This window comes from Nocardiopsis sp. KDC1DS13DA1 (assembly GCF_055632325.1).
This window is the reverse complement of the sequence record NZ_JBVMUY010000004.1, coordinates 284673-397131: the sequence shown is the minus strand read 5'-3', so window position 1 is coordinate 397131 and position 112459 is coordinate 284673. Positions and strand designations below refer to the sequence as shown.

Below are 112459 nucleotides of genomic sequence, written 5' to 3'. Positions count from 1 at the left end.
CCGATGCTACCGACCGGCCGGGACCGGTCAGACGTTGAAGTAGGTCGCCTCCGGGTGGTGGATGACGATGGCGTCGGTGGCCTGCTCGGGAACGAGCTGGAACTCCTCCGACAGCGTGACCCCCACCCGCTCGGGCTCCAGCAGGCGCATGATCTTGGCCCGGTCCTCCAGGTTGGGGCAGGCCCCGTAGCCCAGGGAGAACCGCGCGCCGCGGTAGCCGAGCTTGAAGAAGGCGTCCAGTTCGGCCGGGTCCTCGCCCGCGAAGCCCAGTTCGGCCCGGACCCGGGTGTGCCAGTACTCGGCCAGCGCCTCGGTCAGCTGGACGGACAGGCCGTGCAGCTCCAGGTAGTCGCGGTAGGCGTTTTTCTCGAACAGTTCCGCCGTGGCCCGGCTGATCGCCGAACCCACGGTCACGACCTGGAAGGACACCACGTCGAGCTCCCCCGACTCCTTGGGCCGGAAGTAGTCGGCCAGGCACAGGTGCCGGTCGCGGCGCTGGCGCGGGAACGTGAAGCGGGTGCGCTCGGTCGCGCCGTCCTCGTCCAGCACAACGAGGTCGTCGCCCTCGCTGTAGCAGGGGAAGTGCCCGTGCACGACCGCGGCCTCCAACAGGCCGTCGGTCTGGATGCGGTCCAGCCACATCCGCATGCGCGGGCGCCCCTCGGTCTCCACGAGCTCCTCGTAGCTGGGGCCGTTGCCGCCCCGGGCGGCCTTGAGCCCCCACTGCCCCATGAACGTCGCGCGCTCGTCGAGGAAGGCGGAGTAGTCGGCCAGCGGGACGCCCTTGCTGATCCGGTCGCCCCAGAACGGCGGCACGGGCACCCGGTTGTCGGTGGCCACGTCGCTGCGCGCGGGCATGTCCTCGGGCTCGGTCACCTTCAGGGTGGCGCCCCGGCGCACCCTGCGCTGGCGCAGCGCGGGCAGCTCGGCGCCCTCCTCGCCGCGCTTGACCGCCATGAAGCTGTCCATCAGGCGCAGCCCCTCGAAGGCGTCCTTGGCGTAGCGGACCTGGCCGTCGAACATCTCCGCCAGGTCCTGCTCCACGTAGGAGCGGGTGAGCGCCGCGCCGCCCAGCAGCACGGGGAAGCGCTCGGAGATGCCCCGGGAGTTCATCTCCTCCAGGTTCTCCTTCATGATCACCGTGGACTTGACCAGCAGCCCCGACATGCCGATGACGTCGGCGCGCTCCTTCTCGGCGGCCTCCAGGATCGCCGACACCGGCTGCTTGATGCCGATGTTGACGACGTCGTAGCCGTTGTTGGACAGGATGATGTCGACGAGGTTCTTGCCGATGTCGTGGACGTCGCCCTTGACGGTGGCCAGGACGATGCGCCCCTTGCCGTCGTCGTCGGTCTTTTCCATGTGCGGTTCGAGGTAGGCGACCGCGCCCTTCATGACCTCGGCGGACTTGAGCACGAACGGCAGCTGCATCTGCCCGGAGCCGAACAGCTCGCCGACGGTCTTCATGCCCTCCAGGAGCGTGTCGTTGACGACCGCCAGGGCGGGCCGCTGCTCCAGCGCCGCGTCCAGGTCGGCCTCGATACCGCTCATCTCACCGTCGACGATGCGCCGTTCCAGGCGCTCCCACAGCGGCAGGGCGGCCAGTTCCTCGGCCCGGGAGGCCCGCATGGACTTGGCGTCCACGCCCTCGAAGAGCTCGATGAACCTGGACAGGGGGTCGTAGTCGTCGGTGCGCCGGTCGTAGACCAGGTCCAGGGCGACCTCGCGCTGCTCCTCGGGGATCTGGTTGATCGGCACGATCTTGGAGGCGTGCACGATCGCCGAGTCCAGCCCGGCCTCGACCGCCTCGTGCAGGAACACCGAGTTGAGCACGATGCGGGCGGCCGGGTTGACGCCGAAGGACAGGTTGGACAGGCCGAGCGTGGTCTGCACGTCCGGGTAGCGGCGCTTGAGCTCGCGGATGGCGTCGAGGGTCTCGATGCCGTCGCGCCGGGTCTCCTCCTGGCCGGTGGTGATGGGGAAGGTGAGGCAGTCGATGATGATGTCGCCGGTCCGCAGCCCCCACTCGCCGGTGATCTGCTCGATCAGGCGGGTGGCCACGCGCAGCTTCCAGTCGGCGGTGCGGGCCTGGCCCTCCTCGTCGATGCACAGCCCGACCACGGCCGCGCCGTGCTCGGAGACCAGCTCCATGATGCGGGTGAAGCGCGAGTCGGGGCCGTCGCCGTCCTCGTAGTTGACCGAGTTGATCACCGCGCGCCCGCCCAGCGCCTCCAGACCGGCCTCCAGCACGGCGGGCTCGGTGGAGTCGAGCATGATCGGCAGGGTGGAGGAGGTGGCGAAGCGGGAGGCCAGCTCGCGCATGTCGCGGACGCCGTCGCGGCCCACGTAGTCGATGTTGAGGTCGAGCAGGTGGGCGCCGTCGCGGATCTGGTCGCGGGCCATCTCCACGCAGTCGTCCCAGCGCTCCTCCAGCATGGCCCTGCGGAACTTCTTGGAGCCGTTGGCGTTGGTGCGCTCGCCGACCGCGAGGTAGCTGGCGTCCTGGCGGAAGGGCACGCTCTGGTAGAGCGAGGAGGCCGCCGCCTCGACGAGCGGCCTGCGGTCCCTGATCCCGCGCCCCTGGACGCGCTCGACCACCTGGCGCAGGTGCTCGGGGGTGGTGCCGCAGCAGCCGCCGACCATGCTCAGGCCGAACTCGGAGGTGAAGGTGTCGTGGGCGTCGGCCAGCTCGGCCGGGGTGAGCGGGTAGACCGCGCCGTCGGCGCCGAGCTGGGGCAGGCCCGCGTTGGGCATGCAGGAGATCGGGATGGGCGAGTGGTGCGACAGGTAGCGCAGGTGCTCGCTCATCTCGGCGGGGCCGGTGGCGCAGTTCAGGCCGATGACGTCGATGCCGAGCGGCGCCAGGGAGGTCAGGGCGGCGCCGATCTCCGAACCCATCAGCATGGTGCCGGTGGTCTCGATGGTGACCTGGGCGATGATCGGGATGTCGCTGCCCAGGGCCCTGCGGGCGCGCTGGGCGCCGACGACCGCCGCCTTGACCTGGAGCAGGTCCTGGCAGGTCTCGATGAGGAGGGCGTCGGCACCGCCGTCGATGAGCCCGCGGTGGCACTGCTCGTAGTGGTCGCGCAGGAGGGCGTAGGGGGAGTGGCCCAGGGTCGGCAGCTTGGTGCCGGGACCGACCGAACCGAGGACGTAGCGGGGGTGATCGGGGGTGGAGTAGGCGTCGGCGGCCTCGCGGGCCACGCGCGCGCCCGCCTCCGCGATCTCGTAGGCGCGGTCCTCGATGCCGTACTCGGCCAGGCCGCCGTAGTTCGCGGAGAAGGTGTTGGTCTCGACGCAGTCCGAACCCACGGCGAGGAAGGCCGCGTGGGTGTCGTGGACGATGTCGGGGCGGGTGACGTTGAGGATGTCGTTGCAGCCCTCGTGCCCCTCGAACTGGTCGAGGTCGAGATCGTGCGCCTGGAGCATGGTGCCCATCGCTCCGTCCGCCACGATGACACGCTGGGACAGTGCTTCACGGAAGGTCAGGCGAGCTCTCATAATCCGCAACTCTAGTCTTGGGGGCGCCGCGGCGGCCCAGGCCGACCCACGCGGTGCGCGGTGCTGGGCCGACCCCCGGCGCGGTCGGGTCGGGCGCCTGGGGGACGGCTCTGTCCAACGCAGTCGCTGGCTGTGAGGCTACCCCATCAGGTGTTTCGCTATGTGAGACGTGCGTTCCACGATATGCGCGACGGCCCCGGTCCGCACCGGTCCAATCAGACGGATTTCCGTCCGTTTCCGCGTGGGTGGCGCAGCGGGAGCTCCGCAGGGAGGGCCCGTCCGGGCGAGCGCGAAATCCCGGTTTCCAGGCCGGGGTGCCAACCCATAGGGTGGAATCGTCCGCGCGCAGGAAGGGGCCGCCGAATGATCAAGCTCACCCGGGAGCTTGTCGATCCAGTGCTGGTGGCGGCGTTCGAGGGATGGAACGACGCCGGGGAGGCGGCCACCCTCGCCGTCGAGCACCTGTCCACGGTGTGGGGCGCCCGTGAGCTGTGCGCGCTCACCCCGGACGACTACTACGACTTCCAGGTCACCCGGCCGCGCATGTCCGTGGTCAACGGCCTGGTCGGCAAGGTCGAGTGGCCCACCACCCGGGTGGCGCTGGCCACCCCGCCCGGTGCCGAACGCGACATCGTGCTGGTGAGCGGCCCCGAGCCCAACATGCGCTGGCGCTCCTACGCGGCCGACCTGCTGGCGATCGCGCGGCAGCTGGGCGTGGAACGGGTGGTGATGCTGGGATCGCTGCTGGCCGACGCGCCGCACACCCGACCCATCCCGGTGACGGGGATCGCCTCCCCCGTGGAGCTGGGCGACGGGTTCGGCCTGGAGCCGACCACCTACTCCGGCCCCACCGGGATCGTCGGGGTGGCGCACGAGACGTTCAGCGAGGTGGGCCTGGAGACGGTGTCGCTGTGGGCGGCCGTCCCGCACTACGTCGCGCAGCCGCCGTGCCCGAAGGCGACCCTGGCGCTGCTGGGCTGGGTGGAGGAGTTCCTCGGGGTGTCGGTGCCGCTGGGCGACCTGCCCGAGGAGGCGGTGTCGTGGGAGTCCAACGTCAACGAGCTCACCGCCGAGGACGAGGACATCTCCGCCTACGTGCGCGGCCTGGAGGAGGCCAAGGACACCGCGGAGCTGCCGGAGGCCTCGGGTGACGCCATCGCCCGGGAGTTCGAGCGCTACCTGCGCCGCCGCGACGAGAGCTGAGCGCACGGCGGCCGACGACCGCGTGACGGCGTGAGGGCGCCCGGAGGGGGCCGACGGTTAGCATCGGGCGCATGGAGTTCAGCGAACGACCGCACCCGGTCAGGACACCGCGACCGATCTCCGTCGAGCAGGTGATGGCGGACCTCCCGCTGTTCGCCCCCGCCGGACGGACGGCCCCGGGCAGTCTGGGCGACGTCGGGCTCTCCCCCCTCCAGGACCACGTGCTGGAGTGCACCGTCCGCCACCCCGCCGTGGACGCGCGCACACCCGACCTGGAGGTGACCACCCGGCGCTGGCCGGACGCGGACTGGCCGCCCCTGCACGAGCAGGTCCGGCGCTTCGGCGCGGGGCGCGACTTCCTCCAGCGGCGGTCCGAGGGCGACACGGACGCCGAACCCCGGGCCCATCCCCTGGGCGCGACGTGGTCGCGGACGCTGATCGACGTCGACGGGACGCCCTACCAGTGCGACGTACTCCACTCGCCCTACTCCTGGGCCGCCGTCGCCATGGTGGAACCGCACTTCGTCGTGCGGGTGGCGGCCCTGTCCCCCCTGGCGTCGCCCCCGGCCATGGAACGGGTGCGCCACACCGGCGAGATCGAACCGGCGCCGGGCGGAGCGGCCGGGGGGTGAACCGGGGGCCGGACGGTACCCCCGGACGCGCCGGGGGCATGCTGGAGGCATGACGCACCGCACGGACGGAGACCGCGGCATCGGCGGACACGGCGTCCCCGGCGCCGGGACGTTCCTCTACGACCGGGACTGCGGGTTCTGCCAGCGCGCGGCGGTCTTCGGGCGCGATCGGCTGCGCACCCGCACCCGGTTCGTCGCCTGGCAGGACTTCGACCTGGCCGCAGTCGGCCTCACCCCCGAGCAGACCGACCGGGAGGCGTGGATCGTCTACCCCGACGGTCGCCGGTTCTCGGGTGGTGACGCGATCGCCCAGGCACTGGTCCACAGCCGGTTCCTGGTACGTCCCCTGGGGCGGCTGATGCGGCTGCCGCTCCTGCGCGCGGTCAACCGCGCCGCCTACCGGTGGGTGGCCGCCAACCGCTACCGGCTGCCGGGAGGGACCGCCGCCTGCGCGATCGACGACCGCTGAGCGGCCGGTCACCGGTCGGTGATCGGGCGTTTCTCAGACCCGCAGGTCGCGCCACTCCCCCGTGGCCAGGACGGCCGACCAGGCGCCCGCGATCCGGGCCAGGCCCCGGCGCACCTCGTCGACCACGGCCGGTGCCAGCGGGGAGGCGGAGTCGGCGTCGGGCAGCAGGCGGACGGTGACGCGCAGACCGTCGAGCACCCGCTGACCGCGCGCGATCGCCTCGGCCTCGGCGTCGCCCTCGGGTTCGGGCCCGTGGGTGATGACGGCGCGGATGGCGTCGCGCAGGGTCAGGGCCTCCTCCAGGTCCCCGAGGGTGATCGGGATGGCCCCGTCGGTGGCCAGCCGGTGCTCCCGCAGGAACCGCGCGAGGTCGGCCCGGTCGGACAGGCGCGCGCCGGAGGCGGCGAAGTCGGTGACGAGTCGTGCGGCCGTGCTCAGCCGCGTGGGGGTAGTCATGCGGGACATCCCATCACGCTCCGCACCCCGTGTCCGGCGAATGGGCCAGGCCGTGGCCGCAGGTGGCCATCCGAACCGGACGGACGATGCCGATCAGGACGGAAACCGGCGTCGACGGCTCAGCCGTCTCAGCCGTCGATCAGCCTCAGCAGCTCCTCCCGGTCCCGGGGCAGTCCGAGGGCGCCGAGGAGCCCCCGCAGCTCGCCCTGGGCGAGCCTGCGGCGCCAGTCGGTCCATGCGGGATCGTCCCCGATCAGCGCCAGGGCGCGGCGCGTCACCTCGGACCTGTCGTCGGCGCGGGACCACAGTCGACCGGCGTCGACGAGCACGCGCAGGTAGTCGCGTTGGACACCGTTCAGGTCCCGCGTGCTCCACCCCGCCTCGCCGCCGAGCCGGAACAGCGCTCCGTACAGCGGCCCCAGATCCTTGTGCAGCGTGTCCGGATCGGTGACGCCCACCACCGACCGCGCCACCGGAAGCAGGTCCGCGGCGTCCCTGCCCTCGGCACGCCAGCGCTGGCACAGTTCCGCCACCAGGGTCGACCTGACGGGGCCGTCGAAACACCGCGGCCGCACCGAGAACCACGAGTCGACCTCCTCCGCCCGGCTGAGCGCGGCGGCCAGCTCCTCGGTCGCGGCCGGATCGCCGCTCAGGGAGGGGGCCAGCGCGGCGCAGGCCCGTATCGCCGGGTCGGCGTGGGTGAGGAACTCGGAGGTGTCGCGCCCGTTGCGGCCCAGGGCGAGGACGATGGCGGCCCCCTCGTCCCGGGTCTGCGCCAGGTCCGCCGCCCCGGACAGGTCCAGCTCCGGCGCGCCCAGCCACGCGAGCTCTCCGGCGGCCTCCACGGCACGCTGCCGGACGTGGCGGTCGCCATGGGTCAGGTGGGGGCGCACGAGGTCGTAGAGGACGGGAGCGGCCGCGCGCAGGTCGAGGGCCGCCCGCGCCAGCAGCGCGCCGTGGGCCTCCTCCATCTCCTCGGGGGCCATGTCCTCCCCGTCCCCCTCCGGCTCGTCGGCCAGGCCCCGGAGAAAGCGCTCCACGAGGCCTCCGCCGGCCTCGGCCGCGGCGGCCAGGACCTCGTCGGGGCTGTCGTCCCAGCGGGCGCGGCGCGCGGCGTCGCACAGGAACTCCAGCAGCACCCCCCGGAGCGTCCGCGGCCACGGCCCGTCCCACGGCGGGACCGCGTCCGCGACCGGGTGGTCCAGCAGCCCGGCCACGAACAGGACGGCGGGCACTGTGGCCGGGTACACGCCGTCGTCCTCCAGGAGCTGCCCGTACAGGCGGTCGAGCGCACGGCGCCACCCCGTCTCGTCCCGGTCCAGGAGTGCCGCCAGGGCCTCGGGCACCTCGTCGGCAGTGCCGTCCGCCTGGAGGAGCCGGGACCAGTCGGTGGCGTGGAGTACGTCAGTTCCTGTACGCATGCCCGGATTGTGGCACCCGGTGCCGACGGTCCACGGGCGTGGCGGCCCCGCCCGGGCCGTGCCCGCTGCGTACACTCGTGCCGCCGGAACCGCGCCGTACGGAGGAGGGCCCGACCTTCATGACGATCTCCGAGCCCCCGAGGACACCGCTCCAGCGCGCCGCCTTCCGCGCGCCGATCTGGCTGTACCGGCTCGGTCTCGGGCCGCTGATGGGCCGCCGGTTCGTCCTGCTCACCCACAGGGGGCGCGCGAGCGGCGAGCCCCGGCAGGCGGTACTGGAGGTCGTGGGGCGCAACGACAGCACCGGGGCGGTCCTGGTCGCGGCCGCCTACGGGCGGCGGGCACAGTGGTTCCGCAACATCCGGGCCGAACCGCGCGTGCTGTTCCAGGTGGGCGGGCAGCGGTTCCGGGGGACGGCCGCACCGCTGCCGCCCGAGGAGTCGGGCCGGGCGCTGGCGCACTACGCCGAGCGCCACCCGGGCACGGCCAGGGCGCTGATGAAGGCGCTCGGCCGGGAGGTGGGCCAGGCCCCCGAGGACTACGCACGCGTGGGCTCGGACCCCGAGTACGGTATCCCGATCGTCCGGCTGCTCCCCGATCGCGCCCCGGGTCCCCACTTCCCGGACTTCACCGCCCCGTAGACCGTGCACGGGGCAAAGGCCACGGCTCAGGCGTCGACGAGGGCGCGCAACCCCTCCGGGGCCGCGGGCAGACCCAGACGGCCGAGAAGGAGCGGGACGTTGGTGCGCGTCCCCGGCCAGAGGGCGTCGTTGTCGATCAGGGTCGCCAGGTAGGCGCGTTGGACGTCGGAGGGGGTACCGGTCCACGCGCCGCCGTCCTCGCCCCGGGGGGAAGGCGAGCTCCAGCAGCGGGCCGCAGTCGGCCTCAGCCGTGAGGGGGGTGGCGAGCGCGGTCATGGCGCGGAACACGGGCGGCAGGCGCGCGGCGTCGGCGGGCTCCGAGCGGTCCGCGAGTGTGCTGACGAGGGTGAACCGCACGTGCCCGCGGAAAGCGGCGGGGCACGTGGTGAACCACCGGTCCGCCGCCAGGGGGTCGGCCAGTGTCCGCCACGTCAGCGCCTCCGGGGCGGGCTCCTCCCAGACCTCCTCGTCGTCGGCGAGCACGGCGTCCAGGAGCTCCCGGCGCTCGGCCTCGGGCAGTCGGGCGAGCTCGGCCAGTTCGGCGTCGGTCTCGTCTGGGGCGGCGGCCGCGAACAGGGTGGCGGGCGGGGTCGCCGGGTAGACGGAGCCCTGGTGGAGGATGGCGCTGTGGAAGTAGCCCGTCCCCTCCGACAGCGCGTCCGGACCGTCACCGAGCAGAGCCGACAGTCCCTCGGAGGCGTCGGCGGCCGATCCGTGGGCGTGGAGGGTCTGGTCCCAGTCGGTGCCGCGGAGGACGTCCTGTGCGGTCAGCATGACCGCACACTGGCGCGGCGGACCGACCGGCGGCGCGCGCCCTCCGCCCGACCGGGACCAGGGGTGTCCGGCTAGAGCTGCACGCCCAGCAGGGTGTCGACGGTGGCGCGGGCCAGGCCCGGGGCGGAGGTGTCGGTGCCGCCCCCGGCCAGGGCGGTCTCGGCCCAGGCGTCCACCGCGGCGAGTGCGCCGGGCGAGTCCAGGTCCTCGGCCAGGGCGGCGCGCACGGCGGCGAGCATCGGGGCGGCGTCGGGCGCCGACCCCAGCGCGGTGGCCGCACGCCAGCGCTTGACCCGGTCGCAGGCGGCCGGGAGTTCGGCGTCGGTCCACTCCCAGGGCGACCGGTAGTGGTGGGCGAGCATGGCCACGCGGATGACGGCCGGTTCCACGCCCTGTTCGCGCAGCTTGGACACGAACACCAGGTTGCCCAGGGACTTGGACATCTTCTCGCCGTCCAGGCCGACCATGCCCACGTGCAGGTGGTTGTGGGCGTTGGGGCCGCCGGTGGCGCACCGCGTCTCGGCGGCGCCCATCTCGTGGTGGGGGAAGATCAGGTCGCTGCCGCCGCCGTTGAGGTCGAAGGCGGGACCCAGGCGGTCCAGGGCGATCGCGCTGCACTCGATGTGCCAGCCGGGGCGGCCGCGGCCCAGCGGGCTGTCCCAGGCGGGTTCGCCGGGGCGCTCGGCGCGCCACAGGAGCCAGTCCAGCGGGTTCTTCTTGCCCTCGCGCTGCGGGTCGCCGCCGCGCTGCCCGAACAGGTCGAGCATCTCTTGGCGGCTCAGGTGGCTGATCGCGCCGAACTCGGCGGCCTCGTCGACGGAGAAGTACAGGTCGCCGTCCAGGTCGTAGGCGGCGCCGGTGTCGCGGATGCGCACGGCCAGGTCGCTGATCAGGTCGACCGACTCCACGACGCCCACGTAGGAGGTCGGGGGGATGATCCGCAGGGCGGCCATGTCGTCGCGGAACACGTCGATCTCGCGGTGGGCGAGGTCGCGCCAGTCGACGCCGATCGCCTCGGCCCGCTCCAGGAGCGGGTCGTCGATGTCGGTGGTGTTCTGCACGTAGTTGACGTCGTGTCCGGCGTCCCGCCAGACCCGGTTGACCAGGTCGAAGGTCAGGTAGGTGAAGGCGTGGCCGAGGTGCGCGGCGTCGTAGGGGGTGATGCCGCAGGCGTACATCCCGGCGCGGGGCGCCGGTGTCGTCGTCCGCAGCTGGCCGGTGGCGGTGTCGTGGACACGGAGCGGACCGCCGGTACCCGGCAGGGGGACGATGTCAGGCGCAGACCATGAACGCATACCCGGAAGACTATCCGGACACCCGTGTGCCAAACGCCCCGGGACGGGTGGGTTCGTCGGGTGATCATCCCCCCAGAGGGGGTGGGAATAGCAGGGCGCGGTCCGGGGTTCGACGACACCCGGACACGTGCCCCGTCCGGGGTTTCACCGCACCCGGGGCGTCTACGGCTCCCGGGAGGCCCCCAGGAGGGCGCACCACTCGGACGCGGGGAAGGACAGCGTTCCCCTGTCACGGTTCTGGGTGTCGCGAACCAGGGTGTCCCGGCCCTCCCGCACCTCCACACAGTGCGATCCGTCGTGACTGTGAGTGGATTTGTGGAAACCTTCAGCCATCAGAGCAGTCCTTCCAGCAAAGTGGCGGACTCAGTACGGGGGGAGGCGAGTCCGACCAGGTCCATCAGAAGTGACTGTACAGACTCCGCGTTCCCGGGTTTCTCCAGCAAGACGTTTCCCAGAACATGGTCGGACACGGCCACACTCACACCGTCACGCAGTCGGTAGACCTGCGCGGACGACACAGTGGACAGGATCGGGACATGGTCCGGGATCAGATAGACCACCAACCGCTCCCGATCCATGTGGCGCAGGAGGTACCTCACCTGATCCTCCTTCACCACCCGGGGAAGGTACAGAAGCGTATGTATCGGGAACACGACCGTGACCAAGGGGTTATTTCGAGTGGTCAGCGACTCGTACCGGCCAACACGAAGCTGCGCCAGACGCTCGATCTCACCTTGGGGTGCCGTCGGTCGACCAGCACGAAACACCGCGCGAGCGTACTCGGGAGACTGCACGATCCCCGGCACGAGCGAGACCGACAGAGCGTCGATGGCAATCGACCGTTCGTCCAGTATCCCAGGGGACCTCATCCACGGAGGGATGCCCGTCGACGTCAGAGCCTCCCACGCGGAAAGCAATCGCCCTCTCGCGTCGAGGGCCCTGTCTATTTTCGCCACGTCCGCGCGCACCGGAATGACTTTGTCGTTCTCCCAGCGGGACAGAGTCGAAACCGCGAAGTTCGACCTGGCCGTGAGCGCACGAAGCGTCAGACCGGCCTGCTTGCGCTCATTTCGGAGGTACGACCCGAAAGTCGGGGTTTCAAGGCTCTCTTGGGGAGGAGAATGTTCCGCCATGATCCTGAGATTAGTGAGAAAGTTCCCTCGTGCGCCATGCCTTTAGGGATACATGTCAGTTCCTGGGGAAAACAGAGTTCGGGACCAACCCTGGACTCATGGACCAGACCGAACGCGACGAGGGTCGCGATGCAGAAAACAGGCGAATACATATCATCCCGGACACCCGAATCACGACGCCGGGAGAATCCGACCCCTTCACCCACATCCGGAACGCGTTCCTCACCCGGCGGGGGCTCGCCTTCACCCTGGAATGGCGGCGCTTCCCCTGGACCCGGGGCCGGGACGTCGAACGCGCCCTGGTCGGCCCCTCCTACCTGGGCAACGTCGCCCTCGGCCTCAGGGACGGCTGGTGCTGGGGCTGGCAGGACCGCGACGGCGCGTGGACGTACGTACAGCGGGACCGGTGGGACGTCCTCGTGGAACAGGTCATCGAGACCCGCGCGGGCCACGTCCCGCCGCTCCCCCGCAGGCGGGGCGGGTGACGACCGGCGCGGCCCCGGAACCCGTCCCCGGATCCGGGACCGACCGCGCCGCCCGGGCGCGCGTCACCCGGGTGCGAGCGCTCCGGCCGCCAGGAGCATCACCAGGACGGCCGCCACGGCGCCCGTCGCGGCGGCGTAGTGTCGCGGCCGCGGTGTTCCCGGCATCCACCGGATCGCCGCGGCGGAGGCCAGCAGCGCGGTGGCCCCGACCGGAAGCAGGGCGCGCCAGGCCCGGTCGAGGGTGTCCAGGGGGAGGAACACGTCCGCGCCGTAGAGCGACAGGATGAGCGCCGGGAGCCCGATCACCGCCGCACCGACCCCGGCGAGCAGGTTGAAGCGGTTCTGGGCGTCGGTGCTCTGGGCGACCGCGAAGGTCGACATGCTGCCCAGCAGGGCGTGCAGCCGCGACACCTCCTCCTCCAGCTCGCCGGACATCGCCTCGCAGTGGCGCAGTCCGAGCCGGTGGGTGCTCACCCAGCCGGGGAGCGCGTCCTGGTCGGCTCGCGTGTCGGAGTGCGACCCGTTGTGGTCGTAGACCGTGTCGTCCCACAACCAGACCCACAACCCCTCGCGATGGGCGGTGGAGGCGTGGTCCCGGGCGTGCCCCATGGCGGTCGCCAGTTCGAGCGTGGCGGCCAGGAGCGGACGCAGGGGCTGGTCGGAGCGTGCGGCGAGCTCGTCGGCGATCCGCTGCTCCAGCTCGTAGCGCAGACCCCGCAGCCGGTCGACGGCGTCACGCGACCCCTCCGCGAGCGCCTTGGCCGTGGCCACCGCGACGGTGCGCGCGTCACCCCCGATCCGGTGGGCCGGGTGCGCCAGGGCCGCGACGAGTTCGTCGTCGGCCACCGAGGGGATGGCGCGGTCCGCGTGCCACCCCTCGGCCTCGCGCCAGACCGCGTCCAGGACCAACGTGATGACGGGAGCGGTCCGGTCGTCCGGACTCTCCGTCGCACCCTCCTCCGGATCGGCCCGCCCGGTCGGACCGTCCCCGTGCGCGCTGACGCGCGCCTGTCCGACGACCACCCTTCGCCGCCCGGGTGAGCCGACGACGCGGAGGAGGGGGACGCTGAGGACGACCTGCGACGCGTCGTGGGAGCCGCGCCGAAGCCCGTCGGTGTCGGCGGCGGCTCGGACCGTGAGGGCGGCCCGGACCCCGTGACCGGTGGTGGGGGGTGTCCCGTGAAGGACCTCGTACCGGTGTGTCGATGCTTGCATGGGACGAGGGTAGAGCGTGCCGTGACGGTCGGTCCGCGCGGTTCGCCGGACACCGCCGCCGATGGTGTCCCCTCAGTGGTCCGGGGTCAGACCCGGTCGGTTCCGGGCGATCAGAACGGCGCTCAGTACGGCGGAGCCCGCGCACGCGGCGGCCAGCAGCAGCCCGCCCAACCGCCAGTGCAGCAGGGCTGCGCTCACCGAGACCACGTAGAGCAGCCAGTACGCGGCGCTCTCCCACCGCCCGCCGTGTCCGCTCCCCATCGCCGCCCCTCGCGTCCGACCGCGCCCGTCGGCGCGCGCGACGGCATGTACGCCGTCTCCCAGAGAGACGCTCTGATCACGCAGCGGGTTTACCCGGGAAGAAAGCCTCCGGCGCGGCGTGGGTCACAGGGGTGGCGCACCCCGCCGTCGTGGGGGGAGGCGGGGTACGGGCGCCGAACCGGTCGGGGGCTCAGGGCTGGACGGCGAGCTCCAGCTCCAGCAGGTCCAGGTCCCCGGCCGCCTCGCCGAGGGCGGAGTCACCCGGGTCGGCGAACTCCACGAGGTCCGCGTGCGCAGCGCGCAGTCTGCGCCGCGTCGGCCGGGCCTCCCGGTACCCGTGCGCGCCGAGCGGGGTCGCGCGCAGCTCACCCGTACCGGTGACGACGCCCTCCGGCGTGCGCAGGGCCCAGTCCCACCCCTGCGTTCGGGCGCTGACGGCCCGGGTGGCGTGCAGGAGGACCCCCACACGGTCGGCGCGGCCGTCGTGGACACGCGTCCACCGGCCCACCAGTTCGGCGGGGTCGTGGTGCGGGGTCGGGGCGGTGGGGGCGAGCTCGTGGGCGGGGCTGGCGTTCATCAGTGGTCCTTCCGGGACGGGTCTGGATCGCGATCGGGGCCGACGAAACGCGCCGCAGACGCGCCTGTGGACCCCGCTCACCGAGAACACGGTCCTGCGCACCGCTTATGACGCGGTTTCGGAGCCTTTTTCCTACCCTGATCGCGATGGCCACCCACAGACTCTGCCAATCCGTGATGACACGGATTGGCCCGCCGCGCGGCGCGCCCCGGCGCCGTGGCCCGACGTCGCAGTTCAGAGGTCGATCATCCGCCAGGCGTCCGGATCGGCCGGAGTGTCGGTGAACGCGTAGCGCACGGTCCGCCCGTCGGCCGCGAGCAGGGTGACCGACCCGGTGGCCCACACCCGGCCTCCGCCGAGGTCGGCGTGCGCGATCAGGCCCGAGGGATCGCCCGACTCGTCGGTCCCCGCCGAACGCGGCGCGTCGTGGGCCGCCGCGGCGATCAGGTCGGGCCAGCGCCCCCAGATCCGCTCCGTTCCGGTCTCCTCGGCCAGGTGCGCCCCGTCGGGTCTGGTCCGCGCGAACTCGGGGGTGTGGCGCAGCGAGCGCGGGTCGGCCGGGTCGAGTCCGGTGTTGACGATGACGCTCACCCCGACCGGCAGGGGGCGAACGTCCAGCCGCGCGCCGTCCCAACTGTGCAGCACGGCGCTCCGGGCGTCGGCCGTCAGCAGGTGGAAGGGCGCGTACCTGGACAGCTCCACCCCGTCGAGGGGATCACGCTCGACGGTGGCCAGGGCGTGCAGGGGAAGGTCGCCCCGGCTGGCCGGGTACGCCCCCTCCCAGGGCATCCGGCCGTCCCACGGCCACCCGTTGAGCAGTGCCGCGGTGCGCGCGCGGGCCGGGTCGACCGCCAACCACGTACCGCCCGCCGACCGGTCGCGGCCTCCCACCAGCCCGGGGTGGTCGGGCCAGTGCCGTCCGGGCCCGTCCCAGGGGCGGTCCCTCATCTCGTCACGGATCGCGGCGATGACCAGTGCCGTGTCCGCTCCGGGGTCGAATCCGACGATGACGGTGCACATGGCGCCCTTCCCGACGTGTGGCTCGACGGCGTCCCCGTTCATACAACCGCATGCGCGTCCCCGCTGGTGCGCCCGGGGTGGTGCTGGCTCCACCACGGCTCGGGGTGTCGGCCACGGCGCGCCCGCGTCCCGGTTCTTCTAGTCTGGAGACCCTCCCCGACGTGAGGTGCCCCACCCCGTCCGTTCCACCGGACGCGACACGGCCACCGGCGCCTCCCCTCGCTTCCCGACAGGAGTTGTGCGTGCCCGACCAGCCCGACGACGGAGCGGACACCGGCGGCGCCCGGCCCGGCGCGGCCTCGGCCGTGGCCTCCCCCGGCGGGGGCGGCCCGGCGGCCCCGCCCACCGAGCCCGGACTGAGCCGGGAGCAGGTCGCCGAACGCGTGGCCGCCGGCCGCACCAACGACGTCCCGGTCCGCGCCAGCCGGACCGTCGGCCAGATCGTCCGCGGCAACGTGTTCACCCGGATCAACGCGATGATCGCCGTGCTCTTCACCATCATCGCGGTCATCGGCCCCGTCCAGGACGGGCTGTTCGCGATGGTCATCGTGATCAACACGCTCATCGGCATCGTCCAGGAACTGCGCGCCAAGCGCACCCTGGACCGGCTCGCGATCGTGAACGCCGCCCGGCCGCGCGTGATCCGCGAGGGCGCCGCGGTGCGCGTCGCCACCCAGGAGATCGTCCTGGACGAGGTCCTGGAGGTGGGCACGGGCGACCAGGTCGTGGTCGACGGCACGGTGACCTGGGCGGCGGGCCTGGAGGTCGACGAGTCGCTGCTGACCGGGGAGGCCGACCCGGTGGTCAAGCGGCCCGGCGACACCGTGATGTCCGGCAGCTTCGTGGTGGCCGGCAACGGCCGCTTCCGCGCCACCAAGGTGGGGCGGCACGCCTACGCGGCACGGCTGGCCGAGGAGGCCAGCCGGTTCTCCCTGGTCCGGTCCGAGCTGCGGTCGGGCATCAACCGCATCCTGACCTGGATCACCTACGCGCTGTTCCCGATCGGGGGCCTGCTGGTCTACAGCCAGCTGTTCCTGGGCGGGCACGTCACGCTGGAGGAGCCGGTCGCGGGCGGACAGCTGTCCGGACCGCTGGCGGACGCGCTGCGCGGCATGGTGGCGGCGCTGGTGTCGATGATCCCCGAGGGCCTCATCCTGCTCACCAGCATCGCCTTCGCCGTGGGGGTCATCCGGCTGGGCCGCCACCGGTGCCTGGTCCAGGAGCTGCCCGCGATCGAGGGACTGGCCCGGGTCGACGTGGTGTGCACCGACAAGACGGGCACGCTCACCGAGGCGGGGATGCGCCTGGCGCGGATCCGCGACCTGGGCGGCGGGGACGGTCCCGGGTCCGCCACCCAGGTCCTGGCCGCGCTGGCGGCCGTCGACCCCGACCCCAACCCGAGCATGGCCGCGATCGCCCGCGGGTGCGGGGCCGCGGGCCAGGAGGCACCCGACTGGCCGGTGACCGCCCTGGCGCCGTTCTCCTCCGCCCGCAAGTGGAGCGGGGCCAGCCTGCTCACCCCCGACGGGGAGGAGCACTGGGTCCTGGGAGCCGCCGACGTGCTCGCCGCCCCCGACGACCCGGCGGCGGCCGAGGCGGCGCGGCTGGGCGCCCGGGGGCACCGGGTCCTGCTGCTGGCGCGCGCCGGGGGGCGGGTCGACGCCGACGGCGCCCCCGGGCCGGTGCGGCCGACGGCGCTGGTGGTGCTGGACCAGCGGGTGCGGCGGGACGCGGGGCCGACCCTGGACTACTTCGCCGACCAGGGTGTCGGTGTCAAGATCGTCTCCGGCGACCACGCGGCGTCGGTGGGCGCGGTCGGCCGGGAGCTGGATCTGCCGGGGGCCGACCGGCCCGTGGACGCCCGGGACCTGCCGGACTCGGCCGGGGCGATGGCCGACGAGGTGGCGCGGGGTTCGGCGTTCGGCCGGGTCACCCCCGAGCGCAAGCGCGACATGGTGCGCGGACTGCGCGGGCGCGGGCACACCGTCGCGATGACCGGTGACGGGGTCAACGACGTCCTCGCGCTCAAGGAGGCCGACATCGGTGTGGCGATGGGCTCGGGCAGCCCGGCGTCGCGTTCGGTCGCCCAACTGGTGCTCATGGACGACCGGTTCGCCGTCCTGCCGCGCGTGGTGGCCGAGGGGCGGCGGGTGATCGGCAACATCGAACGCGTGGCGGGGCTGTTCCTGACCAAGACCGTGTACACCATGACGCTCGCGACGATCGTGGGACTGCTCGCGGTGGCCTACCCGTTCTTCCCCCGGCACGCGACCCTGATCAACGCGGTCACGTTCGGTATCCCGTCGTTCTTCCTGGCCCTGGCACCCAACACCGACATCGCCCGTCCCGGGTTCGTGGCGCGCACGCTCCGGCTGGCGGTTCCGGCGGGTGTGGTCGCCGGTCTGGCCGCGGTGACGACCTACCTGCTGGTGCTGGGCGGGCGGACCGTACCCGAACCGGCCGACCGGACGGCGGTGGTGATCACCCTGTGCGCGACCACGCTGTGGGTGCTGCTGCTGGTCGCCAAACCGTACGTGTGGTGGAAGGTCGTGCTGGTGGCGTCCATGGTGGGGCTGCTGACCCTGGCCATGGTGACCCCGCTCGGCCGGTGGTTCTTCGACCTGGACGTGAGCGACCCCGGCAAGCTGGTCACCGGTCTGGTGGTCGCGGGGGCGGCGATCGCGGTGATCACGGTCATCCGCGTGGTGGACGACCGGATCACCGCGCGTTCCCGGGCACGGGAGGCGGCGGACGCGCCGGGGCGGGAGCGGACCCCGGAGGCCGTCTGAGGGACCGCCCGGCGCTCCCCGGGCGGGACGTCGGCCGTATCGTGGGCCGGACGGCCCGGAGAAGGAGGAGCGGTGACGGTGGACGACGCGGACCTGCGGTACCTGCGGCGCGCGGTGGAGCTGGCGGAGACGGCGCTGACGGCCGGGGACGAGCCGTTCGGCTCCCTGCTGGTCGCGGCGGACGGGACGGTGCTCATGGCGGACCACAACCACGTGGCCTCCGGGGACGCGACCCGGCACCCGGAGTTCGCGATCGCCCGGTGGTCGACCACGCTCCTGACCGTCTCCGAACGCGCCGCCGCGACCGTGTACACCTCCGGCGAGCACTGCCCGATGTGCGCCGCCGCACACGGGTGGGCCGGGCTCGGCAGGATCGTGTACGCGAGCTCCTCCGCGCAGCTGACCGCGTGGCTGACGGAGTGGGGCGTGCCCCCGGGACCCGTGCGCCCGCTGCCGGCGCGCGACGTCGTCCCCGGGCTGGAGGCGGACGGCCCCGTACCGGAACTGGCCGAGCGGGTCCGGGGCCTGCAGGCGCGCTTCCACGGGAGGGACTGACCGGGGCCGGGCCGGTCGGCCGCCCCGGTCGTCCCCGGCTCACTGCGGCCGGCGGGCGAACAGGAAGGCGTGCGGGGTGCGCTCCCCCTCGGCGCGGGCGCGCACCGTCCGGATGTGGACCTCCAGACCGGCCTCCTCCAGCAGGTCGGCGACCGCCTCCGGGGTGCGCCGGTGGAAGTCGAGCGAGATCTCGTGCCCGAACCCCTCGTCGAGGTGCAGGGTCCCCTCCCCCGTCTGGAACGCGACCAGGCACTCGCCGCCCGGGGCCAGCGCGCGACGGAAACCGGCGAACACCGCCGGAAGCTCGCTCAGGGGCACGTGGATGGTCGAGTACATCGCCACGATCCCGCCCAGGGAGCCGTCGGGCACGTCGAGGTCGGTCATCGACCCCTCGCGGAACTCCAGGTCCGGATAGTCCCTCCGGGCCACCGCCAGCATCCCCGGGGACAGGTCCATCCCCGACACGTCCAGGCCGAGGTCGCGCAGAGGGGCCGTGACCCGGCCGGGGCCGCAGCCGACGTCCAGGACCGGGCCGCCGCGGGCGCGCACGAGTTCGGCGTACAGCGCGAGCAGCGCGCGTTCCAGCGGCTTGCCCGCCAGTTCGTCGCGGAAGCGGACGGCGTAGTCGTCGGCGAGGGCGTCGTAGGAGGTGCGGGTGGCGGAGAGGAAGGGGGGTTCGGTCATGTCAGGACCCTAGCGGCGGATCAGCCGCGGGGCTCGTCGGGGTCGACCGGCTCGAAGTGCCCCTGGATGACGCGGCCGGGCCCGGAGGCGGGGCGGCCGGCGCCGCCGCCGGAGGCACCGGGCCGGGGGCCGGACGGGCCGCCGGGCCCGCCCTGGCCGGGACGGCCCTGGCCGGGCACGTGGGCCCCCTGGACGACGAACTCCTCGTTCATCCGCTCCCGCATCCGGCGCATCCGCCGCTGCGCCCACCCGGCGAAGGCCCAGCGCAGCGCGGGCCGGGTGAAGGGCAGGACCATCAGCAGGCCCAGGAGCGCGGTGAGGAAGCCGGGGACGATGAGCAGGACGCCGCCCGCCATGACCATGAGCGGGTCGAGCAGGCCGCCGCGCGGGGGCTCACCCGAGCGCATGGCCCGGTCGGCGTCGCGGAAGGCCCTGGTGCCCGCACGGCGCAGCACCGCCACGCCCAGCACCAGCAGCGAGACCAGTACCGCCAGCGTCCACGGCACACCGATCCATCCGCCGACGGCGATCATCAGCCACACTTCCAGGAACGGCAGCGCCATGAGCGCGAGCACTGTCAGCAGCGGCATCGAACACCATCCCATCGTCGGCCCACACGGGTCGTCCCTGTAGGAGAGAACGCGCCCGCGCCGCTCAGGGTTCCCCGGGCGTGTCCGCTCACCTGCCGCCGCGGGAGCGACGGGCCGCGGCGGCGGCCGCGGCCACCGCGCCCAGTCCCAGGACGCTCAGCACCGTCTCGGGGACCGCGCCGAGCCTCGTGGCGACGGTGGTGCCCTCGGCGGCGGTCAGTTCGGCGACGTGGATGTCCGGTTCGGCCTCGGGCGAGGTGTAGGAGGTGGTGCCGTCGGGGTTGACCACGGCGCTGATACCGCTGGTGGAGACCACCACGGCGGGCCGCCCGTGCTCGACCGCGCGCAGCTGGGTGATGGCCAGCTGCTGGTTGGACTGCCCGGTGAAGTTGTAGTTGGCGTTGTTGGTGGGGATCACGATGATCTGTCCGCCCTCGGCGACGGCCTCGCGCACCGGCTGGTCGAAGGCCACGTCGAAGCAGATCCCGACGGCCAGGGTGGTGCCCGCCACATCGAGCGCGCCGGGTTCGGTGCCGGGGACGGCGTCGGAGGAGACCTGTTCGAGCCGGGCGACGAAGCGCGTGAAGAAGTCGCGGTAGGGGATGTACTCGCCGAACGGCACCAGGAAGCGCTTGTCGTACCACTCCCCGGGTCCGGTCTCGGGGTCCCACACCACGCTCTGGACGTAGCGGGTGCCGTCGTCGTTGAACCGGCTCATCCCCCACAGCAGCGGAACGCCCACGTCCTCGGCGGCCTCGGAGATGATCCGTTCGGCCTCGGGGTCGCGGTAGGGGTCGATGTCGCTGGCGTTCTCCGGCAGCAGCACCATGTCGGGCCGGGGGTACTCGCCCGCCTCGACCGCGTCGGCCAGGGCGTGGACGCCGTCGGCGTGGTTGCGCAGCACCTGCGCGCGCTCCCCCGTGACCGTCATCTCACCGACGTTGGGCACGTTGCCCTGCACCATCCCCACGGTGACGGTCCCGGCCTCGGCGGGGCGCCCGACGGCCGGTGCCAGGCTTCCTCCCGCGACGATCGCCGCGCCCGCGGCCAGCCCCACGGCGGCCGCCCCGAAGCCCCGGATCCGGGCCGCGCCGGGGCCGCGCGCGGCCCCGGCGACGCGCAGCGCGCTCCACAGCAGAAGTCCGCCGGTGAGGGCGACCGCGAAGGTCACCAGGGGGGACGAGCCCAGGGCCGCGTAGCCGACGAAGGGGGTGTCGGGCTGGGCGAAGGCCAGCTTGCCCCAGGGGAATCCGCCCAGCGGCCAGCGGGCGCGCACGGCCTCCTGCGCCACCCACAGGGCGGAGGTCCACAGGGGCCACAGGGGCAGCCGCGCCACCAGGGTCAGGCCCATCGCCATGGGCAGGAAGTACACGGACTCGGCCGCCGCGATGATCAGCCACACGTCGATGCCGAAGATGTCCTGCCAGCTCACCAGCGGCACCATGAGCGTCGCGGCGGCGAGCAGGCCGAGCCAGGCGGCGCGGCGCGGGCGGGTGCCGGCGACGGCGAGGAGGAACAGCGCGGCGCTGACCGGACCCAGCCACCACCAGCCGTACGGGGGCAGGGCGACCAGTTGGGCCAGACCGGAACCCACGGCGGCGGACAGGCGCCAGAGCAGGTCGTGGCGTCCCCAGCGGTGGCCCGCGGGGATCGTCGTGGCCCGTCTCCAGCGGCTCGGCGGCGGGGGAGGCGCACCGAGCCCGTCCGCCGTCGGCACGGGTCGGCCGGACGCCGGGGCTGTGTCCTGCTCGGTGTTCTCGGCGACCACGTCGGCTGCTCGCTTTCCGCTGGGGAGTGGGAGTGCTCGTGGTCAGCATATGGGGGGACGCGGAAAAGGCCCGAGCCACCCTTCGGACCGGCTCCGTCCCGTCGGCGGCGAGCTCGGAAAACCGTTGTCTACTGGATGTTCGGGCCTTTTCCGGGTCCAACCCCCCGCCCGGTTGCGGCGATCCGCCCCTCACCCGACCCCGGCTGCACCTGGCGCGTGATGCAGCGTCCGATCGGACGAGTGGGGGACACACAACCGGTCCGTCCAGTGCTGGACTGGTCGTTAGGTTACCCAGACTCCCCAACCGATGCCTCAACCCGGATGCCGTGTCGTGGGGACCGAGCCGAGACCGCGTGGGGAGAACGTGGTGAACCGTCGGACAGGCTAACGCACCTGGGGCCGCCACGCCAGCCGGACCGAACGGGTTTGTGACTGACCGCAATCTGATCAATCAGCCCCCACCCCTGGACATTTCGATCAGAATCGTGTCTCATGTGATCAGTTAACCTTCCTGTTTCGATCAACTTCGAAAGAGCACGGGGTGTCGGGGATCTCCCCCGAGATCCCCCACCACGACCCAGCGCGGGAGCTGAACCATGGCGGAGATCGTCCTCGAGGGCGTCGACAAGATCTACGGAGGCGGCGTCAAGGCCGTCGACAACCTCAACCTGCGGATCCAGGACGGCGAGTTCATGGTGCTCGTCGGCCCGTCCGGCTGCGGCAAGTCCACCGCGCTGCGCATGATCGCGGGTCTGGAGGAGATCTCCGACGGCACGCTGGTGATCGGTGACGAGATCGTCAACGACCGCCCGCCCAAGGACCGCGACATCGCGATGGTCTTCCAGAACTACGCGCTCTACCCCCACATGACCGTCGAGCAGAACCTCGCCTTCGGTCTGAAGCTGCGCAAGGTCGCCAAGACCGAGATCGCCCGCCGCGTCCAGGAGGCGGCGGAGATGCTCGGCCTGGAGCCCTACCTCAAGCGCAAGCCGGGCATGCTCTCGGGCGGTCAGCGCCAGCGCGTGGCGATGGGCCGCGCGATCGTGCGCGAGCCCCAGGCCTTCCTCATGGACGAGCCGCTGTCCAACCTCGACGCCAAGCTGCGCGTCCAGATGCGCGCCTCCCTCAACCAGCTCCACGAGCGCCTCGGCGTCACCACCGTCTACGTCACCCACGACCAGGTCGAGGCCATGACCCTGGGCGACCGGGTCGCCGTGCTGCGCGACGGCCGCCTCCAGCAGGTCGACACCCCCAAGCGGCTGTTCGACGCGCCCGTCAACCTGTTCGTGGCCGGGTTCATCGGCTCGCCCGCCATGAACTTCGTCGACGCCGAGCTCGTCGCCGACGGGGACGGGGCCGTGCTCACCTTCGCCGACCACAAGCTCCCCGTCTCCGGCGCACTGCTGGAGTCGCGTCCGGCCCTGCGCGAGTACCTGGGCCGGCGGATCATCCTGGGTATCCGCCCCTCCGACTTCAACGACGCCGAGTTCGACGGCAACGGCGACCCCACCGTCCAGGTGAAGGCGGACGTCACCGAGGAGCTGGGCACCGAGATCAACGTCATCTTCTCCGTCGACGCCCCGCCGGTCCGCCACGAGGACGCCACGGCGCTGGCCAAGGACGCCGCCGGTGACGGCGAGGAGGACGGCGACTCGATGCCGCTGTCCCAGAACCGCACCCAGTTCACCGCCCGGGTCAGCCCCCGCAGCCAGGTCCGTCCCGGCAGCGGGATCAGCCTGTCGGTGGACGTCAGCCAGCTGCACTTCTTCGACCAGGAGAGCGGCCTGGCCATCGGCCACCCCGACCACGCGTAGGGCGAACGCGCGCACGTGTCACCGGTGTGCCCCGGTCGCGACCGACGCGGCCGGGGCACACCCGTCCCCTCCGAGGACACCCACGGCGTGTACGCACCGTGTTCGCGCCAAACCTCACCGGTGGGACACACTCGCGTGCCCGGCGGTCAGACAGGTCTTCCTTGACCGACCTGTAGGGGCGAACCAACGATGTGATGGTGCGCAACCGAGCCCCCGGAGTCGCCCCCGCACACGGCCCCCCGCCGGTCGTGGACACCCTCCACGGCCGCCCCGTCCCCGACCCCTACCGCTGGTTGGAGTCCCCCGACTCGCCCGCGACCGAACGCTGGCTGGCGGAGCGGTCCCGGGAGTACGAGTCCGAGGCCGCCTCGTGGCCGCTGCGCGCGCCCCTGGCCGACCGCATCCGCGCCCTCGTGCGCACCGAACTGTGGACGCCTCCCCGGCACCGGCCGGGCACGCTCTTCACCACCGTGCGCGCCCCGGGCGCCGAACACCCCCGCCTGGTCGCCCTGCCCGAACACGGCGACGGCCCCGCGCGCACCGTCCTGGACCCGGGCGCCGAGGACCCCACCGGGCGCACCACCCTCGACGCCTGGGAACCCAGCCCCGACGGGCGCCTGGTCGCCGTCCAGACCTCCGCCGGCGGGGTGGAGCGCGGCGGGCTGCGCGTGGTGGACACCCGGACCGGCGCCCCGGCCGGACCCGCCGTTCCCGGGGTGCGCTACTCCCACGTGGCGTGGATCCCCGGTGGCGGTCCCCCCTCCTTCCTCTACGTCCGCCGCGACGGCGCGCGGGGCGTGCGCGGCGTGCGCGGCGTGTGGCTGCGCCGCGTCGCCGACGGCGCCGAGGCGCTGGTCCACGCCTGCACCGCGGACGCGACCGTCCCGGGGGTCCGTGTGCTGGGCGCGCGGTGGCTCCTGGTCACCGAGGGCCACGGCACCGGACACCGCACCGACCTGTGGATCGCCGACCTGGCCGCGCGGCCCGCCCTCCGGTCGCCCGAACGGCACGGCATCGCCCTGCGGCCGGTCCAGGTCGGCCCCGAGGCCGAGACCGAGGCGCGGATGGGCCCGGACGGCCTCCTCTACCTGCGCACGACGCTCGACGCGCCGCGCCGCCGCCTGTGCGCGGTCGCCCCGCAGGAGCCCGGTGTCGAGCACTGGCGCGAGGTCGTACCGGAGGACGGGGCCTCGACCCTGGACGCCTTCACCCCCTACCCGGGCCCGGACGGACCGGCTCTGCTGGTCGTACGCACCCGGCTGGGGATCAGCGAGGTGACCCTGCACGACGCCCGCTCCGGCGTCCGCACGGGAACCGTCGACCTGCCCGGCGAGGGCATGGTCTCGGGCCCGGAGTCCGCCCCGGACGGAACCGTCTACCTGGGCTACGCCGACGTCGCCACCCAGCAGCGGGTGCTGCGGCTCGGCCCCGGCCAGCGGCGGCCCCGCCCCTGGCCGGACCGGGCCGCCGCTCCCCCGCCCCCGCCCGAGATCACCCGCACCGTGCTGTGGTGCCGCTCCGCGGACGGCACCCGGGTCCCGGTCACCGTCTTCTCCCGTCCCGGCGGCTCGGGCGTCCCCGCACCGGGACCGACCATCCTGCACGCCTACGGCGGGTTCGGCCGCCCCCGGCAGTTCGGGTTCAGCGCGACCGTCCTGGCCTGGCTGCTCTCGGGCGGACGCTACGCCGTGGCACACGTGCGCGGCGGCGGCGACGCCGGACGCGACTGGCACCTGAGCGGTTCGGGCCGCGACAAGCCGCGCGCGGTCGCCGACCTGGCCGCGGCCGCCGACGCCCTCGTGGCCGGGGGTCTGTGCGCCCGCGAACAGCTCTGCCTGTCGGGCGGTTCCGCGGGCGGCCTGCTCGTCCTGGCCGCGGCCGTGTCCCGCCCGGACCTGTGCACGGCGGTCATCGCCTCCGCGCCGCTGGCGGACATGGTCCGGTTCGAACGCCTGGGGCTCGGCCGGATGTGGACCCGCGAGTTCGGCAGCGCCGCCGACCCCGACGACTTCGCGGCCCTGATGTCCTACTCCCCCTACCACCGGGCCCTGGACAGCGCCGTCCGCGCGCCCGGCCGCTCCTTTCCCCGCGTCCTGCTCACCGGCTTCCACGGTGACACCCGCACCGACGCCGCCCACCCGCGCAAGATGTGCGCGGCGCTGAGCGCGGCGGCGCGGGACACAGGGCGCCCTGCGGTACTGCTCCGGTACGAGCGCGACGTCGGGCACGGCCCGCGCGCGGTCAGCCGGGCGGTGGGACTGGCCGCCGACGCGCACGCGTTCGCGGCCCACGAGACGGGGCTGACCGCGCCCTGAGGCCCGGTACGGCCCCCGCACGGAAGAAAGTGGACAACGGCACACGGAAAGCGAGGTGCGAGATGGACCCGATCGAGGTTGAGGTCGAGGACCTGGCGGAGGTGACCTCCCGCGACATCACCGCGGGTGGCGACAGCGACGGTACCGACTCCAGCTCCGACTTCATCTGACCCCTCCCCGCCCGGTCCCGCGCCTGTCCGGCGGGGCCGGGCGGGCCCTCGGCGAAGGGACCCCCGTGACCGATCCAGGCCACCTGTTCACGCGAGCCCTGTCAGAGAGCGTGGGCCCCTCGGGCCTCACGCCCCACCTGTCGGAGGAGTTCGTCCATTCCGACCTGGGCGCGGACGCCGTGCGCTCCCTGCTGACCTTCGACGACCTCAACCACCTGCTGGACACGTGCGCGCCCGAACCGCCGCGCCTGCGCCTGCACCGGGACGGCTCCCCCGTTCCGGTCGACCGTTACACCGACCGGGCGTTCTCCTCCCGCTCCGCGCGCCGGGTGGTGCGGCCCGAGTCCCTCTACACCGAGCTGCGGGCCGGGGCGAGCCTGGTGCTGGACGGCATCGACCGGATGCACCCGCCCGTCGCCGCCGCCGCCGACGACCTCATGCGCCTGGTCCGGGAGAAGGTGCAGGCCAACCTGTACCTGATCTGGGGCGGGTCGCGCGGTTTCGACACCCACTGGGACGACCACGACACGGTGATCGTCCAGGTGGAGGGGACCAAGCACTGGCGGGTGCACGGCCCGGGTTCGCGTCCCCACCCCATGAAGAACGACACCGACCACTCCCACACGCCTCCTCGCGACGCCGACGGCGAGCTCCAGGTGGTGTGGGAGGGCGTGCTCTCCCCCGGGCAGGTGATCCACGTACCGCGCGGCTGGTGGCACACGGTCACCGGCACCGGCGGCGTGAGCATGCACCTGACCTTCGGTTTCACCCGGGCCACGGGGGTGGACTGGGCCGAGGCCCTGGTGCGGCGGCTGGTCGACGAGGAGCTGTTCCGGCGCGACCTGCCCCGGTTCGCCGACGCCGACACCCGGCGCAAGCACCGGCACGCGCTCATCGCCCGGCTGGTGGAGCTGGCCGAGGAGGGCGACCCGGACGCCTTCCTGGCCGAGCGGGACGCCCGGTTCCCCCGGCGCACGTCGTTCTCACTGCCCTGGCCGGTCGGGGACGAGCCGCCCGGACCCGACGCGCGTGTGGAGTTCGTGCCGGTCCTGCCGCCGCCGCTGGCCCGCGAGGGCGACCGGGTGTCGCTCACGGTGTCCGGGCGCCGCTACCGGCTCCCGGGAACCGTGGAACCGGTGCTCGCGGCGCTGGCCGAGCACCGGGAGCTGACGGTGTCCGACCTGGCCGGGCGGGCGGGCGTGGACGCCGCCGAGGCCGCCCGGGTCGTCTCCGCGCTGACCCGGCACCATCTGGTGGTCGTGCGTTAGCGGGTGCTCGTCTCGAGCCGCCGCCGACGCTCGACGTAGGACTCGACGCCGTCCAGGATCCGCTCCAGTGAGAAGGTCATGTCGTCCGTGGGGGCGGTGGTCTCTCCCGTGTCGGAGGAGGACAGGACCCCCTCCTCCAGCATCGCGGCGATGGTGGGGAACCGCTCCGGCGTGACCACCCGGCCCAGGCTGAGGGCGTAGGCGCGCTCCCGCTCGGCGAGGGTGCCGCCCGCCGCCTCGGCCGCCCCACGCATGTCGAGTTCGAGTCGGTAGGTGTCGCGGACCACGCTGGAGATCGTCGTGAGGACCTGGACGGCGTCCGCCGTGTCCAGGCCCGACCGGACCAGCTCGCGCAGCCCGGCCTCCATCCACCGCAGGCCGTTGGGCCCCAGCGGCGGCCCGAACACGGCCGCGTAGACCACCCAGGGATGGCGACGGTAGACCTCGCGGCATCCGGCCACCCACTCCCCGACCCCCGCTCGCCAGTCACGGTCGGCACGGGACTTGGGCGGGTCCTGCGCCATGGCGGCGTCGATCATGAGGACGAGCAGGTCCTCCTTGCTGTCCACGTGGCGGTAGAGCGACATGGTGGTGAAGCCGAGCTCACCGGCCACCCGCTGCATGGAGACGCCCTCCAGGCCCTCGGCGTCGGCCACGGCCACGGCCGCCCGGACGACCGCCTCACGGTTGAGCTTGGGTCTGGGGCCGCGCCTGCCGGGTTCGCGCAGCCCCCACAGGAGCTCGATCTCCCGCGTCACGTCGGTCTCCGGTCGCCGCTCGCTCATGTCCCACCAGTCATCGTCTGTCCACTGGACTCCATCCTAAATATGTGTATGATCTACACTAATTCGTGTACCTGATATACGATTAAAATCCGTACCCCGGAGACCAGACATGACGCACCCCACCGCGCCCCCGGCCCCCACCGCACCCCACAGACGCCTCCCTCCGCCCCGGCGACCCTGGTGGCGACGCCCCTGGATCGCCCCGCTCGCCCTCCTCGGGCTGGCGTTCGTGGCCTACGCGCTGCCCCCGTACACCACCCTGGACCCGGACCAGGCCCGCCTGCCCGTCCGCCAGGACCTCGCCTGGCACTACCCGGCCCTGGTCACGCACATCTTCGGCGGGGCCCTGCTCACGCTGATCGTGCCGCTCCAGGTGTGGCCGTGGCTGCGCCGCCACCACCCGGCCGTCCACCGCTGGAGCGGACGCGCCTACGTCCTGCTCGGCGTTCCGCTCGTCGGCGTTCCGGCCCTGCTCATCGCCCCGCTCAGCTCCGCCGGCCCCGACGGCCGCATCAGCAACGTCCTCTGGGCGGTCCTGTGGCTGGCCTGTACCGTCCTGGGCTTCCTGGCGGCCCGCCGACGTGACCTCGCCCGCCACCGGGAGTGGATGCTGCGCAGCTTCGTGCTGCTCTACGGGATCGCGCTCAACCGGATCGTCCTGGTGGTGCTGTCACTGCTCATGCTGCCCTGGCTGCACAGCGGCTTCGGCGGCGACGTGGAGGCGATGATCCTGTCCGTGGCCGTCTCCAGCAGCTACCTGAGCTGGGTCCTGCCGCTGCTCGCCCTGGAGTGGTGGCTCAAGTACCGGCGGCCGCACCGCCGCAGCGCCGTGCGCTGAACCCCGACAGAACCAGACACACCAGCCTGGACCTGCGCTTTCACCACTTCCTGGTGCGCCGCGACACCCACCCCGAGCATTGCCCGGGCATCGCACATGAGGGTAGCCTCACTTAATGAGGCGCATCCCGTCCCCCGGAGGGAACTGCGGCCGCTCCCCCGGACGTGACGGTTTCGTGCGACGAAGGGCAGGTTCCAGCGGTGACCACAGATCCGCTCGAAGCGCTGCGTGACGCGTGTGCACCACTGAGGTTCGCGCCGCTGCCCGACCTGCGCGCCGACGACCCTCCGGTCCCGGACACCCCGCAGGACGTCCACTGGTACCGGTCCGACCACCTGGTCGCCGAGGGCTGGCTCCCCGTCCTGCACGACAAGCTGCGCACCGAGCACGGCCCCGGACACCGCCTCCCGGCCGCCACCAACTTCCTGCGCGTGACCCTGCGCGAACCGATCTTCCTCGTCGCGGCCTCCCTCTACCTGACCGGTCGGACACCGCTGCTGACCCCCGACACCCTGTACCTGCCCTGGGACACGGTCCGGTCGCGCTTCTCCACGCCCGCCGTGACGGGCGCCCGGTGGATCGTCCTGCCCGACGACCCCGCCGCCGGACGCCCGGACACGGTCGTGGCCCGGGACCGCGACGAACAGCTGCGCCTGGCGGCCGAGGGCGTCGTGGAGACCTTCGGCCCGCTGCTGAGTGCCCTGCACGCCCACTCGCGCGCGGGGCTGCGCACCCTGTGGGGCTGGGTGGTCGACACCCTGCACTTCTACATGCTCAACCCGGCCCGCTACCTCGGACACGACGCCCGCCAGGCCTGGGAGCTGGCCACACGGCTCGGCGACGCCGTCGTCGCGGCGGGCGCGGTCACGCGCCGCCGCCCGCGCCTGTTCCCCTTCGCCCCGGAGAACCCGCGCGGCACCTGGGCGGTCCGGGGGACGTGCTGCTTCGACTACAAGGGCGACCCCGAACACGGGTTCTGCACCACGTGCCCGCTCAAGTGCGACGCCGAACGCCGCGAGGACCTGTCCGCGTGGCTGCGCGACCCCGCGCTGGCCCCCTGACCGGCCCCGCCCCGTTCGCGTCACCGTCCCCCTCCGTGCGCGCGGGAGCGCGCTACCCCCGGGCCACCGGCACCTCCACCGGCCCGTGGTAGAAGGGGTTGAAGACGACCCGGTCCACGTCCACGTCACCGCGCACGGTGATCGTGCCGCTCGCGGTCTCGCCCGGAGCGAGCTTTTGCACCCTCAGTCCGTTGTCGTCCAGCGCGATCGCCTCACCGGTCTCGTGCTCGACTCCCTCGGTGTCCACGAGCGAGAAGTACAGCGGGTTGATGTCGATCTCGTCCTCGCCGTTGTTGGTGACGGAGACCTCGACACTCGTGTACTCGCCGTCGGCGTAGAGCGGGCTCGGCTCGAACTCGGTCGCCCGCGCGGTGATCTCCTCGGTCACGTCCTCCGGCGTGGGCGCACCCTCGGGCGCCCCGGTCTCCGACACGTCCGGGGGCGTCCCACCGCCACCCGCCGCGACCAGCAGGAGCGCGGTGCACCCGCCCAGGAGCAGCAGCAGGATCAGAAGGACACCGCAGCCGATACCGATGATCTTGCCCCACGGCGTGGGCTTGGGCGGCGGCGGACCGTACCCGCCGGGCGGCGGTACGCCCCACGGCGGCCCCTGCGGGGGCGGCGGAGGCGGCGGTCCTCCCGGGTAACTCCCGGGTCCTGCTCCCGCCATGTCCGTCTCGCCGTACCCCGGGGCGTAACCGGCGTGCTCGAACCCGGCCTGCGCCCGTCCGCTGGGTCCCTCCGACGGTTCGCCGGTGACCGGTTCCGGCGGCGCCCCCGTGGGGTGCTCCGGCGGCGGCGCGCCCGGCGCGCCCTCGCCGGGGGCCCGCTCCGGCTCCTCGGGCGGACCGGAGCGATCGTCCCGGGGCTCCTCCGGCCCCTCGGGCTCTCGGTCGGTCATGAGCACACCCCTTCGGTCCAGCCGCGTCCGCTCGCCGGGGCCGACGGACGCCTCAGAACTGCACCGTAACCGCGCGATCCCACGCGCAGGGCTGACCACCAGGGCGTTTCCGGTAAAGGTCCGCCCCAATTTCGGTGTGACCGGTCAGGCCAACCGGTCGCCGCCCACGCCGCGCCGCACCACGAGCGCCCGCAGGGCCAGCACCACGACCGGGAGGGTGAACAGCGCGGCGAACAGGTTGAGGCCGCCGAAACCGGCCTGGGTGAGCACGACCCCCGACACCCCGCCCGCCGACGCGCCGCCCAGGTTCATGAGCAGGTCGCTCAGACCCTGCACCCGCGGACGCGCGGCATCGGGCACCGACTCTGCCAGCAGCGTCGACCCGGACACCAGACCGAACGACCACCCCAGGCCGAGCAGCACCAGACCGAGCGTCACCCGTACCTCGTCCTCCCCGGCGGTACCGGCGACGGCGACGGCCGTCAGGAGCACACCCTGCCCGGCCAGCAGCACGGGCACCCGGCCGAGGCGGTCGGTCAGCCAGCCCACGAGCGGGGAGAACGCGTACATCCCGGCGATGTGCAGCGAGAGGGTCAGCCCGACGACCGTCAGCCCGACCCCGTGGTGGGACATGTGGACGGGGGTCATCGTCATGACCGCGACCATGACGGCGTGGCTGGCCACGATCCCGACGATCGCCAGCAGGGCACGGGGGTTGCCGACGACCTCGGCCAGACCCGCCAGCGGGGACGGCCGCGCCGGTGCCGCGGCCGGCGGGCCAGCGGAGGGGGAGTCCGCCCGCGCGGCGCTCGCCAGCAGCGGGTCGGGGCGCAGCAGCAGGAGGGTCAGAGCCGCGCCGAGGGCGAATCCGGCGGTCGTGAACAGCACCGGACCGAGCAGTTCGGGAAGGCCGACCAGGGCGGCCACGCGCCCGCCGGGACCGACGAGGTTGGGCCCCAGGACGGCGCCGACGGTCGTCGCCCACACCACGACCGACAGGTCGCGCCCGCGGGTGTCCTCATCGGCCAGGTCGGCGGCGGCGTGTCTGGCCTGGAGGTTGGTGGCGGTCCCGGCACCGATGAGCACCATGCCGACCAGGAACGGGACGAACCACTCCAGAACGGTGGCCGCGATGACCACCGAGCTGCCCACACCGCCCATGGCCCACCCGAGGGCCAGCCCGGGGCGGCGCCCGCGCCGCGCGGCGATCGAGGCGAGGGGCAGGGCGAACACGGCGGCGCCCAGCGTGATCATCGTGGTGGCCACGCCCGACCAGGTGTCCGATCCGGTCAGATCGCGGGCGATCAGCGCACCCACGGCCAGCATGGCGCCCATCCCGACACCGCCGACGACCTGGGTGAGCATCAGTGTCAGAACGGTGCGGCGCTGCAGGCGGACCCGCTGTTCCCCGGTGAGACCCCGACCGCTCAGCGTGGATTCGGTGACCACGAGGCCCGCCCTTCGATTCGTCCTGACAACGGATGAATCGTAAACCTTCGTCACCTTCGGCCGTAACGCCACCTCAGGTAACCGTGCTCACGCTCCACGGAGCGCATCAGCGCGTACAGCTCGTGGTGATCGCGGGCACTGATCACCAGCCCTTCCTCGGGCACCCCCGGCCAGCACGCGTAGGCCCAGAAGCGACGGGTGTACGGGCCCCACAGGACCGTCCACGCACCCTGCTTCTGCCACTCGACGTACTCGGCGACCCACCGCCGTTCCTCGTCAGCACCGTCCATCCCGCCGCTGGACGTACCCGCCCCGGGACGACACCGAGCAGGCCGGAACCGGCCATCCGGAGCGGCCCGCCCCCGGACACCCGTCGCCGGACGCGCACGTCCGGCGACGGTGTCGGGTCACCGGGCTCCGGCCCGGGGAGAGGGCGTCAGCGTCCGGAGACGAGCTCGCTCCCGGGAATCGGCTCGGCCGGGTCGTTGCCCAGCGCCACGATCCGGTTGTCCCGGTCCACGTGCACGATGTGCTGGACGTGCTCGGCCCGCTCGGCCTCGGTGACCTGGGCGTAGGAGATGATGATGACCAGGTCGCCCGGGCTCACCAGGCGCGCAGCGGCACCGTTGATCCCGATCACGCCGCTGCCGCGCTCACCGGTGATGGCGTACGTGACGAGGCGGTTGCCGTTGTCGATGTCGACGATGTGGACCTGCTCGCCGTCGACGATGTCGGCGGCGTCCATCAGGTCGGCGTCGATCGTCACCGAACCGACGTAGTGCAGGTCGGCCTGGGTCACGGTGGCCCGGTGGATCTTGCCGTTGATGAGGGTGCGCAGCACTGCTCAATCCTCGCTTCAGGTGTGTTGCGGACTACAGGCCCCCAGGACGGACACGATGGACGGAGTCCACCGCGCATCCCTGGACGGGTCCCGTGCTCCCCCCATGATGGCCTCACCCGGAGGTCTGCCCGACCACGGGGGTCCCACTAGCGGTGTTCGTCTTGGGCCTCCGCTGCGCTTCGGCCCGTGTTCGGGCGCCCCCAGGGCAGGGATTCTTCAGCCCGCCCGTCGCCCGAACCGGTCAACACCCACCGATCCCCGCTTGTTCCGTGCGGCAACCGCTCCGGCCCGGCACGGGCGGGAGGGTCGGCTCCCCCGGTCGTACGCGCCAGCGCCACCGCCCCGCGAGGAGCGCGTTGCCACCGCACCGGTGGTCCGCGGTTCCGGGAAGATCCCCCCGCCCGGTCACCGAGGTCCGTTCCCGTGCGGGCCCGCGGGCGCGCGCAGGGCAGGGATCAGTTGAAGGAGGAGTAGGCGACCACACCGCGCAGGACCAGGTCGGTGGCCTTGCGCGCGGTGGAGCGCACCTGCGGATCCCCGGTGGCCCCGGCGATCTGGCCGAGCATGTCCGCCAGCATCTTCGCCGTGCGCACGAAGTCCCCGGCGGGCATGTCGGCGCGTCGCAGGATCGCGTCGAGCCGGTCCCCCTTGGCCCAGCGGTGGGCGGTCCACACGAACCCCAGGTCGGGCTGGCGCAGGAAGGACACCCGGTGCCGGGACTCGACGTCGTTGAGGTCGCCCCACAGGCGCACCATCTCCTCCAGGGTCTCCTCGATCCGCCCGGGGGGCACCCTCGGGAACGGGTCGTCGTTGCGGCGCGGCTCGTAGACCAGCGCCGCGGCGACGGCCGCCATGTCCACCGGGGTCAGGTCCTTCCACAGCCCCCGCCGCAGGCACTCGGCGACCAGCAGGTCCAGCTCCGAGTACACCTTGGCCAGCCGGGCGCCGTCGTCGGAGACCGTGTCGCCGGTCAGGTAGCCCAGGTCGTCCAGGACCCCGCACACCCGGTCGAAGGTCCGCGCGATCACGTGCGAGCGCCCCTCCACCCGGCGGCGCAGGCCCTCGGACTCCTTGTGCAGACGGAAGTAGCGCTCGGCCCAGCGGGCGTGCTCCTCACGCTCGTCGCACCCGTGGCAGGGGTGCTGACGCAGCTCGGCCCGCAGCCGCAGCACCTCCTCGTCCTCCCCGACCTCACGCGGGGCGCGCCCGGCCCTGGGGGTGTCGCCCTGCTCCCGGAGCTTGTTGCGCAGGGTCGAGGCCAGGTCCTGACGCGACCGCGGCGACCGGGCCGAGAACGACTTGGGGATGCGCATCCGCCCCGACGGGTGCACGGGCACCGTGAAGTCGCTGGCGTTGACCCGCTTGACCTGCTTGTCCGCGGTCAGCACCAGCGGCGCCGGAAGATCCAGTTTCAGGCCGGGGTCCAGCACGACGGCGTGGCCGGAGAAACGGCCCGAGGGGATGCGGATGATGTCGCCGGGACGCAGCCTCTCCAGGCTCTCCAGGGCCTCGTCGCGACGCCGGACCGACCTGGTCTTGGCCAGCATCGACTCGCGGTCGCTCAGGGCGCGGCGCAGCGCCGCGTACTCCATGAAGTCGCCCAGGTGGCACTCGGCGGAGGCCGCGTACCCCTCCAGGGCCTCCTCCTGCTTGCGCAGCTGCTTGACCAGACCCACCACCGCCCGGTCCGCCTGGAACTGGGCGAAGGACTCCTCCAGCATGGTGCGGCTGCGGCGGCGCCCCACCTGGCCGACGAGGTTGACGGCCATGTTGTAGGACGGCTGGAAGCTGGAGTTGAGCGGGTAGGTGCGGGTGCCCGCCAGGCTGGCGACCGACTCGGGGTCGGTCCCGGCCTGCCACACGACCACGGCGTGGCCCTCGACGTCGATCCCCCGCCGCCCCGCGCGTCCGGTCAGCTGGGTGTACTCGCCCGGGGTGAGCTGGACGTGGGCCTCACCGTTCCACTTGTCCAGCTTCTCCATGACCACCGTGCGGGCGGGCATGTTGATCCCCAGGGCGAGGGTCTCGGTCGCGAACACCGCGCGGATCAGGCCCCGGGAGAACAGGTCCTCGACGATCTCCTTGAACGTGGGCAGCATGCCCGCGTGGTGGGCGGAGATCCCCGCCTCCAGGGCGCGCAGCCACTGCTCGAAACCCAGCACGGCCAGGTCCGCCGGAGGGATGTCGGCACACCGCGTCTCCGCGTACTCGCGGATCTCCTCGGCCTCCTCCGGGGTGGTGAGCACCAGCCCCGAGGCCACGCACTGGCGTACGGCGTCGTCGCACCCGGCGCGGCTGAAGACGAACGTGATCGCGGGCAGCAGGCCCTCGTCGTCGAGCTTCTCGATGATCGTGGGCCGCGACGGCGGCGCGTACCGGGTACGGGGCCGCATGGTGCCGTTCCTGCGCGCCCGCGACTGGGGCGAGCGGCGCCGGTGCTCCAGCTGGGTGGTGCGCGCGTCCTCCTCGGCGATCCGGCTCAGCCGGGGGTTGATCGCGAGCTTGCGCCCGCCCACGACGATCTCCCGCGGGCGCCACGACCGCTCGTCGCCGCGGCGGTTGCGCTTGCGCTTGCGTCCGCCGCCGCGCCGCCCCTCCTCAGCCTCGGGGGCGGCCTCCTCCTCCACCGGCTCGGCGAACAGGTCGTGGATCCGGCTGCCCACCATGACGTGCTGCCACAGCGGGACCGGCCGCTTCTCGTCGACGATGACGGTGGTGTCGCCGCGCACCTGCTGGAGCCACTCGCCGAACTCCTCGGCGTTGCTCACCGTGGCCGACAGGGCGACCATCCGCACCGACTCGGGCAGGTGGATGATCACCTCCTCCCACACCGCGCCGCGGAAGCGGTCGGCGAGGTAGTGCACCTCGTCCATCACCACGTACGCCAGCCCGCCCAGGGTCGAGGACCCCTCGTAGAGCATGTTCCGCAGCACCTCGGTGGTCATCACGACCACCGGCGCCTCACCGTTGACGCTGTTGTCACCGGTCAGCAGCCCGACCTTCTCGCTGCCGTAGCGGCTGACCAGGTCGTTGTACTTCTGGTTGGACAGCGCCTTGATGGGCGTGGTGTAGAAGCACTTGGTGCCCTGGCTCAGCGCCAGGTGGACGGCGAACTCGCCGACCACGGTCTTACCGGAGCCGGTGGGCGCGGCGACCAGGACACCGTGACCGTACTCCAACGCCTTGCAGGCACGGACCTGGAAGGGATCGAACTCGAACCCGTAGAGGCCCTGGAATGCCTCGATCGCGGCGCTGGAGGCGCTCTTGCGCCGACGGAAGGCGGCGTACCGCTCAGCGTGAGTACTCATATGCCTCCCAGACTAGGAGGTCACGTCCAACATCTCGACCGCGCCCGGAACGACCTCACAGACCAGCGGCGGGGCGCCGATCCGCTCACCGTCGGCGTAGGCGGCGCCGGCCTGCCCGCGGACGGTGACCGACCGGCCGCGTTCGACCACGACCTGGTCCAGCCCGGTGTGTGCGCCGCTGAACACCAGGGGCAGGAACCGCACGAACCGCGCCAGCGGAGCCGCCCGGACGAACACCACGTCCAGGAGGCCGTCGTCGGGGACGGCGTCGGGGCAGATGTGCATACCGCCCCCGTAGGCGCTGGTGTTGCCCACCGCCACCAGCATGCCCGGTTCCTCGATCCGGCGCCCGTCCACCTCGACGGTGAAGTCCGTGGGCGCGAAGGAGCGCAGCTCCGACAGCAGGCCCACCACGTATCCGGCCCGGCCCACGCTGAACCGGAAACCGTTCACCCGCTCGTTGACGCGCGCGTCGAAACCGCAGGCCAGCACACTGAGGAAGTGCCGTTCGGTGCCGTCCTCCAGCCTCAGGCGCACCGCGTCGGCCGCGCGCGTGCGCCCGGCCAGGATCGCGTCCGCGGTGCCGCGCACCGACCGCCCGGGACGGCCGAACGCCCGGGCGATGTCGTTGCCGGTCCCGGCGGGAACCACCGCCAGCGGCACCCCGGTGCCCACGACCCCCTGCACCGCCTGGTGGACCAGCCCGTCCCCGCCCACCGCCACCAGGGCGTGGGGACGGTCGGCGGCCGACAGGCGGGCCAGACGACGGCTGTCGGCGGCGGAGTGCCCGGCCAGGACACGCACGTTCGCGCCCGACTCGCGCAGGCGCTCCTTGAGCCGGACGGCGGTGACGGCGGCGCGGCCCCGTCCGGAGCGGGGGTTGACCAGCAGGTCGATCTCGGGGGTCATCAACGGGTCCTTGTACTACCTGGGGAGCTGAGGGTGCACGCAAGGGCCGGGGACCGCGCACACCCTCGCGCCCGGGCGTGCCCGACCCGTCAGGACCCGTCGGTACGGGCCTTCCCGGCCTCCTCGCGCTGGCGGCGATGGTACTCCTCCATCGCCTCCGGCGTGTTCAGGGGGGAGGGCACCCAGGCGACCTCGACGTCGACCTCGCGGTTCTGGATCCGGCGCTCCTCCTCCGTGAGGTACTCCTCGGGAATGTCGAACTCGCCGTCGCGGGCGCCCAGGACGAACGCCTCCCACTCCGCCGGGGTGAAGAACAGGGTGCCCTTCTCCGGCGACTTGCCGTCGCGCACCGCGCGGAAGCCGTCGTCGAACGTGGCGACCTCGACGACGGCCTCGGACTCCTCCTTGGACAGCGAGGACCGCATCCACACCGCGTGCGTGGTGTCGTGCCACTTCTCGTTGCCCATCGCCTCGGGGGGAAGCTCACGGCTGGCTGGGGACTGCTCACTCATCGCACTGGCCCTTCACAACATCGGATCAGCGCCCCGGGACCGGCCCGGTGCGCCGGAGCCGCACCATCCCGGCCCCCGGCCAGACCCTAGCGCGTCACCCGTCCGCTCAGCGGCGCTTGGAGGACTTCTCCTCCAGGTCCGGACCGTCCAGGTCCGAGGGGGCGTCGTCGAGGTCGGAGATCTCGTCGTCGTCGAGGTCGGCGAGCGGATCATCGCGGCGCTTGCGGCGGTCGTTGAGGAAGGCGAACAGCTCGGCGATCTCGAACAGGACCACCAGCGGCACGGCCAGCGCGAGCATGGAGATCGGCTCGGCCGGGGTGACCACCGCCGCGATCACGAACGCGCCGAAGATGATGCCCCGGCGCCACTTGGCCAGGGCCTCGTGCGGCAGGATCCCCATCAGGTTGAGCAGCGCCACCAGCAGTGGCATCACGAAGCCCAGCCCGAACACGACCATCATGATGATCATGTAGTCCAGGTACTGGTCGACGGTCAGCATCGGGTCGGCGTCCTCGGGCAGGAACCCGAACAGGACGGTCAGCGCCAGGGACGTGATCCGGTAGGCCAGCGCGGCGCCGCCGACGAACAGCACCGCGGCGAGCGGGACGAAGATGTAGGCGTACTTCTTCTCCCGGCTGTGCAGGGCCGGGGCGACGAACGCCCACAGCTGGTACAGCCAGATCGGCGCGGAGACCAGCGCGCCGACGAAGACCCACACCTTGATCGCGACGAAGAACGCGTCGAAGGGCCCCGTGACGATGAGCGAGCAGCCCTCGGAGTCGAACGCCGAGGACTCCGGCAGCGAACAGTAGGGCGTGGTGAGGAAGTCCCACACCTGCTGGTAGAACACGTACCCGACGACGGCGCCCAGCGCGAGGCCGATCAGCGCCTTGGTCAGGCGGCCGCGCAGCTCGCGCAGGTGGTCCATGAGCGGCATCCGGGCCTCCGGATTGGCCGCCCGGCCTCGTGCCCTCATCGTGTGGTCACTCTCTCTCGTCCGGTTCCGCCCGACGCGGACGGAACCCCGCCTACTCCATCACGCGCGGCGCACGGCCGCGCCCGCGATACACGCGTACGGACCGGCGCCCCGCGAGGGACCGGTCCAACGGGTGCGGTTCCGCCCTAGTTGCCGTAGGTGCGGGGCTGGGCCTCACCGGACTCGTTGACGATGCGCTGGCCGGGGGGCAGCTGCGGGTACCCCTGCTGCGACTGCTGCTGCGGCTGCTGGGCCTCCGCGGTGGGCTGCTGGGCCCGCTTGTCGTCGTCACCGGAGTCGTTGTTGTCCTCGTCGATCAGGCCCTTGCTCTCGGCCTTGAGGATGCGCGCGCTGCGGCCCACCGAGCGGGCGAGGTCCGGCAGCTTCTTGGCTCCGAACAGCAACACGGCCAGGACCACCAGAATGGCGATGGTGGGTCCGTTGATGGCTCCCATGGTTCTACCTCTCTGTGGGGCGCAACCGAGCGCCTTCGATGGTACGCGCCCCGCGCTTCGCGGACATCACGCGGGCGTTCCGGTCCGGTTGACGCGTTCGCGTAGGTCGGCTCTGCTCGCCTGGTACGCGCCCGTGGCCCGGTTCACCTCGGCGGAGAGCACACGCGCGTGTCGGAGCATCCTCGCGGTGAGGGCCCCGACGACGACGGCCCCGGCGAGAACCGTACCGAAAAGGACAGCGAGGGCGATCATGCCCACCACCATATCCCTTCCGCCGTGACCTGCACCCCACCCCCCGGTGAACAGGGAGGAGGCACCCACCGGCGAAAACCCGGAAGCGGCCTACCGGTGCGCGCCCGCACCGTAGTGCGCCAGCGCCCGCTCCGCCTCCGCGCGCACCTCCTCGGCGACCTCGGCCGGGGCCGACACCCGGCAGGAGGAGCCCAGCCCCAGCGCGAGCCGCACCACCCACGCGGGCGCGGGCGTGCGCAGGGTGGCGCGGACCCCTCCCCCGGGCAGCTCGGCCACCGACTCGCACACGTAGTCCTCGGTGACCCACCGCGCCGACGGCTCCAGGTCGAGGGTGACCACCGTGTCGCGCTCGGAGCGCTGGAGCACCCCCGCCGACAGGTCGCGGCGCCCCACGCCCTCGGGGACCCGCGCCGCGTACGGCAGGACGCTCAGGTCCAGGACCCGGTCCAGCCGGAACAGGCGCACGTCGCCGCGCAGGTGGCAGTAGCCCTCCAGGAACGGGTACCCGTCCTGCACGACCAGGCCCATCGGGTCGACGTCGCGCTCGGTCACCTGGTCCAGGTAGCCCGACAGGTAACGCAGGTGCAGGCGCTGCCCCGAGGCCAGGGCGTCGGCGCAGCGCCGCTGGGTGTCGGCGACCTGCTCGTCCACCTCCACCCGTACCTGCACGGCGTCGGCCAGCGACGCCACCGCCGCCCCCGCGGCCGCACGCAGCTTCTCCCCCACCCGCTTGAGCGCGTCGCCCTCCAGGCCCTGCGCCTCGGGCAGCGCCTCCAGCAGCGACAGGCCCACCACCAGGCTGGCCGCCTCGTCCGCGGTCAACCGCAGCGGCTGCGCCAGCGTCTCGGCGTTGCCGATGATGATCTCACCGGTCTCCCTGGCCGCGTCCAGGTCCACGTCGATCAGGTCACCCGGGGTGTAGCCGGGCAGACCGCACATCCACAGCAGGCTCAGGTCGGCCACGACCTGTTTCTCACTGAGTCCGAAGTGCCGCGCCACCTCGGGCACCCGCACGTCGCGGCCCAGGGCGTAGGGCACGAGCATGAGCAGTCGGCGCAGCTGGTCCGCCGACCGCGGACCCCGCGCGGGCGCCCCCGGAGCCTCGTCGGTCACGGACCCCTCCGCGCCGTCGGCCCCGTGACCGGACTCGACCGTGGCGGCCAGGTGCGCCGCGACCGCCGCACGGGCCCCCACCGGTTCCACCACCACCGCACGCGCGCCGTAGGAGGCCACCCGCCGCACGAGGTCGGGGGTGTCGGCGTAGGGCAGGGTCAGGGTGTCCCACCCGTCGCCGGAGGTGTCGCGCTCCCCGGGAACCACGCGCTGGGCGCCGCGCCGCAGTTCGTGGGCGGCGTCGGTACGCACCCGCAGGACGGCGGACCGTTCGGGTTCGGCGCGCTGCCCCGCCACCACCGAGCGCAGGTCCACACCCTCGGGGACCGCCACGTCGGGGCCGCCGCGCAGCACCGTCACCTGGCCGCGGACCCGGCCGAGCCGGAAGACGCGGCGCGCCCCGCGCACCCGGTCGTGGCCCACCACGTACCAGTGGCCGCGCAGGTTCACGATGCCCCACGGTTCGACCTCGCGCCGCTCGGCGGTCTCCTGACCCGGCTTGCGGTAGTCGAACGCGATCGGTCGGCGGTCGCGCACCGCCTGCCAGACCGGACCGAAGGACGGCTCGTCGGTGCGCATCGCCGGAGACAGCCCGGGCGCGGCCTCGCTGTCCACCGGCACCCCGGCCGACCGCAGCTTGAACAGCGCGTTGGCCGCCGCCTCGCCCAGGGACGCGTGCCGCCAGGCGCGCGCCGCCAGCCCCAGCACCACCGCCTCGTCGGGCAGCAGCTCGATCTCGGGCAGCTCGTAGTCGGTGCGCGAGATGCGGTAGCCCTCCTCACCGCTGACGGCGTCACCGGTCCCCACCTGGATGGGGATGCCGCTGTCGCGCAGCTCGCGCTTGTCACGCTCGAACATGCGCTTGAACGCGGCCTCGCTCTCGGCCTCCGCGTACCCCGGCACCGTCGCGCGGATCTCCTGGGCGGTGAGATGGCGGCGCGTGGACAGCAGACAGATGACCAGGTTCAGCTGCCGTTCCGTCTTCCTGCGCGACATCGCCAGCACCCTTCTCGACGTGTGTGGTGGATCGACCGGCGCGGGCCGCGCCTCGCGCGCGTCGCTCCGTCACCGGTTTCAGCAACGAAGGTACCGTGCCCAACATGATCCGGTGGCGCCGTGGTGAAGTCCGTCAGCTCCTGCCCTCCTGGCCCGGAGTGCTCCCGTGCCTGGTGGCCGTGGACACCGGGGACGGGCCGCGGACGGTGACCCGACGCGCGCTGGCCTACACCGACCTGGTGGGACGCCCCCGGGTGGGCGACACGGTCCTGCTCAACACCAACGCCCTGGACCTGGGGCTGGGAACCGGCGGATACGCGCTGGTCATCGCTGTCCCCGACCGTCTGCCCGCCGACCCCCGCGGCCCCGGGCACCTGGTCAAGGCCCGCTACAGCCCGTTGCAGACCGCCGTCCTGGGCGCCGACGAACAGGGCTCCCCCCACCACGCGGCGCTGCGCGACGCCGTCGGCGTCGACGGTATGCCCGTCGTCGTCGCGGACCTGCACTCGGCACTGCCCGCCGTGGTGGCGGGGGTGCGCGCCACGCGGCCCGAGGCGCGGATCGTCTACGTCATGCTCGACGGCGGCGCCCTGCCCGCGGCGTTCTCCCAGGTCCTGGGGGTGCTTCGGGAGGAGGGGCTGCTGACGGGGTGCGTGACCACCGGACAGTCCTTCGGCGGCGACCTGGAGGCCGTGACCGTCCACTCCGGGCTCCTGACCGCCCGGCACGTGCTGGAGGCCGACGTGGCCGTCGTGTGCCAGGGCCCCGGGAACCTGGGCACGGGCACCCCGTGGGGGTTCTCCGGGGTGGCCTGCGGGGAGGCGGTCAACGCGGTCGCCGCCCTGGAGGGGCGTGCGGTGGCGTCGCTGCGGGTCAGCGAGGCCGACCGCAGGGAGCGGCACCGCGGTGTGTCCCACCACAGCCTGACCGCCTACGGGCGGGTGGCGCTGGCCGGAGCGGACGTGGTCGTCCCGCGGCTGCCCGGGGCCTTCGGGGAGCGGGTGCGCGCCCAGGCCGCCGCGCTGTCCGGTCGGCACACCCTCGTGGAGGTGGGCGTCACCGGTCTGGAGGAGCACCTGCGGGCGCTGCCGGTGAAGGTGTCCACGATGGGCCGCGGGCTGGAGCAGGACCGGGCGGCCTTCCTCAGCGCCGCCGCCGCGGGACGCCACGCGGCCGCCCTGCTGGAGGGTTGACCGGCCGGGACGGCGCGGGGCCGCTCCGGGGCCCGGTGGTCAGGCGCGCAGGAGCGAGTCGCCGTCGGGCGCCGGGTGGGGGACCGCACCGGGCCGCGCGGACGTGAGCATGTGCGGTGAGGGGACGTCGAAGGAGGCGCCCGGACGGAACATCGCCAGCGACGTGGGCTCGGCGCGCACCCCCTCGTCCACCCGGAGCGCGTCCGGAACGAACACCGTGCCGTCGCCGCAGGTGACACCCCACTCCCGGCGGGGACCCACGGAGACGATCTGCCCGGGGGCGCCCCCGGCGACCGTGTCGGTCAGCACACCTCCGCACAGGGTGATGTGGGCCCCGCCGAACCGCGCGAAGGCCCCCGGGTACGGGTCGGCGAGCGCGCGCACCATCCGGTCGACGTCGGCCCCGGAGGCCGTGAAGTCCAGGTGGCCGTCGCAGGGGCGCCGACGCGGCCAGACGGACACGTGGCCGGTCTGCGGGCGGTGCGGCGCGGTGCCCTCCAGGAGGTCGTCCAGGTGGCGCACGAGCAGTTCGGCCTGGAGGTGGGAGACGCGGTCGTAGAGCCCGGTGGCGGTCACGTCGGGGGCGACGTCGAACCAGAGCTGGTCGACGATGTCACCGGCGTCGGCCTCGCGGTTCAGGTGGAAGAGGGTGACGGCGCTGGAGCGCATGTCCCGCAGGATGGTCCAGGGGATGGGGGCGCGGCCGCGGCCGACCGGCAGCGGGGAGGGGTGCAGCCCGACCCCGCCCAGGGGCAGGGAGTCCAGGAGCTGTTCGGGAACCAGCTGGGACCAGCCCGCGACGACCATGAGGTCGATGCCGTGCGTGGACAGGGCGTCGCGCACCTCGTCGGAGTTGATGTCGGCGGCCCGCAGGTGCGGAAGGCCCAGGTGCCGGGTCAGCGGGTCGAAGTCGGTGTAGCCGCAGCGGTGCGCGAGTTCGGCGTTGTAGGACACGACGAGACTGGGCGGTCGTCCCTGGGCGCACAGTTCCTCCAGCGCCGGGACTCCCAGCCGCAACCCGGACACGTAGCAGTAGCGCCGTCGGTCTGGCATGGCTCCCCCTCCGATGGGACCGACTCTACGTATCCTTCCCCGCCAGGGCGTGGATGATCGCCCTGAGGGCGTGTCCGCGCCGAAGGCGTCCGTTGAGGGCGGCGGCGGGCGACGGGAGGGCGTGTCCGCGCCGTCCGTCACGTCGGAGTGACCTCCGCCCCGGGACGGGGGCGATACGGGGTCGGCACCATGCGAGGGTGGTGCCGTGAACGAGCCGACAGAGCACGAGGACGCGCATGACAGCCTGAAGAACCTCCGCGAGAGGCTGGGCGCCGAGCATCGGCCGACGGACCTCCCGGTCACCACCGGCGCCCTGGCCGACGTGCGGATCGGACGCAACCTGTCCGGAACCGTCACGGACGTCACCGGGTCCGGCGCGGCCGTCGTCCGCCTCGACGGTTTCCCCCCGGAGGTGGCGGCCGAGATCTGGCGCAGGGACTGGTCCTGGCAGGATTTCTCGGGCGACGCGGTGCGGGTCGGGCAGCGCGTCAGGGCCGAGGTGATCGGCCTCGACCCGGACCGGAGCCGGGTCCGCCTCTCCCTCGCCGCCACCGAGAACCCCGAACTCTGGGCCTTCCTCACCTCGCTGCGCCCGGGTGACCTCCTCTCCGGCGTCGTCGCGGACCTACGACGCTTCGGCGTGTTCGTCGCGCTGGACGAGGGACCGCCGCACCCGGTCCTCCCGGGCGTGGGTTTCCTCCGGGTGTCCGAACTGAGCTGGCGGCGTGTCGAGCAACTGTCCGAGGCCGTCGGGGTCGGACAGCGGGTCACCGGGATGCTGCTGGGCGCGGACACCGGCAACGGCGAGGCGGTCCTCTCGCTCAGGGCGCTGACCCCGGACCCCTTCCTGGAGTTCGCCGACACCGTCCCGGAAGGGGCGTCCCTCTCCGGGACGGTCACCAAACTCGCGCCCATCGGCGCCTTCGTACGCGTCACGGACGGCATCGAGGGCCTGGTCCCCCTCGACGAACTCACCGACGCCCCCGAGCGGGCCGTCCGGGTCGGCGATCGGGTCACCGTCGCCGTCACACGGATCGAACGGGACCGCCGCCGCCTCACCCTGTCCCGGACAGGGGCGGCGTCCGGCCGGTAGGAACGGGGGAGCCCCCGCGCGGATCGGCGCGGGGGCTCCCCGAGGCGACGGTCGGGCGCGGGCCCGTCCGCTCCTACTCCTCGCTGTCTCCGGAGTCCTCCCCGGGAGACGCCTCCTCCTCGGGCGAGGCCTCCTCGTCGGAGCCCTCCTCACCCTCGGCCGGCTCCTCGCCCTCGGCGGGCTGCTCCTCGGGCGGCGGCGGGTTGTCGTAGGCGCCCAGCAGGTCCACCACGAACACCAGCGTTCCGGCGGGACCGCCCCCGGCCTCCTCCGCGGTCTCCCCGTAGGCCATGTCCCCGGGGACCACCAGCAGCAGGCGGCTGCCCACACGCTGGCCGACCATGCCCTGGACCCAGCCGTCGATGAGGCTGCCCTCGGCGAGGGTCGCGTCGAAGGGCTCACCGGCCCGGTTCCACGTGGAGTCGAAGGGCTCGTGGGTCCCGTCCTCCTCGGCATCCCAGCGGATGCCGGTGTACTGGACGATGACCTGCTGGCCCTCCTCGACCTCGGGCCCGGTGCCCTCGATGAGCGGCTCGACCGTCAGATCCTCCGGCGGGTCGGTGTCGGGGATCTCGATCACCGGTGCGCTCACGTCGTCCTGCGTGACCGTGGGCAGGTCGCCGCCGCCGTCACTGGTCTGCTCACCGGGGACGAGCGACCCGTTGCCGAACCGGTCGATCACGTCCAGCACCAGCACGCTGGCGCCCTCGGGGGTCTCCTGGCCCGCGGCCTCGGCCTGGGCCGCCTCCTCCTCGGACAGCGGCGGGAACACGTACACGACCCGGCTGCCGACGGACCGGTTGACCAGCGAGTCGGTGATGTACTCGGGCATCTGGTTCATCCGGATGAGGTCGGGGGCCCCGGTCTCGTAGCTGGACTGGCCCTCGACCGCCTCACCCTCGCCCGGGGCGGTCCACTGGTACTGGGCGACGTTGGCGACGAGGAGGTCGTCGGCGCGCACCAGTTCGTCCTCGCCCGATCCCGTGGCCACCACCCCGGAGATCTCCTCGTCCGGGAGTTCGACGTCGGGGAACGTGATCTCGGGCTCCTCGCCGACCTCCCCGGTGACGTCCGGGATCCGGGGGTCGAGCTGCTCCTCGCCCATCTGGAGGAAGGCGGGCGTGCGCCACTCCTCGGGGATGGCTCCGCAGCTGGAGACCGCCAGGGTGAGGGCGGTCAGTGGCACCGCGAGGGCGGCAGCACGTCGGTGCATGGGTCACAACCTCTGGTTTCGGGCTCAGGACAGGGTCACACTACCGAATGGTCGGCGTGCGGCCACCCCCGAGAACACCCCCGGACGCCACGGCCCCGCCCGGAGCCACCCTGACCTCCCCGGGCGGAATCCGCGGCGCTCACATCCCGGCGATGAGCTTCTCCACCCGCTCGTCCACGGACTTGAACGGGTCCTTGCACAGGACCGTGCGCTGCGCCTGGTCGTTGAGCTTCAGGTGCACCCAGTCGACCGTGAAGTCGCGCCGCTGCTCCTGGGCGCGGCGGATGAACTCACCGCGCAGCCGGGCCCGCGTCGTCTGCGGCGGCACCGACTTGGCCTCGAAGATCTTCAGGTCCCCGACCACCCGTTCCATCTGCCCGCGGTTCTGCATCAGGTAGAACAGTCCGCGGTCGCGGTGGATGTCGTGGTAGGTCAGGTCCAGTTGGGCCACCCGCGGCGAGGACAGCGACAGGTCGTGCTTGTCCCGGTAGCGCTCCAGCAGCAGGTACTTGGCGACCCAGTCGATCTCCCGGGACACCAGCTCCAGGTTCTGCGTCTCGACCGCCTCGATCGTGCGCTGCCACAGCTCCAGCACCCGCTTGCCCACGGCGTCGGTCCCGTGGCGGTCGACGTACCCCTGCACCTTCTCCAGGTACTCCCGCTGGATCTCCAGCGCGCTGGCCTCGCGTCCGTTGGCCAGCCGCACCTTGCGCCGACCGGTCATGTCGTGGCTGACCTCGCGGATCGCCCGGATCGGGTTCTCCAGGGTGTAGTCGCGCATGACCACACCGGCCTCGATCATCCGCAGCACCAGGTCGGTCGAGCCCAGCTTGAGCAGCGTGGTGGTCTCGCTCATGTTGGAGTCGCCGACGATGACGTGCAGCCTGCGGAAGCGTTCGGCGTCGGCGTGGGGCTCGTCCCGGGTGTTGATGATGGGGCGCGAGCGCGTGGTCGCCGAGGAGACGCCCTCCCAGATGTGCTCGGCGCGCTGGCTGACGCAGAACAGGGCGCCGCGCGGGGTCTGCAGGACCTTGCCCGCCCCGCAGATGATCTGCCGGGTGACGAGGAAGGGGATCAGCACGTCGGCCAGGCGGCCGAACTCGCCGTGCCTGCCCACCAGGTAGTTCTCGTGGCAGCCGTAGGAGTTGCCCGCCGAGTCGGTGTTGTTCTTGAACAGGTAGATGTCCCCGGCGATGCCCTCCTCGTGCAGGCGCTGCTCGGCGTCGACCTGCAGCCCCTCCAGGATCCGCTCACCCGCCTTGTCGTGGGCCACCAGGTCCGCGAGGCTGTCGCACTCGGGAGTCGCGTACTCGGGGTGGCTGCCCACGTCCAGGTACAGCCGGGCGCCGTTGCGCAGGAACACGTTGCTGCTGCGCCCCCACGAGACCACCCTCCGGAACAGGTACCGGGCGACCTCGTCGGGCGACAGGCGGCGCTGCCCCCGGAAGGTGCACGTGACTCCGTACTCGTTCTCCAGACCGAAGATCCGTCGTTCCACGCGGCCTCACCAACTTCCCGTCACCGGGGTGCGGACGGCGGGGCCGCGCCGTCCACACCCGCCCGGCCGGTGCGGCGACGCCCCGCGCGCCGCACCGCGATCGTCTCTCAGGTCACTCGTCGGCCTGGTCCCCGTCGGAGTCACTGTCGCTGCCCGAGCCGCCGCCCGACGGCCCGGCCTCCGCGGAGGAGGCTCCCGCGGACCCGCCGCCGGCCCGGCCCTCCTCCAGGAGGGCGGTCAGGCGCCGGCCGTGGATACGCCGGAACTTCCGGTGCTGGCGGGCCCGCTCCAGGACCGCGACCTCAAGGTTGCCCGCCTCCAGTTCACGTTCCTCGCCATTCTCCCTGGCCAGGGCGAGCGTGGCCGTACGCAGGGCCTCGCTGAGCGGCGCGTCGGCGACGAACCGCTCCTTGAGCGCGGTGGCCACGTTCTCGGAGGAGCCCCCCACCGCGACGAATCCGCGCTCGTCGACGATCGAACCGTCGAAGGTGATGCGGTAGACCTCGTCCTCGGCGGCGGTGTCACCGACCTCGGCCACGACGATCTCCACCTCCCACGGTTTGAGGCTCTCGCTGAACACGGTGCCCAGGGTCTGGGCGTAGATGTTGGCGAGCTGGCGCCCGCTGACGTCGCGGCGGTCGTACTGGTAGCCGCGTACGTCCGCGAACCGCACGCCCATCAGGCGCAGGTTCTCGAACTCCGGGTAGCGGCCGACCGCCGCGAAGCCGATGCGGTCGTAGAGTTCGCTGATCTTGTGCAGGGTGCGCGACATGTTGTCCGCGACCATGAGGATCCCGCCCTCGTACTGCAGGACGACGGCGCTGCGGCCGCGCGCGATGCCCTTGCGCGCGTAGTCCGCCTTGTCCTTCATCTGCTGTTCGGGGGCGACGTAGAACGGCATCGACACCGCGGATCGTTCCTTACCTAGTCGTGAGAGGTCGTGGTGGGGTCTTCGGACCGGATCAGCGCAACGTCACGGTCGGGCCGTCGGGGTGGGCGGCCCGGCCCTCGACCACCTCCGTCGCCAGTGCGGCGACGTCGTCGGCGGGGACACGGCGGTGTCCGTCCTCGGTGATGACGTCGACCAGGGGGAAGATCTTGCGGTGCAGGTCGGGCCCGCCGGTGGCGGAGTCGTCGTCGGCGGCGTCGTAGAGGGCCTCCAGGGCCACCTTGATCGCGCCGGTCTCGTCCAGGTCGTCCCGGTAGAGCTTCTTGATCGACCCGCGGGCGTAGACCGACCCCGAGCCGATGGAGTGGTGGCGGTGCTCCTCGTAGCGTCCGCCCACGGCGTCGTAGCTGAACACGCGGCCGGCGCCGGTGTTCTCGTCGTAGCCGACCAGCAGGGGGACGACGACGAAACCCTGCATGGCCATGCCCAGGTTGCCCCGCACCATCTGCGCGAGCTTGTTCGCCTTACCTTCCAGGGAGAGCACACGGCCCTCCATCTTCTCGTAGTGCTCCAGTTCCACCTGGTAGAGGCGGGCCAGCTCGATACCGATACCGGCGGACCCGGCGATGGCGACCGCGGAGAACTCGTCCGTGCGGAACAGCTTCTCCATGTCCCGGTTGGCGATGACGTTGCCCTGGGTGGCCCGCCGGTCACCGGCCAGCAGCACACCCCCGGGGAAGGTCAGGGCGACGATGGTCGTCGCGTCGGGCGTGAGGTGCTCGGTCCCCTCACCCGAGGGCAGGTGGTGTCCGGGCAACAACTCGGGGCTGACCGATCGGACGAACTCGGTGAAGGACGAGGTTCCCGCACTCATGAACGCGGCGGGCAACCGTCCGCCCTCGAACCCTTCGAACACGCGACTCCCTCCACTCGCGTCCCACCCCGTCACGGGGGCGGATGGGACGCCTGGTCTCTCGTTGTCGGTGGCCGGACAGTGTCCCCGGCCGATGGAATCGACCCTAGTCGTGCGCGCGGCGGCGCCGGCGGCGCCCGAGTGCGCTGTCAGCGAACCGCCGCGGGACGCCTACTGTCCGCCCTTTTGCACGAACTGCCGAACGAAGTCCTCGGCGTTGCTCTCCAGCACGTCGTCGATCTCGTCGAGGATGTCGTCGACCTCCTCGTCCAGCTTGTCCTTGTTCTCCTGGACGTCCGTCGTGGCCTCGGTCTCCTCGACCTCGGCCTCGCGGCGCGATGCGTGCTTCTGGCCGCCGGTGTCCTTCGTCGCCATGGCTGGCTACCTCCCGTTCGGGGCTCTCGCCCTTATCTTGGCCCAACGACGAGCGGCTCAACCCCCTTCCCGATGCCCGATACTCGCTAGTTACCTCGGATCGTCCCCCGCACCCGGACGGGCCGCCGCTCCCGCTCCGCCGCCGCAGGGCCGATACCAGACCGCCCCGGGTGCGGCGGCCGCCCTCCCCGCGCACCGGCCGCACACGGCACCGCCTCCGGCACCGACGGGCGCAGGACACTCCCCCGACCTCGTGCGTTACAGACGTGTGACACCGGGATGACGGACCCCCTCCGGCGAAACTGGCCGGATCCGGCCAATCATCCCCTCTTGCGTGAATCAAAACGCTACTCAGGGTGATCGTTGAATAGCAGAAAGCCAAGGTCACATGCGCGGCGACTACGCGTAGCCACGGCCGATCCAGATGATCATCGGCTCATCCCACACCGCTCTGAATAGTTTCGCGGAAAGAGGGTCTTTCCTTCGCCAAATTGCCCACTTATGGTGTGAATTCGTTTACCGAGTGTCTCGGTGAACACCAGGGCGCGAACCCCCACTTCGCCCCTGTCCGGGCGGACATCCCCCACGGAGCCGCCTTTCCCCCGTCCATCCCCCCAGGAGAGTAGGGACCAATGCGACCCTCCCCCGTTATCTCCGCAATAGGAACCGGCGCCCTCGCCTTCGGACTGGTCATCACCATGGCCCCGGGCGTGAACGCCGGAACCGCGCCGACCCTTCCGTCCCCCCGGACGCCCGTCGCCGACGACCAGGCGTCCACGATGCTCGAAGCCCTGGCCAGGGACCTCGACCTCACCCCGTTCGAGGCCGAGGAGCTCCTCGAGGCCCAGGACGAGGCCATGGGCCTCGACGAGGAGGCCACCGACGCGGCCGGTGAGGCCTACGGCGGCTCGCTCTTCGACACCGACACCCACGAGCTCACCGTCCTGGTGACCGACGCCGACGCGGTCGCGGCCGTGGAGGCCACCGGGGCCGCCGCCGAGGTCGTCTCGTACGGCACCGACGGTCTGGCCGACATCGTGGAGGACCTCAACACCGCCGAGGCCGGCGGCGACGTCGTCGGCTGGTACCCCGACGTCACCAGCGACAGCGTGGTCGTCGAGGTGGTCGAGGGCGCCGAGGCCGACGTCGACGCACTGGTCGAGGCGGCCGGGGTCGACCCGGCGGCCATCGAGGTCCAGGAGGTCACCGAGCGGCCCGAGACCTACGCCAACATCATCGGCGGCCTGGCCTACTACATGAGTTCGGGCGGGCGCTGCTCGGTCGGATTCCCCGCCACCAACAGCTCCGGCCAGCCGGGCTTCGTCACGGCGGGCCACTGCGGCAACGTCGGCACCGGCGTCAGCATCGGCAACGGCCAGGGCACCTTCCAGAACTCGGTCTTCCCCGGCAACGACGCCGCCTTCGTCCGAGGCACGTCCAACTTCACCCTCTACGGCCTCGTGTCCCGCTACCAGAGCGGCGGCTACCAGTCCGTGACGGGCAGCAGCGCCGCCCCGATCGGCTCGTCCATCTGCCGTTCCGGCTCCACGACCGGCTGGCACTGCGGCACCATCCAGGCCCGCAACCAGACGGTGAGCTACCCGCAGGGCACCGTGTACTACCTGACCCGCACCAACGTGTGCGCCGAGCCCGGCGACTCCGGAGGCTCCTTCATCTCCGGCACGCAGGCGCAGGGCGTCACCTCCGGCGGCTCGGGTAACTGCACCAGCGGTGGCACCACCTTCTACCAGGAGGTCGACCCGATCGAGAACTCCTGGGGCGTCACCCTGACCACCTAGAACCAACCCCCCTCCCCCAGGTGTCCCCGTCCGCGCTGCGCGCGGGCGGGGACATCCCCTTCGGGGGCGGAGTCAGAGCGCGGGGGCCGCCGCGGGCCCCTCCTGCGCCCGGTGCGCGATCCTCCCGTCCAGGACGGTCAGCCACGCCCCCACCTCACGCAGGCGGTCGCCCGGCAGCGCCTCCACGTCCCGGTCCAGCACCACCACGTCGGCCAGGTGACCGGGCCGCAGCGCACCCAACCGGTCCTCCATCCCCACCGCGTGGGCGGCGTCCAGGGTGTGCGCCCGCAGCGCCTCGTGCAGCGTGACGGCCTGCTCCACACCGATCCGCTCCCCCTCCCGCGTGGTACGGCACACCGCGTTGGCCACGGTGTCCATCGGACGCAGGCTGGAGACGAACGAGTCGCTGGACAGCACCGGCCGCAGCCCCAGGTCGATCTCCTCGCGCATCGGCTGGAGCCGGTGCGCCCGGTCCCCCAGGCGGCGCAGGAAGTCGCCTCCGCTGTCGTGCAGGAAGTTGGGCTGGTTGACCGGGATCACCCCGTACTCGGTGAACCGCCTGGCCTGCTCGGGTGTGGGGTACCCGCAGTGCTCCACACGCGGACGCGGGTCCGGCCCCGACACCCGCGCGGCCGAGGCGATCGCCGCCAGCGTGTGCTCCATGGCCGCGTCGCCCTGGGTGTGGACGGCGACCTGCCACCCCTCCCGGGCCGCCCGCGTCACCAGGTCCACCAGCTGGTCGGGGTGGTGGTAGAGGCTGCCCGCGAACTCGCCGCGCTCACCGTAGGGCACGGTGAACCTCGCGGTACCGCCCAGCAGCGTGCCGTCGGAGTAGAACTTCATCCCGGTCAGCCGCAGCCAGTCGTCGCCGAAGGGGCTGGCCAGCCCGGCCCGGGTGAGCGCGTCCAACTGGTGGGAGAGCGGCATACCCAGCGTGCGCAGCGGCAGCGTCCCCGCCGCCCGCGCCGCCCGGTACACACGCAGCTCCCGGGCCGACACCTGCGGGTCGCACACCGTGGTCACACCCGCCGACAGGTAGGGCCCCGCCGCGTCCGCCAACCAGCCCAGCAGGTGCTCGGAGGGCAGGTCGGTGTGGAAGTTGGGCCCGTGGCAGCCGATGTCCACCGCCAGCGGCAGCAGCAGCTCCATCGCCGAGTCCAGCACCATCCCGGTCAGCCGGCCGCCCTCGTCGCGCACGAACGACCCGCCCTCGGGGTCGGGGACGTCCTCGCCGATCCCGCTCCACGCCAGCGCGGCCGAGTTGACCACGGCCTGGTGACCGGACACGTGGTAGACGATCACCGGATGCTCACTGGTGGCCTCGTCCAGGTGACGACGGGTGGGACGACCCCCCGGATACTTGGCGTCGTCCATGGAGAACGCGCGGATCCACTGCCCCGCCGGGGTGCGGGCCGCCTCCCGCGCGATCACCGCGACCAGGTCGGCCGCGCTGCCCACCCGAGGGTAGCGCGCGTCCACCGCGGCCAGCGACTCGGCCGTCGACAGCAGGTGGTTGTGCGGGTCGATGAACCCGGGGATGACGGTACGACCGCCCGCGTCCACCTCCTGGGCGCCCGGACCGGCCGCCGCGCGCACCTCCCCGGCGGCCCCGGCCAGCAGGATCCGACCGTCGCGCACGGCCACGGCCTCGGCCCGGGGATTGGCGTCGTCCATCGTCAGGACGGTGGCGTTGTGGATGATCAGAGCGGACACGGGTGCGGTACTCCTCGTCGTGGTGCGGGGTCGGAGTCGCCGGACCACCCGGTCCGGCGACGGTCGTGCGGGGTTCCGGGCTCAGGCCGCGAGGGCCTCGGCGTCGCTGTACCGCGGCGCCCGGGACAGGCAGGCGATACTCACCAGGGCCATGGCCGCCAACAGGGCGGCCACGGACAGGATGCTCCCGGTCAGGGCGAACAGCGCGGTGCAGACCAGCGGCGACAGACCGCCGAACAGCGCCCCGGCGACCTGGTAGGACACCGAGATGCCGGTGTAGCGCACGTGCGGCGGGTACATCTGCGCGAGCACACGCGCGATCGGCCCGTAGACCGCGGCCATCGCCACCCGCATCAGGCACAGCATCAGCACGATCAGCGCCGCGCTCCCCGTCCCCAGGACCAGGAACTGCGGCAGCGCCAGCACCGCCACCGCCGCCAGCCCGACCGTCACGATCCGGGCCGTGCCGAAGCGGTCACCCAGCCACGCCGTGACCAGCGTCGCGATCAGCTCCACGAACGCGGCCAGGGTCAGACCGTTGAGGATGAGCTGCTCACTGATACCCGCCTCGGTGACGCCGTAGGCCTGGAGGAAGGTCGTGACGACGTAGTAACCGCCCACGGCGACCGGCAGGATCCCGATACCCAGCAGCACCGTGCGCCAGGAGGTACGCAGGGTCTCGCGCAGCGGCAGCCCCTCGGGCTCGGCGGGCCGGTGCTCGCGCACCGCCTCGAACACCGGCGACTCCTCCACCTTGAGGCGGACCACCAGGCCGACCAGGACCAGCAGGCAGGAGGCCAGGAACGGCAGGCGCCAACCCCACGTGTAGAGCAGCTCGGGGTCCCAGGCGGTGATGAGGCCGAAGGACCCGGTCGCCAGGAGCGCACCCGCCGGGTTGCCGAGCTGCGCGAAGGACCCGTAGAAGGTCTTGCGCTCCTCGGGCGCGGACTCGACCGCCATGAGGACCGCGCCGCCCCACTCACCGCCCACCGCGATGCCCTGGACGAAACGCAGCACCACCAGCAGCAGCGGCGCGACGAACCCCACCTGCGCGTAGGTGGGCAGCAGCCCCACGCAGAACGTGGCCACACCCATCATCAGCAGCGTGGTCACCAGAGCCGACTTGCGCCCCAGCCGGTCACCGAAGTGCCCGAAGACCACACCGCCGAGCGGTCGTGCGAAGAACCCCACGGCGAAGGTCGCGAACGACGCCATCAGACCCACCAGGGGGTCGATGTCAGCGGGGAAGAACAGGGAACCGAAGACCAGGCCCGCCGCCGTGGCGTAGACGTAGAAGTCGAACCACTCGATCGTGGTCCCGACGAACGCGGCGGCGGCCGCGCGCGCCGGATGCGCGGCCGTGGGGGATGTCCGGTCGGTCATGGCGCCTCCGTCGTGGGTTCCTGGCCCGGGGCCGCCCTCTCGGGCTCCACCCCTGGCCAGGGCGGGTGTGTCAAGGAGACGGTAAACACTCCCCGCCCCCGCGTGCCGGGTCGTGGCGCACATGGCACCCTGTGACAAATGTGCGAGACGCACACCCCAGGAGGCAGCCATGACGATCACCGCCCGCGACATCACCGCGGACCCCGCCCTGGAGGTACGGGCGGTCGCCGGACACCGCGGACTCGACCGCCCCATCCGGTGGGCCCACGTCACCGAACTCCACGACCCCGTGCACTGGCTGCGCGGCGGCGAACTCGTCCTGACCGCGGGCATGGGCTTCGGCACCACCCCCGACCGACGACGCGCCTACCTGCGCCGCCTCCACCACGCCGGGTGCGTGGCCCTGGCCGTGGCCGTCGACGCCTGGACCAGCGGCGCCCCGACCGAGATCCTGGACGAGGGCGACCGCCTCGGCCTGCCCGTGCTCCTGGTGGAGGGCGAGACCCCCTTCATCGCCGTCGTCGAGACCGTGGCCGAACACCACGCCGCCGAACGCACCCGCGAACAGGACCGCGTCCTGGCCGCACAGGACGCCATGGCACGGGCCGCGCTGCGCACCGGCCCCTCCGGCGTCCTACGCGAACTCGCCACCGCCACCAGCGGCCACACCCTGCTGCTGGACCGCAACGGCATGACCACCGCCGCCGCACCGCGCACCGAGGCCCCCTGGCACACACGCGTCCGAACCGCCGTACTCGACCGCGCACGACACCCCCGGGGCATGACCGTCCTGGCCGACGGTGAGGCGTCGATCCTCCTCCAGACCCTGGGCGCCACCGGCCGGTCCCTGGGCTGGCTGGCCCTCCGCAGCCCCGCCCCGGTCTCCCCGCACACCCGCATGCTCGCCAACGACGCCGCCTCCCTGCTCGCCGTGGACCTCCTGCACTCGCGCCAGACCCGCAGGATCCGGCACCGCGAGCGCGCTCCGCTGCTGCGCGCCGCCCTCACCGGCACCCCCGGACTCCCGGCCGACCTGCTCACCCTGCCCGAACCACCCTGGGAGGTGGTGTACCTGCCCGCCGCCACCCCCGAGGCGCTGGCGGACCGCGCGGCCGACGCCCTGGCCGACGTCCTCGGCGACACCGACGCCGCGCACCGCGCCGGACTGTGCGCCGTCGACGGCGCCGTCGTCGCGGTCCTCCCCCGCTCCGCACCGCCCCGCCACGGCCAGCGCCTCTGGTCGGCGCTGCGCGACCCCTCCGGCGACCCCCCGGGCGCGGGCGCCTGCGGAGCACGCGGCCCCGCCGACCTGCCCTCGGCCGTCGGACGGGCGCGCCAGGCCGCCGCCGAGGGGTACCGGCACGTCGACGACACCGGAGCCTGGGAACTCCTGCGCTCGTCGGTCCCGCCCGAGGGCGCGCGCGCCTTCCGACAGGCGGTCCTGGGGGCGCTGGACGACCACGACACCCGCCACGGCACCGAACTCGTCCACACCCTGCGCCACTACCTGGACCAGGGCGCCCAGGTCGAGGCGACCGCGCGCGAACTGGGCGTGCACCGCAACACGCTGCGCGCGCGGCTGCGCGTCGCCGAACGGGTCACGGGGCGCTCCCTGGACGAGGCCCGCACCCGACTCGAACTGTGGACCGCCCTCAACCTCGAACCGCTGCCCTGCCGCGACGGCACCTGGCACACCTGAGACCGCGAACCGGCCGCCGCTCCCGGGGACGCGCTGGTGTCGGCGCACCCACCTCGGCTACCGTTCCACCATGCCCACGCGCGAGGAGACGACGATCGGCCCGTCCGGCATCTGCCGACGGGGCCGACACGAGTGGCGCCACGTCCCACCCGGCGGGAAACGCCTGGTGTGCGCACGCTGCCAGTCGATGTCGATGAACAACTACGGCCCGGCGTGCAGATCCGACTGCGCCGAGTGCCACCCGCGCGCCCTCGGCGCCGCCGAGGGCTGACCGTCCCCCGCCCCGGCCCGAACCGCGCGCGCCTGCACGGACGGACTCACCCCGTGCAGGCGCGCACCACGGCACACGGGTGGCCCGTCGTGCCCGGACCGCCCGTCCGGGCGACCGCCTCCAGGCGCGTAGCGCCCCGTTCGATCAGACGACAGGGCGCGCTCGGAGCACAGCCACTCCAGCGGCGTCGCGCCGACCTGTTCGCGGTGCCCCGGGGGACGGAGCAACGGCCGGAGTCGGCCGAGGGCACGTCGATCCCCATGTTCGAGCGCACCGGAACGCTCCCGGCGGGCGACCGCCACGAGGACGTCCCCGACCACGCCGAGGCCGCCCCGGATCAGCCTCGCCCGCCACCGCTGAGGACGGCGACCAGGTCGGCGGCCGTGGGCGCGTTGTCCAGCAGCGCGCCCACATGCTCCTTGGTGCCCCGGCGGGGCTCCAACGTGGGCACCCGCTGGAGCGAGTCGTACCCCGGCAGGTCGAAGATCACCGAGTCCCACGAGGCCGCCGCCACCTCGTCCGCGTACTTGGCCAGGCACCGGCCCCGGAAGTACGCCCGCGTGTCGTCCGGCGGCTCCGTGATCGCCCGCGTCACCTCGGGCTCCTCCAGCAACCGCTGCATCCGCCCGCGCGCCACGAGCCGGTTGTAGATGCCCTTGTCCGCACGCACGTCCGAGTACTGCAGATCCACCAGCTGGAGCCGCGGGTGCGACCAGTCCAGCCCGTCCCGGGACCGGTACCCCTCCAACACCTTGAGCTTGGCCACCCAGTCCAGCTCCGTGGCCAGGTCCATCGGGTCGTTGCCCAGACGGTTCAGCACCGACTCCCAGCGGTCCAGGACGTCGGCCGTGTCCGGGTCCACGTCCGTCCCGAACCGGTCCTCCACGTACTTGCGCGCCTGGTCCAGGTACTCCGCCTGCAGCTCCAGAGCCGTCATCCGCCGCCCGTCGCGCAGGCGCACCCGGTGCGTCAGCCCCGGGTCGTGCGAGATCGCCCGCAGATCGGCCACCGGGGTCTCCAGCGACAGGTCCACACTGATGAACCGGTCCTCCACCATCGCCAGCACCAGCGCCGTCGTCCCCAGCTTCAGGTACGTGGAGATCTCGCTCATGTTGGCGTCACCGATGATGACGTGCAGCCGCCGGTACCGGTCCGGGTCCGCGTGCGGCTCGTCCCGTGTGTTGATGATGGGACGCTTCAACGTCGTCTCCAGCCCCACCTCGACCTCGAAGAAGTCCGCGCGCTGGGAGAGCTGGAAACCCGTCCGCTGACCGTCCGCCCCGATACCGACCTTGCCCGCGCCGCACACCACCTGCCGCGACACGAAGAACGGGATCAGGTGGCGCACGATGTCACCGAACGGCGTCGACCGGTCCATCAGGTAGTTCTCGTGGCACCCGTAGGAGGCGCCCTTGTTGTCGGTGTTGTTCTTGTACAGCTGGATCGGGTCGATCCCCGGCGTCGCGCCCGCCCGGGCCGCCGCGTCCGCCATCACCCGCTCCCCGGCCTTGTCCCACAGCACCGCGTCACGCGGGTTGGTGACCTCGGGCGCCGAGTACTCGGGGTGGGCGTGGTCGACGTACAGCCGGGCGCCGTTGGTGAGGATGACGTTGGCCAACCCCAAGTCCTCGTCGGTGAGCTGCGTCGGGTCGGCCACCTCCCGCGCCAGGTCGAACCCGCGCGCGTCCCGCAGCGGGTTCTCCTCCTCGAAGTCCCACCGGGCGCGCCGCGCCCGCGCCGCCGAGGCGGCCAGGTAGGCGTTGACCACCTGGGTGGAGGTCACCATCGCGTTGGCCCCGGGGTTGCCTGGCACGGAGATCCCGTACTCGGTCTCGATACCCATAATCCGCCGCACACTCATGATGAGAGGTTATCCGCCAGGGCCCCGTCTTGAACGCTTCCACGCCAATTGTGGCCCAAGTGCCTTCTTCCCGGGCGTTTCACGCTCGGCGGCGCCGCTCTCCGGACCAGACCGCCCCGGCGCGCGGACCAGCGCACCGGAGTTCGCCCGGCCCGGAACGCGCGCCGGGGAGGCGGGATGTAGCGTCGTTCCCATGCTCACCAAGACGTCTGCCGTGGTCATCCGCGCCGCACACCGGAAGGTGTCCGCGTGAGGGGCCGCCGCGCGTTGCGCTGGATCGGCGTCGCGGCCGTGGTCACCGCGCTGGTCTGTGCCGTGGCCGCCGGCGGGTTCGTCGTGTGGGCCCAGGACTCCTTCCCCGCCGAGCCCGCACCGCTCGCCGACGCGGAGCGGACACCGAACGTGCGGGTGGAGGTCGGTGCGGACGCCACCGTCGTGGCTCCGGCCGACAGCCCGGCACGCGTGGGGGTGGTGTTCTACCCGGGGGCGCGGGTGGAGCCGGAGGCCTACGCGGCGGCCTGGGCGCCTGTCGTCGCGCGCAGCGGCGTACGCGTCGTCATCCCCGACATGCCGCTGAACCTGGCCCTGTTCGGCCAGGGACGCGCGGGGGAGCTGATCGGCGACGACGGCACCGTCGAGCGGTGGTACGTGGGCGGGCACTCCATGGGCGGGGCCATGGCCGCCTTCTACGCGGGAGGCGAACCGCGGGGGGCGCTGGCCGGTGTCATCCTGTGGGGGTCCTACGCCACCGAGGGAGCGGAGCTCGCCCAGCGCGAGGACCTGCGCGTGCTCTCGGTCTCCGGCGGGCGCGACGGCCTGTCCGACCCCGCCGACACCGCGGCGAACCGGCGGTACCTTCCCCCTGACGCCACCACCCCCACCATCTCCGGCATGAACCACGCCCAGTTCGGCGCCTACGGGCCCCAACCGGGCGACGGCGCGTCCGAGATCAGCGACGCCGAGGCCCACCGCGCGCTCGCCGAGGTGACCGCCGACTTCCTGGACGAGGCGAACGGCACGACCTAGATCGTTGATGGGGGTTTTCTGAACCTCCTGCGCCCATGGCGAAGGGCGTCGAGGATCGGTGTGTGAAGACTGACCTTGACGCCCTTCTGACCGCACTCTACGTCCACCTGGACGACCACGTCCTGCCTTCGCGTGAACAACCCGTCAAACGCGGCCCGAACCGGCTGCTCACCGACGCCGAACTCGTCTGCGTCGCGGTGGCCCAGGTCCTGCTGCGCCATGACTCCGAACGTCACTGGATGCGCGCCGCGCCCGCCCGTATCGGCCACCTGTTCCCCCGCCTGCCCGGCCAGTCCGAGTACAACCGTCACCTACGCGAGGCGGCCCCGGCCCTGCTCACGGCGGCGATGTGGCTGACCCGGGCCACCCCCGGGTGGTGGGACAGGCTGCGTTTGATGGACGGCACCCCGGTGCGCTGCGGCGCCTCCCGTGTCACCGTCAACCGCTCGGGCCTGGGCGAGATCGCCGGGTACGGCATGGACAAGTCCCACCACGCGTTCTACTGGGGTGCCAAGCTCATGCTCGTCACCACCGCTGACGGGGCCGTCGCCGCGTTCAGCCTGGCCCATCCCAAGGAACTGGACGAGCGCAAGCAGGCCTTGCACCTGGCCCACGTCCAGACCCTCGCGCCCGGCCCGTGCCCGATCGTGTGCGACAAGGGCTTCGCCGGAGCCGGGATCGAGGCGGTGATCTGGACGCTGAAGAACCAGCTCGGACTGGAGCGGCACAACGCCCGCACTACCGAAGGGCTGTGGGCCAGGGTGTGTCAGCGCATCTGCGCGCTCAACGCCGCGATCTGGCACAACTGGCTGATCGGTCCCCCGGTCAAGCGGTCGTTGATCGCTTACGACCACTGACCAGGACACCAAACCCCCATCAACGATCTAGCTGGGGGAGGGGCGTCTTGTCCCGGATGCACTGTGCCGCGAAGTCGTGCCGCAGCCAGTGGAAGACGAACTCCTCCGGTAGCTCCGCCGCTCCCACCCCGTCCCGGAAGCCCTCATAGTAGGTGGGCCGGTGGGGTTGGGGTGCCGACTTGCCCGGGCAGAGGAACCCGTCCTCGCCGATCGAGTACGCCTCGGCGTGGTTGATGATCTTCTCGTACAGGAAGTCGGCCACGGGAACCTCTCGGAACTCTTCCGGCTTCCGGTGCTTGAGGGGCGCCAGCGTGTTCGCCTTGAGCACCTGGCGGTTGATGCGCAGGACGTATCCCTCGTTTCCTTCGACCAACTGGTTCATGCGGACGGCCAGCGCTTCTCCGATGCGCATTCCTGCCGCGTGGCCGCAGTACACCGAGAGCTGCCACGGCCCGTGCAGGCGGCTTGCCAGGATGTCCGACTGTTCCAGAGTCGGGGAGACGAACACGCGCGATTCCACGTGGTCGGGCAGCGCCACGTTGACGCAGGGGCTGGTCTCGATCACCTTGCTCTCGCGCAGTTCAGCGAAGACCGCGGATACCGCGATGTAGATGGTCGCGACGGTGTTGGGGGCGAATCTACCTGCGCAGTGCTTGACCAGTGCCTTCACGTGCTCGCGGCTGACCTCGACCTCTCCCAGGTCTCCGAAGCGGACCCCGTCCACGTGGAAGTCGTACACGTGGTTGCGGAGGCTGTACCCGTAGTGGGCGGTCGTGCTCTCCGAGCCGGTCCGGTGGGCGAGGAAGGTTTCGACCGCTTCCTTGAAGGGGCGCTGCTTGCGGTTCGGGGCCTTGACGACCTCCTCAACGGCACGCGCACCCTCGACCTTCTTGGCCCAGCGATTGGCTGCGCCCCAGTGGTCTGCGTCGTACTCCTTCTTCTTCAAGGTCGCGGTCTGAAGACGCGATCCGCGGCCACCGTTACGCCAGTAGACGGTGACCGTGTGAGGGCACTTCGACCAGATCCGGTCACGCTTCCTCTTGTCGTTCACTCCGTTGGCGCACTCGCAGCGCTTGGCGACCGTTGCCATCAGAGCACGTTCCTGTTCAGGAAGTCCTCGACGTTGCGCTCACGGAAACGCAGGTGGCGGCCGACCTTGATACCTCTCAGCCCCCACTCGCGCCACCGGTCGTCGATGGTCTTCTTGGGAACGCTGAGGTAGGGGGCTACGTCGTCCGGAGTGAGGAGACGGTTGGAACCTCCAGGGGTGGTCCGGCCTTGGCCCAGCGGTCACTCTGGGAGGCGACCTCCTTGCGCACGACCTCGGACAGGTTGCGCCACAGGTGCCACCGGTCGGCGACCTGGATGGGATCGGGCAGGGTCCGGCGAACGGCTCCGGCGTAGGAGGCGGAGCCGTCGCGCACCACGACCTGGATCCCGGGCGCTCACGCGATCATGCCTCCAAGATGTCGCCTGTGCGATCGGGCAGGACGTCGATACAGGCGTTGGTCACCGCGTCGGTGAGCGCGGTGGCATACCGGCGGCCCTTGCGCAGCGCGAAGTCGTCCACCCTCAGCACGCGCGGCACCGGGCGTATCGGTAACGGCAGGCGCATCAAGGAGCGCAGCGCGGTGTTCCTGGAGATCCGTGTTGCCAGTGCCAACAGCAGTCGGGCGCCCACCTGTCCGGCGGTCTCACGCACCACCGCGCCGATCTGCGTGGCCAGGCAGGGCGTGCTGCCCTGGCACGCCAGGAGCAGCACACCGAATGCCTCGCCGACCACGAGACCGTATCCGCAGCCTAGAGACACGGCGGTACGCCTTGCCACTGTCCACGATCTCGGCGGTCATCGCGGCGATCGCCGCAGTCAACTCGCCCTGGTTTAGGCCGATACCAGGGTGAACTCGATATTTTTGCCCTCGGCTCGGCCGTACCTAGGGTCATCGTGACCGTCACCGATCGTGAACCATTGCCGTATACCGGAGCAGGAACGCACGTACAGGCCGTCCTCGGTGCTGAGAGTGAACCCCCCGTTCTCACCGGGGTTGGCGAACCATTGGCTGGATTCGTTCACTTGGTTGAGGCAGATCCCGCCTTGGGCTGCCTGCCAGAACATGTAGTTGTCCCAGTAGGGTTTGGTCTGCTCGATGACGTAGCCGTCGCCTTGCTGATGGAAGATGACGGCCTTCCCGTGACTTCCACGCTCTTCGGGCAACCTGAGCCATTCCCAGCGGTTGGAGATTTCTGCCTCAATACCCGCTCCTGCGTGGATCAGGTAGTAGGGCCTGCCCGTCTCAATGCCGTGGTAAGCCATGCTCAACTCTCCAGAAGAACCAACAGTACCTTTGATGCTACACAGAGTGACCGTCCTGCGTGTGAGGTTTCGAGAATCATCCAGAAGCCCACACCGGACATCCCCTCTTGCACAAGCCCCGCTCGGCCGACCGGCCGGGGCGTCCTGTGCGGGCAGATCCGCCAAGGTCAACCGCCACCGGCTGGTGGCCAGGAGCGACCGGCCGCGCGGCACCTGGGGCAGGTAGGGCAACTCGCGGGCAGGACCCCAGTCGAGTTCCAGGAAGGGGGTCAGCGACCCGCGTGCGACATTGACGAGGAACTGGGCCATCACGGGAGGTTGCTTCTCCAACGCCAGGGCGTGGAACGCGGCGGGTTCGACCACCCTGTTCTTCCACACCAGGTACAGGCGCCCCCAGTCCGCGGTGACCGCCAACTCACCCAAGGGGATCGTCGTGCCGACGCCGGGGTGTTCGCCCAGGGGGATGGTGTGGTCGGTGAAACGGGGGACGCGCCCAACGTTATGGGCGTGTGGGTAGGCGGGTGTGGATGCCACCTGGACGGGCAACCCGCCGGATACCGACGCGGGCAGGGACGCGAACACCCGCCCCAGCGGCGTGTTGGGGGCGGCGAACCGGCCGGTGAACACCCGTAGAGTTCGAGAAGAGACTACCGAGCACCGTGGCCTGAGAATCCGGAAACTCGGCTCCACCGAAGCCGGTACATGCCAGAGCCTCCATCACACCCGGCACGAAACACTGCGTGGAGGTCGCGGAGGGGGCGGTCACGGGCATTCGGGACACCCAGAACCGCGAGCTGGGGCACCTCGACGTGCCCGCCCACGAGTGGGCCGCGCTCCTGACCTCGGTGCGCACCACCCGCTGACGTCGCCGGACAACAGCAAACCGACCCCCGCCAGACCAGTTGGCGGGAGCCGGTTCCATGTCGCGACCTCTCCAGAGTAACCGCACCCGCACCCTGGACCCGTGACCGAAGCCGGACAGGGTCAACGCCCCGTCAGATGCTCGCACCACCGGCTCACCTGAGCGAACCCGGGCCGCCGACAGGGCCCCAACGAAACCGGACCTGGGCCAGGCGCTGCCACTTCGTGAGCTTGTGAAGTTACACCACGCGAAGGAACATCCCCACCACTTTGGTAGGACCACCACCGGGCCGCCGGGGTTCCGTGAGTTCAGGTGGCGTTACCGGCAGGGCGCCGTCCGACCGTCCGCCGTCGGAGCCGGTGCCCTCCGGCCCGTGGCCGCCTCTCGGTACTCGACCTCTACCTTGTGACCTGCTGCGTGGTGATCTCATGCCCGTCGTCCTCGGGCTGCGCCTGGTTCTGTGCCTGCCCCTGCGTGTTGTCCAGGTCGTTGACGTTGACGTTGGTGTTGTCCACGTCCAAGTGATTGTGGACATGGACGTTGACGACGGGCCGGGGGTCCTGGTGGGGCCGGCCCCCGCCATTGCCGCAGCCAGAGCCGTGGTGGCCCGCACCCGCGCTCGACGAGACACAGAACTCGCCCGCGCCGTGCGGCCCCGAGCCGCTCCCCGTCGCGTCGTAGTGGGTGTCGGCAGCGGCCACAGCGGCGATCGACAGTGGACCAAGGGCCAGCGCCGGAGCGGCGAAACCGGTGATGATGACGCGGGTGAGGGCCTTCTTCATCTGGGATTCCTTTCGGTCGCGGGACGGTTTGCCTCGCGCGCCCCGCTGAGCTTGTGGAACGGAACGGACAAGGGGCCACCCGGATCCGGGTGGCCCCTCACAGCACCTCCGGCGTTGGTCGGTCATGGACACCACACACCGGCGGCTAGAGCCGACGACGGCCGCCCTGTGCCGCGTGCTCTGTTCGACCCCCTGGTATCCACTGACAGCCGGTTGCCGGACACCAGCGCTAGCGCGGCCTGGACGACCCCTCCTCATGCTCCTGCTCCTGTTCCTGCTCCTGCTCCTGCTCCTGTTCCTGCTCCTGTTCCTGCTCCTGCTCCTGCTCCTGTTCCTGCTCCTGTTCCTGTTCCTGCTCCTGATCCTGGTGCTGCCCCTGCACGTTGGTGAGTTCGTTGACGTTGATGTTGGTGCTCCCGACCTCGATGGTCTTGTCCTTCAACACGTTGTCCTTGATCGAGAGCTCGTTCTTCTTCGGGGGCTTGTGGTCGTAGTCGTAGTCGGCCAACGCAATGGACGGAGCGGTGAGGGCCACGGCCGGAACGACGAAACCAGCGACGAGAACTCGAGCGAAGGTCTTCTTCATCTGAACTGCCCCTTTCGTTGACGGTGCGGAACGTCCGCACCTGGTCTGCCCGCGCTGATCCGGCCGCCTACTGGCCGAAGACAGCCTTACCGTGCGTTCTGTCGGGCACGGGATCAACTCTGCGCGCAGCAGTGCCTGCTGGTGGCACCTCACACTTCACCGCACATCGAAATGTCACGCAACGAGTCTGTTTCGTTACCGACAGTATTGTATTCACTACTTTTCCGCATGGCACTAGATAGAACTTCTCGAAGACATGAGGAAAAGTGGACGACAGGCACGCCGAATCAGTGGCAAAAAAGTCGGAAAACCACGCTGTCATGGGAACGTGAAACTTGATACATCCTCATCGGTTGGCCAAGTATCCGTCCGTTGTGGAACCACGGGGGACGGCTCCTGGCCTATCAGCGAGAACGCGTGGGTCCCGCCAAGGACTCACGTCAGTGCTCGACCGACTCGCCCCCACCACCGCAGCCTGCCCGAGGTCACCGGTGTGCTGGGACTGGCCCGCTGCGTGGTCGAGGACGGCTGGCCGCTGCGCCGGGCCGCCGAACGCTTCCAGACCAGCCCCACCACCGCTCAACTGCGGCCCTCCGGCCTCCCGCGTGCCTAACCTCTCAGGTCAGTACACCCAGGTCCGGTCGGGAGCCGTGGTGGTCCCGATCCACCGCAGGTAGTCCGGGGAGCCTCCCACGATCGCGGTCGCGACGACCTCCGGGTTCGTCCACGGGTGGTGCTCAATCAGGTGTGCCTGAATCTGCGGGTACCGGTCGGCGCGCGCTTTCAGGAGGAGCTGCCACTCCTGGCCGGTACCAAACTCGCCCAGGTGCCAGACCACCGAGGTCACCGGCCCTACGATCTGCGCACCCGCCGCGAGTTTGGCCGTTACGAGGGATTTCGCCAGTTCCACCGCCTGCTCGCGGGTCTCGGTCGCAGTGGACACCTGGAGGTGGTCGGTCATGGAGGGGTCAGTTCTGTCGCTGGTGTTCCCCGGGGAGCATAGACCAGCGGACACCGGACGTGAGGGGCCCGCTCAACTTCGAGGAGCTCACCGGATTCCTGCCGAATCCTGGGACCACCTCAACCCTTGGTGGCTACTTTCGGTGATCATCACGAGGTTGTGGGGGCCAGCTCGTCAGCCCACACGGGCCCCCACAAAGTGTTAACACCCTGCTAACACGGGGCCCGGAGACAACCGGGACGCGAAGGGGCCGACCGGAACATCCGGTCGGCCCCGCCACACGTCCCGGGGGACGCGTTGTTACAGGTACTGGCCCGTGTTGGCCACCGTGTCGATGCTGCGCCCGGCGTCGGCGCCCTTCTTCCCGGTCACCAGGGTGCGGATGTAGACGATCCGCTCACCCTTCTTACCGGAGATCCGGGCCCAGTCATCGGGGTTGGTGGTGTTGGGCAGGTCCTCGTTCTCGCTGAACTCGTCGACGCAGGCCTGCATCAGGTGCGACACCCGGATGCCCTTGGACTGGTTGTCGATGAAGTCCTTGATGGCCATCTTCTTGGCCCGCGAGACGATGTTCTCGATCATCGCGCCGGAGTTGAAGTCCTTGAAGTACAGGACCTCCTTGTCCCCGTTGGCGTAGGTGACCTCCAGGAACCGGTTCTCCTCGCCCTCGGTGTACATCCGCTCCACGACCCGCTGGATCATCGCGTCCACCGTGGCCCTGGCCGAACCACCGTGCTCGGCCGTGTCCTCGTCGTGCAGGGGCAGGTCCGGAGTGATGTACTTGCCGAAGATGTCGCGGGCCGCCTCCGCGTCCGGCCGCTCGATCTTGATCTTGACGTCCAGTCGGCCGGGCCGCAGGATCGCCGGGTCGATCATGTCCTCCCGGTTGGAGGCACCGATGACGATGACGTTCTCCAGGCCCTCGACACCGTCGATCTCACTCAGCAGCTGGGGCACGATCGTGTTCTCCACGTCGGAGGACACACCCGAACCGCGCGTCCGGAAGATCGAGTCCATCTCGTCGAAGAACACGATCACCGGCGTGCCCTCGGAGGCCTTCTCCCTCGCACGCTGGAAGACCAGGCGGATGTGCCGCTCGGTCTCACCCACGTACTTGTTGAGCAGCTCCGGGCCCTTGATGTTGAGGAAGAAACTCTTACCGACGTCACGGCCGGTCCGCTCGGCCACCTGTTTGGCCAGCGAGTTGGCCACCGCCTTGGCGATGAGCGTCTTGCCGCACCCGGGAGGACCGTACAGCAGCACGCCCTTGGGCGGGCGCAGCTGGTGCTCGTAGAACAGGTCCTTGTGCAGGTAGGGCAGCTCGACCGCGTCGCGGATCATCTCGATCTGCCCCGACAGGCCGCCGATGTCGGTGTAGGCGATGTCCGGGACCTCCTCGAGGATGAGCTCCTCGACCTCGGACTTGGGTATCCGCTCGTACACGTACCCCGACCGCGGCTCCAGCAGCAGCGAGTCCCCCGGCCGCACCGGTTCGTCGCGCAGCGGGTCCGCCAACCGAACGATCCGCTCCTCGTCGTGGTGCGAGATCACCAGCGCCCGTTCGCCGTCCTCCAACAGCTCCTTGAGCATGACGACCTCGCCGACGGTCTCGAAGGACTCCACCTCGACGACGTTGAACGCCTCGTTGAGCATGACCTCCTGACCCGGACGCAACGCGTCCAGATCCACCGAGGGGCTCACGTTGACCCGCATCTTGCGGCCGTTGGTGAAGATCTCGACGGTCTCGTCCTCACGCGACCCCAGGTAGACGCCGAACCCGGACGGCGGCTGGGCCAGTCGGTCGACCTCCTCCTTCAGGGCGACGATCTGTTCCCGGGCCTCCTTGAGCGTGGAGACGAGTCGTTCGTTCTGCCCGTTGGCCGCGGCGAGGTTGGCCTGTGCCTCCCTCAACCGCTCCTCAAGCAGGCGTACATGTCGGGGCGAATCGGCGAGCTTACGCCGAACCACGCTGAGTTCCTTTTCCATGTAGGAGACCTGAGCCGTGAGTTCAGCGACTTCACGGTCCCGGTCGCTCTGACGCTCGTCGTCGCGCTCGGCCACGTCCGCCACCTCCCTATGAGAAGGACGACTACTCGGGAGCCTACCTACCCCTGCCCATTTCCTAACCTCCCACGTTCGGGGAGTGTCGAAGACCTCATTTATCGACCTTGCGTATCAGCAGGTCACAGTGGTAGCGGATGACCCGACGTAATGAGAAAGTAACCTCCGAGTCGACCGCGGACCACGGCTCCGCCACCGCGCCGGGGGCTCCCGGCCCACGTCACCGGGCCCGCCGGAACCCCCCGGAACACGAACGGGCCCGCCCGCGCGCCCCGTGGACGCGCGGGCGGGCCCGCGACCAACCGGTGCCGCACGGCACCGGTCCGCTCAGTCCTGCGTCGACTCCCCGGCCTCCCGCGCCGGGGCGGACCCGGCCGCGTCGGCACCCGGCTCCGCCCCGGGCGTCCGCCCGGCCGCCCGGGCCGCCTCGTAGTCCTTGCCGTAGGCGCCCTTGGCCGGACGGCGGCGCCGCTCGGGCGCCTCCGCGCCGTCGGCCAGGCGACGCGCCGTCACCAGGAACCCGGTGTGACCGATCATCCGGTGGTCCGGACGCACCGCCAGCCCCTCCACGTGCCAGGTGCGCAGCATGGTCTCCCACGACCGCGGCTCGTAGAACCGGGGATCCTCACGCAGCTCCTCCACCACCCGGGAGAGCTGCGTGGTGGTGGCCACGTAGCAGCACACCAGGCCGCCCGGGATCAGTGCCCGCGCCACCGCGTCCAGGCACTCCCACGGCGCCAGCATGTCCAGGAAGACCCGGTCCACGTCCGTCTCGTCCAACGACTCGACCAGGTCGCCGACGGTCAGCCGCCACGCCGGGTGCGGCCCCCCGTGGAACCGCTCGACGTTCTTGCGGGCGATCTCGGCGAAGTCGGCGCGGCGCTCGTAGGAGTGCACCATGCCGTGCTCGCCGACCGCGCGCAGCAGCCAGTTCGACATGGCGCCCGACCCGGCCCCGGCCTCGACCACCCGGGCCCCCGGGAAGATGTCCGCCTCCACCAGCACCTGCGCGGCGTCCTTGGGGTAGACGATCGTCGCCCCCCGCTTCATCGACAGCGTGTAGTCGATCAGCAGCGGACGCAGCGCCACGTACGCCGTACCGGTGTTGGACCGCACCACACTGCCCTCGGGCTGCCCGATGAGGTCGGCGTGGTCGACCTTGCCCTTGTGCGAGTGGAAGGCGCCACCCTCGGTCAGCGTGATCGTGTGCATGCGACCCTTGGGGTCGGTCAACTGCACGGTGTCGCCGTCGGTGAAGGGGCCGCGGCGGCCATGGATACCGGTCAACGTCGCTCTCGTCTTCCCACGTCGCGTTTGGTCGGGCAGTCGCCCAGAGTATCGGCCCCCCGGGACCGCCCCGACCACGCGAGCGCCCCGCCCGACCCGCCCGGGACTTCCGGTCCGCCCGCCCCACACGGCAGTATCGGCGGAGCGGGCCCGCACGGCGGCCCGCCACGACCACGGCACCACAGGAGACCACGACCCATGTCACAGCCGAACATCGGCTTGGGAATCGACATCGGCGGCAGCGGCATCAAGGGAGCGCCCGTCGACCTGACGACCGGCGAGTTCACCGCCGAACGCCTGAAGCTGCCCACCCCCGACCCCTCCGACCCCGAACACGTCGCCGAGGTCGTGGGCGAGATCGTCTCCCACTTCCCGGAGGCCGCCGACGGCCCCCTCGGCGTCACCTTCCCCGGCATCGTCCAGAACGGGGTGGTGCGCACCGCCGCCAACCTGGACGGCGACTGGGTCGGCACCGACGCCCGAGCCCTGTTCTCCACGGCCACCGGACGGCCGGCGGGCATCCTCAACGACGCCGACGCCGCCGCCGTCGCCGAGGCCCGCTTCGGCGCCGCGCGCAACGTCCCCGGCGTGGTCCTGCTGACCACCCTGGGCACCGGGATCGGCACCGCCCTCATCGTCGACGGCCGCCTGGTGCCCAACACCGAGTTCGGCCACCTGGAGATCGACGGCGAGGACGCCGAGACCCGCGCCTCCTCGGCCGCGCGCAAACGCGACGACCTGACCTACGAGGAGTGGGCGCAGCAGCGGCTCCAGCGGTACTACCGGGTGGTCGAGGACCTGCTGTGGCCGGACCTGATCGTGGTCGGCGGCGGGGTCAGCCGCAAGGCCGACCGGTTCCTGCCGCTGCTGGACCTGCGCACCCCGATCGTCCCGGCCACCCTCCTCAACACGGCGGGGATCGTCGGCGCGGCCCTGGCCGCCGCCGACGGCCACGGCACGCCCTGACCCTCGTCCGCCCGGGCCGCGCGGCGGCCCCGCACGGCCCGGGAGACACGGTCACGGATGCAGCCGCAACCCCCTCACCACCTTGTCCACGGCGCCGCGGGGACCGTAGACGGCCACGCCCGCCAGGTCCAGCCCGTCGGTGGGCAGCGCACGCACCACCGCCCGGTTGTCGTCGTCGTTGCCGGTCCTGAACAGTCCGTCCGTGTACAGGGCCGTGGCCAGGTCCCGCGAGCGCGCCCGGTCGAGCGTACGCGCCAACGTACGCGCGTCGGCGGCGAAGACCATGACGGGCTCACGGAACATCGGCAGGTAGGTCCGCCCCGAGGCGTCCTCGTACGGCTCCCCCCTCACCCCCGGGCGGGCACCGGCGATGCCGCTGCTGAGGAACGCGGTCACGTTGAGCTTCTGCCACACGGCCAGGTCCTCACGGACGGCCACGGCGATCTTGGTGTCCACACGCATACCCCCGACGATCACGGACGGCGGGGCGGGGGTCTTGAACGCTCGTGCGCCCTCCCGTCACCCACCACCGCCCGTGGGCCGCTCCGCGGACAAGCGGGACACCCTCAACCGACACCTGAAGGCGCAGCACCCCCACCCGTCACCCACCACCGCCCGGGGGGACCATGGACCCGTGACCGAGGACTGGACCCGATACTGGCGCTCTCCCGACCGACCGCTGGAGGCCATGCACGCCCACTTCACCCGCCACGCCTACCACCGGCACAGCCACGACACCTACTCCTTCGGCGTGACCGAGTCCGGCCTCCAGGCCTTCCGCTGCCGCGGCGACGCGCACACCAGCACAGCCGGAATGGTCCTCGCCCTCAACCCCGACGACCCCCACGACGGGCACGCTGGCGCCGCACCGGGATTCACCTACCGCATCGTCCACGTCGGCCCCGACCTGGTGCGCTCGGCACTCTCCGACGCCACCGACAGCCCCGGTCCGCTTCCCCTCTTCCCCGAACCCGTGATGGACGCCCCCGACCTGGCCGCGGCGCTACGCCGCCTCCACACCGCCCTCACCGACGGCGCGCCCCGCCTGGACACCGACGAGGCCCTCCACGGCGCCGTGCTCTCGATGGTCCGGCGCGGAGCGACGGCCCCGCCGGACACACCCCCGGTCTCCGGCGCCGACGCCCGCCGGGTGGCCCGACACGTACGCTCCATCCTGCACGAACGCCTCACCGAGGACCTGGGCGCCGACGACCTGGCCGCGGCGGTCGGACACAGCCGCTACACCGCGCCTTCCGCGCCGTGGCGGGCATGGCGCCCGGCGACTACCGGCGCCAGCTCCGCCTCAGAAGGGCCAGGGCGCTCATCGCCTCCGGAGCGTCCCTGGCCGAGGCCGCCGCGCACACGGGCTTCGCCGACCAGAGCCACCTGACCCGGTGGTTCACCCGCTGCTACGGCGTGACCCCCGGCGTCTACCGCGCCGCGCGCGGCCACACCGTCCGGACCGGTCCCTGAGCACCGACGGCCAGCCGGTGCCCGATCCGAGACCGGGCACCGGAGCCGGGAGGCTCCACTCACCGAAAGGGACGGAGGGGCGGTGAGCAGCCGAGCGCCCCGGCCTTCTCAGGCCGTACGGGGGTAAGCGGGTGGGGCAGGGCAGGGCCCCGTGCAGAGGGAGACTGGGTTTCGGGGAAGCCCAGACCCCACCCGCTCACCGGGCGCGGCCATGGCACACGCCCGCAGAAGCGCGGGGAACGACCCCCGCGCGTGTTCAGGATTCGCCCACCGACGCCGCCAGCGCACCCGCGATCCGCCGCGCGGCCTCGGAGGTCCGGGCGACCGGTGAGAGCGGAACACCCGCCAGCGCCGACGTCACGCCCTCCTGGAGCGGCCAGCGCATCCACCACCACAGACCGCCGCGATGCGGGCGCAGCAACGCGCGCTGCGGACGCGAGGCCGGGCCCGCCTCGACGGAGCCGAACACACCGTCCTCACGCGCCTCCACCCCCCGCGAACGCAGCTCCGCGGCCAACCCGCGCAGAGCACGGCCGACCGGATCCACCCGACCACCCGCCTCGGGCGCCGGAGCGGCTCCGGCGGACGCGGGTCCGACGCCGCCCACGCGCCCGTACGCGGCCAGACTCGGGCTACCCGCCGATGGGGTCTCAACGGTCACAGGGCCTCCCTCCCAGGTAGTCCGGCATGCACCGGCGACCTACGACCTCTGCCACTCTGCCGTATCCGGAGAGTCACCGAGCGCACCTATGCGTATCCCGCATGCCCTCTTCTTTCTGGCACATAGCCCCCGAGCACCGCGCGAATCCCTAACCTAGGCTCATGCTCCAACCAGACGGCGATCTCCCACCCGACCTGTGGACCCGACCGCGCATCGCGGCCGCACTGGCCACCTGCGACATGCCGACGGTCATCGAGGGCGTGCGCGAGGCACGCGGATGGTCGCAGGGCGACCTCGCCCGCGCGGTCGACTACTCCCAGAGCTGGGTCTCACGCGTGGTCAACGGCCAACAGTCCCTCACCGTCACACAGGTCCAGGACCTCGCCCGCCGCCTGGAGGTCCCCCTGCACCTGATCCGCTTCGCCGACACCCCGCCGCGGGACGGCCCCGCACCGAAGGGAGTGGACGGTACGAGACGCCGCGACTTCGGACGCGCAGTCGCCGCCGGCACCCTCATCACGACCGTGCCCCACCCCCCGGGCCGGGACGGCGGCCAGCACCCCGTCAACGAGACCACCGCCCCCGCACTGCGGTCGATCACCGGCGGACAGCGCCGCATGGACGCCATCTCCTCCGCCCGCCACCTCCTGCCCAGCGCGGTGGCGCACGTGCATCTGTCCGAGCACATGCTCACGAACGCGCGCGGCACCCCCTTCTTCACCGAACTCAGCGCCGCCGCCAGCGAAGCCCGCGGATTCGCCGGCTGGCTCCACGCCGACCAGGGCGACATGGGCTCCGCGCGCATGCACTACCGCACCGCGGTCGTCCGCGCCCGCCAGGCGGGCATGCGCCTGCTCGACGTCTACATGCTCGGCTCCCTCGCCGCCTTCGAGATCGACACCGCAGAGGACCCCGAACTCGGCCTCGGACTCGTCCGCGAGGCCGAACAGGTCCTCGGACCCGCCGCCCACCCCACCGCCCGCGCCTGGCTCAACTGCGTGGCCGCCCTCGCCCACGCGGGCACCGGTGACGCCCACGCCTCCGCCCACGCCCTCGGCCAGGCCGACCGCGAGGTCTCCCGCCCCGGCAACAGCGACCCGCCCTGGCCCTGGGTGTTCGCCTTCGACGAGGCCAAGGTCGCCGGCTACCGCGCCCTCGTCGGCGTGCGCCTGCGCCGACCGCACGACGCCCGCGCCGCCTTCGCCGAGGCCTTCACCCCCACCTCGTCCAGCGCCAAACAGTCCGCCGTCCTCCAGGTCGAACTCGCCTCCGCCCACGCCGAGGCCGGAGACGTCGACGAGGCCTTCCGGCTCGCCCAGGACGCGCTCACCACAGGCGTGCGCTTCGACTCCGAACGCGTCATCGGCCGCGTCCGCTCCTTCCGCCGCCGCTACCGGGGCCTGCGCGCGAACTGCGTCGACGCACTCGACGCCCGACTCGCCTCACTCGTGACCGGTCTGCCCACCGCTGGGTAGATAGGCGCACAACGACCAGCAGGGAGGTTTCGTGATCCGTATCGGCATCACCGGACACCGAGCACTGCCCCCCGACGTCAGCGAACGCGTCGCCGACCTCATCACCGCCCACCTGGAACCCCACGGCTGCGCGATGACCGGCGTCACCTGCCTGGCCGACGGCGCCGACACCCTCTTCGCCGAAGCCGTCGTCGCCGCGGGCGCCCCCCTGGAGGTGATCGTCCCCGCCCTGGGCTACCGCGCGGCCCTGCCCGCCGAACACCACCGCACCTACGACCGCCTCCTGGGCCGAGCCGTCCTCGTCCGCACCCTCCCCAACACCGCCTCCACCCCCCGGGCGCACATGGCGGCGGGCAGGGAACTGGTCGACCGATGCGACCAGCTCATCGCCGTCTGGGACGGACAACCCGCCCGGGGCCCCGGCGGCACGGCCGACGTCGTGGCCTACGCCCGCGAACGCATGCGCCCCGTCTTCGTCCTGTGGCCCCGGGGCGCCCACCGCTAGGCGGTGTCCGCCCCGGACCTCCCCGGACGGGGAACGTACCCGCCCCTCAGCCCTCACCCGTCATCGCCGCGTTGACGTCCACGGCCCGCAACACCCCGAACACGCCCCCGTCCTCACCCACCACCAGGTACTCGGGCAGCGGATGACCCGTCAGGACGCCGAGCAGCTCCTCACCCTCCAGTCCCACCGGCACCACCGCATGCCGGGTCACCGCCCGCGACACACTCGACACCGGAACCCACGCCCGGCGGCCCTGCCCGATCGCCTCGGCCGCGGCCGGATGCACGATCGACACCGGAACACCCCCGGCGTCCACCACCACGATCGCCTCAGCGCCCGACTCCCCCGCCCGACGCTCGGCCTCCGCCAACGGCGTGTCCGCCAGCACCGTCACCGCCGGCCGCGCCAACGTCCGCGCCCGCAACCCCGGCACCCGTTCACGCATCCGGGCACCCGACAGCGCCTCCGTCGAGCCCATCCACATGAAACCGCCCAGTACCAGGCCCCACACGATCGCCCACGGGCTGGGCGGGCCCCCGGCCGACCACGCGAACAGGAACGGCAGGGCCACGACCACCAGGGCCAGCACCCGGCCGCCCCACGCCGCCACCACACTGCCCGTGAACGCCCGCCCCGTCACCTTCCACACGCCCGCACGCAGCAGCCGCCCACCGTCCAACGGCAGCCCCGGCAACAGGTTGAACACCCCCACCAGCAGGTTCGCCACCCACAACTGGAACAGCAGCTCCCCCGTCACACTGAACGGATCGGCCACCGACGCCAACACGTACGCCCCCGCCGCCAGCACCAGCGACAGCAGGGGCCCCGCGAACGCGATCCAGAACTCCCGCCCCGGCGTGGGCGCCTCACGCTCGATCTCCGAGACCCCGCCCAACACGTACAGCACGATGCGCCGCACGGGTAGCCCGAACCCCCGGGCCACCACCGAATGCGCCAACTCGTGCACCAGCACCGACGCGTACAGCAGGATCGCGAACACGAACGCCAGCAGGTACGCCGTCGGCCCCAACGCCAGCCGGTTCTGCACGATCCCGCCGTAGACCAGCGTGATCAGCACCGCCACGATCACCCACGAGGAGGTCACGTACACCGGGACGCCGAAGGGACGGCCCAGCAGGAGCCCCGGCTTCCCGGAACGCCCGCCGGCAGCGGGCCTGGAATCGTCGTTGCCATTGGTCACGACCCCAGACTAGGCCGTGCCGCACGAACCGGACGTCCGACCGCCCCCGCGCGCTCCCCCTCTCTCGTAGTCTCGAACCATGACCACCGTGCCGCTCCCGTCCGCCCTCTCCCCCTCACGGGCCGCCGACTTCCTCCAGTGCCCGCTGCTGTTCCGGTTCCGCACGATCGACAGACTCCCCGAACCCCCCAGCTCCGCCGCCCTGCGCGGCACCCTGGTCCACGCCTGCCTGGAACGCCTCTACGAACTCCCCGCCGAGACCCGCACCCCCCGCACCGCCGTCAGCCTCGTCGACCCCCAGTGGGAACAGCTGCGCGCCACACGGCCCGAGGTCGACGACCTCTTCGCCGACGACACCGCACGCGACACGTGGCTGGAGTCCGCCCGCGCACTCGTCACCCGCTACTTCGACCTGGAGAACCCCACCGCCCTCGAACCCCGCGACCGCGAGATGCGCCTGGACGTCGCCCTGCCCACCGGTCTGCGCCTGCGCGGCTACGTCGACCGCCTCGACGTCGCCCCCGACGGGCAGATCAGGATCGTCGACTACAAGACCGGCAAGTCGCCCCACCCCCGCTTCGAGGACAAGGCCCGGTTCCAGATCTTCTTCTACGCCGTCATGATCTGGCGCGACCTCGGCGTCGTCCCCGCCCGCCTCCAACTCGTCTACCTCGGCGGCGACGGCGCCGTCCGCTGGTACGACCCCACCGAGGACGAACTCCGCGCCGCCGAGGCGGAGATCGGCCAGATCTGGGAGCGGATCGAGGAGGCCGGACGCACCGGCGTGTGGCAGCCCAAGCGCAGCAAACTCTGCGGCTGGTGCGAACACCAGGCGATCTGCCCCGAGTTCGGCGGCACCCCGCCACCCCTGCCCACGCGCTGAGCGGAGTCCTCCCGGGCCTCCGCCGCACCCCGGCCCGCCCGCCGCCCGAGCAGCCGCTCCCCGGCGGGACGGGCACACGCCGCGGACGCCTCCGCACCGGTACCCGCGCGGCCCGGACCCCGCGGCACCCCGCCTACGGCACAATCGAGCCCGTGCCCGTCTCAGTGCTGCTCGTCGACGACCAACCGCTCGTGCGCGCCGGATTCCGGATGATCCTGGAGTCCGCCGACCACCTCTCCGTCGTGGGTGAGGCCTCCGACGGCCGCGAGGCCCTCGACGCCGCCCGCCGCCTCCTCCCCGACATCGTCCTCATGGACGTGCGCATGCCCGGCATGGACGGCATCGAGGCCACCGGCCGGATCACCTCCTGGGCCGAGCAGCGCGGACACCGCGTACGCGTGCTGGCCCTGACCACGTTCGACCTCGACGAGTACGCCGTGGGCGTCCTGCGCGCGGGCGCCGCCGGATTCCTGCTCAAGGACACCCCGCCCGCCGAACTCCTCGCCGCCGTCGACGTCGTCGCCGACGGCGGGGCCGTCGTCACCCCCGCCGTGCTCGAACGGCTCCTGCGCCGTTGGGCACCCCACCTCCCCGCCGCACCCGGCACCGCCCCAGCGCACGACGACCCCCTCACCGCACGCGAACGCGAGGTCCTGCGCCTGGTCGCCCGCGGCTGGTCCAACGCCGAGATCGCCGCCCACCTGGTCCTGGGCGAGACCACCGTGAAGTCGCACGTACGCAGCCTGCTCGCCAAGCTGGGACTGCGCGACCGCGTCCAGGCGGTCGTCCACGCCTACGAGACCGGACTGGTCCGCCCCGGGGAGTAGGCGGTGTTCTCCGGGCGCGCAGGAGGGCCGGGCCCCCGCCGCGCCTCAGCCCCCGGTACTGATCAGCGGCGCGTCCCGCGACAGCTCCCGGAACCCGACGCCGCGGTACAGCCCGCGCGCCGCGGGATGCCCCGGCGCCCCCAGGCAGGCGACCGTCGCGTGGACGGCCCCGGCCGCCCGCGCCAGACGCATCCCGTGCAGGAGCATCGCCCGTGCCACCCCCCGGCGCCGGTGGTCCGGATGCGTCCCGACCGGCTCGAACTCGACGGTCCGGTTCGCCTCGTCGAGCCACATGATGGTCGAGGACGCCATCGTCCCGTCCCGCGCCTCCACCAGGATGTGCAGGTCGCCGCGGTACCCCGCCGCCCGCCGGACGCCCTGGTAGTCCCCGGCCGTGTACACCGTGGGGGCCCAGGCGTCCCGATGGGCCCGGACCGCGGCCTCCGGCCCGGCCTCGTCGGCGGTACGGAACCGGAACCCGTCCGGCAGTACCGGCCGCTCCACGTCGGTGAGGTCCCGCTCGTTGAGTTGGATCCAGTACCCGGTGTCGCCGAGCGAGGCCGGGTCGGTCACGTAACCGTGCGCCGCCCACCGCTCCAGGGCGAACCCGTCGGCGGCGCTCGGGACCGCCGTCCGCACGGCGCCCGCCGCCGTACCGTCGTACCAGTCGATCACCTCGTCGACCAGCCCGGCGTGGTCGGGGTGGACCTGGTGCACCAGATCGGCGTCGGTGACGAGCTTCACCGACCCGTCGCCGCGCCGCACCCGGCGCGGAAGCCGGGCCCAGCCCCACGCCACCAGGTCCCCGCCGGAGAACCACAGCCGGCGCCGCCAGGCGGCGCCCTGGTCGGCCTGCCCCCTGCCCCAGGTCCAGGCCAGCTCACCGAACGTCGCGTCGCCGTTCACCAGGTCCGGTCGGGCGGCGGTGACGCGCTGCGCCAGCCCCTGCATGAGCCGCACGTCCGCGGCGGTCACCAGCTCCGAGTTCGCCATGGGGCGCCATACTGTCAGGGCGGCGTCGAGCCGTCGACCCGTTTTCCGGGCCGCGCCGGGCGGCACCGGGCACGGCGCGTCGCTGTCGGCCGCCCCCGCACCCTGGAAGGATGATCCGGTGACCGACCTCACCGGCGCGAACCTCCCGGACAGGCGAACCCCGGACCGTCCGGCGACGTCTCCTGTGCGTTGGAACGACGCGCCGGCCACGACGTGACCAGGCGGAACGCGAGGGGAGGACTGACATGCCCAGCAAGCGAGAGCGCACCGTGGCACCCAGTGAGGACCGCCTGCTGAGCAGGATGCGCGACTGGCGGGCGGCCCACGAGCACGAACTCGCCCCCGACGGTCTGGACGAGGAGGCGCAACTCCCCGACGCACGGGCCATCGACACCGTGCTGCGCGTCGGGGAGCTCATGCTCGCCAGCGGTGAGGGCACCGAGGCCGTCAGCGAGGCCATGCTCAGCCTCTCCGTCGCCTTCGACCTGCCGCGCGCGGAGGTGTCGGTCACCTTCACCACCATCACCCTCTCCACCCACCCCGGAGGCGACCAGCCCCCGGTCACCGGCGAACGCGTCGTCCGCCGCCGCACCCTCGACTACTTCCGCGTCGGTGAACTGCACACGCTCGTGCAGGAGGCCGCGCTCGGCCTGCTGGACCTGGAGGAGGCCGCCACCCGCCTCGACCGGATCCGCCGCGCCCGCATGCCCTACCCCAACTGGATGATCGCGGTCGGCTTCGGCCTCATCGCCTCCAGCGCCAGTGTGATGATGGGCGGCGGCCTCATCGTGGCGGCCGCGGCCTTCCTCGCCACCGTCCTGGGCGACCGCACCGCGGTCTTCCTGGCCCGGCGCGGTGTCGCGGAGTTCTACCAGATGGCGGCCGCCGCCGTGGTGGCCGCCACCATCGGCCTCGCACTGCTGTGGATCAGCTCCGAACTGGACCTGGGGCTCCGGGCCAGCGCGATCATCACCGGAAACATCATGGCCCTGCTGCCGGGACGCCCCCTGGTGTCCAGCCTCCAGGACGGCATCAGCGGCTTCTACGTGTCCGCGGCCGCCCGGCTCCTGGAGACCTTCTTCATCCTGGGCGCGATCGTGTCGGGCGTGGCCGCGGTCGCCTACACCGCCATCCGCCTGGGCGTGAACATCAACCTGGACTCGCTGCCGTCGGCGGGCACCTCCCTGGAGGTACCGGTGCTCCTGGGCGCCGCGGGCATCGCGATGGCCTTCGCGATCTCCCTGGCGGTCCCTCCCCGGCTGCTCCCCGCCATCGGCCTCCTGGGCGTACTGATCTGGGTGATCTACGCCGGCCTGCGCGCCACCCTGGAGGTCCCCCCCGTCGTGGGCACCGTCGCGGGCGCGGTCGCCGTGGGCGTCCTGGGCCACTGGCTCGCACGGCGCACCCGCAGACCGGTCCTGCCCTACCTCATTCCCGCCATCGCCCCCCTGCTGCCCGGCAGCATCCTGTACCGGGGGCTGATCCAGATCACCCAGGGAACGGTGGTCTCGGGCCTGCTCAGCATCGTCGAGGCGGTCATGGTCGGCCTCGCCCTGGGCGCCGGGGTCAACCTCGGCGGCGAGCTCGTCCGGGCCTTCCAGCACGGCGGCCTGGCCGGAGCGGGCATGCGCGGCCGTCCCGCGGCCCGCAGGACACGCGGAGGGTACTGAGCACCGAATCTGTCCGCAGTCGGCCAGAACCTCCACGCGACCAGCGGGTATCTCACAGTCAGAGCACGAGGTCGAGAAGGTTTCGCCTCAAACCGCAGCAACATGTGATGTCAGCCACTACCCTTGGCGTCAGCTCAACGCCGAGCGTTCTGGACCGAAAGGCCTTCCATGTTCACGTGCAGCCACGAACCCGCCTGTCCGTCCTACGCGGACACCGACCGCGAGGCCGCCCGGGTGATCGCCAGCCACCCCGAGCAGGGATGGAGCCTGCTGTGCAACGGTGTCGTCCTCTTCGAGGACACCGGGGAACTGCTGCCCGGGGGCCAGATCGTCGCCCCGCACCGGCCGGACGTCGTCCACGTGGCGGCCTGACCCCGGTACCTCCCGTCCCCGGGGCCTCCCGCGGGCCCGCTCAGGAACCGTCGCGCGTCCCGTGCTCCGGCCACCCCTCGGGCAGCGGGTCCTCCCCCATCGCCTCGTGCAGTCGCCGCCGGAAGTCGGCGTGCGCGTCGGCACCCCACACCGTGTCACTCGGCGTACGCAGAGCCTGTTCCATGGCGGAGCGCAACGCGGAGGGGCGCGCCTCGCCCTCCACCAGCGGGACGGCGAGCAACGCGTGCATCCGGGTCACGACCGCGAACAGTTCCCCGGCCAGGACCGGGGTGCTGGAGGTGACCGCGGCCTCCTCCAGGTAGGGCTCCCACCACGGGAACCCCGCGGCCTTGTTCGCGTCCTCCTCGGGGGCGGGCGCGAACCCCCGCCGCATCCGGCGGCGCACCTCCTCGGCCGCCTCGGGGTCGCGGTCGGCCAGGCCCGAGCGCCAGACGCGCTCGGCCCCGTCCGGCTCCCCGCGCAGGGCGAGCAGCCCGGCCAGGAGCTCCACGGCGGCGCCGGAGGCCGCGGGCTCCGGCCGCCCGGTCCCGTCGGTGCCCGGTTCCGGGGCGGCCACCGCGTCCAGGTCGGCGATGGCGTGCTCCAGGTGGGCGGCGGCGCGCAGCAGCCGCAGCTCCGGGATGTCGGCGACCGCCAGTCCCCGCTCCACGGCGGCCCCGGCGGCCTCGGGCCGCCCCCGCTCCAGCAACCGTCCGGCCAGGTCCCGCGCGGCCTCGACGACGGTGTCCGCGTGCAGGGCACTCATCGACCCCTGGTCGGCCGGCAGGTCGAGCGCAGCCTCCCAGTGCACCTCCGCCCGGTCGGTCTCACCCCGTTCCTCGGCGTCACGGGCCAGGCCGTGGTGGGCGACGGCGGTGTAGGCGGGTCCGCCCAGATCCAGCAGACGGCGCCAGACGCGTGCGGCCTCCTCCCGGGCGCCCTCCTGCTCCAGTGACAGGGCCAGGTGGTAGGCGGCGCGCGGAGCGTGGCGGGCGTCGCCCGTGGCCAGGGCACGGCGGGCGGCGTCGCGGGCGGCGGGCAGGTCGCCCCGCTGGTCCTCGACCACCGCCAGGCCGAGGAGGGCGCGGGCCTGCACGGCGGGTGGCGGGTTGGCGGCCACGACCCGCCGGTAGAGCCCGGCGGCCTGCTTGAGGTGCCCGTTGGAGGCGAGGTCCCGGGCCTGGTCGCACAGGACCGCGGGGTCGTCCGAGGAGGGGGTGTCCGCCTCCGGGGAGTCGGCCGGGTCGACCGGGAGGGGCGCGTGCCGCCGGGGACCGTCCGTTGGAGGTGACGGCGGGCGACGGGCGGAGGAGTCCTCGGAACCGGAGCGTGAGGGGGAGCCGGACGTGGTGGTCATGCGCGGTCCGCTTTCCAGGGGCGTCGGTGGTCGCTCGGTGGGGTGGGCACCATCGGTGTCGCCGCCACTGTAACGCGCGCGGGGGGCGGCCCGGGCGGAGGCGGAGGCCGGAGCGGTGGGTGCCGCGGGACTCTCCCCCTCCCCCGCGGCGCGACCGAGCATCACCTTTACGTCGTAGATTTCTGACATGTCCGAAAGAGGGCACCGGTTCCGGGTCGGCGCTCCGGTGTCCGGACACACCGGTGGGAGGGGACCCCGGCGGATCCCCTCCCACGGAGGCGGTCGACCGTCAGAGCTCGAAGGCCTCCGGCGGCGGGCAGGAGCAGACCAGGTTGCGGTCACCGTAGGCCTGGTCGATCCGGCCGACCGGCGGCCAGTACTTGTCCTGGCGCAGCGACGGCAGCGGGTAGGCCGCCTCCGCCCGGCCGTAGCCGTGCTCCCAGGTGTCGGCGGTCAGCGCCTCGGCGGTGTGCGGGGCGCCCCGCAGCGGGTTGTCCTCGGCGTCCCACTCCCCCGCGGCCACGCGGTCGATCTCCCCGCGGATGGCGATCATCGCCTCGACGAACCGCTCCAGCTCGGCGAGGTTCTCGCTCTCGGTGGGCTCCACCATCAGGGTGCCCGCCACCGGGAACGACATCGTCGGCGCGTGGAAGCCGTAGTCCATGAGCCGCTTGGCGACGTCCTCGTTGCTGATGCCGCTGGCCTTCTGGAGCGGGCGGATGTCGATGACGCACTCGTGCGCCACCAGGCCCCCGGCACCGGTGTAGAGCACGGGGTAGTGCGACTCCAGGCGCTTGGCCAGGTAGTTCGCCGACAGCACGGCGGTCTCGGTGGCCGCGCGCAGTCCGTCCTCCCCCATCATCCGGATGTAGGCCCAGGAGATCGGCAGGATGCCCGCCGACCCGAACGGCGCGGCCGAGACGGGGCCGACCCCCGTGTGCGGGCCCGCCTCGGGCTGCCCCGGGTGGTTGGGCAGGAACCCGGCCAGGTGGGAGCGCACCGCCACCGGTCCAACGCCGGGACCGCCGCCGCCGTGCGGGATACAGAAGGTCTTGTGCAGGTTCAGGTGGCTGACGTCGGCCCCGAACTCACCGGGCTTGGCCCAGCCCAGCAGCGCGTTGAGGTTGGCGCCGTCCACGTACACCTGGCCGCCCGCCTCGTGGACCAGGCGGCACACCTCGGTGATGGTGTCCTCGTACACGCCGTGGGTGGAGGGGTAGGTGACCATGATGGCCGCCAGGTCCCCGGCGTGCTTCTCGGTCTTGGCCCGCAGGTCCGCCAGGTCGACGTTGCCGTTGGAGTCGCAGGCCACCACGGCCACGCGCATCCCGGCCATGACGGCGCTGGCGGCGTTGGTGCCGTGCGCGGAGCTGGGGATGAGGCACACGTCGCGGTGGGCCTCGCCCCGGGAGCGGTGGTAGCCGCGGATCGCCAGCAGACCGGCGAGCTCGCCCTGGGACCCGGCGTTGGGCTGGAGGGAGACCGCGTCGTAGCCGGTGACCTCGGCCAGCCAGGCCTCCAGGTCGCGCACCAGCGCCACGCTGCCCTGCGCCTGGTCCAGCGGCGCGAAGGGGTGCAGCCGCGCGAACTCGGGCCAGGTGACGGCCTCCATCTCGGCGGTGGCGTTGAGCTTCATGGTGCACGAGCCCAGCGGGATCATCGTGCGGTCCAGGGCCAGGTCGCGGTCGGACAGGCGGCGCATGTAGCGCAGCAGGGAGGTCTCGCTGCGGTGGGTGTTGAACACCTGGTGGGTGAGGTAGTCCACCCCGCGGCGCAGGTCAAAGGGCACCCGGTCGGCGCTCTCGTCCACGGTCAGCCCGGCGCGGGAGGAGCCGCGCTCGAACTCGCCGAAGGCCGCCAGGACGCGTTCCAGGTCGGCGGGGGTGGTGGTCTCGTCCACGCTGACACCGACCGTGGCCTGGTCGACGGCCAGGAGGTTGTACCCGGCCTCCAGGGCGCGCTCGACGACGGCGGCGGAGCTGGGCACGCGCACGCGCAGGGTGTCGAAGAAGGCGCCGTGCACGACCTCGAAGCCGCGCTCGGCCAGGCCGTCGGCGAGCGCGGCGGCGCGGGTGTGCACCTGGCGGGCGATGGCGCGCAGGCCGTCGGGCCCGTGGTAGACGGCGTACATCCCGGCCATGACGGCGAGCAGCACCTGGGCGGTGCAGATGTTGCTCGTGGCCTTCTCCCGCCGGATGTGCTGCTCCCGGGTCTGGAGGGCGAGGCGGTAGGCGGGGCGGCCCGCCTGGTCCACCGAGACGCCGACCAGACGGCCGGGCAGCTGGCGGCGCAGCTTCTCGGCGACCGCCATGTACCCGGCGTGCGGGCCGCCGAAGCCGAGCGGGACGCCGAAGCGCTGGGTGGAGCCCACCGCGATGTCGGCGCCCAGGTCACCGGGGCTGCGCAGCAGGGTGAGCGCGAGGATGTCGGCGGCCACGACGGCGAGCGCGCCCCGCTCGTGGGCGGCGGCGACGATCTCGCCCGGGTCGCGCACGACACCGCTGGCGGCCGGGTACTGCACCAGGACACCGAAGGCGTCACCGTCGGGCAGGCCCCGGGACAGGTCCGCGACGACGACCTCGATGCCCAGGGGCTCGGCGCGGGTGCGCAGCACGTCCAGGGTCTGGGGGAAGACGTCGGAGTCGACGACGAAGACGTCCGCCTTGCTCCTGGAGGCGCGGCGGGCCAGCGTCATGGCCTCGGCGGCGGCCGTGGCCTCGTCCAGCAGGGAGGCGCCGGAGACGGGCAGGCCGGTCAGGTCGCAGACCATGGTCTGGAAGTTGAGCAGGGCCTCCAGGCGGCCCTGGGAGATCTCGGGCTGGTAGGGCGTGTAGGCCGTGTACCAGGCCGGGTTCTCCATGATGTTGCGCAGGATGACGGGCGGGGTGAGGGTGTCGTAGTACCCCAGGCCGATCAGCGAGGTGCGCACCTGGTTGCGGTCGGCCAGGCCGCGCAGTTCGGCGAGGGCCTCGGCCTCACCGAGCGCCTCGGGCAGGTCGAGCGGCGCGTCGCGGCCCGGACCGGTGAGGATGGACTCGGGAACGGCGGCGGCCATGAGTTCGGCGGTGGAGCCGTAGCCGACGGTCTTGAGCATCTCCGCGGTCTCGGCGGGGGTGGGCCCGATGTGGCGGTCGGCGAAGACCCGGGCGGGGGCGCCGGCCGTGTGCGGCGTCGGGTCTGGCGTGGACTGGTCAGGCACGGAGACCTCCTGGTGACAGGGCCGAGCGGGTCGGCGCTTTCCTCACGGTCTCCCCCTCTGTCACCGGGCATGGTACGGCCCAGGCTTCAGAGCGGCCTCCTCCACGCGGTCCGTGGTGCCTGAGAGGTTACTGGGGAGTATTGCCCCGTCGGCGCCCCTGCCGGGGTCTCTCCCGCGTGGTATTGACGGCCTGTTGACGCTGTGTGTGAATGTAGGGACAGGATGAATGTCGGTTTTCATCCCTGCTGTGACCAAACGGTACTCGATAGCCGCACGGGGAACCGAGCCAGGGTCTCGCGTGTCCGGCGGCCCCGCACCGGCTCCTGGTCCGCAGACCCCTCAGCCGCCGGTGTTCCCGATCGCCCGGCGGATGGTCTCCACCGCGTGGTCGCGGACCGCCGTGTTGGCGGGGTCCCACACCGTGGCGAACCGGGACGCGGCGACCAGGTAGTCCCGGTGGCCGCCCGTCGGCCCGGTCAACCGGATCCGCTGTGTTCCCACCGCGTGCGCCGCCGCCACCTCTCCGAGTCCGGCGGAGTGCCCGACCCGGCGGAACAGGAACGGCACGATCGGCGTGAACAGCAGTCGCCGGTCGGTCAGCACGAGGGTACCGCCGTAGCAAGAGAGGTCCCGCGCTCCCCAGGGCACCCCCACGACCCACCGTCCCAGCTCGCGCTCGCCGTCCCCCGGTCCGTACCGCACCATGCGTCCTCCCGCGGTCTGCGCACACCCTCGTGGGATCGGACGTGCGCGTGGCGGGTCCGGTTCCGCGGCGGGTCCGCGGTCAGCCCGTGCGGCGCTCCCGGCGCCGGCGCGCCAGCTCGTCCACCGGCTGGGACGGCGCGGCGGGCAGGTCGGCGCGCTCCTCGGCCGGGACCACGCCCAGCGCCTCCTCCAGTTCGCGCCACACGTTGCCCAGGGCCAGGCCGAACATGCCCTGGCCGCGCTGCATGAGGTCGACGACCTCGTCGGGCGAGGTGCACTCGTAGACACTGACGCCGTCGCTCATCAGCGTGATGCTGGCCAGGTCGGGGGCCGGCCTGCCACGCAGGTGGTCGACGGCGTTGCGGATCTGCTGCAGGGAGATGCCCGTGTCCAGGAGGCGCTTGGCGACCTTCAGCAACAGGATGTCGGGGAGACTGTACAGAGGGGCGTTGTTGGCTCCGGTGCGCACGCTCGGCTCGACCAGGCCGGTTCTGGCCCAGTAGTCGAGCTGACGGTAGGTGATCCCGGCGGCGGTACACGCCGCTGGGCCCCTGTACCCGACGTCCATCGGCAGCGCCACCACGTCCTCTTCGCACAGTAGGCCCTGCTGCCCCGCTAGCCGCAGCGCGGACCGCCTGTCATGGGTCTCCCGCTTGCCGCCCGCTACCGCCACGCCGACCTCCGGCTCCTCGTCCCACGGCGGTGTCGACAGGGGATGTCCACTCAGGGAAAGGGTGCGCCGCGGGTTCCACTGCACCGACCGTAGGACGACCGGCCGACAGCGTCAACGAAGGCACGCGGCGCGTCGCCAAGTGCACGCGACGCCCGTGTCCCGTGTGCGCGCCGGACCCGGTCCGCGGCCGCCCGGAGGTCCCGGCCGTGACCACCACGTCCCCCTCCCTTGACCCGATAACCCAATCTATCAGTGACGACCACGGCAAACCCGCAGGTCACAGCCGTGTCGTCGGATGTGTCTCCCACCCCCGGAGCGCGCCCTGACACGACGGGTCCGACCCCGTCGCGCGGGCCCCGGGGAGAGCTACTCGGCGCGTCGGCCGAAGTCCTCGGGTGAGATGTTGTCCAGGAACTCCCGGAACGCCTCGACCTGGTCCTCCTGCTCGTCGGGGATCGGCATCCCGGCCTCGTCGATCACGTCCTCGTGGGCGTAGATCGGTGTGCCGGTCCGCAGCGCCAGCGCGATCGAGTCGGAGGGCCGCGCGCTGACCTCCACCCCGTTGCTGAACACCAGTTCGGCGTAGAAGATCCCGTCGCTCAGACCGGTGATGTTCACCGTCTGCAACCCGGTGTCGAGCGCCTCCAGGACGTCCCGGAACAGGTCGTGGGTCAGCGGCCGGGCGGGCGCCACCCCCTGCTGCGCCAGGGCGATCGCCGTGGCCTCCACCCCGCCGATCCAGATCGGGAGGTAACGGTCTCCGTCGGATTCCTTGAGCAGGACAATCGGTTGGTTCGAGGGCATCTCAACCCGGACGCCGACGACCTCCATGTGCTTCACAGCGGCTCCGTCCCACGAGTCGTCATGCCGGATGGGCGCTCGTCCCTGCTCCCCCGTTGGATCAGGACCCGAGGGCGAAATCGGCACCCTTCGTTACAAAGCTCTCCGGAGGCGGGGGTCCGCAAACCTGGTCGCCCCGCCCACCCGTCGCCCGCTTCGCGGGTGGGGAGGCTACCACCCTCGGCCGGGAGCCTCCGGCTCCGCCCCCACCTCGACGGCCGCTGCGCGGGAGGGGAGGCCGTCGCCCTGGATCGAAGGCCTCCACCCCCGCCTCTGGTCAGCGGCGCGGCTTGGTCAGCAAGACCATCCGGAACTTGCCGATCTGGATTTCGTCCCCGCCGCCCAGGGCCGCCTCGTCGACGGGCTCCCGGTTCACGTAGGTGCCGTTCAGGCTCCCCACGTCCCGGACCCCGAAACCGTCGCCGCGGCGGAAGAACTCGACGTGCCGCCGTGAGACGGTCACGTCGTCGAGGAAGATGTCGCTGTTGGGGTGGCGCCCCGCGGTCGTCACGTCGCTGTCCAGTAGGAACCGGCTTCCGGCGTTGGGACCGCGCCGCACGACGAGCAGCGCCGTCCCCGGAGGAAGGGCGTCGGCGTTGGCCGGGTCGTCGGCCGCCAACTCGTCACCGGCCGCCTCCTCCTCGAGGGCCTGGATCCCGGAGATCGAGATGGTGGACGTGACGTCGCCGGCGGAGTCCCCACCCGCACCAGGTTGTGGGGTCTGCTGCTGGGGCCTGCGGACGGGGGTCCCACAGTAGGAGCAGAAACGGGCATCATCCGCAACGGCGTGACCGCACTGCGTGCAGTAAACGCTCGACATAGGTCGGCTCGGCCTCCTACCGCACGGGGCGGTGCTTGATTCGGCTGATCGGTGACACGTCCCGGACACCGTACGGGTCGTTCACCCGCACGCCGCCCGGAGCGTGCTGAGACGGCCCGCTGGCAGGCAGCGGCGCGTCTCACACGGTCGGTCGCTTGGTCTCATCCCCCATGCTGTACTCCTTGTCACTGCCGGCCCGGCCCCGCCGTCGCTGTGGCGCCCGCCCGGTGGTGACGCGGTGCGTCAGGGAACACTCGACTTTAAACCATATCCCTGTCCAGGAAGGGTTTTGCTCCACCTCGGCCTGCCGTGGGCGCCCGGACCCGCCCGCGACGGAGGCAACGGCGGACCCGGCACCCGGGGCACCGTCTCCGCCGGTGCCCGCCCCCGTCGAGATGGACACCTGCTCTGGTGCTGATGCCGCGCGGGGCGGATTGGTTCGCAGCTGAGCCAAACGGATTCGCGCGAACTTTCCACCACCGCGATGACCTGCCGTTATGTCCAGTTTAACGGGAAGTTTCGCGCCTGGGTGGGGACCGTGTCCCTTCGGTGAACGCGCCGTGCGGGTGCGGGCGCGACCCCGCCCGCACCCGCGTGCGCGCCGGTCAGCCCTCGGCCCGCTCCACGACGGCGGCCCACTCGTCCAGCAGGTGGTGCGCCGTGTCTGGGTCGGGACCTTCGGCCCAAAGGTGGGTCACGGCCTCGGCGGTGTCCGGCAGGACGAGCGCCCAACTGCCGTCGGCCTCCAGGACCCGCACCCCGTCGGTGGTGTCCAGCTCCCGTTCCCCGGCGGCCTCCACCACGGCCCGCATGACGCTGCCCTTGACCGCCCAGGGGGTGGGCACCGAACGGCGGAGCAGGTGCGCCTGCGGAATGGCGCGGTCGATCTGGCCCACGGAGCGCCGGGTGCGCGCCACCAGGCCCAGCAGCCGCACGAAGGCGGCGATGCCGTCGCTGGTGGGGCTGAACTCGGGGATGACGAACCCGCCCCTGCCGTCACCGGCGAAGACGATGTCCCCCTCCCCCGCCCGGACGGCCTTGGTCAGCTCGTCGGTGGCCGTGGCCGTCCACCGCACCGTGGCCCCGTGTGAGGAGGCCACCCGCTCGGCGACGCGGGTGGTCGTGACCGGCAGCGCCACCGTTCCGCCACCGCGCTCGGCGGTGACCAGGTCCAGCACGACCAGCAGCGCCCGGTCGCCGTCGACCAGCTCGCCGTTCTCGTCCACGATGGCCAGCCGCTCGGCCACCGGGTCGAACCGGACGCCGAAGTCGGCCCCCGAGCTGGCCACGAGCTCGCCCAACCGCTCCAGGTCGCGCATCCGCTTGGCCGGGGTGTCGGTCGGCGAGGCCTCGTCCAACCGGTTGTTCACCGTGAGCACGTCCACGCCGATCCGGCCCAGCAGGGACGGCAGGATGAGCGACCCCGTCCCGCCCGCGCAGTCGACCACGACCTTGAGTTCGGCCTCGGCCACGCCGCTGGTGTCCACCGCGCGCAGGAGGTCGTGCGAGTAGTTCTCCACCCCCCGCGAGGGGAAGGACAGCTCACCGATCTCCCCGGGGAAGGCCCGGCGGTACTCGGCTCGGGAGAAGACCCGGTCCAGCTTGCGCTGGGAGGCGGGCGACAGGTCGGCGCCCTGCCCGTCGAGGAAGAGGATGTCCACCGACTCCGGGTCCCCCGGGCTCGTGCGCAGGTGGATACCGCCGCTCACCCCGCTCTGGGAGGTGTGGAAGCGCGCCACCGGAAGCGGCACGACCTCCAGGTCGCGCACGTCGATCGCCGCCGCCGTCAGCGCGCTGATCACCGCCCGCTTGAGGGTGCGCGCGGCCCGCGAGACGTCACGGGAGGTGGTGACGATCGCGCCCTTCTTCAGGGTGGTCGCGTAGGCGTTGGCCAGCCGGACCGCCAGTTCGGGGGTGATCTCGACGTTGATCAGGCCGGACACCCCGCGCGGGCCGAAGAGCGAGCGCTGCCCGCGCGACTCCCACACGACGTTGGTGCTGACCACCGCACCGGCCTCGATGGTCTTGAAGGGGTAGACCTTGACGTCGTTGTGCACGTAGGCCTCGGACTCGATGACGCAGTCCTCGCCCACGACCGCGCCCTCCTCGATCCGGGCGGCGGCCATGACGTCGGTGTTCTTCCCGATCACCGCGCCGCGCAGGTTGGCGCCGCGGCCGATGAACACGTTGTCGTGCAGGACCGTGCGGTGGCAGAAGGCGTCGGAGCGCACCACGGCGTTGCTGCCGAGCACGGTGTACTCGCGCAGTTCCGCCCCGGCCTCGACCTTGGCGTAGTCGCCGATGTACAGCGGTCCCTTGAGGACGGCGTCCGAGTCGACCTGCGCGCCCTCGCCGACCCACACCCCGGGTGAGACCTCGAAGCCGTCGATGTCCACGTCGACGCGGCCCGAGAGCACGTCGGCCTGGGCGCTGAGGTAGCTCTCGTGGGTGCCGACGTCCTCCCAGTAGCCGTCGGCGACGTAGCCGTAGAGGGGCTCGCCCTCCTTGAGCAGTTCGGGGAAGACGTCGCCGGACCAGTCCACGACCTCGCCCGCGGCGACGCGTTCGAGGACCTCGGGCTCCATGATGTAGATGCCGGTGTTGACGGTGTCCGAGAAGACCTGGCCCCACGTGGGCTTCTCCAGGAACCGCTGGATGCGGCCCTGTTCGTCCACGATGATGATCCCGAACTCCAGCGGGTTGGGGACCCGTTTGAGGGCGATGGTGACCTTGGCGCCGCGCTCCCGGTGGAAGCGCACCATGTCGGTGAGGTCGATGTCGGTGAGCGCGTCACCGGAGATGACGATGAACGGTTCGCCGCGCAGGTGCTCCTCGGCGTTCTTGACGCTGCCCGCGGTTCCGAGGGGAACCTCCTCGGCGACGTAGTGGAGCTTCATGCCCAGCTCCTCACCGTCCCCGAAGTGGTTGCGGATGAGGGTGGCCAGGAACTGGACGGTCACCACCGTCTCGGTGAAGCCGTGTTTGCGCAGCAGCCGGAGGACGTGCTCCATGATGGGCTTGTTGACCACCGGCAGGAGGGGTTTGGGCTGGTTGGCCGTCATGGGGCGCAGGCGGGTGCCCTCGCCGCCCGCCATCACGACGGCCTTCATCGGGGGCGCGGCCGGGGCGTGGGCACCGTCGCCGCTGCGGGTGGGCCCGTTCTGGGCGCTGGCGTCGGTCATCGCCGGGACCTCCGTACAGCGGTGCCGTCGGAGGTCGCGGCGCGGGGGTGGGAGCGCGCGTCGTCGCACGCGGTGGGACATGTTCTCATGGCGGAGATGACACTCCCTCTCGATCCGACAGGATTCGCGGTGAGCCGTTCCGCCGGTTCGTGTTCGCTTCGGGGTCGAAGCCGGGTCCGGCCCCGAATCGTGGTGCGTCCGTTCGCCCTCGGATTCCGCTGCGGGTTCCTCCGTCAGCGGTCGCCTGGTCGTTCGGATCGGGTCGATCCGTGCTGCGGCCGCGCTGGGTCGCTGTCCTCGGTGTCCGTCCGGCCACCTGTGTGATCAGCGCGTTCGTCGCGGCGGGTCTGGGCGATCAGGCGCAGCCCCTGTACGGCATAAAGCAGTCCGGCCCACCAATAGAGAGCAGTTCCCCAGAGGGCGAACGCCCAACCTATAATTCTCGCCACATCTGAGACAATCGACGTGTGACCCGCGATAAACAGCAGCGGGAACGCGTACAACAGGCACAGCGTGGCGGCCTTGCCCGCGAAGTTCACCGGCAGGGGCCCGTACCCGAAATGCCGCAGTAACGGCAGCGCGCCCAGGATGAGCACGTCGCGCAGGACCAGGATGCCCATCAGCCACCACGGGATGATGCCCCGGACCACGAGGCCGAGCAGCGCGGCGAAGATGTAGAGCCGGTCGGCGAGGGGGTCGAGTACGGTTCCCAGCCGCGAGGTCTGGTTCCAGGCGCGGGCGATCTTGCCGTCCAGCCAGTCGCTGAGTCCGGCGAAGGCGAGCACCAGCAGGGCCCACCAGTCGGCCCGCGGCCCCAGCACCAGCCACAGGAAGACCGGTACACCCAGTAGCCGGAGCATGCTCAACAGGTTCGGGACCGTCCAGATCCGGTCACTGACCACGGGTCCGGCCACGTCGCCCCCCGCCTCGCCTCTGCCGTCTTCCCCGGATCGCCCCATAGCGCCAACGATAGCGGTCGGTGGGGCCGTTTCCCGCCATCACGGCCGTCACCTGGTGTGACGTGCCTTGCGGGGGTCGGCCGGTGCCGCGGCGGCGCCCCTCACCGGGCCGGGACCGCGTCCAGGAACGGCACGAGCCGACGCAGGCGCTCGGGCCCGGTGGGCTCGGTGTCCTGGAGGGGCACCCGCACCACGCCCAGGTGCGCGAAGCGCTCCCGGGTCAGCGCGAGGGCCTCCGCTCCGTCGGGACCCGCCGCCCCCTCCGGCGGGACCTGGTTGACGATGACGGGCGCGAGCCGGAAACCCGCCTCGGAGAGCTGGTCGACGGCGCGCCCGGTCTCGGCGAGCACCATGCGGCGGGGCACGGTGACCAGGGTGACGGCGGCGTCCTCGCGCAGGCGGGCGGCGGCCCGCTCCAGCCGGTGGCGCCGGGTGTGCAGCCGCTCCAGCAGGGGGTCGTCGGCCCCGTCCGCACCGCCGACGACGTCGGCCAGGGCCTCGGCCCGCCGGGCGCGCTCGCGCTGGCGGGTCAGCCCCGTCACCCACGGGGTCAGCAGCGTGGGCAGGTGGAGCAGGCGCAGCAGGTGCCCGGTCGGGGCGCTGTCCACGACCAGGTGGTCCCAGCGCCCACCGACCTCCTCCATCCGGTCGACGAGCAGGTCGGCCAGGGCGGACTCGGCCATACCGGGGCTGGCGCCCGCCTGCTCCAGGTGGCGGTGCACGGCGGGCATGACCTCGCGGGGGACGGCGCGGCGCGCGTCCTCGGCGACCTGGGCGATCCGGCGGCGCACGGCGGCGTCGGCGTCGGGTTCGGCCGCCCACAGGCCGGGGGCGACCGGTGTCGGCTCGTCGGACAGCGGCCGCTCCAGGGCGTCGCCCAGGGAGTGGGCCGGGTCGGTGGACACCACCAGGACGCGGCGGCCCGCGTCGGCCAGGGCCAGGGCGCGCGCGGCGGCCAGGGTGGTCTTGCCGACGCCGCCCTTGCCGCCGACGAAGGTGATCGGCGCGGCGGCGGGAGACGGGTCGGCGGACGTGGTCGGGGTGGTCAACAGCAGCCTCCGGGGGCGCCGAAGTCGTCGCGGCCCAGGCGCTGGTGCCACTCGTGCAGGTCGGCGACCATGTACGGGATCAGGTCGAGGGTCTCGTAGGCGACGGGGTTGTCCACGCCCAGCGTCTCCAGCATGAGCAGGGCCCGCAGGGTGTCCTGCTGGGTGCGGGCCTCGCGCTGGCGGGCGTGGCCCCAGCGCGCCTCGAACACCGCCTGGTGGAAGGCCTCGAACCGGCGCCAGGAGGAGACGGCGCGCCGCCAGGCCCGGCCCAGGGGGCCGGACCCGGCGGCGGTGGCGGGCGCGGTGCTCACGAGGGGGTGTCCGCCCGCTGGTCAGGCATCGCCGTCGGCCCCCTCCGCGGCGGGCTCGGGCGTGTCCTCGTCCCTCGCCTGCTCCGCGGGGGGCTCCCCGGCGCCCGCGGTCCGGCGGGACAGGAAGGCCCGGCGCAGGGCGATGGCGGCCTCGACGGTCATCCACAGGGCCAGGCCGAAGATGGCCAGGTCCAGCGGCGCGAGCACGAACCGCTGGAGGGGGTCGTCGGCGCCGACGAAGGTGACGAGCTGGATGACCAGCGCCCAGGAGGTCATCACGACGAGGAAGACCAGCGGGACGAGGATGACGATCGGGTTGCGGCCGCGCTTGGTCACCCAGACCGCGATGACCGACAGCGCCAGGCCCGCCGTGAGCTGGTTGGTGGTGCCGAAGAGCTGCCAGAGCGTGCCCAGGGCGAAGTCGCCGGGCACCAGGGCCAGTGCCAGCCCCAGACCGACCGTGATCAGCGTCGCGGCGGTGGCGTTGCGGGACAGGAAGGTGAACGCCCCGTGGGCCGCGCCGCCCGCGCGCGCCCGGTCCGCCGCGATGGTGCTGATCTCCTGGATGGTGTAGCGCTGGAGGCGCACGGCGGTGTCCAGGGAGGTGGCGGCGAAGCTGATCACCACGACGCTGGCGAAGACCAGGCCCATGCTCTCGGGCACCCCGATGTTGCTGGCGAAACCGGCCACGCCCTGGACGAACCGGCCGCCCGCGCCGGTGCCCGCGGTCTCCCAGTCCGCGTACAGCTGGGTCCAGGTGGTGTCCTGGTTGGTGGACAGGACCATGATCCCGGCGGTGCAGGCCAGGATCGAGCAGACCGCGAGGGTGCCCTCCCCCAGGGAGCTGAGGTAGCCGACGTAGCGGGCGTCGGTCTCCTTGTCGAGCTGCTTGGCGGTGGTGCCGGAGGAGACCAGGCTGTGGAATCCGGACACGGCGCCGCACGCGATCGTGATGAACAGCAGCGGGAAGATCGACGGCGACCCGTCGGGGACGTCGCCGCGGAAGGCGGGCGCCTCGATCGTGTTCATCCCGACGATCACGCCGAGCATGATGACGGCCAGCGCCAGCATCATCTGGTGCTGGTTGATGTAGTCGCGCGGCTGGAGCAGCATCCACACGGGCAGGCGCGAGGCGAAGAAGGTGTAGGTGAACAGCAGCACCACCCACACCGTGGACGCCTCGACCCCGAGGGCGCCCGCGACCGGGTCGACGGTGATCGGCACCAGCTGGCCCAGCGGGATGCACACGTAGACGACCACGAGCGCGATGACCGACGGCAGGAGCGCGGCCGTGCGGCGGCGGTAGACGACCTGGCCGACGCCGATCGCCAGCGGGACGGTGACCAGGACCGGCAGCACCGCGGCGGGGGTGGCGATGAACAGTCCGGCGATGACCACCGCGAACACGGCGTTGACCATGGTCACCAGGAAGAAGATGATCAGCAGGAACAGGATGCGCGCCCGGGTGCTGATCACGTCGCTGGCGAGCGTGCCGATGCTGCGGCCCTTGTGCCGCACCGACACGACGATCGACCCGAAGTCGTGCGCGCCGGAGGCGAAGATCGTGCCGAGCACGACCCACAGCAGGGCCGGTCCCCATCCCCAGAACACCGCGATGGCCGGTCCGACGATGGGTGCGGCACCGGCCACGGAGATGAAGTGGTGGGCGAAGACGATGTGCTTGTTGGTGGGGAGGTAGTCCACCCCGTCCCGGTGGGTGTGGGCCGGAGTCACGAAGTTCGGGTCCAGCTGGTAGACCCGGTCGGCCAGGTAGACGGAGTAGAAGCGGTAGCCGAGCGCGAACAGCGCCAGGGCCCCGAGGAGGACGGCTACGGCAGGCATGGGAGGTTCCTTGCGTGTCGGCACCGCGGTGTGGCTGCCCCGCTGGTGCTTTCGGCTGGGGGATGTGGGTACAGTCCCGAGAAGTTAACATGAGAGCCACGTCACAGAAAAGGTTCGATGTGAACGATTGGGACACGGCGTGGCGGCGTTCCCCCGCAGGTGAGATGTGCTGGCTGTCCGACGACGGGCCCGTCGGGGTGCCCGTCGTCCCGCTGCTCGCGGACCACCCCTGCGTGGCGCTGCCCATGGCCTACCTGCACCTCGTCGACTCGCTGCTCAACCGGGCGGCGTTCTGCCTGACCACGGCCGCCGGCCCCGGTGAGCCGACACTGGTGGCCACCGGCCGGATCCGGGTGCGCCTGGACCTGGACGGGTCGGAGTTCGACGGCGAGCTGGTCGAGCAGGAGGTGCGCAAGCACCCGCCGACCCGGCTGCGCGCGGGCAGCCTGATGGCGCGCAGGGAGAACTGGTGGTGGATGTCGCGGGCCGTGGTGAGCCTGGTCGACGTCGACCGTGTCCGCCACATCCCCGCCCGCACCCGGCCGAGCGACGCGTTGCTGGTCCGGGAGGTCGACGCGGACGTGAGCGTGGACGTGGTCACCGCGGCGGACTGGTCGGTCGGAGCGGGCGGCGAGGTGGAGCTGTGGCCGCGCGACGGCGGGGACCTGGACGGGGACGGCGGGACCGCGTTCGTCTTCGGCCACCAGGCCAGCCCGGACTACGAGCGGTGGGAGCGCTGGAGCAGGACCGGTTCCCTGCGCGGGCAGACCCTGGAGATCACCGGGACCGAGGGCGGCCCCGACCTCGAACCCCAGCCGTTCGGCCTGTTCGAGCGGTTGCGCAACCACCGCAGGGTGGAGCGCGCGTGCCGGGCGGGGATCACCGCCGCCGAGCGTCGGCTGGTGCGCTGAGGAAGCCGTCCGCCCGCGGGAACCGGCCCGGCGGTGGCAGCCGCGCACACGGCCCTCTACTCTCGGCGCATGGATTCCTCACGCCCCCTGATCGACACGACCACCGCCCACTCCGCCCGTGTGTGGAACTACTGGCTGGGCGGCAAGGACAACTACCCGGCCGACCGGGAGGTCGGCGACTACGTCCTGCAGGCCTACCCCGAGATGGTCGCCGCCGCCCGGGCGGACCGGGACTTCCTCATCCGCGCCGTCACCCACCTGGCCGAACGGGAGGGTGTCCGCCAGTTCCTCGACATCGGCACCGGGCTGCCCACCCACCACAACACCCACGAGGTCGCCCAGGCCGCCGCCCCCTCCTCGCGTGTGGTCTACGTCGACAACGACCCCATGGTCCTGGCGCACGCCCGGGCCCTGCTCACCAGCCACCCGGACGGCACCACCCACTACGCCGACGCCGACCTGCGCGATCCCTCCACCGTCCTGGCGGAGGCCGCCGACCATCTGGACTTCGACCAGCCGATCGGGCTGACCATCCTGGGCACGATGGGCCACTACGCCGGCCAGGAGGCCTACGACATCGTGCGCGGCTACGTCGACGCGCTCCCCCCGGGCAGCTTCCTGGTGATGTGCGACGGCACCGACACCAGCCCGGAGATGGTCGAGGCCGCCAAGCGCTGGAACGACACCGCGGCCGCGCCCTACCACCTGCGCACTCCGGACGGGATCGCGCGGTTCTTCGACGGGCTGGACCTGCTCGAACCGGGTGTGGTGTCGGCGACGCTGTGGCGGCCGGAGGCCGCCGAGGTGGGGCGTCCCCGCGAGGTCGACCAGTACGGGGGAGTGGCGCGCAAGGGCTGACCGCCGTGCCCCGTGCGGGCCGGTGCCCGCATCCGGGGGCGGACGGGCCCCGACCGGTCCGCCCGGGGGCGGTGCCCGCGGCCGGTGGGCGACCGGGACCTACTCGACGCCGAGGATGCGGTCGGCCGCGCGCAGGCCGGACAGCAGCGCGCCGTGCACGGTGGCGGTGTGCTCGATCTCCGTGGCCTCTCCCGCGAAGAACAGCCGATCGCCCACCGGTGCCGCGAGGGCCTCGCGGTCGGTGTCCCCCGACCCGACCGCCGTGTAGGAGAAGGCGCCCCGGGCGAACGGGTCCTCCAGCCAGTGCGTGAGGTAGTGGTCGACCGGATCGGGGACCTTGCGGAACAGGGCGCGCAGCGACGCCATCGCGTGCTCGACCACGTCCCCCTCCTCCATCCGGCCCAGGAACCTCGCCGCGTTGCCCCCGTTGCGGCAGACCAGGACGGGCACCCCCCGGATGCGCTGGCCCGCGTACCAGTGGAACCAGGTCCCCTCCTCCGTGCCCAGGTGCACGATGACCTCGGCGTCGCCCCAGAAGACCTCGTCGAAGAGCAGGAACAGCTTCTCCAGGCGGCCGTTGCCCAGGCGCTCGATCGCCTCGCCCTTGTCGGTGGGCAGAGCGGGCGAGAACTCCACCTGTCCGGCCTTCAGCACGCCCAGCGGCAGGGTGACCAGGACGCGGTCGGCGGTCAGGGTCTCCTCGCCCTCCGGGGTCTCCACGCGCACCGAGGCCCCCTGGTCGTCGTGGGAGATCCCCAGGACCACGTGGTCCAGGCGCACGTCCAGCCCCAGGGCCAGGTGCTCGGTGAGCTGGCTCATCCCGTCGGGGAAGACGACGTCGTCGCCGCTGAACTCGTGCAGCGCGGCCACGGCGCTGAAGGCGACCTCCCGGGCGTCGGCGCCGTGGTCGGCCTCGATGATCCGGTGGACGATCTCGCCCGCGTCCCTGGCCCGCGCGCGGACCAGGTTGGCGTCGTAGAGGGCCTGCTGGATGCCCTCCTCCATGGACTCGCTGGGGTCGGCGCCGACGTTGGCCCAGTACATGTGCTCGTGCAGGAGGTTGACGTCCTCCATGTTGCGGCGGTGGCGGTCGAAGAGGAGGCGGCGGCCCTTGGGGTCGTAGGCGGTCTCGGTGGAGCGGTTGAACACGGCCGTCCTGGCGCCGACCTCGCGGACCAGCACGGCGAGCGGGTTGTTCTGCTCCCCGCGCATCCAGGAGGCGCCCTCGTCGATGGTGAAGCCCTCCCAGGTCCGGATCGAGTGGACGCGCCCGCCGGTCCGGTTCCGGGCCTCGACGACGGTGATCCGCTCCCCCGCGTCCGCGAGCCGGTTGGCGGCGGCCAGGCCCGCCATCCCGGCGCCCACCACGATGGTGTGCCCCCTGCCCGGTCCGGCCTCGCGGCCGCGCGGCTCGGCCTCCCGCTCCACCCTCTCCTCGGCGACCGGGGCCTCGGTGGTCTCCTCACTGACGTCTGCCGGGTCAGCCATCGTGTGTCCTCTCGCCGGTACCAGCCAACGATCGTGACCCTATGTGTGCAAACAGACACACCCGAGCCCGACACCCCGAGGTGCGCCCGCACACCGCCGATCCACACTACGGTGACTCACGATCATAAGATCACCACTCTCTGTTAGATTCGTGAGTCCCTCGACCATCGATCCCAAGGAACGACCGTGCTCGCGCTCGTACTCCCCGTCACCCTGGCCCTGTCCGCGACCCTTCTCGCCACGCCCGCCAGAGCGGGTGCCACGGGCGACCTCGGGGATCTGGTGGAGCTGTCCGCCGAGCGGGTCACCGTCGCCGAGGCGATCGCCGCCGCCAAGTGGCACACGGGCGCCGGGATCGACGATCCGGCGCGCGAGGAGCAGATCCTGGCCTCCGTGGCCGACCACGCCCGCCGTGCCGGGCTGGACCCGCGGGTGGCGACCGCGGTGATGCGCGACCAGATCGAGGCCAACAAGTTCGTGCAGCGCGGGCTGATCACCCGGTGGCACCACGACCCGGACCGGGCACCGCTCCAGGAACCCGACCTGTCCGAACTGCGGCCGGCGCTCGACCGCATCACCGCCGAGCTGGTGGAGGAGCTCAAGGCCACCGAGGGGACGCGGACCAGGCCGGGCTGCTTCGACACCCTGGCCAGGGACACCCACCGCGTCGCCGCCGGATACGGGTTCGACCCGCTGCACACGACCGGGCTGGTCCGCGCGCTGCCCTCGGTCTGCGGCTGAACCGGCGCGCCGACCGGCCGCTCAGTGCCCCTCGGGAGGCAGCAGCACGCCGTCCCGGGCCACCACGCTCCCGCCGTGCACGACCGCCCACGGGCGCGGCACGTCCACGACCACCTGCGGCAGGCACTCGCCCTCGATGAGGAGGAAGTCCGCGGGCGAGCCCGGGGTGAGGTCGGCGCGCGCCAGGCCCAGCAGGTCGGCGCCGTCGTGGGCACAGGTGAGGTAGGCGTCGCCGAGGTCGTCGTCCAGGCGGGCGCGCAGGGACCGGGCGAGCAGGTGGGCGCGGTGGAGCATGTCGGCGTTGCCGAAGGGGCTCCAGGCGTCGCGGACGCCGTCCGAGCCCACGCCCACGCGCACGCCCCGCTCGCGCAGCGCCCTCGTGGGCAGGACGCTCGCGGGGCCGGGGGCGACGGTGGTCAGCCCGATCCCGGCCTCCGCGAGGTCGTCGGCCAGGCGGCGCAGGTCCTCGCCCGCCACCTCGGGGACGCGGAAGGCGTGGCTGACGGTCACCCGGCCGCGCATGTCCAGGGCGCGGGTGCGGTCGATGACGGCGCGCAGGGCCGTGTGGCCGGGCCCGCCCCGGTCGTGCAGGTGGAGGTCGACGCCCACGCCGTGGCGCTCGGCGATCCCGAAGACGAGGTCGAGCTGGCCGTCCAGGTCCCCGTCGAAGGTGCCCGGGTCGATGCCGCCGACCAGGTCGGCCAGGCCGGAGCGGGCGGCCTCCTCCAGGAGGTCGGCGGTGCCCGGCGCCCGCAGGACGCCGTGCTGGGGGAAGGCGACGGTCTGCACCCGTGTGGCGTGCGCCAGGTTGGCCTTCGCCTTCTGGACACCCTCCAGACCGGCCAGGCCGTAGGCGGGGGCGACGTCGGCGTGGGCGCGCATGGCGCGGGTGCCCAGGGCGGCGGCGTGCGCCATGAGGCGCTCGGCGCGCACCCCGACGGGGGTGGGCAGGGTGCGGAAGAGTTCGGCGTCCTGCTCACCGAGCTCGGCGATGCCGTGCGCCGCCCGCCGCGAGACCCAGGGTTCGCCCCAGGTGGTCTTGTCGGGGTGGATGTGCGCGTCCACCAGGCCGGGCAGGGCGAGGCGGCCGCCGCAGTCCACCACCGTCCCGGCGGCGGCCGTGCCGGTGTCGGCCGCGGAGGCGATCTTCCCGTCCGCCACCACGAGGTCGACGGGGTCGCCCCCCATCGGCCTGACGTCGCGGAACACCGTCGGCTCGACCTGCTGTGCCATGGTGGGCCCCTCCATTGCGGGTTCGGGTCGCGGTCGGATGACCGGATGACACGGCAGCATGGCAGGTGGTGCCAGTCCACCGCCACCCCCGCGACGAGGAAGACGAGGGAAACCGCATGAGTCCGGAGGTCGGAAAGCTCGCCGCGCGGATCCGCGCGATCGGCTGGGAGACGGACGTCGACCGCACCCGGTCCCGGGTGGCCCTCATGCGGGAGTACCTGCGCCGGTCCGCCGTGTGGACGCGGGCGCTCGGCGCGACCGGCTGGCCCCTCCACGACATCGCCGCCGTCGCCGCGCCCGGGATCCGGGCGGAGGGGGCGGTGGTCGCGTCGGTGCGCGGGGACCCGGACCTCGCCCGGCAGTTCCCCGCCGTGGGGCGCACCTGTGTCTGGGCGCTGCACCTGGCGGCGGCCCGGGACGCGGGAGCGGCCCTGCCCGCTCTCCCCGACCCCTTCGACCCGCTCATCCGCATGTACGAGCGCGGCGGCGGGTTCTCCCTCTCCACGACGGGGACCGTCGACGTGGACGGTGTGGGCATCCGCCGCGGCACCCTCCTCCAGCACCTGGGCGACATCCCCAGGGCGCCCGGGACCGACGCCGGACTCGACGCACTCGACGGGTGGTGAGGCCGTATCGCACGGCCGGGCACACGAACGGGCCCGTGTCGTCCGCCTACAGGGCGATCGGCCGGTAGGACAGGGCCCGCTCGACCACCTCGTCCGGCGACAGATCCCCTCCCCAGAAGATCAGGCCGCCGACGTAGCCGGTCGGGCAGCCCAGGGCCCTGTCGAGCCGGTCCAGCCAGCCGTGCTCCTCGCCCTCGGAGGCGCCGCGTGCCTCCATGATCCGCCGCACCAGCGCGACCGCCTCCCCACGGCTCATGCCCACCGGCTCCACGGCGCCTCCTCCACGGTCCGCCCGCTCCCGGGCTCCGACAGCGACGGCCCCGGGAGTGCGTTTTCTCCCGGGGTTCGACCGCCTACGGACGGGAGGGGGCCGCCGCGCCCTTCAGGGAGGAGACGAAGGTGCTCCACTCCCCCGAGGCGAACGTCAAGTGTCCAAGCTCAGGCTGCTTCGAGTCGCGCACGAGCGAACGAGATTCGACGTCCGCCACCTCCACGCACTCCTTGCCAGTGCCGCTATAGCTACTGGTACGCCAGTTCGCGACCTCGACACACTCACCGCTGGCTTTCGAATGACTACTCTTCCGCCAGACCAGAGCTCCGAACATGTAGCCACGCACCTCCGCTAAGCCTTGAGGCAGGTGAGAAACACCCTCCACTCGTTCGAGGTGAACGTCAAGTGTCCAAGCTCAGGCTGCTGAGAGTCACGCATCGCCAAACCATCCGCGATGTCCCTGACCTCCACACAGGTAGGTCCGTTCCCGCTGTAGGACGACTTCCGCCAGTGTCGTGGCTCGGGATACGAACTGGGCATGTGACGGTTCCCCTCCATCGGGTGGAGAGCTCACTCCACCAGTGACTCGATGAACGCCTGTGACTCGGTCGGCGACAAGGCCAGCTCACACAACCGGTTGTAGGCCAACCTGTAGTAGAAGACCTGAGCCTCGTCCTCGACGTAGAGACTACTGGTCATGGCCTCAACATGAACCACATCGTCATCATCCTCCTCTGGAAACCCAAGGATGGTGAATTCACCCGCAGTGGATGGATGTGCCCCGGACGAGGTCGACAGCACTTGCAGGTTGATGTTGCTCCGCCCCATCAGTGCAAGAAGATGCAGGAGTTGCTCCCGCATCGTCTCCGAGCTACCGATCTGCCGCCGCAGTACCGCTTCGTCCAGAACCACGTCCAAAGTTCGACTCTCGTCTGAGAGGAACCGCTGCTGCCTCTCCATGCGCACCTTGATCCGCCGCTTCACCTCTCCCGGCGGTGAGAACAGCAGCGCGGCCTGGATGATCTCCCGTGCGTAAGCCTCCGTCTGAAGGATCCCCGTCACAACCTGGGGCGTGAAGATCGCCACCGATGACGCTTCGTTCTCCAGTTCGATGTAGTTCGCATAGTCACGCGGAATCGCATCGGAGTAGTCGTCCCACCAACCTTTGACCTTGGCACCCCTACGCAGGTCGACGTAGCGATCGTGCCGCTCCTCAGGGATCCCGTACAAGTCCAGCAAACGCCTCAGTTCCTTCGGCTGAACCGAGGTTCGCCCGGTCTCGATGCGACTCACCTTGGACTGCGACCAGCCCAGGCGCTCAGCGACCTGCTCTCCAGACATTCCGGACTTTTCACGAAGACGACGCAGTTCCGCCGAAAGCTTGCGACCTCGCACAGTTCTCCTGCGTTGCTGCATTCCATGTCTCCCGAATCTCTGATCCGAATTCTCTCGAAGCACTGACAAGCAGCCACCTCGTGCAGTACACATGAAGTCAGTGACTTATGCACGGACTCGATGCAAGCGTACTTGCATGGATCTGGCCTTGCATGGGTTTCTCCAACAGAACGGCCCTGTCGTGCGGTCGCAACGCACGACAGGGCCTGAGCCCTCGAACCTGGTAAGGACAGGTGAGGACCTGTGAACGAGCGTAGTGCTCCCGTGCCCGAACCCCCGAACCGCCCCGAGATGCGGCGCTTCCTGGGTCGCTTCCCCAACTCTCTGGCCTCGGTCGGGGACGCCCGGTACTGGCTGTGGCAGCGGCTGGACCTGGCCCGGGTACCCGAACCACCGCGCCACGACGCCCTGCTGATCCTCAGCGAGATCGCCACGAACGCCCTGCTGCACGCCCCCGCCGGGCGAGGCGGCGGGGCGTTCCTCGTCTCCGTCTTCCTGTACGCGCACTGCCTGCGCGTCGCCGTCCGCGCGACCGGAGGCCCCGCCCTCCCCCGCCTGGAGGTCGTGCCCACCGAACCGGACGCCGAGCACGGGCGCGGCCTGTTCATCGTCAACAGCCTGGCCGACTCCTGGGGGATCGAGCGCACCCGCTGCGGCCCCTCGGTCTACTTCACCCTGGAGTGGGACCAGGCCCCGGAAGAACAGGACCCGTGGACGGCGCACCGGTCCCGGGCGGACCGGCTCCACACGGCGGGGGTCCGGCGATGAGGGCCGGATACCCGCTCCACCCGAGTCGGGAGCTCGAACGCCTGCGCGCCGACTTCCCCGACCACCTGATCTGCGAGCTCCACGACGGGGCCGGACGCCCGGTCTTCACCGCGACCCTGAACCGCCGCCGCTGCCCCTGCCCGCCCGACCTGGTCACCGCCACCACTCCCGTGGCCCTGCGTGAGGCCCTGGGGCGCCAGCGGCACGGTGCGCGGTGATCGCCGTGGAACGGGCCCGGCCGACGACCACCTTCCCCCGCTGGTCGAGTCCGATCACGCGACCCCAACCCGAGCCCCACGTGTCACTCGCGGACCTGCGCCGCCGGGGCTGGACGGTCTGGTTCGGGCGGCACACCCGGCAGTACTGGGCCGCGCACACCGGCCGCATGCGTCTGGTCTGCGCCAACACCCCCGAGAAACTCATCCGCACGATGACACAGGTGGGTGACCGACCCCCGGGATGACGAGAACACCCCCGAAGGCCGGTGGGCCTTCGGTCGGCACCGACGAAGCCCTCGACCGCGCGACCGGCACCCTGGAAGGCACCACCGGCCACCGGGGTTCACCGGCCGCCGGTCAGGGCAGTCCTCCCGGCGAAGGTCGACACACATGATGGGGTGGAAACCATGAGCGACGAAAGCGCCCCTCCCCCGTGCCAGGAAACACCGTCGGCTCTGCTCGACGCGCTCGCCGCAGCCGATATCAAGCGGCTCGTGCGCGCATCCCGTGAGAACGACGGGGACGAAGTGGAACGGATACGGAGAAGGTACGTGGACGGGTAGTCCGTAAGTGGCCAGAAACCCTGCGGCCCAAGGCTTCCGTGTTAGTTTCGGGGTCCCGGTGCCGTCTTTGTGAGGCCTGATCGGAGCACCATGGAACTGGAACTGCTGGCCAAGGACGACAAGTCCGGAAACAAGGGATGCCCGTCCGTGTACATCAGCGACACGGGTGAGCTCATCGTCCAGGGCCCCGGCCTCGACGACGCCGATCTGGCGAAGTTGCAGAACCCCCTTCCCGGCGAGACCGCTGTGCGCATCTCCCCCGAGATCGTACTCAGGGCCGTCGAGCACTACCGGCAGCGGCAGGCGTGATGAGCACTGACACCATGTCGCGCCCCCTCACCGAGGGTGAGTTCGACCGTTTCTTCGAGGAGTGCAGGTACACGGCCTTCCGCCTGGAAACACTCCAGGTCTACGACGTTGGCTATGAGAAGGAGGCGTTCCGACTCTTCCTGAGGGACGGCGGCTTGATCACCGATGCGGCCCATGAGGAGTGGGCCCGTCTGGTCGGGGGCCAACGGCTGTTCCGCCGAGTCCACGTGGTGACCGAGCCTCTGACGGACTACCTGCGTTTCGAGTGTGTGTGGGCCTACCGTGCCAACATCAAGGCAGGCGAGGACGTCAACATCCTCCCCATCGTGGACGGCTCGTCCTGGCCCGAGGGCATCCCCCGTTTCGACTACTGGCTCTTCGACTCATGTCAGCTCGTGCGCATGAACTACGACTCCAACGGCCGAATGCTGGACCCCGAACTCGTGACCGACCCAGGTCAAATCGTCCAAGCCAACGTGATCCGTGACCGGGCCCTGCACGCCGCCGTCCCCTTCAGCAAGTACGAGAAGCGTTTCGACGCCGATATGCGACCCCTGTGACCACACACGACAACCCCACAACGGCCAACAACACCACGCACGGCTCCCCCGGAACCGTGTTGCAGGCAGGCACTGTCCACGGCGACGTACACATCAATCCAGGACACGCGACGCCGGCTCACGTGCCACGACAGCTTCCGTTCAACACGGGCGGTTTCGTGGATCGCACCGAGCACCTGGACTCCCTGGACGTGCTCCTGGAGGCAGCAGAGGGCTCCGTCCCCATCGCGACGCTGACGGGTGCACCCGGAGTCGGCAAGAGCGCTCTGGCCCTGCACTGGGCGCACCGGGTCCGCCCCCGCTTCACTGACGGAGACCTGTACGTCAACCTGCACGGGCACACTCCCGGCCCCCGGGCGGAGGCGGTCCAAGCGCTCGGCGTACTGCTCCGGGCGCTGAGCGTGCCACCGGAGCGCGTTCCGGTCGACCTGGACGGCCGATCAGCGCTCTACCGCTCCCTTCTTGACGGCAAACGCGTCCTGGTCGTGATCGACGACGCGCTCAGCGCCGAACAGATCCGGCCCCTGATCCCCGCCTCTTCCGGAAGCATGGTGGTCGTCACCAGCCGGAACACCCTCGCCGGACTTGTCGCACGGGACGGCGCGCGCCGCTTCTCCCTGGGCGTGCTCCCGAAGGACGACTCGGTGTCCCTGCTCAGAGAAGCACTCGGAACACGTGTGGACTCGGAGCCGGAAGAGGCGCATCGACTCGCCGGGCACTGCGCGCACCTTCCGCTGGCTCTGCGTGTGGCCGTCGAGCGCCTCGTGGACCGCCCCGGAGCCAGCCTGGGTGACCTCGTCCGCGAGCTCGCAGCCGAAGAATCCCGTCTGGACGCCCTTTCCGAGGAGGAGGACGAGTTGAGCGATCTGCGCGCCGTGATGACCGCTTCGTATCGCACCCTCACCCCGGATTCCGCGCGCTTCCTCCGAATGCTGGGGCTGCACCCCGGAGCCGAGTTCTCCAGCGCCTCCGCCGCCGCCCTCACCGAAACGACGCCCACCGAGGCACGGCGCCTGCTCGACAGGCTCACACGCTCGAACCTGGTGGAACGGATGCACCAGGACCGCTACCGCCTGCACGACCTGGTGCGCCTCTTCGCCGTCGAGCGGGCGAGGGAAGAGGTGCCGGGCATGGTCGAACCAGCGGTGCGCCGGGTGGCACGCTGGTATCTGCGGGCCGCGGCCAGGGCACAGCTGGCCGAGCACCCGCACTTCCCCACCGTGGAAGGCGATCCGGAGGACGCTCCGATTCCCGAGTTCGCGACTGCGCGGGACGCCCTGGAATGGTTCGAAAGGGAGCGCGCCAACCTCCTCGCAGCCCAACACGCCGCCTTCGACCACGGCGACCACGACACGGCCTGGCGGCTGGCCGCCTCCGTCTATCCGCTGTTCGAGGTGCACCGGCACTGGCATGAGTGGCGCGACATGCACCGGCTCGGCATCCGAGCCGCCGAGCGGGCGGACGACGCTTTCGGGCTGGCTCGCAATCATCTGGGGCTGGGGGACGCCGAGTGGCTGTTGGGCGACCTCGATGCGGCGGTCAACGCGTACCACTCGGCGCTTGAGGCCAACGCCGCTGCGGGAGACCTCTGGGTGGAGGGGTTCGCCCGACGGCAGCTCGGCGTGGTGGCCTGGCAGCGGGGAGAACGCGACGGGTCGGCCGTGGTCCACGCCAGACGCGCGCTTGAGGTGTTCCGGGAAGCAGGTGAGCGACGTGGCGAGGCGATGGCCCTGCTGAGTCTGGCCGACTTCGCGGTCGACTCGAACGACGTGGCGGAAGCACGCACCGACTGCCAGGCCGCCATCGACGTGTTCACCGACATCGGCGCGGTCTGGAGTGTGGCCTGGGCCCAGTGCACTCTCGGACGGATTCTCACCGGTTCGGGCAGAGCGGGTGACGCGGTCGGAGTCTACGAGACCGCCGTCACCGTGTTCGAGGACCACGGTGACGACGACAGTCTCGCCGTCGCCCGGACTGGTCTGGCCGATGCGCTCGTCGGGCTCGGCGACACGATTCGGGCCAGCGCGACGCTGAGAGCCGTCCTGGACCACTTCCGTGACCACAGCGACCACCGATCCGCCGATGTCGAGGCACGTCTGCACGCGATCGCCACGGACTCGTAGCGCGACGGCGTCCGGACATCGCGACACCCCCGACCACCCCGAGCCAAGACACAGCGTGTCGACGTGAACACGCACAGCATCGCTGCGAGCATCACCGGACGGGAGTGACCGGTTCCCCGGCACCCCGCGGACGAGGGCGCGTCGACGAGAAGGGCTCCGGCGAGTTGGCAGAGCAGCGAAGCACCGTGACGGGCGCCGAGAAGGTCGGCCTCCTCACCCTCACGGCCATGGTCGTGGGGTCCATGGTCGGCGCGGGGGTGTTCTCCCTCCCCCAGCGCTTCGCCCTGGAGACCGGGGTCGTGGGCGCGCTCGTCGCGTGGGCGGTCGCGGGCACCGGCATGCTCACGCTCGCGCTGGTCTTCCAGGGCCTGGCGCTGCGCAGGCCCGACCTGGACGCCGGGGTGTACGCCTACGCCAAGGCCGGGTTCGGCGAGTACGTGGGCTTCTTCTCCGCGGCCGGGTACTGGGCGAGCGCGTGCGTGGGCAACGTGACCTACTGGGTCCTCATCATGACGACCCTGGGCGCCGCCTTCCCCGTGCTGCTCTCCGGAGGCGGGCTCGTCGCGGTCATGGCGTCGACGGCGGGCCTGTGGTTCTTCTACTTCCTCATCAAGCGGGGCATCCGGGAGGCCACCGCGATCAACCGGGTCGTGACGGTCGCCAAGCTCGTCCCGATCCTCGTCTTCGTGCTCCTGGCGGCCCTCCTCCTGGACCCGGCCGTGTTCGCCGCCAACCTCACCGGCGCCGACTACACCGGCTCCCTGTTCGGGCAGGTACGCCAGACCATGCTCATCACGGTGTTCGTCTTCCTCGGTGTCGAGGGCGCGAGCGTCTACTCACGGCACGCCAGGCGCAGGAGCGACATCGGGCGCGCCACCGTCCTGGGGTTCCTCAGCGTCTTCGCGGTCTTCGCCTCGGTGACGATCGTGTCCTACGGGATCCTGCCGATGGAGCAGATCGCCGCGCTGCCCCAGCCGTCCATGGCCGGGGTGCTGACGGCGGCCGTCGGGCCGTGGGGCGGCGCGATGGTCGGCGTCGGACTGCTGGTCTCGGTCCTGGGCGCCTACCTGGCGTGGACGCTCATGGCCGCCGAGGTGCTGTTCGTGGCGGCCAAGGACCGGGACATGCCGCGCTTCCTGGCCGAGTCCAACGACCGGGACGTCCCGGTCAACGCGCTGTTCCTCACCACGCTGCTCTCCCAGGTCGTCCTGGTCGTCACCCTCTTCTCCGCGAACGCGTTCGACTTCGCGCTCGACCTGACGGCCGCGCTGTCGCTGATCCCCTACCTGCTGGCGGCCGCCTACGCCGTCAAGCTCGCCGTCACCCGGGAGACCTACGCCGACGACCTGCCCGCCACACGGCGCCGGGAACTGGCCGTCGCCCTGGTGGCCACGGTCTACACCGTCTTCCTGGTCTACGCCGCGGGACTGGACCTGGTGCTGCTCGGCTGCGTCTTCTACGCCCCGGCCACGTTCCTGTTCGCGCGCACCCGGCGCGAACGGGGCCGACGCGTGTTCTCCGCCCGCGAGGCCGCCCTCTTCGCCGTGGTGGTCGTGGGAGCGGTGGTCGGCCTGGTCGGGCTCGGCGCCGGATGGATCACCCTGTGAGAAAGGCAAGCGCATGGCAGTCGGCTCCACCCCGCCCGCGTACGGCGTCCACTCCGAGGTCGGACGGCTGCGCAGGGTCCTGGTGTGCTCGCCGGGGCTCGCCCACGAGCGGCTCACCCCGACCAACTCCGAGGACCTGCTGTTCGACGACGTGATGTGGGTCGAGGCCGCCCAGCGCGACCACCTCGACTTCGTGAACAAGCTGACCAACCGGGGCGTGGAGGTCGTCGAACTGCACGACCTGCTGGCGCGGACCATGGGCGTGCCCGGAGCGCGGACCTGGCTCCTGGACCGCACGATCATCCCCGACCAGGTCGGGCTCGGCCTGGTCGAGGGCACGCGCGCCTACCTCGACTCCCTCTCCGAGCGGGACCTGGCCCGCCACCTCATCGGCGGCCTGGCGGTCTGCGACCTTCCCCCCGACTTCCGCACCTCCTACGCGTCGATCCCCCAGAAGTCCCGCAGCCAGAGCGAGTACCTGCTGCCGCCGCTGCCCAACACGCTCTACACCCGCGACACCACCTGCTGGATCTACGGCGGGCTGACACTCAACCCGCTGTACTGGCCCGCCCGGCGCGAGGAGACCCTGCTCATGAAGGCGGTCTACCGGTTCCATCCGGAGCTGGCGGAGTCGACCGTGTGGTGGGGCGACCCCGAGCGGGACTGGGGGCGGGCCACCCTGGAGGGCGGCGACGTCATGCCCGTGGGCAGGGGGGCGGTCCTGGTCGGGATGAGCGAGCGCACCTCCCGCCAGGCGATCACCCAGCTCGCCAAGGCCCTGTTCGACGCCCGGGCGGCCGAACGCGTCGTGGTGGCGGCCATGCCCCGCCTCCGCGCGGCGATGCACCTGGACACCGTGTTCACCTTCGCCGACCGCGACCTGGTCACCGTGCACCCGGCGATCGTCGACGGGATCCGCGCCTTCTCCCTCCGGCCCTGCGACCGGGCCCCGGGGGTGGAGGTCACCGACGAGGGGGACGCCCGCTTCGTCGACGTGGTGGCCGACGCCATGGGGCTGCCCCGCCTGCGTGTGGTGGAGACGGCCGGTGACGTCTACGCCTCCGAACGCCAGCAGTGGGACAGCGGCAACAACGCCGTGGCCCTGGAACCGGGCGTGGTGTTCACCTACGACCGCAACACCCTGACCAACGCCGCGCTGCGCAAGGCCGGGGTGGAGGTGATCACCATCGTCGGCGGAGAGCTCGGCCGCGGCCGCGGCGGAGGGCACTGCATGACCTGCCCGCTCTCACGCGACCCGCTGGACTGAGCGGCGCCGCGCGCACGGCGCCGGTCCGGCGCGACCACCGGTTCCGCGGTCCGGCCCCGGCGCGGGACCGGACCGTGGAACCACAGGTCAGATCAGTATCAGGCCGATCCCGGCCAGCAGTGCCATGGCCGCCGGTGCGGTGAGCAGGAGGACGGTGCGCCCGCCCGCGCCGCGCAGGCGCAGGGCCAGGGCCAGCGGGCCGATCGGGGGAATCCTGTCGTTCACGGTCGTCTCCTCGGTTCCTCGGTGTCGCGGATGGACCGCGGCGGGGGCGGTTCGGGGTCAGGAAGCGTCACGGCGCAGAGCGTCCCGCAACCGCAGCAGGTCGCGGTGGCGGGAACGCGCCCGGAGCAGGACGGTCACCGCCGCGACGACGAGGGCGGCGGAGACCGAGGCGGCGGTCACCGCCTCGGCCGTGCCCGCGCGGGCCGCGGCCAGCGCCGTCCCGGCCGCACCGGTGACGACGGTGGCCGCGAGCGCGATCCGGGCGCCCAGGACCCGGTCCCGGGCGAACAGGGGGCGGCGCCTGGCCAACACCCAACCGGCGAAGGCGGCCCAGGCCAGACCGATCAGGACCAGCACGGCGAACGCGGCCTGGGTGCGCGCGGGAAGCGGCTGCGGCTCGGTGGCCCACAGCAGCGCGACCAGCGCCGCCATCCCCGCTCCGGCCAGCCCCAGGGACAGGTGGCGTATCCGGGATCCCAGCGACACCTCCGCGGCCAGGGCGCGCCGGAGCTCCTCGGGCACGTCCGGCCAGGCGTCCGGGTTCTGCTCGTTCATGCCTGGTATCCCCTCTCGGCGAGAACATCGCGCAACATGCGGCGCGCCCGGTGCAGTCTGCTCTTGACCGTGCCGGAAGGTACGCCCAGCACCTCCGCGCAGGCGGTCAGGGACAGGTCCTGGAGGTGGAACAGCACCAGGACCTCACGCTCCGGGAGCGGCAGCCCGTGGAGTCCGGCCTCGATCTGCATCGTGGTCAGCACACCGTCCAGGAGGCCGTCGTCGGCGGCGATCGCCTCCGCCTCCTCGACCGGCGCCTCCGACACCCGGTACGACCGTCGCAGGTGGTCGGCGACCACACGCCGGGCGATGGTGAACAGCCACGGGGCGAACCGCTCCGGTTCGCGCAGCCGGGGCAGGCCGCGCAGTACCGCGACCCACACCTCCTGGGCGAGATCGTCCGCCAGGTGCGCGGGACCGACCATGCCGCGCGCGTAGCGCCACAGCGGGACGTGCCAGACACGCACCAGCTCGCGGAACGCCTCGCGCTCCCCGAGCTGGCAGCGCACCACCAGCAGCCCGTCACGTCGCGCGTCGCCGCCCACCGCGCCCCCTTCGTGTCGCCTCTCATCAGAACAGTCCGCGTCGGCGGCGGAAAGGTTCACGGTGCGGCGCCCGGCGGTGCTGGCGGACCGGTGGTCCGACCCCTCCGCTACGGTGCCGCCATGGCGAATTTCGTGCTTGTGGCCGGTGCGTGGCTCGGATCCTGGGCGTGGGACGAGGTGGTCCCGGAGCTGCGGGCGGCGGGCCACGGAGCCCATCCCCTGACCCTGTCCGGCCTCGCGGAGAAGCGGGACGCTCCCGCCGGTCAGCGAACGCACGTCCGGGACGTGGTCGGCGAGGTCGAACGCCTCGGCCTGCGCGACGTCGTCCTGGTCGGACACAGCTACTCGGGCATCCCGGTCGGGCAGGCCGCCGGGCTGATCGGCGACCGCCTGGCCCGCGTGGTCCTGGTCGACGCCAGCGTCCCGGCCGACGGCGCGTCGTTCGTCTCCGCCTGGTGGGAGGGCCCGGCCGAACTGGAGGCCGCGATCGCCGGGAACGGCGGGTCCTGGGCGACGCCGACCGCGGCCGACCTCGACGGCCAGGGTCTCACCGAGGACCAGGTCACCCGGTTCCTGGACGGTGCGACGCCGCACCCGGGTGCCTCCCTGGCGGAACCGGCCACGCTGGCCGGCCCGCTCGGCGACCTTCCGGCGACCTACGTCAAGTGCCTGCTGGACGGCCCCGAACCGACCGCCGACGTGGCGGCGCTGCTGAACGGCGAACACTGGAGGCTGGTCACCATGGACACCGGCCACTGGCCGATGCTCTCCCGTCCGCGCGAACTGGCCCGGATCCTCGTCGACGCGGTGTCCTGACACTCCCGTGCCGCACACGGTGTGACCGAACGCCGCGGCCGGGCCCCTCCCGGACACGGCCGCGACGGCGTGCCGCCGGGGTCAGGCGAACCCGCGGTCGGTCATGGCGACCGCGTGCAGCACGTCGGCCTCCTCGTCCGGCGTGTACTGCGCCGGGATCAGGGCCTCGCTGGCGACCGGCCGCACGGCCTCCTTCGGGAAGGCGTCGTCATGTGTCAGGTCGGTGATGAGCCGGTCGATCAGCGCCTGGGTCACGTGCGGCATGGTGAACAGGTGGACGTAGTCCTTCACCTGCT

110 protein-coding genes, 1 pseudogene and 1 riboswitch (1 of these 112 running past the window's edge) are annotated in these 112459 nt (G+C 72.1%); of the genes and pseudogenes, 42 read left to right on the top strand and 69 right to left on the bottom strand.

The genetic code is table 11. The features are described 5' to 3' along the window. Positions 1–27: 27 nt before the first annotated feature. Complete coding sequence (gene metH / locus ACTVAJ_RS03645) at positions 28–3501, bottom strand: methionine synthase (protein ID WP_470386574.1); 3474 nt, start codon at positions 3499–3501, stop codon at positions 28–30. 363 nt (positions 3502–3864) lie between these two features. On the opposite strand from metH, the gene ACTVAJ_RS03640 reads away from it, so the two are divergent. The 3 genes from ACTVAJ_RS03640 (at position 3865) to ACTVAJ_RS03630 (ending at position 5805) form a co-directional block, all read left to right on the top strand. Then, on the top strand, positions 3865–4704 hold the full coding sequence (locus ACTVAJ_RS03640) for a PAC2 family protein (RefSeq protein ID WP_470386573.1): 840 nt from the start codon (positions 3865–3867) through the stop codon (positions 4702–4704). Positions 4705–4775: 71 nt separating this feature from the next. Next, positions 4776–5336: a hypothetical protein gene (locus tag ACTVAJ_RS03635; RefSeq protein WP_470386572.1), complete on the top strand. Its 561-nt coding sequence runs from the start codon at positions 4776–4778 to the stop codon at positions 5334–5336. 49 nt (positions 5337–5385) lie between these two features. Beyond that, entirely contained in the window at positions 5386–5805 is a 420-nt protein-coding gene (locus tag ACTVAJ_RS03630) for a thiol-disulfide oxidoreductase DCC family protein (RefSeq protein WP_470386571.1), read from the top strand. 33 nt (positions 5806–5838) lie between these two features. Here the strand turns inward: ACTVAJ_RS03630 and ACTVAJ_RS03625 are convergent, their stop codons facing one another. Both ACTVAJ_RS03625 and ACTVAJ_RS03620 read right to left on the bottom strand, forming a co-directional pair. Then, positions 5839–6261, bottom strand: a complete 423-nt coding sequence (locus tag ACTVAJ_RS03625) for an ABATE domain-containing protein (RefSeq protein ID WP_470386570.1) — start codon at positions 6259–6261, stop codon at positions 5839–5841. Between the two features lie 128 nt (positions 6262–6389). Beyond that, complete coding sequence (locus ACTVAJ_RS03620; protein ID WP_470386569.1) at positions 6390–7682, bottom strand: hypothetical protein; 1293 nt, start codon at positions 7680–7682, stop codon at positions 6390–6392. A gap of 119 nt (positions 7683–7801) precedes the next feature. On the opposite strand from ACTVAJ_RS03620, the gene ACTVAJ_RS03615 reads away from it, so the two are divergent. After that, positions 7802–8323: a nitroreductase family deazaflavin-dependent oxidoreductase gene (locus ACTVAJ_RS03615; RefSeq protein WP_470386568.1), complete on the top strand. Its 522-nt coding sequence runs from the start codon at positions 7802–7804 to the stop codon at positions 8321–8323. Positions 8324–9168: 845 nt separating this feature from the next. Here the strand turns inward: ACTVAJ_RS03615 and mshC are convergent. From mshC to ACTVAJ_RS03600, 3 genes are all read right to left on the bottom strand, one after another. Beyond that, positions 9169–10392, bottom strand: coding sequence for a cysteine--1-D-myo-inosityl 2-amino-2-deoxy-alpha-D-glucopyranoside ligase (gene mshC / locus ACTVAJ_RS03610; protein WP_470386567.1), 1224 nt, complete (start codon positions 10390–10392; stop codon positions 9169–9171). A gap of 162 nt (positions 10393–10554) precedes the next feature. Beyond that, entirely contained in the window at positions 10555–10725 is a 171-nt protein-coding gene (locus ACTVAJ_RS03605) for a DUF397 domain-containing protein (RefSeq protein ID WP_470386566.1), read from the bottom strand. Next, a complete protein-coding gene (locus ACTVAJ_RS03600) occupies positions 10725–11525 on the bottom strand; it encodes a helix-turn-helix domain-containing protein (protein ID WP_470386565.1) in 801 nt (266 codons plus the stop codon). Before ACTVAJ_RS03600 ends, ACTVAJ_RS03605 begins: the two co-directional genes overlap by 1 nt. 98 nt (positions 11526–11623) lie before the next feature. Here ACTVAJ_RS03600 and ACTVAJ_RS03595 point away from each other — a divergent pair, with 98 nt between their 5' ends. Then, entirely contained in the window at positions 11624–12010 is a 387-nt protein-coding gene (locus ACTVAJ_RS03595; protein ID WP_470386564.1) for a hypothetical protein, read from the top strand. Between the two features lie 63 nt (positions 12011–12073). On the opposite strand, the gene ACTVAJ_RS03590 is transcribed toward ACTVAJ_RS03595, so the two are convergent. The 4 genes from ACTVAJ_RS03590 to ACTVAJ_RS03575 all read right to left on the bottom strand — a co-directional run bounded on the left by ACTVAJ_RS03590 (position 12074) and on the right by ACTVAJ_RS03575 (position 15083). Next, the gene (locus tag ACTVAJ_RS03590; RefSeq protein ID WP_470386563.1) at positions 12074–13225 is read right to left on the bottom strand and encodes a hypothetical protein; all 1152 of its coding nucleotides are present in this window, start codon (positions 13223–13225) and stop codon (positions 12074–12076) included. A 72-nt stretch (positions 13226–13297) separates the two neighbouring features. Next, entirely contained in the window at positions 13298–13486 is a 189-nt protein-coding gene (locus tag ACTVAJ_RS03585; protein ID WP_470386562.1) for a hypothetical protein, read from the bottom strand. 190 nt (positions 13487–13676) lie between these two features. After that, positions 13677–14063 (bottom strand): hypothetical protein, encoded by a 387-nt coding sequence (locus tag ACTVAJ_RS03580; protein WP_470386561.1) that lies wholly within the window; start codon positions 14061–14063, stop codon positions 13677–13679. A 234-nt stretch (positions 14064–14297) separates the two neighbouring features. Beyond that, positions 14298–15083 carry an NRDE family protein gene (locus ACTVAJ_RS03575; protein ID WP_470386560.1) on the bottom strand — a complete coding sequence of 262 codons (786 nt, stop codon included), beginning with the start codon at positions 15081–15083 and terminating at the stop codon, positions 14298–14300. 242 nt (positions 15084–15325) lie between these two features. On the opposite strand from ACTVAJ_RS03575, the gene ACTVAJ_RS03570 reads away from it, so the two are divergent. Continuing rightward, entirely contained in the window at positions 15326–17872 is a 2547-nt protein-coding gene (locus ACTVAJ_RS03570; protein WP_470386559.1) for an HAD-IC family P-type ATPase, read from the top strand. Between the two features lie 72 nt (positions 17873–17944). Continuing rightward, on the top strand, positions 17945–18427 hold the full coding sequence (locus tag ACTVAJ_RS03565; protein ID WP_470386558.1) for a nucleoside deaminase: 483 nt from the start codon (positions 17945–17947) through the stop codon (positions 18425–18427). A 39-nt stretch (positions 18428–18466) separates the two neighbouring features. Here ACTVAJ_RS03565 and ACTVAJ_RS03560 read toward each other — a convergent pair whose 3' ends face one another. The 3 genes from ACTVAJ_RS03560 to lnt all read right to left on the bottom strand — a co-directional run bounded on the left by ACTVAJ_RS03560 (position 18467) and on the right by lnt (position 21469). After that, the gene (locus ACTVAJ_RS03560; protein ID WP_470386557.1) at positions 18467–19111 is read right to left on the bottom strand and encodes a class I SAM-dependent DNA methyltransferase; all 645 of its coding nucleotides are present in this window, start codon (positions 19109–19111) and stop codon (positions 18467–18469) included. 20 nt (positions 19112–19131) lie between these two features. Continuing rightward, entirely contained in the window at positions 19132–19701 is a 570-nt protein-coding gene (locus ACTVAJ_RS03555; protein ID WP_470386556.1) for an FxsA family protein, read from the bottom strand. An 88-nt stretch (positions 19702–19789) separates the two neighbouring features. Beyond that, a complete protein-coding gene (lnt, locus tag ACTVAJ_RS03550; RefSeq protein ID WP_470386555.1) occupies positions 19790–21469 on the bottom strand; it encodes an apolipoprotein N-acyltransferase in 1680 nt (559 codons plus the stop codon). 596 nt (positions 21470–22065) lie between these two features. Here lnt and ACTVAJ_RS03545 point away from each other — a divergent pair. From ACTVAJ_RS03545 to ACTVAJ_RS03535, 3 genes are all read left to right on the top strand, one after another. After that, entirely contained in the window at positions 22066–23283 is a 1218-nt protein-coding gene (locus tag ACTVAJ_RS03545; protein ID WP_470386554.1) for an ABC transporter ATP-binding protein, read from the top strand. Positions 23284–23477: 194 nt separating this feature from the next. Continuing rightward, on the top strand, positions 23478–25598 hold the full coding sequence (locus tag ACTVAJ_RS03540; RefSeq protein ID WP_470386553.1) for a prolyl oligopeptidase family serine peptidase: 2121 nt from the start codon (positions 23478–23480) through the stop codon (positions 25596–25598). Positions 25599–25833: 235 nt separating this feature from the next. Continuing rightward, entirely contained in the window at positions 25834–27036 is a 1203-nt protein-coding gene (locus ACTVAJ_RS03535; protein ID WP_470386552.1) for a JmjC domain-containing protein, read from the top strand. On the opposite strand, the gene ACTVAJ_RS03530 is transcribed toward ACTVAJ_RS03535, so the two are convergent. Beyond that, entirely contained in the window at positions 27033–27821 is a 789-nt protein-coding gene (locus ACTVAJ_RS03530; protein ID WP_470386551.1) for a TetR/AcrR family transcriptional regulator C-terminal domain-containing protein, read from the bottom strand. The genes ACTVAJ_RS03535 and ACTVAJ_RS03530 overlap by 4 nt on opposite strands. Before the next feature lie 109 nt (positions 27822–27930). On the opposite strand from ACTVAJ_RS03530, the gene ACTVAJ_RS03525 reads away from it, so the two are divergent. Both ACTVAJ_RS03525 and ACTVAJ_RS03520 read left to right on the top strand, forming a co-directional pair. Beyond that, a complete protein-coding gene (locus tag ACTVAJ_RS03525; RefSeq protein WP_470386550.1) occupies positions 27931–28659 on the top strand; it encodes a DUF2306 domain-containing protein in 729 nt (242 codons plus the stop codon). A gap of 200 nt (positions 28660–28859) precedes the next feature. Further along, positions 28860–29720 carry a (2Fe-2S)-binding protein gene (locus ACTVAJ_RS03520; RefSeq protein WP_470386549.1) on the top strand — a complete coding sequence of 287 codons (861 nt, stop codon included), beginning with the start codon at positions 28860–28862 and terminating at the stop codon, positions 29718–29720. A gap of 52 nt (positions 29721–29772) precedes the next feature. Here ACTVAJ_RS03520 and ACTVAJ_RS03515 read toward each other — a convergent pair whose 3' ends face one another. The 11 genes from ACTVAJ_RS03515 to ACTVAJ_RS03465 all read right to left on the bottom strand — a co-directional run bounded on the left by ACTVAJ_RS03515 (position 29773) and on the right by ACTVAJ_RS03465 (position 41432). Further along, positions 29773–30621 carry a DUF4352 domain-containing protein gene (locus tag ACTVAJ_RS03515; protein ID WP_470386548.1) on the bottom strand — a complete coding sequence of 283 codons (849 nt, stop codon included), beginning with the start codon at positions 30619–30621 and terminating at the stop codon, positions 29773–29775. A gap of 144 nt (positions 30622–30765) precedes the next feature. Beyond that, complete coding sequence (locus ACTVAJ_RS03510) at positions 30766–31986, bottom strand: MFS transporter (protein WP_470386605.1); 1221 nt, start codon at positions 31984–31986, stop codon at positions 30766–30768. Positions 31987–32120: 134 nt separating this feature from the next. Then, positions 32121–32360 (bottom strand): hypothetical protein, encoded by a 240-nt coding sequence (locus ACTVAJ_RS03505; RefSeq protein ID WP_470386547.1) that lies wholly within the window; start codon positions 32358–32360, stop codon positions 32121–32123. A gap of 146 nt (positions 32361–32506) precedes the next feature. Further along, positions 32507–32911, bottom strand: coding sequence for an aspartate 1-decarboxylase (panD, locus tag ACTVAJ_RS03500; RefSeq protein WP_017597463.1), 405 nt, complete (start codon positions 32909–32911; stop codon positions 32507–32509). Between the two features lie 455 nt (positions 32912–33366). After that, a complete protein-coding gene (locus tag ACTVAJ_RS03495; RefSeq protein ID WP_470386546.1) occupies positions 33367–36219 on the bottom strand; it encodes a DEAD/DEAH box helicase in 2853 nt (950 codons plus the stop codon). Between the two features lie 12 nt (positions 36220–36231). After that, positions 36232–37128 carry a diacylglycerol/lipid kinase family protein gene (locus tag ACTVAJ_RS03490; RefSeq protein WP_470386545.1) on the bottom strand — a complete coding sequence of 299 codons (897 nt, stop codon included), beginning with the start codon at positions 37126–37128 and terminating at the stop codon, positions 36232–36234. An 89-nt stretch (positions 37129–37217) separates the two neighbouring features. Next, positions 37218–37640 carry a DUF397 domain-containing protein gene (locus ACTVAJ_RS03485; RefSeq protein WP_470386544.1) on the bottom strand — a complete coding sequence of 141 codons (423 nt, stop codon included), beginning with the start codon at positions 37638–37640 and terminating at the stop codon, positions 37218–37220. Between the two features lie 106 nt (positions 37641–37746). Beyond that, entirely contained in the window at positions 37747–38577 is an 831-nt protein-coding gene (gene tatC / locus ACTVAJ_RS03480) for a twin-arginine translocase subunit TatC (RefSeq protein WP_470386604.1), read from the bottom strand. Positions 38578–38762: 185 nt separating this feature from the next. Further along, positions 38763–39071, bottom strand: coding sequence for a Sec-independent protein translocase subunit TatA (gene tatA / locus ACTVAJ_RS03475; RefSeq protein ID WP_470386543.1), 309 nt, complete (start codon positions 39069–39071; stop codon positions 38763–38765). Positions 39072–39137: 66 nt separating this feature from the next. Then, a complete protein-coding gene (locus tag ACTVAJ_RS03470) occupies positions 39138–39323 on the bottom strand; it encodes a hypothetical protein (protein WP_470386542.1) in 186 nt (61 codons plus the stop codon). Between the two features lie 90 nt (positions 39324–39413). Beyond that, positions 39414–41432: a helix-turn-helix transcriptional regulator gene (locus ACTVAJ_RS03465; protein WP_470386541.1), complete on the bottom strand. Its 2019-nt coding sequence runs from the start codon at positions 41430–41432 to the stop codon at positions 39414–39416. 104 nt (positions 41433–41536) lie between these two features. Between ACTVAJ_RS03465 and ACTVAJ_RS03460 the strand changes: the two genes are divergently transcribed. Next, complete coding sequence (locus tag ACTVAJ_RS03460) at positions 41537–42625, top strand: DUF3866 family protein (RefSeq protein ID WP_470386540.1); 1089 nt, start codon at positions 41537–41539, stop codon at positions 42623–42625. Between the two features lie 39 nt (positions 42626–42664). Here the strand turns inward: ACTVAJ_RS03460 and ACTVAJ_RS03455 are convergent, their stop codons facing one another. After that, positions 42665–43678, bottom strand: a complete 1014-nt coding sequence (locus tag ACTVAJ_RS03455; protein ID WP_470386539.1) for a methionyl-tRNA formyltransferase — start codon at positions 43676–43678, stop codon at positions 42665–42667. Between the two features lie 205 nt (positions 43679–43883). Between ACTVAJ_RS03455 and ACTVAJ_RS03450 the strand changes: the two genes are divergently transcribed. Further along, on the top strand, positions 43884–44771 hold the full coding sequence (locus ACTVAJ_RS03450; protein ID WP_470386538.1) for a S1 RNA-binding domain-containing protein: 888 nt from the start codon (positions 43884–43886) through the stop codon (positions 44769–44771). Between the two features lie 73 nt (positions 44772–44844). Here the strand turns inward: ACTVAJ_RS03450 and ACTVAJ_RS03445 are convergent, their stop codons facing one another. From ACTVAJ_RS03445 to ACTVAJ_RS03425, 5 genes are all read right to left on the bottom strand, one after another. Then, a complete protein-coding gene (locus ACTVAJ_RS03445; protein WP_470386537.1) occupies positions 44845–45984 on the bottom strand; it encodes an FKBP-type peptidyl-prolyl cis-trans isomerase in 1140 nt (379 codons plus the stop codon). Positions 45985–46123: 139 nt separating this feature from the next. Beyond that, positions 46124–47482, bottom strand: coding sequence for a Pup--protein ligase (pafA, locus tag ACTVAJ_RS03440; RefSeq protein ID WP_470386536.1), 1359 nt, complete (start codon positions 47480–47482; stop codon positions 46124–46126). A gap of 112 nt (positions 47483–47594) precedes the next feature. Beyond that, positions 47595–48389 carry a proteasome subunit alpha gene (gene prcA / locus ACTVAJ_RS03435; RefSeq protein WP_470386535.1) on the bottom strand — a complete coding sequence of 265 codons (795 nt, stop codon included), beginning with the start codon at positions 48387–48389 and terminating at the stop codon, positions 47595–47597. A gap of 55 nt (positions 48390–48444) precedes the next feature. Then, positions 48445–49287 carry a proteasome subunit beta gene (gene prcB, locus ACTVAJ_RS03430; RefSeq protein ID WP_470386534.1) on the bottom strand — a complete coding sequence of 281 codons (843 nt, stop codon included), beginning with the start codon at positions 49285–49287 and terminating at the stop codon, positions 48445–48447. Between the two features lie 168 nt (positions 49288–49455). Further along, on the bottom strand, positions 49456–49659 hold the full coding sequence (locus ACTVAJ_RS03425) for a ubiquitin-like protein Pup (protein WP_470386533.1): 204 nt from the start codon (positions 49657–49659) through the stop codon (positions 49456–49458). A 632-nt stretch (positions 49660–50291) separates the two neighbouring features. On the opposite strand from ACTVAJ_RS03425, the gene ACTVAJ_RS03420 reads away from it, so the two are divergent. After that, positions 50292–51458, top strand: coding sequence for a S1 family peptidase (locus tag ACTVAJ_RS03420; protein ID WP_470386532.1), 1167 nt, complete (start codon positions 50292–50294; stop codon positions 51456–51458). A gap of 72 nt (positions 51459–51530) precedes the next feature. Here ACTVAJ_RS03420 and ACTVAJ_RS03415 read toward each other — a convergent pair whose 3' ends face one another. Together ACTVAJ_RS03415 and ACTVAJ_RS03410 are read right to left on the bottom strand one after the other, a co-directional pair. Continuing rightward, a complete protein-coding gene (locus ACTVAJ_RS03415) occupies positions 51531–53171 on the bottom strand; it encodes an amidohydrolase (RefSeq protein WP_470386531.1) in 1641 nt (546 codons plus the stop codon). Positions 53172–53252: 81 nt separating this feature from the next. After that, the gene (locus tag ACTVAJ_RS03410) at positions 53253–54554 is read right to left on the bottom strand and encodes an MFS transporter (RefSeq protein WP_470386530.1); all 1302 of its coding nucleotides are present in this window, start codon (positions 54552–54554) and stop codon (positions 53253–53255) included. Between the two features lie 169 nt (positions 54555–54723). Between ACTVAJ_RS03410 and ACTVAJ_RS03405 the strand changes: the two genes are divergently transcribed. Beyond that, positions 54724–56253, top strand: a complete 1530-nt coding sequence (locus tag ACTVAJ_RS03405) for a PucR family transcriptional regulator (RefSeq protein ID WP_470386529.1) — start codon at positions 54724–54726, stop codon at positions 56251–56253. A 70-nt stretch (positions 56254–56323) separates the two neighbouring features. After that, positions 56324–56524 carry a hypothetical protein gene (locus tag ACTVAJ_RS03400; protein ID WP_470386528.1) on the top strand — a complete coding sequence of 67 codons (201 nt, stop codon included), beginning with the start codon at positions 56324–56326 and terminating at the stop codon, positions 56522–56524. Positions 56525–56861: 337 nt separating this feature from the next. On the opposite strand, the gene dop is transcribed toward ACTVAJ_RS03400, so the two are convergent. Further along, the gene (dop, locus tag ACTVAJ_RS03395; protein WP_470386527.1) at positions 56862–58385 is read right to left on the bottom strand and encodes a depupylase/deamidase Dop; all 1524 of its coding nucleotides are present in this window, start codon (positions 58383–58385) and stop codon (positions 56862–56864) included. A gap of 249 nt (positions 58386–58634) precedes the next feature. Between dop and ACTVAJ_RS03390 the strand changes: the two genes are divergently transcribed. Next, positions 58635–59411 carry an alpha/beta hydrolase gene (locus ACTVAJ_RS03390; RefSeq protein ID WP_470386526.1) on the top strand — a complete coding sequence of 259 codons (777 nt, stop codon included), beginning with the start codon at positions 58635–58637 and terminating at the stop codon, positions 59409–59411. 62 nt (positions 59412–59473) lie between these two features. Beyond that, positions 59474–60268: a transposase family protein gene (locus ACTVAJ_RS03385; RefSeq protein WP_470386525.1), complete on the top strand. Its 795-nt coding sequence runs from the start codon at positions 59474–59476 to the stop codon at positions 60266–60268. A gap of 19 nt (positions 60269–60287) precedes the next feature. Here the strand turns inward: ACTVAJ_RS03385 and ACTVAJ_RS03380 are convergent, their stop codons facing one another. The 5 genes from ACTVAJ_RS03380 to ACTVAJ_RS03360 form a co-directional block, all read right to left on the bottom strand. Next, positions 60288–61358 (bottom strand): tyrosine-type recombinase/integrase, encoded by a 1071-nt coding sequence (locus tag ACTVAJ_RS03380; protein WP_470386524.1) that lies wholly within the window; start codon positions 61356–61358, stop codon positions 60288–60290. Further along, positions 61358–61465, bottom strand: a complete 108-nt coding sequence (locus ACTVAJ_RS03375) for a hypothetical protein (protein WP_470386603.1) — start codon at positions 61463–61465, stop codon at positions 61358–61360. Before ACTVAJ_RS03375 ends, ACTVAJ_RS03380 begins: the two co-directional genes overlap by 1 nt. Positions 61466–61494: 29 nt before the next feature. Continuing rightward, complete coding sequence (locus tag ACTVAJ_RS03370; protein WP_470386523.1) at positions 61495–61695, bottom strand: hypothetical protein; 201 nt, start codon at positions 61693–61695, stop codon at positions 61495–61497. Positions 61696–61721: 26 nt separating this feature from the next. Then, complete coding sequence (locus ACTVAJ_RS03365; protein ID WP_470386522.1) at positions 61722–62078, bottom strand: hypothetical protein; 357 nt, start codon at positions 62076–62078, stop codon at positions 61722–61724. Positions 62079–62150: 72 nt separating this feature from the next. Next, complete coding sequence (locus tag ACTVAJ_RS03360) at positions 62151–63272, bottom strand: lantibiotic dehydratase (protein WP_470386521.1); 1122 nt, start codon at positions 63270–63272, stop codon at positions 62151–62153. Between the two features lie 26 nt (positions 63273–63298). On the opposite strand from ACTVAJ_RS03360, the gene ACTVAJ_RS03355 reads away from it, so the two are divergent. Then, entirely contained in the window at positions 63299–63445 is a 147-nt protein-coding gene (locus ACTVAJ_RS03355) for a DUF397 domain-containing protein (protein WP_470386602.1), read from the top strand. A 397-nt stretch (positions 63446–63842) separates the two neighbouring features. Here the strand turns inward: ACTVAJ_RS03355 and ACTVAJ_RS03350 are convergent, their stop codons facing one another. From ACTVAJ_RS03350 to ACTVAJ_RS03330, 5 genes are all read right to left on the bottom strand, one after another. Then, positions 63843–64226, bottom strand: coding sequence for a hypothetical protein (locus ACTVAJ_RS03350; protein ID WP_470386520.1), 384 nt, complete (start codon positions 64224–64226; stop codon positions 63843–63845). A 229-nt stretch (positions 64227–64455) separates the two neighbouring features. After that, positions 64456–64812, bottom strand: coding sequence for a hypothetical protein (locus ACTVAJ_RS03345; protein WP_470386519.1), 357 nt, complete (start codon positions 64810–64812; stop codon positions 64456–64458). 622 nt (positions 64813–65434) lie between these two features. After that, positions 65435–65773, bottom strand: coding sequence for a divalent-cation tolerance protein CutA (gene cutA, locus ACTVAJ_RS03340; protein WP_470386518.1), 339 nt, complete (start codon positions 65771–65773; stop codon positions 65435–65437). Positions 65774–66073: 300 nt separating this feature from the next. After that, entirely contained in the window at positions 66074–67843 is a 1770-nt protein-coding gene (gene arc, locus ACTVAJ_RS03335) for a proteasome ATPase (protein ID WP_470386517.1), read from the bottom strand. Between the two features lie 318 nt (positions 67844–68161). Further along, positions 68162–69121, bottom strand: a complete 960-nt coding sequence (locus ACTVAJ_RS03330; RefSeq protein ID WP_470386516.1) for a tRNA (adenine-N1)-methyltransferase — start codon at positions 69119–69121, stop codon at positions 68162–68164. Positions 69122–69319: 198 nt separating this feature from the next. Between ACTVAJ_RS03330 and ppgK the strand changes: the two genes are divergently transcribed. Then, the gene (gene ppgK / locus ACTVAJ_RS03325; RefSeq protein ID WP_470386515.1) at positions 69320–70087 is read left to right on the top strand and encodes a polyphosphate--glucose phosphotransferase; all 768 of its coding nucleotides are present in this window, start codon (positions 69320–69322) and stop codon (positions 70085–70087) included. A gap of 51 nt (positions 70088–70138) precedes the next feature. Here the strand turns inward: ppgK and ACTVAJ_RS03320 are convergent, their stop codons facing one another. Further along, entirely contained in the window at positions 70139–70549 is a 411-nt protein-coding gene (locus ACTVAJ_RS03320; protein WP_470386514.1) for a DUF2000 family protein, read from the bottom strand. On the opposite strand from ACTVAJ_RS03320, the pseudogene ACTVAJ_RS03315 reads away from it, so the two are divergent. Continuing rightward, positions 70458–71096: pseudogene (locus ACTVAJ_RS03315) on the top strand (AraC family ligand binding domain-containing protein); the annotation flags it as partial. The gene ACTVAJ_RS03320 and the pseudogene ACTVAJ_RS03315 overlap by 92 nt on opposite strands. A gap of 260 nt (positions 71097–71356) precedes the next feature. Continuing rightward, positions 71357–71560, top strand: a complete 204-nt coding sequence (locus ACTVAJ_RS03310; protein ID WP_470386513.1) for a helix-turn-helix domain-containing protein — start codon at positions 71357–71359, stop codon at positions 71558–71560. A gap of 256 nt (positions 71561–71816) precedes the next feature. Here ACTVAJ_RS03310 and ACTVAJ_RS03305 read toward each other — a convergent pair whose 3' ends face one another. Continuing rightward, positions 71817–72221 carry a hypothetical protein gene (locus tag ACTVAJ_RS03305; protein ID WP_470386512.1) on the bottom strand — a complete coding sequence of 135 codons (405 nt, stop codon included), beginning with the start codon at positions 72219–72221 and terminating at the stop codon, positions 71817–71819. Between the two features lie 161 nt (positions 72222–72382). Between ACTVAJ_RS03305 and ACTVAJ_RS03300 the strand changes: the two genes are divergently transcribed. Beyond that, positions 72383–73696 carry a helix-turn-helix domain-containing protein gene (locus tag ACTVAJ_RS03300; protein WP_470386511.1) on the top strand — a complete coding sequence of 438 codons (1314 nt, stop codon included), beginning with the start codon at positions 72383–72385 and terminating at the stop codon, positions 73694–73696. Positions 73697–73727: 31 nt separating this feature from the next. Beyond that, positions 73728–74201, top strand: a complete 474-nt coding sequence (locus ACTVAJ_RS03295) for a hypothetical protein (RefSeq protein WP_470386510.1) — start codon at positions 73728–73730, stop codon at positions 74199–74201. A gap of 46 nt (positions 74202–74247) precedes the next feature. Here ACTVAJ_RS03295 and ACTVAJ_RS03290 read toward each other — a convergent pair whose 3' ends face one another. Continuing rightward, positions 74248–75312 carry a site-2 protease family protein gene (locus ACTVAJ_RS03290; protein WP_470386601.1) on the bottom strand — a complete coding sequence of 355 codons (1065 nt, stop codon included), beginning with the start codon at positions 75310–75312 and terminating at the stop codon, positions 74248–74250. A 169-nt stretch (positions 75313–75481) separates the two neighbouring features. On the opposite strand from ACTVAJ_RS03290, the gene ACTVAJ_RS03285 reads away from it, so the two are divergent. Both ACTVAJ_RS03285 and ACTVAJ_RS03280 read left to right on the top strand, forming a co-directional pair. Beyond that, positions 75482–76285: a RecB family exonuclease gene (locus ACTVAJ_RS03285; protein ID WP_470386509.1), complete on the top strand. Its 804-nt coding sequence runs from the start codon at positions 75482–75484 to the stop codon at positions 76283–76285. Positions 76286–76437: 152 nt separating this feature from the next. Beyond that, on the top strand, positions 76438–77112 hold the full coding sequence (locus ACTVAJ_RS03280; protein ID WP_470386508.1) for a response regulator: 675 nt from the start codon (positions 76438–76440) through the stop codon (positions 77110–77112). 45 nt (positions 77113–77157) lie between these two features. Here ACTVAJ_RS03280 and ACTVAJ_RS03275 read toward each other — a convergent pair whose 3' ends face one another. Beyond that, positions 77158–78105, bottom strand: a complete 948-nt coding sequence (locus ACTVAJ_RS03275; RefSeq protein WP_470386507.1) for a GNAT family N-acetyltransferase — start codon at positions 78103–78105, stop codon at positions 77158–77160. A gap of 245 nt (positions 78106–78350) precedes the next feature. Here ACTVAJ_RS03275 and ACTVAJ_RS03270 point away from each other — a divergent pair, with 245 nt between their 5' ends. Both ACTVAJ_RS03270 and ACTVAJ_RS03265 read left to right on the top strand, forming a co-directional pair. Beyond that, positions 78351–79775, top strand: coding sequence for a threonine/serine exporter family protein (locus ACTVAJ_RS03270; RefSeq protein WP_470386506.1), 1425 nt, complete (start codon positions 78351–78353; stop codon positions 79773–79775). Positions 79776–79943: 168 nt separating this feature from the next. Then, the gene (locus ACTVAJ_RS03265) at positions 79944–80147 is read left to right on the top strand and encodes a DUF5999 family protein (RefSeq protein ID WP_470386505.1); all 204 of its coding nucleotides are present in this window, start codon (positions 79944–79946) and stop codon (positions 80145–80147) included. A gap of 40 nt (positions 80148–80187) precedes the next feature. On the opposite strand, the gene ACTVAJ_RS03260 is transcribed toward ACTVAJ_RS03265, so the two are convergent. From ACTVAJ_RS03260 to ACTVAJ_RS03210, 11 genes are all read right to left on the bottom strand, one after another. After that, entirely contained in the window at positions 80188–81504 is a 1317-nt protein-coding gene (locus ACTVAJ_RS03260) for a tetratricopeptide repeat protein (RefSeq protein ID WP_470386504.1), read from the bottom strand. A 289-nt stretch (positions 81505–81793) separates the two neighbouring features. Further along, complete coding sequence (gcvP, locus tag ACTVAJ_RS03255; protein ID WP_470386503.1) at positions 81794–84703, bottom strand: aminomethyl-transferring glycine dehydrogenase; 2910 nt, start codon at positions 84701–84703, stop codon at positions 81794–81796. Positions 84704–84799: 96 nt separating this feature from the next. Beyond that, a riboswitch (glycine riboswitch) is annotated at positions 84800–84888 on the bottom strand. 154 nt (positions 84889–85042) lie between these two features. Beyond that, the gene (locus ACTVAJ_RS03250; RefSeq protein WP_470386502.1) at positions 85043–85408 is read right to left on the bottom strand and encodes a hypothetical protein; all 366 of its coding nucleotides are present in this window, start codon (positions 85406–85408) and stop codon (positions 85043–85045) included. A gap of 79 nt (positions 85409–85487) precedes the next feature. Beyond that, complete coding sequence (locus ACTVAJ_RS03245) at positions 85488–85976, bottom strand: MerR family transcriptional regulator (RefSeq protein ID WP_470386600.1); 489 nt, start codon at positions 85974–85976, stop codon at positions 85488–85490. Positions 85977–86447: 471 nt separating this feature from the next. Continuing rightward, complete coding sequence (locus ACTVAJ_RS03240; RefSeq protein ID WP_017597412.1) at positions 86448–86921, bottom strand: bifunctional nuclease family protein; 474 nt, start codon at positions 86919–86921, stop codon at positions 86448–86450. Between the two features lie 277 nt (positions 86922–87198). Beyond that, on the bottom strand, positions 87199–87741 hold the full coding sequence (locus ACTVAJ_RS03235) for an FHA domain-containing protein (protein WP_470386501.1): 543 nt from the start codon (positions 87739–87741) through the stop codon (positions 87199–87201). Positions 87742–88346: 605 nt separating this feature from the next. Next, a complete protein-coding gene (locus ACTVAJ_RS03230; protein WP_470386599.1) occupies positions 88347–90851 on the bottom strand; it encodes a sugar phosphate nucleotidyltransferase in 2505 nt (834 codons plus the stop codon). A gap of 305 nt (positions 90852–91156) precedes the next feature. After that, entirely contained in the window at positions 91157–91882 is a 726-nt protein-coding gene (locus ACTVAJ_RS03225; RefSeq protein WP_470386500.1) for a CDP-alcohol phosphatidyltransferase family protein, read from the bottom strand. A 101-nt stretch (positions 91883–91983) separates the two neighbouring features. Then, the gene (locus ACTVAJ_RS03220) at positions 91984–92931 is read right to left on the bottom strand and encodes an ArsA family ATPase (protein ID WP_470386499.1); all 948 of its coding nucleotides are present in this window, start codon (positions 92929–92931) and stop codon (positions 91984–91986) included. Next, a complete protein-coding gene (locus ACTVAJ_RS03215; protein ID WP_470386498.1) occupies positions 92928–93242 on the bottom strand; it encodes a cory-CC-star protein in 315 nt (104 codons plus the stop codon). The genes ACTVAJ_RS03220 and ACTVAJ_RS03215 overlap by 4 nt, the downstream gene beginning before the upstream one ends. Positions 93243–93263: 21 nt before the next feature. Next, positions 93264–95084: a carbon starvation CstA family protein gene (locus tag ACTVAJ_RS03210; protein WP_470386497.1), complete on the bottom strand. Its 1821-nt coding sequence runs from the start codon at positions 95082–95084 to the stop codon at positions 93264–93266. Between the two features lie 119 nt (positions 95085–95203). Here ACTVAJ_RS03210 and ACTVAJ_RS03205 point away from each other — a divergent pair, with 119 nt between their 5' ends. Together ACTVAJ_RS03205 and ACTVAJ_RS03200 are read left to right on the top strand one after the other, a co-directional pair. Further along, entirely contained in the window at positions 95204–95995 is a 792-nt protein-coding gene (locus ACTVAJ_RS03205) for a hypothetical protein (RefSeq protein ID WP_470386496.1), read from the top strand. Between the two features lie 69 nt (positions 95996–96064). Then, the gene (locus tag ACTVAJ_RS03200) at positions 96065–96853 is read left to right on the top strand and encodes an SAM-dependent methyltransferase (RefSeq protein ID WP_470386495.1); all 789 of its coding nucleotides are present in this window, start codon (positions 96065–96067) and stop codon (positions 96851–96853) included. A 99-nt stretch (positions 96854–96952) separates the two neighbouring features. Here ACTVAJ_RS03200 and ACTVAJ_RS03195 read toward each other — a convergent pair whose 3' ends face one another. Beyond that, a complete protein-coding gene (locus ACTVAJ_RS03195) occupies positions 96953–98341 on the bottom strand; it encodes a flavin monoamine oxidase family protein (protein WP_470386494.1) in 1389 nt (462 codons plus the stop codon). A gap of 186 nt (positions 98342–98527) precedes the next feature. Between ACTVAJ_RS03195 and ACTVAJ_RS03190 the strand changes: the two genes are divergently transcribed. Further along, positions 98528–99082 carry a chorismate mutase gene (locus ACTVAJ_RS03190; protein ID WP_470386493.1) on the top strand — a complete coding sequence of 185 codons (555 nt, stop codon included), beginning with the start codon at positions 98528–98530 and terminating at the stop codon, positions 99080–99082. Positions 99083–99103: 21 nt separating this feature from the next. On the opposite strand, the gene ACTVAJ_RS03185 is transcribed toward ACTVAJ_RS03190, so the two are convergent. After that, a complete protein-coding gene (locus ACTVAJ_RS03185; protein WP_470386492.1) occupies positions 99104–100315 on the bottom strand; it encodes an amidohydrolase in 1212 nt (403 codons plus the stop codon). Positions 100316–100431: 116 nt separating this feature from the next. On the opposite strand from ACTVAJ_RS03185, the gene ACTVAJ_RS03180 reads away from it, so the two are divergent. Next, positions 100432–100941 (top strand): hypothetical protein, encoded by a 510-nt coding sequence (locus ACTVAJ_RS03180; RefSeq protein WP_470386491.1) that lies wholly within the window; start codon positions 100432–100434, stop codon positions 100939–100941. Positions 100942–100987: 46 nt separating this feature from the next. Here the strand turns inward: ACTVAJ_RS03180 and ACTVAJ_RS03175 are convergent, their stop codons facing one another. The 4 genes from ACTVAJ_RS03175 to ACTVAJ_RS03160 form a co-directional block, all read right to left on the bottom strand. After that, positions 100988–101197, bottom strand: coding sequence for a hypothetical protein (locus ACTVAJ_RS03175; protein WP_470386490.1), 210 nt, complete (start codon positions 101195–101197; stop codon positions 100988–100990). A 97-nt stretch (positions 101198–101294) separates the two neighbouring features. Next, positions 101295–101546, bottom strand: a complete 252-nt coding sequence (locus ACTVAJ_RS03170) for a DUF397 domain-containing protein (RefSeq protein ID WP_470386489.1) — start codon at positions 101544–101546, stop codon at positions 101295–101297. Between the two features lie 17 nt (positions 101547–101563). After that, positions 101564–101752: a DUF397 domain-containing protein gene (locus ACTVAJ_RS03165; RefSeq protein WP_470386488.1), complete on the bottom strand. Its 189-nt coding sequence runs from the start codon at positions 101750–101752 to the stop codon at positions 101564–101566. A 30-nt stretch (positions 101753–101782) separates the two neighbouring features. Next, complete coding sequence (locus ACTVAJ_RS03160) at positions 101783–102607, bottom strand: helix-turn-helix domain-containing protein (RefSeq protein WP_470386487.1); 825 nt, start codon at positions 102605–102607, stop codon at positions 101783–101785. A 243-nt stretch (positions 102608–102850) separates the two neighbouring features. Between ACTVAJ_RS03160 and ACTVAJ_RS03155 the strand changes: the two genes are divergently transcribed. The 8 genes from ACTVAJ_RS03155 to ACTVAJ_RS03120 all read left to right on the top strand — a co-directional run bounded on the left by ACTVAJ_RS03155 (position 102851) and on the right by ACTVAJ_RS03120 (position 110022). After that, positions 102851–103375: an ATP-binding protein gene (locus ACTVAJ_RS03155; protein ID WP_470386486.1), complete on the top strand. Its 525-nt coding sequence runs from the start codon at positions 102851–102853 to the stop codon at positions 103373–103375. Next, on the top strand, positions 103372–103593 hold the full coding sequence (locus tag ACTVAJ_RS03150; RefSeq protein WP_470386485.1) for a hypothetical protein: 222 nt from the start codon (positions 103372–103374) through the stop codon (positions 103591–103593). The genes ACTVAJ_RS03155 and ACTVAJ_RS03150 overlap by 4 nt, the downstream gene beginning before the upstream one ends. Beyond that, on the top strand, positions 103590–103838 hold the full coding sequence (locus ACTVAJ_RS03145; protein WP_470386484.1) for a hypothetical protein: 249 nt from the start codon (positions 103590–103592) through the stop codon (positions 103836–103838). The genes ACTVAJ_RS03150 and ACTVAJ_RS03145 overlap by 4 nt, the downstream gene beginning before the upstream one ends. 408 nt (positions 103839–104246) lie before the next feature. Then, complete coding sequence (locus ACTVAJ_RS03140; RefSeq protein ID WP_470386483.1) at positions 104247–104465, top strand: hypothetical protein; 219 nt, start codon at positions 104247–104249, stop codon at positions 104463–104465. Next, positions 104465–105025: a DUF6879 family protein gene (locus tag ACTVAJ_RS03135; protein WP_470386482.1), complete on the top strand. Its 561-nt coding sequence runs from the start codon at positions 104465–104467 to the stop codon at positions 105023–105025. The genes ACTVAJ_RS03140 and ACTVAJ_RS03135 overlap by 1 nt, the downstream gene beginning before the upstream one ends. Positions 105026–105147: 122 nt before the next feature. Continuing rightward, on the top strand, positions 105148–107148 hold the full coding sequence (locus ACTVAJ_RS03130) for an ATP-binding protein (RefSeq protein ID WP_470386481.1): 2001 nt from the start codon (positions 105148–105150) through the stop codon (positions 107146–107148). Between the two features lie 164 nt (positions 107149–107312). Beyond that, positions 107313–108755, top strand: coding sequence for a basic amino acid/polyamine antiporter (locus tag ACTVAJ_RS03125; protein ID WP_470386480.1), 1443 nt, complete (start codon positions 107313–107315; stop codon positions 108753–108755). A gap of 13 nt (positions 108756–108768) precedes the next feature. Beyond that, positions 108769–110022 (top strand): arginine deiminase, encoded by a 1254-nt coding sequence (locus ACTVAJ_RS03120; protein WP_470386479.1) that lies wholly within the window; start codon positions 108769–108771, stop codon positions 110020–110022. Between the two features lie 87 nt (positions 110023–110109). On the opposite strand, the gene ACTVAJ_RS03115 is transcribed toward ACTVAJ_RS03120, so the two are convergent. The 3 genes from ACTVAJ_RS03115 to ACTVAJ_RS03105 are packed head-to-tail and all read right to left on the bottom strand — an operon-like array spanning position 110110 to position 111347. Continuing rightward, positions 110110–110247 (bottom strand): hypothetical protein, encoded by a 138-nt coding sequence (locus ACTVAJ_RS03115; protein ID WP_470386478.1) that lies wholly within the window; start codon positions 110245–110247, stop codon positions 110110–110112. A gap of 57 nt (positions 110248–110304) precedes the next feature. Next, the gene (locus ACTVAJ_RS03110; protein ID WP_470386477.1) at positions 110305–110802 is read right to left on the bottom strand and encodes a transmembrane transport protein; all 498 of its coding nucleotides are present in this window, start codon (positions 110800–110802) and stop codon (positions 110305–110307) included. Further along, positions 110799–111347, bottom strand: a complete 549-nt coding sequence (locus ACTVAJ_RS03105; RefSeq protein ID WP_470386476.1) for an RNA polymerase sigma factor — start codon at positions 111345–111347, stop codon at positions 110799–110801. Before ACTVAJ_RS03105 ends, ACTVAJ_RS03110 begins: the two co-directional genes overlap by 4 nt. A gap of 120 nt (positions 111348–111467) precedes the next feature. Here ACTVAJ_RS03105 and ACTVAJ_RS03100 point away from each other — a divergent pair, with 120 nt between their 5' ends. Continuing rightward, complete coding sequence (locus tag ACTVAJ_RS03100) at positions 111468–112163, top strand: alpha/beta fold hydrolase (RefSeq protein ID WP_470386475.1); 696 nt, start codon at positions 111468–111470, stop codon at positions 112161–112163. 81 nt (positions 112164–112244) lie between these two features. On the opposite strand, the gene ACTVAJ_RS03095 is transcribed toward ACTVAJ_RS03100, so the two are convergent. Then, positions 112245–112459 carry the final stretch of a pyridoxal-dependent decarboxylase gene (locus ACTVAJ_RS03095; RefSeq protein WP_470386474.1) on the bottom strand. Its footprint extends 1513 nt past the window's final position, so only the last 215 of its 1728 coding nucleotides appear in the window; its start codon lies beyond the right edge, outside the window; the stop codon is at positions 112245–112247.

Bases quoted from the DNA above. Each gene is read 5' to 3' on its own strand.
- metH (WP_470386574.1), bottom strand. From the start codon at position 3,501: ATGAGAGCTCGCCTGACCTTCCGTGAAGCACTGTCCCAGCGTGTCATC.
- ACTVAJ_RS03640 (WP_470386573.1), top strand. From the start codon at position 3,865: ATGATCAAGCTCACCCGGGAGCTTGTCGATCCAGTGCTGGTGGCGGCG.
- ACTVAJ_RS03635 (WP_470386572.1), top strand. From the start codon at position 4,776: ATGGAGTTCAGCGAACGACCGCACCCGGTCAGGACACCGCGACCGATC.
- ACTVAJ_RS03630 (WP_470386571.1), top strand. From the start codon at position 5,386: ATGACGCACCGCACGGACGGAGACCGCGGCATCGGCGGACACGGCGTC.
- ACTVAJ_RS03625 (WP_470386570.1), bottom strand. From the start codon at position 6,261: ATGACTACCCCCACGCGGCTGAGCACGGCCGCACGACTCGTCACCGAC.
- ACTVAJ_RS03620 (WP_470386569.1), bottom strand. From the start codon at position 7,682: ATGCGTACAGGAACTGACGTACTCCACGCCACCGACTGGTCCCGGCTC.
- ACTVAJ_RS03615 (WP_470386568.1), top strand. From the start codon at position 7,802: ATGACGATCTCCGAGCCCCCGAGGACACCGCTCCAGCGCGCCGCCTTC.
- mshC (WP_470386567.1), bottom strand. From the start codon at position 10,392: ATGCGTTCATGGTCTGCGCCTGACATCGTCCCCCTGCCGGGTACCGGC.
- ACTVAJ_RS03605 (WP_470386566.1), bottom strand. From the start codon at position 10,725: ATGGCTGAAGGTTTCCACAAATCCACTCACAGTCACGACGGATCGCAC.
- ACTVAJ_RS03600 (WP_470386565.1), bottom strand. From the start codon at position 11,525: ATGGCGGAACATTCTCCTCCCCAAGAGAGCCTTGAAACCCCGACTTTC.
- ACTVAJ_RS03595 (WP_470386564.1), top strand. From the start codon at position 11,624: ATGGACCAGACCGAACGCGACGAGGGTCGCGATGCAGAAAACAGGCGA.
- ACTVAJ_RS03590 (WP_470386563.1), bottom strand. From the start codon at position 13,225: ATGCAAGCATCGACACACCGGTACGAGGTCCTTCACGGGACACCCCCC.
- ACTVAJ_RS03585 (WP_470386562.1), bottom strand. From the start codon at position 13,486: ATGGGGAGCGGACACGGCGGGCGGTGGGAGAGCGCCGCGTACTGGCTG.
- ACTVAJ_RS03580 (WP_470386561.1), bottom strand. From the start codon at position 14,063: ATGAACGCCAGCCCCGCCCACGAGCTCGCCCCCACCGCCCCGACCCCG.
- ACTVAJ_RS03575 (WP_470386560.1), bottom strand. From the start codon at position 15,083: ATGTGCACCGTCATCGTCGGATTCGACCCCGGAGCGGACACGGCACTG.
- ACTVAJ_RS03560 (WP_470386557.1), bottom strand. From the start codon at position 19,111: ATGACCGAACCCCCCTTCCTCTCCGCCACCCGCACCTCCTACGACGCC.
- ACTVAJ_RS03555 (WP_470386556.1), bottom strand. From the start codon at position 19,701: ATGCCGCTGCTGACAGTGCTCGCGCTCATGGCGCTGCCGTTCCTGGAA.
- ACTVAJ_RS03545 (WP_470386554.1), top strand. From the start codon at position 22,066: ATGGCGGAGATCGTCCTCGAGGGCGTCGACAAGATCTACGGAGGCGGC.
- ACTVAJ_RS03540 (WP_470386553.1), top strand. From the start codon at position 23,478: ATGGTGCGCAACCGAGCCCCCGGAGTCGCCCCCGCACACGGCCCCCCG.
- ACTVAJ_RS03530 (WP_470386551.1), bottom strand. From the start codon at position 27,821: ATGAGCGAGCGGCGACCGGAGACCGACGTGACGCGGGAGATCGAGCTC.
- ACTVAJ_RS03525 (WP_470386550.1), top strand. From the start codon at position 27,931: ATGACGCACCCCACCGCGCCCCCGGCCCCCACCGCACCCCACAGACGC.
- ACTVAJ_RS03515 (WP_470386548.1), bottom strand. From the start codon at position 30,621: ATGACCGACCGAGAGCCCGAGGGGCCGGAGGAGCCCCGGGACGATCGC.
- ACTVAJ_RS03510 (WP_470386605.1), bottom strand. From the start codon at position 31,986: ATGCTCACCCAGGTCGTCGGCGGTGTCGGGATGGGCGCCATGCTGGCC.
- ACTVAJ_RS03505 (WP_470386547.1), bottom strand. From the start codon at position 32,360: ATGGACGGTGCTGACGAGGAACGGCGGTGGGTCGCCGAGTACGTCGAG.
- ACTVAJ_RS03495 (WP_470386546.1), bottom strand. From the start codon at position 36,219: ATGAGTACTCACGCTGAGCGGTACGCCGCCTTCCGTCGGCGCAAGAGC.
- ACTVAJ_RS03490 (WP_470386545.1), bottom strand. From the start codon at position 37,128: ATGACCCCCGAGATCGACCTGCTGGTCAACCCCCGCTCCGGACGGGGC.
- ACTVAJ_RS03485 (WP_470386544.1), bottom strand. From the start codon at position 37,640: ATGAGTGAGCAGTCCCCAGCCAGCCGTGAGCTTCCCCCCGAGGCGATG.
- tatC (WP_470386604.1), bottom strand. From the start codon at position 38,577: ATGCCGCTCATGGACCACCTGCGCGAGCTGCGCGGCCGCCTGACCAAG.
- tatA (WP_470386543.1), bottom strand. From the start codon at position 39,071: ATGGGAGCCATCAACGGACCCACCATCGCCATTCTGGTGGTCCTGGCC.
- ACTVAJ_RS03470 (WP_470386542.1), bottom strand. From the start codon at position 39,323: ATGATCGCCCTCGCTGTCCTTTTCGGTACGGTTCTCGCCGGGGCCGTC.
- ACTVAJ_RS03465 (WP_470386541.1), bottom strand. From the start codon at position 41,432: ATGTCGCGCAGGAAGACGGAACGGCAGCTGAACCTGGTCATCTGTCTG.
- ACTVAJ_RS03460 (WP_470386540.1), top strand. From the start codon at position 41,537: ATGATCCGGTGGCGCCGTGGTGAAGTCCGTCAGCTCCTGCCCTCCTGG.
- ACTVAJ_RS03455 (WP_470386539.1), bottom strand. From the start codon at position 43,678: ATGCCAGACCGACGGCGCTACTGCTACGTGTCCGGGTTGCGGCTGGGA.
- ACTVAJ_RS03445 (WP_470386537.1), bottom strand. From the start codon at position 45,984: ATGCACCGACGTGCTGCCGCCCTCGCGGTGCCACTGACCGCCCTCACC.
- ACTVAJ_RS03425 (WP_470386533.1), bottom strand. From the start codon at position 49,659: ATGGCGACGAAGGACACCGGCGGCCAGAAGCACGCATCGCGCCGCGAG.
- ACTVAJ_RS03420 (WP_470386532.1), top strand. From the start codon at position 50,292: ATGCGACCCTCCCCCGTTATCTCCGCAATAGGAACCGGCGCCCTCGCC.
- ACTVAJ_RS03410 (WP_470386530.1), bottom strand. From the start codon at position 54,554: ATGACCGACCGGACATCCCCCACGGCCGCGCATCCGGCGCGCGCGGCC.
- ACTVAJ_RS03405 (WP_470386529.1), top strand. From the start codon at position 54,724: ATGACGATCACCGCCCGCGACATCACCGCGGACCCCGCCCTGGAGGTA.
- ACTVAJ_RS03400 (WP_470386528.1), top strand. From the start codon at position 56,324: ATGCCCACGCGCGAGGAGACGACGATCGGCCCGTCCGGCATCTGCCGA.
- dop (WP_470386527.1), bottom strand. From the start codon at position 58,385: ATGAGTGTGCGGCGGATTATGGGTATCGAGACCGAGTACGGGATCTCC.
- ACTVAJ_RS03380 (WP_470386524.1), bottom strand. From the start codon at position 61,358: ATGGCAACGGTCGCCAAGCGCTGCGAGTGCGCCAACGGAGTGAACGAC.
- ACTVAJ_RS03350 (WP_470386520.1), bottom strand. From the start codon at position 64,226: ATGAAGAAGGCCCTCACCCGCGTCATCATCACCGGTTTCGCCGCTCCG.
- ACTVAJ_RS03345 (WP_470386519.1), bottom strand. From the start codon at position 64,812: ATGAAGAAGACCTTCGCTCGAGTTCTCGTCGCTGGTTTCGTCGTTCCG.
- cutA (WP_470386518.1), bottom strand. From the start codon at position 65,773: ATGACCGACCACCTCCAGGTGTCCACTGCGACCGAGACCCGCGAGCAG.
- ppgK (WP_470386515.1), top strand. From the start codon at position 69,320: ATGTCACAGCCGAACATCGGCTTGGGAATCGACATCGGCGGCAGCGGC.
- ACTVAJ_RS03320 (WP_470386514.1), bottom strand. From the start codon at position 70,549: ATGCGTGTGGACACCAAGATCGCCGTGGCCGTCCGTGAGGACCTGGCC.
- ACTVAJ_RS03310 (WP_470386513.1), top strand. From the start codon at position 71,357: ATGGCGCCCGGCGACTACCGGCGCCAGCTCCGCCTCAGAAGGGCCAGG.
- ACTVAJ_RS03300 (WP_470386511.1), top strand. From the start codon at position 72,383: ATGCTCCAACCAGACGGCGATCTCCCACCCGACCTGTGGACCCGACCG.
- ACTVAJ_RS03285 (WP_470386509.1), top strand. From the start codon at position 75,482: ATGACCACCGTGCCGCTCCCGTCCGCCCTCTCCCCCTCACGGGCCGCC.
- ACTVAJ_RS03275 (WP_470386507.1), bottom strand. From the start codon at position 78,105: ATGGCGAACTCGGAGCTGGTGACCGCCGCGGACGTGCGGCTCATGCAG.
- ACTVAJ_RS03270 (WP_470386506.1), top strand. From the start codon at position 78,351: ATGCCCAGCAAGCGAGAGCGCACCGTGGCACCCAGTGAGGACCGCCTG.
- ACTVAJ_RS03265 (WP_470386505.1), top strand. From the start codon at position 79,944: ATGTTCACGTGCAGCCACGAACCCGCCTGTCCGTCCTACGCGGACACC.
- ACTVAJ_RS03260 (WP_470386504.1), bottom strand. From the start codon at position 81,504: ATGACCACCACGTCCGGCTCCCCCTCACGCTCCGGTTCCGAGGACTCC.
- ACTVAJ_RS03250 (WP_470386502.1), bottom strand. From the start codon at position 85,408: ATGGTGCGGTACGGACCGGGGGACGGCGAGCGCGAGCTGGGACGGTGG.
- ACTVAJ_RS03245 (WP_470386600.1), bottom strand. From the start codon at position 85,976: ATGGACGTCGGGTACAGGGGCCCAGCGGCGTGTACCGCCGCCGGGATC.
- ACTVAJ_RS03235 (WP_470386501.1), bottom strand. From the start codon at position 87,741: ATGTCGAGCGTTTACTGCACGCAGTGCGGTCACGCCGTTGCGGATGAT.
- ACTVAJ_RS03230 (WP_470386599.1), bottom strand. From the start codon at position 90,851: ATGAAGGCCGTCGTGATGGCGGGCGGCGAGGGCACCCGCCTGCGCCCC.
- ACTVAJ_RS03225 (WP_470386500.1), bottom strand. From the start codon at position 91,882: ATGGGGCGATCCGGGGAAGACGGCAGAGGCGAGGCGGGGGGCGACGTG.
- ACTVAJ_RS03210 (WP_470386497.1), bottom strand. From the start codon at position 95,084: ATGCCTGCCGTAGCCGTCCTCCTCGGGGCCCTGGCGCTGTTCGCGCTC.
- ACTVAJ_RS03200 (WP_470386495.1), top strand. From the start codon at position 96,065: ATGGATTCCTCACGCCCCCTGATCGACACGACCACCGCCCACTCCGCC.
- ACTVAJ_RS03195 (WP_470386494.1), bottom strand. From the start codon at position 98,341: ATGGCTGACCCGGCAGACGTCAGTGAGGAGACCACCGAGGCCCCGGTC.
- ACTVAJ_RS03185 (WP_470386492.1), bottom strand. From the start codon at position 100,315: ATGGCACAGCAGGTCGAGCCGACGGTGTTCCGCGACGTCAGGCCGATG.
- ACTVAJ_RS03180 (WP_470386491.1), top strand. From the start codon at position 100,432: ATGAGTCCGGAGGTCGGAAAGCTCGCCGCGCGGATCCGCGCGATCGGC.
- ACTVAJ_RS03175 (WP_470386490.1), bottom strand. From the start codon at position 101,197: ATGAGCCGTGGGGAGGCGGTCGCGCTGGTGCGGCGGATCATGGAGGCA.
- ACTVAJ_RS03170 (WP_470386489.1), bottom strand. From the start codon at position 101,546: ATGTTCGGAGCTCTGGTCTGGCGGAAGAGTAGTCATTCGAAAGCCAGC.
- ACTVAJ_RS03165 (WP_470386488.1), bottom strand. From the start codon at position 101,752: ATGCCCAGTTCGTATCCCGAGCCACGACACTGGCGGAAGTCGTCCTAC.
- ACTVAJ_RS03150 (WP_470386485.1), top strand. From the start codon at position 103,372: ATGAGGGCCGGATACCCGCTCCACCCGAGTCGGGAGCTCGAACGCCTG.
- ACTVAJ_RS03140 (WP_470386483.1), top strand. From the start codon at position 104,247: ATGGAACTGGAACTGCTGGCCAAGGACGACAAGTCCGGAAACAAGGGA.
- ACTVAJ_RS03135 (WP_470386482.1), top strand. From the start codon at position 104,465: ATGAGCACTGACACCATGTCGCGCCCCCTCACCGAGGGTGAGTTCGAC.
- ACTVAJ_RS03120 (WP_470386479.1), top strand. From the start codon at position 108,769: ATGGCAGTCGGCTCCACCCCGCCCGCGTACGGCGTCCACTCCGAGGTC.
- ACTVAJ_RS03110 (WP_470386477.1), bottom strand. From the start codon at position 110,802: ATGAACGAGCAGAACCCGGACGCCTGGCCGGACGTGCCCGAGGAGCTC.
- ACTVAJ_RS03100 (WP_470386475.1), top strand. From the start codon at position 111,468: ATGGCGAATTTCGTGCTTGTGGCCGGTGCGTGGCTCGGATCCTGGGCG.